Genomic DNA, 94635 nt, shown 5'->3' on the forward strand with positions numbered 1-94635 from the left:
GGTCCTCCCGGCGGACAAGAAAACTGTCACCCATCTAATCAGTCCATTCTGTTACCTATCTATCCGGTTCGGACAGCCGGGCATTTCTCCCCGTATAGTGACGGGGAGAAAGACGCCGTCATGGACGGTTCGCCAATCTCCAATGTTGCAGAATAGGCGCCAGCGATGCGGCCATCTCCCTTCTCCCTGTCACTATACGGGGAGAAGGTGCCGGCAGGCGGATGAGGGGCGGCGCCGACTTTGGCGATTGGTGGCCTTCACAAGACGGAAGCCGTCATTGGCCTGAAAGCGATTGGCCCTGCCTTGCTGATCTCCTTGCCAATTGGCAAATGCATGCTATATATCTGCCAATAGCGAGGCAACAAAATGCAGCTTCAGTCCATTGTCACGACACCGGCCACGGTTGGCAGCGTCATATCGGATGACGAGGCCGGCGCGCTGGCGCGCACCACGGTCAATCTATTCAAGGCCTGGAATCTTAGCGACGTCGAGGCCTGCATCCTGCTCGGGGGCATATCGGCGCGCACCTGGGCGCGCTGGAAAGAAGGCGGCGTCGGCAGGATCGACCGCGATCTGCGCACCCGCATGGCGCATCTGATGGGCATCCACAAGGGCCTGCGCTATCTGTTCACGGAGCCGGCGCGCGGCTATGCCTGGATACGCAAGCCCAATGCCACCTTCGGCGGCCAGTCGGCCCTCGACCTGATGCTGCGCGGCGAAATCTCCGATCTCTCGGCGATGCGCGAATGGCTCGATGCGGAGCGTGGTGCATGGTGAGTGGACTTGCGGTCAGGCGCGGCGTCCATTGGCACCAGACCTTCCGCATCATCCGCTCCATCCACCCGCCCATCGACCTCTTCGAGGACATTGCCGACCCGCGCGACTGGGAGGCGCTTGCCGCCGTCGAGGCGAAGACCAACCCGCGCATAAGGTTCGAGATTGGCGATCTCGGCAAGGTGTCGGCCGCAAGGCGGGTTTCCGGCCCCGGCGCCAGCTTCGTGATGGCGCCCTTCGTGCACTGTTCGACGCTGCGGCCGGGACGCTTCTCGGATGGCAGCTACGGCATCTACTATGCGGGCGACAGCGAGGACGTCGCGCTGGCCGAGACCATCCACCACCACCAGAAGTTCATGGGTGCCACCAACGAGGGGCCGGGCTGGACGGCGGATTTCCGCGTGCTGATCGGCAGCGTCGACCGCGACCTCGATGACGTCAACGCGGTGTCCGGCGTGCTCGACCCGGATGACTATTCCGCCTCGCAGGCGGAAGGGCGGGCGCTGCGGGCAGCAGGCAGCGACGGACTGGTGTGGAACAGCGTGCGCATGCCGGGCGGCGACTGTATCGGCATCTTCTGGCCCGATGTCATTACCATTCCAGTGCAGGGTCGCCACTACAGATACCACTGGGACGGCGCCCGCGTGGACTTCGTGCGCCAGCACGATACGGGAAAGGTGCTTGCCGTCACATGATGGCGGCGGACACGCTTTACAGATCGCTGGGAAGCCGATATCCATAAATCCAAGGATTCGGATATATGGATAAGAAAAGCACTTTGAACGCGCTGGCCGCACTTGGCCAGGAGACGCGGCTGGATGTCTTCCGGCTGCTCGTGCGTGCCGGTCCGGAAGGCATTCCGGCGGGCGAGATCGCAACGAGGCTGGACACGGTCCAGAACACCATGTCGGCGCATCTGAAGGTGCTTGCCCATGCCGGGCTGATCCGTCCCGAACGCAACGGAAGGACCGTGCGCTATGTCGCCGACATGACCGGCTTGCGCGACCTGCTGGCCTATCTGATGGAAGATTGCTGCAATGGCGCGCCGGAGCTCTGCCGTCCCGTCATCAATGCCGTGACCTGTGACTGCTGAGGGGCTTGTGACTGTCCGCCGCGCGCGTTCGAACAAGGAAAGCCATCATGACCGATCATGCTCTGAACGCAGCTGAGGCGGTGCGGCCCGGCATCGGCTTCGTCGAGAAATATCTGACGGTGTGGGTGGCATTGTGCATCGTCGCGGGCATCGCGCTTGGCCATCTGCTGCCAGGCGTGTTCGGCGCCATCGCGTCGGCCGAGATCGCCAGGGTCAACATTCCTGTCGCCGTGCTGATCTGGCTGATGATCGTGCCGATGCTCTTGCGCGTCGATTTCGCCTCGCTGGCCAGGGTCGGCACCTATTGGCGCGGCATCGGCGTGACGCTGTTCATCAATTGGGCGGTGAAGCCGTTCTCGATGGCGCTGCTGGGCTGGCTCTTTATCGGCTGGCTGTTCCGGCCGTGGCTGCCCGCCGTGCAGATCGATTCCTACATTGCCGGACTGATCATCCTTGCTGCGGCGCCCTGCACGGCGATGGTTTTCGTCTGGTCGAACCTGACGCGCGGCGAGCCGAATTTCACACTTTCGCAAGTAGCGCTCAACGACGCGATCATGATCGTCGCTTTCGCGCCCATCGTCGGCCTGCTGCTCGGCCTGTCGGCGATCACCGTCCCATGGGGCACGCTGATGCTGTCGGTCGCACTCTACATCGTCGCGCCGGTGATCGTCGCGCAGCTGGTTCGTGGCCGGCTGCTGGCAGCGAGGGGACAGGTCGGGCTCGATGCCCTGCTTGCCAGGCTGCAGCCCTTGTCGCTGATTGCCTTGCTGGCGACGCTGGTGCTGCTGTTCGGCTTCCAGGGCGAGCAGATCATTGCGCAGCCGCTGGTGATCGTGCTGCTGGCAGTGCCGATCCTGATCCAGGTCTATTTCAACTCCGGTCTTGCCTATCTGCTCAACCGCCTCAGCGGCGAGCGGCACTGCGTGGCTGGACCATCGGCGCTGATCGGCGCGTCGAACTTCTTCGAGCTGGCGGTGGCCGCCGCGATCGCGCTGTTCGGGCTGAATTCGGGCGCGGCCCTTGCCACCGTGGTCGGGGTGCTCATCGAGGTTCCGGTCATGCTGTCGGTGGTGTGGATCGTGAACCGCAGCAAGGGCTGGTACGAGAAGGGCGGCGCCGTCCGGAATACCATGTCGACCGGGAAGGCCTCGAAATGACCATCACCATCTACCACAATCCCGATTGCGGCACGTCGCGCAACACGCTGGCCATCATCCGGCAGTCGGGCGAGGAGCCGGAGGTGATCGAATATCTGAAGACGCCGCCGTCGCGACAAAGGCTGGTCGAACTGATCGCCGCGATGGGCATCACACCGCGAGACCTGCTGCGCGAGAACGGCACCCCCTATGCCGAACTCGGCCTTGCCGACCCGAAATGGTCCGGCGAGCAGATCCTCGATTTCATGCTGGCACATCCGATCCTGATCAACCGGCCGATCGTGGTCAGCCCGCTCGGCGTCGTCCTTGCACGGCCGTCGGAAAAGGTGCTGGACATCCTGCCCAACCCGGAGATCGGCGCGTTCACCAAGGAGGATGGCGAGGTGGTCACAGGCGCCTCGGGCAAACGCGCCGGCTGATGCTATTTCCATATTTTTCGAAATTAAGTTGACGGCGCGAAAAGTGCCGCGTAATTTATTTCCATGAAACTCGAAAAAGCAGCCGCCCAGCTCGAGGCGCTCGGCAATCCGACGCGGCTTCAGCTCTATCGCATCCTGGTGCGCGCCGGTGATGACGGGCTTGCCGTCGGCAGTGTCCAGGAAAAACTGGACATCCCGTCATCGACGCTGTCGCATCACCTCAAGCGCCTGGTCGACACCGGTCTGGTGACGCAGGAGCGGCAAGCGACGACGCTGATCTGCCGCGCCAACTATCCTGGCATGAATGCGCTGATCGGCTATCTCGCCGACGAGTGCTGCGCCGACGCCGCCTGCGCGCCCACCGCCGGCAAAGCGCTGGCTTGATTTTTTCACGCTTATAATTCGAACATACCGGAAGGATCGAACCTATGGACATGATGGCAAACCTTCCCGTCGCGGTGATCGGCGCTGGCCCGGTCGGGCTGGCAGCCGCGGCGCATCTGGTCGAACGCGGCATCACTCCGCTCGTCCTGGAACGCGGCGAAAGCGTGGGTGCGGCGCTGCTCGATTGGGGACATGTGCGGGTGTTTTCGCCATGGAAATATAACATCGATGCGGCGGCGCGGGCGCTGCTCGACCGCTCCGGCTGGACGGCGCCGGATAGCCAGGGCCTGCCGACCGGCGGCGAGATCGTGCGCGATTATCTGGCGCCGCTTGGCCGGCTTCCCGCGATCGCCGCCAATTTGAAGCTAGGCGCCGAGGTCACCGCGATCACCCGTCAGGGACACGACAAGGTCGCCAATGATGGCCGCAAGGACGCGCCCTTCGTCATCCGCTATCGCGATGCCGGCGGCGAACACCGCGTTCTCGCGCGCGCGGTCATCGACGCGTCCGGAACATGGTGGCGGCCAAATCCGATCGGCGTCGACGGGCTGCCGGTTGCCGGCGAAAGCGAGGCGTCGGCACGCATCGCCTATGGCATTCCCGACGTGGTCGGCAAGGCGAGAGAAGACTATGCGGGCAAGCGCATCCTGGTCATCGGTGGCGGGCACTCGGCCATCAACGTCGCTTTGGCGCTGATGGAGTTGCAGGACGCGGCACCGGGCACCGAGATCTTCTGGGCGCTGCGCCACGCCAGCGTCGACAGGCTGCTCGGCGGCGGGCTGAACGACCAGTTGCCTGAACGCGGCGCGCTTGGGCTGGCGGCCAGGCAGGCGATGACGGATGGCAGGCTGAACATGCTGACGTCTTTCGCCGTCAACGGCATCGAGACACAGGGCGAGGGACTTGTCGTCGACGCCAACCTGGGTGGCAAGCCGTTCAACCTGGCCATCGACCGCATCGTCGTCACCACCGGCTTCAGGCCAGACCTGTCGTTCCTGAGCGAAATCCGCATCGCGCTCGATCACGCCGTCGAAGCGCCGCCGGCACTGGCGCCACTGATCGATCCAAACTACCACTCATGCGGCACGGTTCCGGCGCATGGCATTGCAGAGCTCGCGCACCCCGAACCGGGCTTCACCATCGTCGGCTCGAAATCCTACGGCCGTGCCCCGACTTTCCTGATGGCGACCGGCTACGAGCAAGTCCGCTCGGTGGTGGCCGATATTGCCGGAGACCATGCCGCGGCCCGCGAAGTCCGGCTGGTGCTGCCGGAGACCGGCGTGTGCAGCGCCGTCGGTGTCGTGACGGTGTCGGCAAGCGCCGGCTGCTGTGGCGGGCCCGCGCCCGCCGCTGTCGATGCCTGCTGCGTCAGGGATGCGGACGCCAAAGCAACCGGCGCATCGGGTTGCGGCTGCGCAACCGCGCCAGCCACCGAGACGCGAGAGAATATGGCGGCCGGCGTCGATGCCTGAACGATCTGTCCTGCGCAAGGCAATCTGGGCGCTTGGGCTGACCCAGATCATCGGCTACGGCACGCTCTATTACAGCTTCTCGATCCTCGCGCCGGCAATGGCTGGGGAGTTCGGGCTCACGGAAGGCTGGGTATTCGGCGCGCTGTCGGCCTCGCTCTTTGCCGGCAGCCTGTTCGCGCCGACTGCCGGGCGGTGGGCCGACCGCTTCGGCGCCGGCCGCATCATGACCGTCGGCTCGGTGGCGGCAGCCGTGGCGCTGGCGCTGTGCGCCGTCGCGCCCGACCGCGTGAGCTTCGTTCTGGCATTGCTGGCAATGGAACTGGCCTCCAGCTTCGTCCTCTACAGCGCTGCCTTCGTCGCGATCGTGCAGATCGGGGTTCCCCGGCCGCAACGCAGCATCACCCATCTGACGCTGATCGCCGGGTTTGCCTCGACCCTGTTCTGGCCACTGACCTCGGCGCTGCATGCGCATCTGACATGGCGCGAGGTCTATTTCTTGTTCGCCGCTCTCAATCTCGGGCTCTGCCTGCCGATCCACGCCTGGCTGATGCGCCTGTCGCGCCGCCACGCAACGGCCAGAAGCCAAGAACGCGAGCCGATCCCTGAAGCGGGCGCGCCGCTCGATCCGCGGCGTGGCCGGGCCGTGTTCCTGCTCATGCTGGCGGGGTTCGCCACCGAGGGCTTCGTGCTGTCGGCGATCCTCATCCACATGGTGCCGCTGACGGCGGCGCTGGGGCTCGGAACCGCAGGCCTCTTCGTCTCGACCCTGTTCGGACCGGCGCAGGTCGCCAGCCGGCTGATCAACATGCTGTTTGGCGGCCGCCTGCAGCAGACGCACCTCGCCGTCATCGCCGCATCGCTGATCACGGCCGGGCTGTGCGCACTGCTGCTGACCACGCCATGGCTGCCCGGCGCCTTCCTGTTCGTGTTGCTGTTCGGCCTCGGTTCAGGCCTCACCAGCATCGTCGGCGGCACCTTGCCACTCGAACTCTTCGGCCGCGAAGGCTATGGCGCGCGGCTCGGATGGGCGAGCGCTGCCCGTCAGTTCACCTCGGCCTTCGCGCCGTTCGCGCTCGCCTTCATGATGGCGCGGACATCCGTCGCCAATTCCCTGTGGGTCCTGGTGGTCGTCGCCGCGAGCGGCGTCATCGCCTTCCTCGCCATCGTGTTGCTGAGGCGCCGCGGCCGGGTTGCGTTCGCCATTGGCGGCAATCCGGAAGAGGCGGCCTGACCGCGCCTCAATGCCTGAGAATCTTGCTCAGAAAAGCGCGGCTGCGGTCGGTCTTGGGGTGTGAGAAGAACTCGTCCGGCGTGCCGCTTTCGACGATGGCGCCGGCGTCCATGAACACCACGCGCTGGGCTACCTTGCGGGCAAAGCCCATCTCGTGCGTCACCACCATCATGGTCATGCCTTCCTCGGCGACCGCCACCATGACGTCGAGCACTTCGGAAATCATCTCGGGATCGAGCGCCGAGGTCGGCTCGTCGAACAGCATGATCTTGGGCCGCATGCCGAGGCAACGCGCGATCGCCACGCGCTGCTGCTGGCCGCCGGAGAGCTGTGCGGGATAGGCATTGACCTTGTCGGCGAGGCCAACCTTGGCCAGCAATTCGCGGCCTGCTTTTTCAGCCTCGGCGCGCGGGATCTTGCGGACATGGATTGGGGCGAGCGTGACGTTTTCGAGTGCCGTCTTATGCGGGTAGAGGTTGAACGACTGGAAGACGAAGCCGATCTCGGTGCGCAGCTGCGTCATGTTGGTGGCGGGGTCGCCCAGGCGTTGGCCGTCGACGACGAGGTCCCCGTCCTTGATCGCCTCCAGGCCGTTGACGCAGCGGATCAGCGTGCTCTTGCCCGAGCCGCTCGGGCCGCAGACGACGACCACTTCGCGCGGCTCGACGCTGAGCGTGATATCCTTGAGCACATTGAGCGTGCCGAACCATTTGTTGACGCCGCGAAAGTCGATCATGCCGGTTTTGGCAAGGCCCGTTTTGGTCATGTTTTCTGGACCTTTGGGGTTGGAAGTCACAACTGCACCTCGCCATGCGCCGCGCCCATGCGCTGCTCCAGCCGGCGGGCCAGCATGATCAGCGGATAGCAAACGATGAAATAGCCGACGCCGACGAGGAAGAAGACCAGCAGGCCGTTGGGCACACGCTGCACCACCAGCCAGCCAACCCGGGTGAGGTCGGTGAGCCCGATCGCTGAGACGACAGAAGAATCCTTGATCAGCAGCACATACTGCCCGACCAGCGGCGGCAGCACGATGCGCATCGCCTGTGGGAGGACCACCTGGCGCATGCGCTGCAAGCGCGACAGGCCGGACGCCAGCGCCGCCTCGACCTGACCTGTCGGCACCGAGCGGATGCCGGCGACGACGATCTCGCAGATGAAGCAGGCGGCGAGGTTGGTCAGCGCGATGATGCCGGCGGTGAAGGCATCGAGTTCGATACCGAACTCAGGCAGGATGAAGAAGATCAGGAAGATCTGCACCAGGAACGGCGTGCCGCGAATCAGGTCGACCCAGGCCCCGATCAAGCCCGAGATCAGCCGGTTGCCGCCGGTCCGCAGGATGCCGAGGCCGAAGCCGAGCAGGGTGCCGAGCACAAGGCTGATCAGTGACAGCATCACGGTCATGCCGAGGCCGCGCAGGGCCAGCGGATAGGAGCCGGCGAGGCTTTGCAGTTGTTGCCAGATCATGTCCGCGCCCCCGCCGTGCCGAGCCAGCGGCTGGAGACGCCAGCCAGTCCTTTCAGTCCGTAATACAGCAGCAAATAGAAAGCAGCGATGGTGAGGAAACCTTCGGCCGGCATGAAGCGGTCGGAGGCGAGCAATTGGCCGGCGCGCGTCAGTTCGGAAACCGAGATCAGCGACAGAAGGGCGGAATCCTTGACCAGCACGATCGCCTGGCCAAGCAGCGGCGGGATCGTCACCTTGAAGGCCTGCGGCAGGACGACCAAGCGCATGCGTTGGACATAGGTCATGCCCGAAGCGACGCTGGCTTCGACCTGGCCGCGCGGGATCGACAGGATGCCGGCCCGAATGATTTCAGCGATATAGGCGCCGCTGTTCAGCGACAGCGCGAGGATGCCGACGACGAGTTCCGGCAGCACGAAGCCGAGCCGGGGCAGGCCGAAATAGAGAAAATAGAGCTGCGCCAGCAAGGGCGTGGCACGCACCGCATCGATATAGGCCTTGGCCGGCACACGAAACAGCCAGCCGCGCTGCAGGTTCATGGCGCACAGCACGATGCCGACGATGAGCGCGCCGACAAAGGACAGCGCCGACAGCCAGACGGTCGTGATCAGGCCCTGTCCGAACAGCGGCAGGTATTCGACGATGGTGCGGAAACTGAAATTTTCGAGCATCGTTGGGTGCAATCCCCAGAGTGCAGGAAGGGCGAGTAGCGAATAGCGAATAGCGAGTAGAGAATTAGGGAGCAGCAAAGCATGGCCGGAACGGCCATTCCCTATTCGCTACTCCCTATTCGCTACTCGCTAATTCAATTCCTCAGTGATCCTTCTTCCAGGCGTCGGAATTGACCCAGTAGTCGAGGTTCTTCTGCAGGCGTCCGTCGATGGTGACCTGGTTGAGGAACAGGTTCATCCAGATCAACAGGTCCGGCTCGTCATAGCGGGTGGCGAAGGCAAGCGGCTCCTTCGACAACAGGTCCGGCATGATGGTGAAGCTGCCGGCCGGATAGGCGGTCGACTGGCCCTTGACCGCCGAGACGTCGTTGACGCCGCAATCGGCCTGGCCGTTGTTGACGGCGTCGAGCAGCAGCGGACCGCCGCCCTTGTAGCTCTTGATGTCCGCATCGGGGAAGGCGTTCTTGGCTTCCTTCTCGCCGGTGGCGCCGAGCAGCACGGCGATCTTGGTGCCCTTGGCCTTGCAGTCCTCGGTGGTCTTGAACTTGCTGTCGGCCTTGGTGAAGACAGTGCTGCCCGTATACATGTAAGGCGTGGTGAAGGCGACCTTCATGCCACGCGCCAGCGTCGGTGTCATGTCGGCGACCAGAAGGTCGGCCTTACCCGACAACAGCGCCGGAATCAGACCATCCCAGTCGAAGTCGAGGAACGTGATTTTCACACCCATTTCCTTGGCCATCAGTTCGGCCAGTTCGACCGAACTGCCGGTGCGTTCGCCGTTGGCGCCAACCAGCGAGAAGGGCGGTCCTTGAGTCTGCACGGCGACGCGCAACTCGCCGCGCTTGGTGATGTCGTCGAGCGTACCGGCACTGGCAGCGGCAGTGAGCCCGGCGAGTGCAAGCCCGGCGATGAAAAGTCTGGCAATCTTCATTTCGGTATTCCTCCTTGTTTTATTGTTCCACGTTGTTTTTCACCCTTTGGGGTGCTTTTTGAGCGGCAGCGCCGTTGCCGACGGCAGCCACCGTTCGAAAATCTTCCTGCCTCAGTCCCGTGCCACCGTCTCGGAAACTGTGATGCCACGCTTGGCCAGTTCATCGAAGAACCTGATGTCGGGCACGTCCAGCAGCGGGTTCAAAAGGCCCGGTCTGGTGATCTCACGCCGCGCGAGCATCTGCGCCACGATGCTGGCGGGATAGCCGACGCCGAGGCTCATGCCGAACAGGCCCGAAGCCAGGTCCCGCTCGATGATCAGGTCCGACGTCACCGTCTTGGCGCGGCCGTCTTCGAGGCCGGAAAAGACATTGCGCATCACGCACAGGTCCTTCTCGCCGGGACCATATTGCAGTTGCGGGCCGAGCAGACGGCCGAGGAATTCGCGCGGGCTGTTGCCGGTGCCGGGCACCTTGTCTTCGGAGAGGAAGCCAAGCTCCTTCAGCGGCGCCCAGAAGGCCGACCATCCCGGCCAGCGCAGCGTGTAGCGGCCGGAGCGGCGCAATCCCTTGGCGGCGTCCAGCATCTCGACATAATGCAGCGCATCGCCATTGGGGAAGGCTTCGAGCTTGCCCAGACCCGCAACCTCGATTTCATGGATGAACGGATTGTCGTGCTGCTGGCCGGCCGGCACCGCGACGCGTTTCCCGTCCTCGATCATCACGCTGTCGCGATTCTGGCTGACCAGGACCATGTCGAAATTCCAGCTCACCTTGTAGCACAGCGGCTTGGCCATCGCCTTCGGCTCGGGGATGCCGCCGCAATAGGAATCGATCGAGGAAATCGAGTCGAACTGCCTGGCGGCGCGCGCGTACAGCACGAGGTCGATGCCGGGGTCGAGCCCGCATTCGGTCATGATCGAGACGCCGGCCTGTTCGGCGGCTGGCGCCAGGTCGGCGATCGACTTGGCGTAATTGGTGGTGACCAGCGGCGTGCGCGTGGCGATCGCGGCCTGCACCGCCTGGCGCATCAGCGGCTGAGGCAACAGGTCGATGACGGCGTCGACATCATCAAGCACAGTGGCCAGCGCCGGGCCGATCGCGCCTTCAGGCACCACGAAGCGCACGCGGGCAAGATCGGTCAGGCCGGCAAGCCGGGCCGGGCCATCCGCTGCGGTATCGACGCAGACGATTTCCTCGACGCCGACGCTGGCGACGAGGTCGGCGATTGCCGCCCGACCTTGCAGGCCGAGGCCGCCTAGTACCGCGATCTTCATGCCGGCTCCTTGCGGTCGTCCGACCAGCAGCCTTCCGGCAGGCTGACCCATTTGTTGCAGGACGCCATGACGACGAAGGTTTCGCTGCGCACGACTTCGCCGGGCTCGCCGGCGCCGGGGATCAGTTCGCTGGTGACGCGGTAGAGATCGGCGACGTCACCGGCCACCGTCACGTCGACGATGATGTCGAAGCGCCCGGTGACCACCGAAGCCGAGTTGACGAAGGGCAGTTCGGAAATGCGCTGTGCCAGTTCGCGGGCCCGGCCGCGCCCCTGGGCATTGATGCCGACAATGGCCGAGATCAGCTCGGGGCGCTCGGTCAGGTTCAGCAGGCCGACGATCTTGAGCAGGTTGCGGTCGAGCAGGTTGCGCAGCCGCGTGCGCACCGTCGGCACCGAAATCGCCAACATCTCGGCGATGCGGTTGATGCCCGGCTGTGCATCCTGCGACAGCTGTTTGACCAGCCGCCGATCGGTCAGATCGAGATGTTCCCGCAAAGTCCCCGTCTTTCACAAAAGGAAAAAACTTCGGCTATTTTTTTGCCAATGTGTAAACAAGCTACGTCACGGATATTTGAAAAGCAAGGCAATGATTCAGCGCTGCTGGGGATAGGTGGTCGCTGTCAGGGCTCAGACCAGCGCTGCCGCCAACAGTTTTGCCTGTGGCGTCAACTCATCGAAGCGGCGGGCACAGAGGTTCAGCTGGCGCGTCGCCCAGTCGTCGGTCAGCCGCAGGCTTCGCAGCGAGCGTGCCGAGCGGCGCGCGGCACTTTCGGGCACGATGGCGATGCCGGCGCCCTGGGCGACCAGCCGGCAGACATTGTCGAGGCCGGGCACGCGGATGCGGAAGTGCAGATGGCCGCCAAGGCGGGCGGCCTGACGGGCGATGTGCTCCTGCAAGGGATGGCCGGCGCTCAGGCCGACAAAGGCTTCGCCGAGCAGGTCGCCGAGGTTGGTCGTATTGCCTTCGAGGTCGGGCCAGTCTCGCGCGGCGATCACCATGAGCCTGTCGATGAAGAACGGCTTCTGCTCCAGATGCGAAAGGCCGGCCCAGGTCGCGGCGATGCCGAGATCGGCGGCACCGCTTGCCACCGCCTCTGCGATCTCGTGGCTGGGGCGTTCGTCGAGGTCGATGTCGATGCCGGGATGCGCGACGAGGAAGGCCGGCAGCATGTCGCGCAGCAGCGCGCTGGTGGCGGCCGTGTTGGCCATCAGCCGCACGCGGGCGCGCAAGCCCGTGGCATAGGCGCCGAGGTCGCCGGCCATCGCCTCGATCTGGTTCTGCACCGCCCGCGCATGGTGCAGCAGCGCCTGCCCGGCGGCCGTCGGCACCACGCCGCGCCGCCGCCGCTCTAAAAGCGGCGCGCCGAGGCTTTCCTCCATGCCCTTGATGCGGGCGCTGGCGGAGGCGAGCGCCAGCCCCGCAAGTTCGGCACCATGGGTGATGCTGCCGCGCTCGGCGACCAGCAGGAACAGCCGGAGATCGGTAAGATCGAAGCGCATCTTTCTTCTCCTGCAGGGTTTCAGCCTTCGGCGCAGGCGAAGGCTGACGGCGTAACTTCCACATTGTGGGCGGCCGGCATGTCAGTCAAATCTTTTGCGATGGAGATGCGCGATGAGCGAAAAGGCGCCAGGCCGGCATGGACCCGGCATACTTGAAAGCGCGGCGATCGTGCTTGCGATCGCGGTGGCCTCGCTTGCCATGGCGCGAGCGGAGCCCGGCCAGTGCGGTTGCGTGGCGATGGCTGCCCCTGTCCACCAGGAAGCAACGCCTGCAAAACCCGCACCCGACGATGATGCGGCGGACATGCTGTTGCATGACTGATCGAAGCGGCACCCCGAAGGAACGACCGTGCTGAGCGTCGGCGTCATCGCCTGGATCGGCGCGGTCTTCCTTGCCGCGGGCTTCGTCAAGGGTGCCGTCGGCATGGGGCTGCCGACCGTGGCGATGGGGCTGCTGGCGGTAACGATGCCGCCGGCGCAGGCGGCTGCCCTGCTCTTGATCCCGTCGCTGGTCACCAATCTTTGGCAGTTGTTCACCGGCCCATCCTTCGGCGGGCTGTGCAATCGGTTGTGGACGATGATGGCCGGCGTCGTGCTTGGCACCGTCGCCGGGACCGGCCTGCTCACCGGCACACACTCTGGCGTTGCCTCGGCCGGGCTCGGTGCGGCGCTGGTGCTTTACGCCATTCTCGGCCTGCTCAAGCTTGGCTTCACCACGCCGGCGCACCACGAGGCGTTGGTATCACCGCTGGTCGGTGTGGCGACCGGGCTGGTCACCGGCGCCACCGGGGTCTTCGTCATCCCGGCCGTGCCCTATCTGCAATCGCTGCGGCTGGAGAAAGAAGACCTGATCCAGGCGCTCGGCCTATCATTTACCGTGTCGACGGCAGCGCTTGCCATCGGGCTGTTTAGGACCGGCGCACTGGCGTCGCCGAGCGCGCAACTGGTGGGGTCGGTCGCAGCCCTTGTGCCGGCGCTGGCCGGCATGTTCGCCGGCCAGGCGCTGCGCCGGACGATGAGCGTCGAGACCTTCCGCACCGTATTCTTCGTGGGATTGCTGGCGCTGGGTGTTTATCTTGTGGGGGAGTTGGTGCTCTAGGCAGGAGAGGGCGAGGCGCTTGAAAATGGTTAGGTATGCGCTGCCCGTTCGAGAAGGTCGGTCATAACTTCCTTCACCTCTATCGGCATGAAACGTACGTCGCTAAGAACGACCGTGACGATATGCTCGAGCAGTTTTCCATCTTGCCCTTGCTTGGCGATTGAGCGCAGGAAAGGGAACGATCTCAAAATCGTTTCCTCAAGCATATGATCGTCCGTATCTCCAAACCTCTTATCAATTTCTAAGCTCATTCCTCCAATATACCTTGATGGTATTCTCTCAATCGCGATGCCGCCGAATACTGTTTCTCCAACCCGGTCAACAACATTTTGAAACTGTTGATCGGTATAGAGCGCTAGGTCAAGGTAACCCAAATTCCCAGGAATGCCAATTTTCTCCTGTTGTCCAGAAAAACTACGGCAAATAGTAAGTGCTATGAGTAACGGATCAAGCAGAACGTTTTCAATGCCGTTGCGAATGCCGTGTCCTAGAATGGAGATACGATCGGTTGGGTCCCGTTTTCCATCCCAATCGAGTAGCCCAAAAACGGACATGTTACCGGCATTGCATAGATCCTCAACGAGCCGTTTTACGTTGTCGCAGCCGGTATTTAGATCGCCACTACCGGCCTTTCGAGTGCCGGTCGCAACGAACTCTAGCGAACGTTCGGAAGATATTTTAGGCTTAACCAGCTTGTAGAGGCCGTCGTAAATCTTAGCATCGATTGGGCTCTCGACAAAAACTTGTCGGCGGCCATCATAGGATATCGCGATTGTAGGGACGCCCACCGTCAAGATATTTAGCGCGGCAGCTTTTGAGCTCTTGTGCAATCCGGGCTGGCCCAGCTTCATCGTGTAGATGCTTTCCTCCGGTGCCAGTGCAACCGTCGATGGAGAATGTGTCGTGGCGATAACTTTGATTCCAAAATTGCCGACGAGTGTTTTGGAAATTGTATCGATCACGTTCTTCGACATAGAGGGGTGCAGGGGTGCATCAATCTCATCAAGTAATAGAACTTTCGGGCGCAATGCAATTTGTCGACTGTCGTTCGAGTAATATACACAAAACGCAAACGACATAAGTACCTTCTCTCCCGAGGATAGGGCGCTAAAGGCAATCGAAGATCCTGTAGATCTCTTGGATAGCTTCGGGGTAAAATGACTGTAGTCGTCCAAATTTGGGGAATTTATCTCAAAATCCAAACCTGCCTCTCGGACTGAAGCGTTTACGAATTCCCATGGAGGAGGTCCGTATTGCCCTGTAAAAGCTTCAGCACTAAGAAATTTTTCTGCATTTCCTTTTGAAGCTCTAAGTTCGGCAAGGTTATTTGCAAGAACCAGATCCCTATAAGCCACAAATAACTTGGAAAAATTTTGCTGAAATAAATCACCTTGCCCCCAACTTGGAATTTGTGAGGATATTACGTCTTTTTCTGAGAGAGATGAAATCTGCTTGTTCGAATATTTTGACGCCTGTTTTATTCTATACTGCGAGTCAGCATCGACTCCACTCAGCATCGCGTTGTCGAAACTGGATAGATGACCTTGAAGTTCGAGTAGAAAATTGTTAACGACTCCGCTGCCGTCTCCGATTAGAATGGCTATCTCCGCCATTGGCAAAGAGAGAATACTCCCTGGATCACTTAAATATCGATCGTCGAGGTTATATCTGCGAATAACGGATCGCGCAGGTTCGAGCCATCCTTGACTATTACGAAGGCTTGAGAACGTTGTGTAAAGGTTCTGACGCTCTTGGCGAATAGTTTCGCTTGAGAAAACATTTGTATCCTGCGGAACCATAGTTGACCAATTGAACAAACGGACTTGTGTTTGATCGCTAGGGCTTTGCTTTGGAGCTGCATCCGTCTTGATAGATCCCAAGTTTATGGCCTCTAACAGATGGCTTTTCCCGGCGCCGTTAGGGCCGGTGATCAACGTAAAGTCTGGCAACGTAATGTTCGGAAACCTACCAATGGATAGGTAAGATTGATGAAATGCCAGATCTATCATGGATTTTCTTTTTCGATTTAGAAGGCCAGAAAGGCGATTACAAGTATCTGGTTACAAGTACCTAATGAGCCCCGTTGATTGACACAAGGTCAAACCGCGTTTGGGCGACGGTTAATGTGCGGGCATTCGTTGGGGTGCCCGCGTCGGGGCTTTGTCTAGCGGGGGGAAGCGATGGCTGCGAGGCAGTGGCTCGATTGATGAAGTTTTCGCCGTGTTCGTGGTGGATCAGAAGGAACCGGAGCCGGCTGCATCACGGAGGGTCCCACGGAGCCTTTGTCGTCATAGTGCGGTGCAATCGATCGTTTGGTTGCGGCGAGGCGTCGAGACGGCTCAGAAAAGCAGCGTAGACATCCGGCTCAGTGGCAAACACAAGACGATTGAGCAACGTGTCCTCAGCGGCGCATTGCGCCGCGTCAAGTATGAAGTCAGTGCGACTTTCGCCGAGCAACTTCGCTGCCCGGTCGATCAGATTGCGAACTCCCGGCTTGGCGCGAATATTGATCGGAACGCTCTTCGACGGCGGATAATGTGACATTGGCGTGGATAGCTTTCTTCACAACGACCCAATGGCTTGGTGGGTCCGTGGCAGAACCTAGCGGACGACCAGCACCGGGATTTCCGTGTAGGACAGCACTTCCGCCGTCTGGCTGCCGAGAAGCAGCTTGCCCAGTCCGCGGCGGCCGTGCGAAGCCATGACGATCAGGTCGCAGCCCAGGGCCTGCGACAGTTCCAGGATGGCTTCGGCGGGCCGCTTGTCCTCGACATGCACGACCTCCGCGGAGACGCCGACGGCGTTCGCCGACGCCTTGCACTTGTCGAGCACTTCCTTAGCGTGTCGTCCCGCCTCTTCCTTGTAGGCAGCCAGTTCGTTGCCGGCGGCATAGCCGGCCATGGCACCGCCCAAGGCGAAGATCGGGAATGGTTCCGAGACGGTGACGAAGATGACAGCAGCGCCGAGGCCCTTGGCCAACGTCAGGCCGTGAGTAACGCCCTTGTCGGCCAGTTCCGATCCGTCCGTGGCGATGAGCAGATGTTTGTACATGACGATCTCGACTTGTTGTGCAAGGGCCCGTGCCCTTGTGGTGGCGGGAGCCTTGTGGAGGCTGGCCTTGATATAGTTGCGGCCTCGGGCCGATCACAGGGCCGGCCCGCCGCCGATCAAGGCCAGGCGACCACGCAGTTTTGTACCAAGCGGATTCCCCTTTGCCGCATCGTCGCTTAAGGTGCTGGCGACACTGAAAGGCATTCCATGAGCAACGCGTATCCCCAAATCCATCTGGTCCGGCATGGTGAGACGGCATGGAGCCTTTCGGGGCAGCATACCGGCCGCACCGACATGCCGTTGACCCCGGTTGGCGAGGCCGCCGCGCGGGGTGTCGCCGATAGGCTCAAGGGGCTGTCTTTTTCGGCCGTATGGTCGAGCCCGTCGCAGCGCGCCTACAACACCAGTGTACTGGCCGGCTTCGACGCGCGGAGCGTCAAGAAGGACGATCTGCAGGAATGGGACTACGGCGCCTATGAGGGGCTGACGACAAAACAGATCCTGGCCGAGCGCCCCGGCTGGAATGTGTTTCGCGATGGTTGTCCAAAGGGCGAGATGGCGGCCGATGTCGGCGCGCGGGCCGACAGGATTATCGCCGGGCTGCGCGAGGCCAATGCCGGCATATTGGTGTTTTCCAGCGCGCATTTCTTGCGCGTGCTGGCGGCGCGCTGGATTGGCCTGCCGCCCGAAGGCGGCGCGCTGCTTGTGCTTGAAACAGCCAGCATCAGCGTGCTCGGCTACGAGCATGATTTGAGCGAGCCGGTCATCCGGAAATGGAACCAGAAGTAGGGCGGCTTTGGCCAGCGGCGCCGCTTCCGCCCTACCTGTCGAATTTCTTGATCGCTTCGGCGGTCACCGGCGTGAAGAAATTCACCAGATTGCCATCGGGGTCGCGAAACAGCAGCGAGCGATTGCCCCAGGGCATTGTGGTTGGCTTCTGCACAGTAACATTCCTGACGAGGTCCGAGAGCCTGGCGAATTCAGCATCGACGTCGCCGACGCGGAACTCGAGGATGACGGTATGGTTGTCGGCGGGGCGGGCGATGTCGCCGCCAAACAGCATCAAGGTGCGCGTGCTGCCAATCGCCAGCGTGCAGGCCGGTGTCGCCAGTTCCGCGAAGTCTTCCGTGTAGACCGTCACGGGCATGCCCGTGATCTCGCCGTAGAAGCGCACGAGGCGCTGAACGTCCGAAGTGATGATGCGGACAGAGACGAAATTCATTGCTTTGGCTCCTGATCGTTGAAGCCGTGGCCGGCTCCCATCCGACCTATAGGCCAGGCCTCCTGACAGCTTTCCGTCAGGACGGATTGCTGTGAGCCTGCACCAGCGCACGCGCTGCTTACCCCGTCAGCAGCGCCAGTTCCTCCGGTGTCAAACGCCGTGCCGTGCCCTTGGCGAGGTCGCCGAGCGGCAGGCGGCCGATGGCGATGCGGATGAGGCGCAGGACCTCGACGCCGTGCGCGGCGAGCAGGCGACGGATGTGGCGGTTGCGGCCTTCCTCGAGCACGATCTCCAGCCAGGCGGTGCGGCCGCCGCTGCGCAAAAGTTCGATCGAATTCGTGGTCAGGATCTCGCCGTCGACGCTCACGCCCGCGCGCAACGTCTTCAACATCGCCGCGTCCGGCACCGTGCCGATCTGCACGCGGTAGGTTTTCGGCAAATGCGAAGCCGGGTCCATCAGCCGGTTGGCAAACCGGGTGTCGTTGGTCATCAGCAGCAGGCCTTCGCTGGCCTTGTCGAGGCGGCCGACCGGCGAGACGAAGGGCAGGTCGAGCCCTTCGAGGCAGGCATAGACGGTGTCGCGCTGCTGCGGGTCGTCGCGGGTGGTGACCAGCCCGCGCGGCTTGTTGAGCATGAGATAGACCTTGCGCTCGGCAACCACCGGCCTGTCGTCGACGACGATGCGGTCGCGGTCGAGGTCGACCCGCAGGGCTGCATTGCGCACGACCTTGCCGCCGACGCGCACGCGGCCCTCCGCGATCAGCACATCCGCCTGCGTGCGCGAGCACAGGCCGAGCTTCGACAGCGCCCGGTTGAGACTGACGCCGGGCGCCGCCTGCCTGCCCGCTCTGCCGTGTCTGCCGTGGTGTCATGCTGCCCGTCTGCGCTGGTGGAGCCGACAGATGCCACGGGCCACGATCGCTTCGCAAGCCGCGCTGCTGCCTTCGCATGCGCCGCACCGCCCGAACGACGATATTGTCGTCGCCGCATCCGCGATAAATTGCAGCGCATGAGTGAGTCTGCCGCACCGATCATCAAGACCGTCGTCATCGCTGCAACGCCTGCCAAGATTTGGCAGGTGCTGACGACGCCCGCGATGATCCCGCAATGGATGTCCGACGAGGCGCTGACCGTCAGCCTCGAGAGACTTGTCGGCGGCGCGATCTTGATACAGGGAGTGCTGCACGGAATGCCGTTCGAAAACCACGGAACTATCCGGGCTTTCGCGCAGGAGAGGGCGTTCGCCTACAGCTACTGGAGCACGTTGTCGGCCCCGCGTCTGGCGGACGTGCCCGAAAACCACACGGTGGTCAGCTTCGATCTGGCGCCGGCGGATGGGGCAACGCTGCTGACGCTGACGCTCAGCGACTTCGCCGAACCGGCGATCCGTCCGCATGCCGATCTCTACTGGGGTCCGACCTTGCAGATCCTGAAGGCGGTCTGCGAGCGCGTTTGAGGGCGGGCGTCATCCCCGTGGACGGGTTATCAGGCCCTTACTCTTTGGGGTGTCGGGCGAGAGTCAGCGCGCGGATGCGGTCGGCGACGGCGCTGTCGACCGGGTTGTAGACGGTCAGGCTCAAATCCGGCCGGCCGTCGACCGCGAAGCCCGAATATTCAAGCTCGATATCGCCGAGTTCCGGGTGTTTCAGGCGCTTTGTCCCGTCGCCATGGCTGAGCACGTCGTTTGCCCGCCACAGGGCGGCAAACTCGGGGCTGGCGCTGCAAAGCTCGTCGACGAGTTCGCGCACCTCGGAGACAGCGCCGGCGCGTGCCGCATCGGCACGGAACGAGCCGACCACGAAACGAGCGAGGTTTTGCCAGTCGTGCTGCCTGGCGCGGATATGGGGACTGAGGAACATGAAGCGCAGGATGTTGCGCTCGCCCTCGGGCAGGGCGCTGTAGTCGGTCAGCACGACCCGCGCGGCGCGGTTCCAGGCAACGACATCCCAGGTGGCGGTCCTGACTATGGCGGGGCTGGCATCGAGCGTGTCGATAAGGCGCTGCAGCCGCGGGCTAACACCCTCGGCACCGGTGTAGCGGACCTCGGGCGGGCGCCCCAGCCCGAGCATGAAAAGATGTTCACGCTCCGCCTCGGTCAGCAGCAGCCCCTTGGCGATGCGATTGAGGACATCGGCCGAGGGCGCACCGCCGCGGCCCTGTTCCAGCCATGTGTACCAGGTCGGGCTGATGTTGGCGCGCTGGGCGACCTCTTCGCGGCGCAGTCCCGGCGTGCGTCGGCGCCCCGAGAAGCCGAAGGACGCCGGATCGAGCCGGGTGCGCCGGTCTTTCAGGAACGCTGCCAGTGAGCCGGCGGAATTGGAGGGCATCCTGTTAGCCATTATACCATGATAAGATCACTACTTTAATAGAATAATAGACCAGCAATATTACGCAGGCAACTGTGCAGGAGATTTTGCATGCGTATCTTTCTCACCGGCGCGACCGGTTTCATCGGTTCGGCCATCGTTCCCGAACTCATCAAGGCGGGTCATCAGGTGATCGGCGTGACCCGCTCGGATGCCGGCGCCGAGGCGCTGGCCGCCGCTGGCGCCGAGGTGCATCGGGGAACGCTCGAGGATCCCGAGGGGCTGCGCGACGGCGGGGCGAAGGCGGAGGCTGTGATCCATACGGCGTTCGACCACGACTTTTCGCGGTTTGCCGAGAATTGCGAAAAGGACAAGCGCGTCATCGCCGCTCTTGGCTCGGCACTGGCCGGCTCCGACCGGCCGCTGGTGATCACCTCCGGCGTCGGCATGGGCAGCCCGGGACATCGCGAACTGGCGATCGAAGACGTCTTCAACCCTAGCCATCCCAATCCGCGCATTGCCTCCGAACTGGCCGGCAATGCCTTGCTGGACGCCGGCGTCAACGTGTCGGTGGTGCGCCTGCCGCAGGTCCACAATCCGGTCAAGCAAGGCCTCATCACGCCGCTCATCGAAATCGCACGTGAAAAAGGCGTCTCGGCCTATGTCGGCGAAGGTCGGAACCGCTTCTCCGCGGGCCACCTCCTCGACGCCGCGCGCCTTTACCGGCTCGCCGTGGAGAAGCGGCAGCCGGGCGCGCGCTATCACGCGGTCGGCGAGGAAGGCGTCGAGGTGCGCGCTATCGCCGAGGCGCTTGGCCGGGGCCTGAAATTGCCCGTCGTTTCCATCGCGCCGGAAAAGGCTGCGGAGCATTTCGGCTGGATGGCGATGTTCGCGCCGATGGATCTGCCGGCCTCCAGCGCGCTGACACAGGCACGGCTGGGCTGGCACCCGACCGGCCCGACGCTGATCGCCGATCTCGATGCCATGCGGTATTGATGCGCTGACAAAGCGGCGCCAGCCGGGCTGCATAGCGGCTAGGATTCCGGTTATGCAGGGCTGACCGCGTAGCGCAGATGGACGAGCCCATGCGCCAAGGCCTTGCAGCTTTTCAGTGACAACTGCGTCTTGCCCGCCAGGCCGCTCTCGCCGAATTCGACGAAGGCCTGGTTTGCTGCGCGTCCATCGATCGCGGGCGCGACGAGAAGGCTCAGCTCATCGACGAGTCCGCCTGCGAGGAAGGAGCCGTTGATGCCGGCGCCGCCCTCCAACAGCAACCGGCTTATGCCGAGTTCGCTGCCGAGCACCTCAAGCATCGCCGCGAGATCGATGTCCGCCGCTTCCGACACGATATAGGACACGCCGTCGGCGGCAAGCTCGGCCAAATGGCTGTCGGTAACGTCACGCCCAAGCAGCACCACGACGTGGTCGCCGCCGATGTCGGGTTTGGAAAAATGGAGCTTGCCCGAGGCATCGAGCGCCACGGCATAACTGCCCGCATCCATTTGCGCGAAATGATAGGGCCGGTCGACCTTGCCGACATTGGCTGGTGGGTGCGCGGCGGCCTTGCTCATCTCGGCCATGGTGACGCGGCCGACGATCCAGGCGTCAGCCGCGAGATCACTGTGGATATGTTCGTAGAGGCTCGACCACTCCGCCCGGGTCCCGTCCGGACTTGTCGTGTAGCGGCTTGGATGAAGGCTGCCGTCGAGTGATGCGAGCATATGGCAGATGATTTGCGGCTTCATACGGGTCACGCCGCTTCCAGCGCCATCACTTTTTCAGCGGCCTTTGCGAGAAACCCGGATCGGGTATAGCCATGAGCTTCGGCAAAGGCATCGATCCTTTGGAGAATGTCGTCGGAAAGCGTCACGTTGATACGCACTGTTTTCCTGGTCTGGGTCTGGGCCGAGACCAGGATTGCAACACCGTCGCGATTATCGGCGTCCGCCATCACAGCCTCCAAACTGGAGGGTTCAGGAACAGCCCCGCCATCCTCGACCAACCCTTCGATGTGGAGGGCGAGGGCCTCTTCAGCCATGGACCGGGCGTCATCCAGATCCTTGCCGGCGGTAATCACGCCTGGGAAATCAGGGAAAGACACACCGAAGTCGCTGTCGGCATCCTTATGGATAAGTCCGATATACTGCTTCATGGCCGTCACCTCAGTTTCAGTCCAGATTGTTTTTCGATGCTGCGCAGGGTGCCTATTGGAATAGCGCGCTTGGGATGAGGGACGGTGACCCGCCCTAGCCTGTCGCGGTGTTTGAATTGCGCATGACTGCCCCTTCGGGCAACTTCAACCCACCCATCAGCTTCCAACAGGCGGATAATGTCGGCGCTTTTCATGTGTATTTATACACATTTAATGGTGGCCTTTCAATAAGGAATATGAAGTCAGTCAACGCCAAATAGGCCGCAGGAGGCGATGCGCCGTGTCTATTGTGCTGGGAAGCATGCCCACGATCCAGAAATCCGACAATTCCGATAATTTGCCGAACAGCGCTGTTATATCGAGGTTGCACAAATGGTTGACCCTGGGTTAGCATCCCCAGGCAGGCGTCGGTGGGAGGCTCTTTTTACAGCGGCGGCCAGCTGGAGCGGCATGCGTTTTCGGGCGCAGGGAGGATGCTCCAACACTTTGAACCGATGCATGATCCTTCCTGAAACCGATCCCGGTTTTCGGGGTCGTGCGTTTTTGTGGAGGAGGATCCCATGAACAGACGTGAATTCCTGCTGTCGTCCGCGGCTTTCGGCGCCATGATGGTCGCCGCGCCCTCGGTGTTTGCGCAGGACAAGCTCACCATCCTTGGCTCGGTGCCCAGTCTCGGCTTTCCGTTCTTCGTGCACATGCTGAACGAGATCAAGGCGGAAGCCGCCACGCAAGGCGTCAATTTGACCGAAAGCGACGGCCAGAACTCGGCCACCAAGCAGACCGCCGACATCGAGGCGGCCCTGGTGCAGAAGGTCAACGCCATTGTCATCTCGCCGCTCGACGTCAACGCGCTGGCGCCGGCCATCGAGGAAGCGGTCAAGGCCGGCGTTCCGGTGGTGACGATCGACCGCCGCGTCGACGGCGTCGAGGGCATCCTGGCCCATGTCGGCGCCGACAACGTCAAGGGCGGCGAGGCGGAAGCCAACGCGGTGGTGGCGGCATTTCCCAATGGCGCCAAACTCTTCCACCTTCAGGGCCAGCCCGGCGCCGGCCCGGCGATCGACCGCAACAAGGGCGTTCACAACGTTCTCGATCCGCTGAAGGACAAGTACCAGATCGTCTTCGAGCAGACCGCCAACTTCGCCCGCGCCGAGGCGCTGTCGGTGACCGAGGCCGGCCTTGCCGCCAACGGCAAGCCGGACGCCATCGTCTGCGCCAATGACGACATGGCGCTGGGCGCCATGGAGGCTTGTGCCGCGCGCAACTTCACCGACGTCAAGATCTACGGCTTCGATGCACTGCCGGAAGCGCTGGTCGCGGTGCGTGACGGCAAGCTTGCGGGCACCGTCGAGCAGTTTCCCGGCGAGCAGTCGCGCACCGCGGTGCGCATCGCGGTGGCCTTTGCCAAGGACAAGACCGAGCCGAAGGAGAAGCTGGTGCTGCTGACGCCGATCGTCATAGGCAAGGACAATCTCGACAAGGCGGAGCGGATTGGCGAGACGAAGTAGGGGTTTGGCGGGGATCGGCCGATTGGCAAAGCCGGCGGGACAGCGCTCCCCTCTGTCCTGCCGGACAGAGGGGGGCGTTCAAGCGCTGACAGGCGACATCAACTGCATGGAAGGAGCCACCCTTGCCGCCAGCCGCTGAAGCCGCATCGTCCGAACCCATCCTGCTTGCCGTCGAAGGCATCACCAAGCATTTCTCGGGCGTCACCGCGCTCAGCGACGTCTCGCTCGATATCCGCCCCGGCGAGATCCTCGGCCTGCTCGGCGAAAACGGGGCCGGCAAGTCGACGCTCTTGAAAATCCTCTCGGGCGTCATGCCGCCGTCGGGCGGCCGCATCACTTTCGACGGTGCCGATTATCATCCATCCAGCCCGCAGGATGCCAAGCGGCTCGGCATCGTCACCATCTACCAGGAGCTCAGCCTGATCCCGACGCTGACGGTGGCGGAAAACATCTTTATCGGCCGCGCGCCGACCGGTCCGCTCGGGCTGGTCAGTTGGAGGCGGATGGAGCAGGACTCCCGCACGATCATCGCCCGCGTCGGCCTCTCCATCGATCCGATGACGCCGGTGTCGGCGCTGTCGGTGGCCGAACAGCAACTGGTCGAGATTGCCCGCGCCCTGTCGCTGAAAAGCCGGCTGATCATCATGGACGAACCGACCTCGGCGCTGACCGAGACCGAGGTGCAGCGGTTGCTGTCGATCATGGACCGGCTGCGCAAGGACAAGGTCGCCATCATGTTCGTCACCCACCGGCTGGAGGAAGCCTCCGCCATCTGCGACCGCATGACGGTGCTGCGCGACGGTAGGCTGGCCGGGCATCTCGACCGTGAGGGTGGACCGATCGCCCTGCCCAAAATCATCGAGAAGATGGTTGGCCGCGCGGCGTCCGAGCTCTACGCCCGGCCGGCGCAACGCGCGGTGGCCGGCGATGTCGTGCTGTCGGTGCGCGGCCTGCGCACCGTGCGCGATCCCGAAGCGCCGCACGCCATCGTGCTCGACGGCGTCGACATCGACCTCAAGGCCGGTGAAATCCTCGGCGTTGCCGGGCTTGTCGGCTCGGGCCGCACCGAGCTGGCGCGCGCCATCTTCGGCGCCGATCGTATCGCGGCCGGCACCATCACGCTCGATGGCAAGCCGATCGCCCCGGCATCGCCCGCAGACGCCATTGCGCTCGGCATCGGCCTGCTGCCGGAGGACCGCAAGCACCAGGCGATCTTTGCCGCGCTGGGCATCCTGCCGAATTTCTCCATCGCTTCGCTAGGCAGCTTCAGCAACGGTTTCGGCTTCATGGCCGAGCGGCGCGAGCGCGATGCGCTGTCCGGGTTTCGCAAAATGCTGTCGATCCGCATGGCTTCGGCCGAGCAGGCTATCGAAGGCCTGTCGGGCGGCAACCAGCAGAAGGTGATCCTGGCGCGCTGGCTGGCGCGCGATCCGAAAGTGCTGATCGTCGACGAGCCGACGCGCGGCGTCGATGTCGGCGCCAAGACCGAGGTGCACCAGATCCTGGTGCAGCTTGCGGCGCGCGGCATTGCGGTGATGATGATTTCGTCCGAGCTGCCCGAGGTGCTTGCGGTGTCGGACCGCATCGTGACCATGCGCCGGGGACGCATCACCGGCCAGATGCCGGGCGTCGAGGCAAACGAGGAAAGACTGATGGAACTGATGGCACTCGACCGCAAGGAGACACTATGAGCGTGGCGGGGGAACAGGATCAGCGCGGCGGCATCAACTTCGCGCGGCTTTTGATGAGCTTCGGGCCGCTGCTGTTCCTGGTGGCGCTGATCATCGTCTTCACCGTGCTGAAGCCGAGCTTCATGGACCCGATCAACCTGTTCAACATCACAAGGCAGATCTCGATCACCGGGCTGATCGCGCTCGGCATGACCTTCGTCATCCTCACCGCCGGCATCGACCTGTCGGTCGGTTCGCTGCTCGCCTTCTGCGGTATGGTCGCCGCCGTGGTCGCCAAGGGTGGCTCCGCCAACACGCTGTCGCTGTCGACGAGCGGCACGCAAGGATTCGGCTGGTTCGCAGCACTCTTGGCCGCCGTCGTTGTGGGCGCTGCTGCCGGCGGGGTGCAAGGGCTTGTCATCACCCGGCTGAAAGTGCCGCCCTTCGTCGTTACGCTGGGCGGGCTGACGGTGTTTCGCGGGCTGACGCTGACCATCTCAAACGGCGGCCCGATCTCGGGCTTCGACGCCTCGATGCGCTGGTTCGGCACCGGGCTGATCGGCCCCGTGCCGGTGCCGGCGCTGATCTTCGCCGCGGCCGCCATCCTGTGCCATATCGTGCTGCGCTACACGCGCTACGGGCGCGCTGTCTACGCCGTCGGCGGCAATGCCGAGGCGGCAAGGCTGTCGGGCCTGCGCGTCGACCGTATTCTGGTCTCGGTTTATGTCATCGTCGGCTTCTTCGCCGGCCTCGCGGCCTTCGTGCTGTCGGCGCGGCTGAATTCCTCGGAAGCGGTCGCCGGTATCGGCTACGAGCTGACGGTCATTTCGGCCGTCGTCATCGGCGGCACCTCGCTGTTCGGCGGCATCGGCTCGGTCGGCGGTACGGTGGTCGGCGCGGCGCTCATCGGCGTGCTGCAGAACGGGCTGCAGTTCAACAACGTCTCGTCCTATACGCAAAGCATCGTCATCGGGCTCATCCTGATCCTGGCGGTGGCGTTCGACCGGTGGCTGAAATCGCGGGTGAGAAGGTGAGGGGGACGGTTCTCCCTTCTCCCCCTGTGGGAGAAGGTGGCCTCGCGAAGCGAGGTCGGATGAGGGGTGTTCCAGGGAACGCCAACGCCCCATTCCGTCACGCACCCCTCATCCGTCTCGGCGCTATCGCGCCGATCCACCTTCTCCCACAAGGGGAGAAGGGGAGCCCCCTTTCTTGCAAAACAGCCGTCCTTTGCTAGAAAGGTTTTGGCGGGTGGCATCGTGAGAGAACCTCATGTTTGCCGATATCATCAGACCGATCACCCTAGGTTTTTCGCTGCTGCGGCGGTTCTGGCCGCAACTCGTGGCACTCGTGCTGGCCGGCGTGCTGGTCGGCGATCTCCTCATGCAGCTCGCGGCGAAGGTGGCGCTGGCCAATCACTTCGCCGGGCGCGGCTGACATAGGCGCGCGCCGGCTGGACCCGCCAGCGCCCGGCGTCGATGGCGGCATTGGACGGCAATTGCGGCGGGGCGTGGGCGGGCAGGGCGCCGAACGCACCCATCAGGCCGGCGACGAGCAGGGCGGCGGTGGTTCCCGCGCCGGCCGTTATCCAGGTTTGGAATTTTGGGCGGGCAGTCTTGAACATCCCAAACTATGCACGTCGACGATCAGCCACCCCTGCGCAGTCTAGAAAGAAAAAATTGCTGATGGAACCCGCAAATGGCTGGTCCAGCCTCACGCTGCTTCGCGCGCCCATAGAAGATGGCCATGGCGACGAAAATACCGTGCCACCAGCCGTTGTTGCTTGGCCCTGATCAGGTCTGGCAAGCGCCGCTCCTGGCGCCAGCGCGGTACGTTGCGCCAGCAGGCTATGAAGCGGGCGGCGTCCTCAATGGCCTCTTCCGCCGAGAGCGCCGGGCTTATCGCGGCCAGGAACAGCGCTTGCGACGGTTTCAACTCGTCGATCACCGCCTTGCGCCTGACGTGATCCTGACGGGCGTGGGCGATGCCGTTGCGGCGGATGGCTTCGAAGGCTTCAAGCAGGGCCAGGCTGTCGCCGGCGTAACCGCAGGAGCGGGCAAAATCGGCGGCAAAAGCGTCCATTATCGCTCCCGGGTCTGATGCAGTGGGCAGGTTCGTGTCCGACTCACATTTTTATATATATATGAAAGCATAACTCAAATTACACTAGAAGAAAACTTCTGCGAAAGTTTGAAAACTGCGACTCGACTCCCGGCTCAAAACGCAGGAATATGCGAACAAATCAGGAACAAAAAGGATGGGGAGGGGCGATGGCATTACCAGGCAAGGAGCCGACAATCGCGCATGTCGCCTCGATCTCGGTCGAGTGCGCCGATTGCGGCCGCAACAGGTGGTGGCGACCCGATCAGCTGAAGCGGTTCGGGGTGACGGGGAATACGCCGCTGTCCGCTCTGTCGGGCCGCATCGTCTGTTCGGCCTGCCGTGCCGACGGACTGCCGGGGGCGACGGTTACGATCCAGGCGGCGTTTGTCGACGAGCGCCAGCGCGTGCGCAGCGAAGCGCGGATGCTGAATGAGCGCGAGGTGCCGCTGGAGGGATCACGGCGGGCTTGAGTTTTGTCGAAGGAAGGGTGCCAGCGCTGGTTCTTCCTTCTCGCAGGGGGGAGAAGGAAGAACGCCCCGTCCTCAATACCCCAGCAATTCCTTCAGCGGAATCACGCGCCAGACATGTTTGATGGCGTAGCGGTTGAAGGTCAGCGTCTTCGGCGGATTGTACTGCTCGACCACCAGCTCGCCCGCCGTGCGCTTGACCAGCTTCTTGATGAAGGCCTTGCCGTTGCGCTCGTTTTCTTCGGGGAAGGTCTCGATCACCACATGGTCGCCCGGTACGGCGTCGCGGCCGCCGCAATAGATCAGGTCGCCGGGCTCATAACGCGGCACCATGGAATCCGAGAGCACGTGCAGGGCGAACACCTTCGGCAGGTTGCGCACCCCCGGCGGGCGCTGGACGTAACCCGCCGGCTCGCCGTTGAAGGTGAAATCGCCATCGTCGCCGCCGACGGCCGCGCCCAGCACCTCGATATCCATCGACCCCGCGGGTAGCGGACCGGTATCGGTGACGATCTCCGCATCGGCGACCGGTCCGGCATCGTCGAGAAACACGACCTGCCCTTGACCTAGCGCCACCGGGTCGACGCGCAGGAAGGCGGCGGTCTTCAGGAGGTTCTCGGTCTTGGGCAGATTGCGGCCGGTTTCCCAATTGCCGACGGCGGCGACATCAGTGTCGTTGTGCTCGGCGATGTGGCGCATGACCAGGCCGCGCTGCTTGCGCGCCTTGCGGATCGCCGCCCCGACCTTGATCGACAGTTCCGTTCTTGCCATGGCGACCATGTGAGTGATGAAAGTGGCTCTCGTCTATGAAAGAATGGCTTGCATAAATTTGTGAGTTATGCTTATATATGGTTATGCAAAACCTGTCCACCTTTGATGGCGCAATGGCGCCGGCCCCGTGCGCGGTGTGCCCGGCGGCTGTCGCCCCCCTTTCATCCCGGCTGTCCTCCTCCCCGGCCAGGATGAAGCCCGAGGCTCGGTGCTTGACTGCACCAGCCCCGGGTCCGGTCCGCCCGTCTCCGGCGACCGGAACGGCCGGAGACGCCGCTCCCAGCGGCTCCGGCCCCCAATCCGACCGGCATGGCGCCGGCGCTGTTTTTTCGGCTGGCCGCTCCTGCATCCGCACCGATGACGGCACCGTCATCCTGTTCGACAGGCCAACGGGCAGGGCGGTTTCCGCCCTGGATAGGAACACGGCCGAGGCGCGGCTTCTGCACCTTGCCGGCGGGAAATCTACCCAATCCGGCTGAGGCTGGTCGGCTGACAGCCGGCTTTTGAAAAACAACCTGACTGCGACCCGGCCACCGGGTCGAACCTTGACGCTGCCCGACGGCGCGCGGCCGAACTTTGGATGGAGCTGGATATGGCAAGCTATAGCGACGCGGAATTGCACGAGATCGGCCGCTGGCTGAAGGACGGGCTTTCAGCCTCCAGGATTGCAGTCGCGTTCAGCGCGTTGCGCGGCAGCCCGGTGTCGCGCGACGCCATCATCGGCATCGTGCACCGTAACGCCATGCTGGGCGCGATCGGTTTTGCCAATGGCAAGGGGCCGCCGCCGCGAGCCGGACAGGCGGTGGGCAAGCGCGCTGAAAGCAAGCGGGCGACTGGCGCCCCGGGGACTGCGACGCCTGTCGTCGGCAAGATGCATGGCGTGCTTGCCACCAAGGACGGGCGTGAAGTGGCCCGGCCCAGGCGCCATTCGTTCGTGCGCGAGGTAGGCGTGCTGATCGCCGACGGCGTAGCCTATCGCCTGGAGACGCCGGCGCCGCCGCGCGCGGCCATCGGCCGGCAGCCGCATGGCGTGGCGATGCGTTTCATCGATTGCCTGTTTTCACGCTGCCGCGCGCCGCTGGATTTGACGGTGGAGGAGGATTCTGAAAACGATGCGCCAGGCAGCCGGCCGGGCGCCGACATGCTGTGCTGCGGCATGCGCACCAGGGCGCTGAAAAGCTATTGCACCTACCACCAGGCGCGGTTTCAGCGCCGCGTATTTGTGGCGGGATGAGCCCGCTCTCCCGTTGCTGCGCCAGCCCCCTCATCCGGCCCTTCGGGCCACCTTCTCCCCGCTGGGGAGAAGAGGAGGGCACCGACGGCTGCAAGTCTCCTCTCCCCTCGGGGGTCCGAAGGACGGGCGAGACACGTGGCTCGCCCCGGAATGGTCAGCCGAGCGAAGCGGAGGCTGGGTGAAAGGGCTGCCTCGCTGCACAGAGGTGGAGGATCTGAGATGAATCAAGCCCGGAGCAAAATCGCCAAAACCTTATTTCGGCATTTGCCGGCCTTGCTTGGGCGTGCGGCTCTGCATGCTCCTTGCGTCCATCGCCATCGCCGGGTTGCCCTCGTCGACCAATATGCCGGTCACCCGGGCAAAGCCGGTAAACACCTTCATGGCGTCGGCTTCGGAAATCTGCGCGGCGATCGCCGCGCTGCAGGCGTTCAGCGCACTGCGGTAGACATGGCCGCGTCGCTCGAGCGGCCAACGCTGCAGAAAATCGGCGGCTTCGCTGACGCTGTCGATCTCTTCGATCTCATCTTCCACCCGCACTTTGAGCGGCACTCCGGTTTTCATCGTACCCACGGCGTTCACCTTCGCTTTGCGCGCGGCTCCAACTACCGCATCGATAAACGCGCCCCGCTGGCGGCCGGTTGCATCAATTTTTCGGCCGGCGCGCGATCCTCATGGGCTAGCCACCGCGTTCAGCCAGTCATGGGCGCGGCTTTTGGGCCTGGCCACCAGTATGTTCTGTTGCTTGGCCGCCCTGGTGAAGGCGTCGAACGCAATGCGCTGGCAGCAGATGCCTTCGACGGCGAGCGTAACCAGCCGCGTCGCCTCGAGATAACCAGGTGCTGTCTTGTCGGGCCATTGGTGGCGCAATGCCTCGGCTGCGCCGGCCACCGAACTGACCAGCATGGTTTTGTTATCGCAAAAGCGCACGGTAACCGGCATGAAGGCTGTCATCGGCGAACCTCCCCTTGGCATGGACGCGACATAACGTCGAAAGCTCGCGCCGGTTCCATCAGCCTGGATGCCGGGCGGCAAGGATGCTGGCGCAGCGGCGAGGAGGCGACGACCTCCGATTCAATGAAGGCCAACCGAACGGCGGCTCTCTCCGCCCTGCCGACCATGTGGGGAGATGCCCAACTGCGCGAAGGATCGCCGCGCTTTGCCGTTCTCCATCATCCCGAGCCAACCAGGAGCCTCCCATGAGCAAAAGGACCAGACCCGTCAAACCGCAGGCGCCGAAATTGCCGAAGGGCGAGGCCGAGCAGGTGCGCATACGCCGCGAGATCGGCCATGATTTCGCGCTCAGGGATGACGCCTTCGGCCGCAAGCGGCTGGCGGCGGGCACGCTGGAGGCTGCTCGTGTCTACGAGGTGTCGAATGACGGCTACGCCGCCACCGGCGGCATCGTGCGGGTGCGCGCCATCGATGCGCTTATCGGCATCACCTCGCTGTCGCGCCAGCAGCGCGAGGCAGGTCTGCGCTACCGCGAGGATTTCCGCTGCAGCCAGCAGGCTGATGTCAAGCCGATGCGCTGGACCGAGCGCGTCGACGGCGGCCGCGATGGCGGCGGCATCGCCGACAGTGTGCTCGACGCCGGCAGGGCCTATGCCGCCGCCACAAGAGCGCTAGGCCATTGGGAGGTGGCCGCCGTGGTGCGACAAGTCTGCTGCGCGGACGGTTCCCTCAAGCGCCTGTCCGAGCAGACCGGCGAAGGCCGGAACGTGGTGACGAAGCTGCTGAAGGTGGGGCTGGATTTGTTGGCAGTGCATTACGGGATGATGATGAGGCGGTGAGGGGTGAAATGGATCCGACCGGCGATGCCTGCCGGATCGGTGATCAAGCCCGTTCCACAGATTCGCAATATGTGATGAACAATGCGGACCGGGCGCAGATACCCAGGCGCCTAAAACAGCGCCCGCTCCAGCGGCCCCGCCAGCGTCTCTGCAAAGCCCGTCGCCAGATGGTGCCTGTCACGAAACGCCAGCTTGCCTGATATGACGACGTGGCAGGTGGTCGGGCCGCAGAATTGGTTGGTGAGGTCGATGTAGCGGGTGTCGGGCACGCTGGTCACCACGGCGCGCTCGGCGGCGGCGGTGCTATCGTTGGCGGCTTCGGCTCTTGGCGTGTCGCAGTGCGGCGAGGGTGCCTCGCGCCACCACAGGGTGCGCGCCACGCAGGAGCCGGCGAAGCTGGCGTTGATCGGCGTGTCGCGGATAACAGCCGTCTCGACACCGGCCCGGCTGAAGGCCTGCAAGGTCGAGCGCAGGCCGGCCTGCCAGCGCGCTACTTCAGCGGTGCGTTCGGCGGGTGGCAGGTCGCGGATCAGATTGCCGATGGAAAATTCGGAGATCACCACCAGGCGCGGCTTGTGGCGGATGATCTCTGATATGGCCTGCTCGCGCCAGGCGTCGCATTCGGTGTAGTCGCGCTTCAGCACCGTGTTGAAGGTGGAGAGCCGCGAGGCGCGGCACGATGATTTGAGATAGGTGATGATCTTTGTGTCGTTGCGTTTGGCTGCTTCGATCAGCGGCGTCGACCACTGGTCGGCGTGCGAATCGCCGAACAGCACGATGGTGCGGCTGGCATCGGCCGGGCCGAACATGCAGGGTTTCGGCGTCACCGTTTGGAAGTCGGCCAGGCAGTTCTTGTCGACGGCCCGCGCGATGGAAGGTCTTTCGACCGCCTGCTCGATGCCGCGCTGCTCGGGGCCGATATTGCGCGTGGCCAGATGCGCGTTGGCATAGGCGACCGCCACGCCGGTGCCGGTCAGCATCAGCGCGGGAACCAGCACAAGGCCGGGAAAAGCGCGAAGCGGTTTTGCGCCTGGAATGGCCTTGGGAAAGGCGCGGGCGCCCACCGCCATCCAGGCGCCGCGCCGCGCCGGGTCTTCGATCAAATGATAGGTGAGCACCGACAGGGCGAGCGCCAGCACGCCACAGCCAAGCCGCTGCGGCACGGAAAGCTCCGGCGCCAGCATCCCGGCATAGACGATGACCGGCCAATGCCAGAGATAGAGCGAATAGGAGAGCGTGCCGATCCATTGCAAGGGCGGCAGGGACAAAGCGGCGGCCGGGCCAAGGGCTTGCCAGCCGGTCCGCCTATTGGTCTGCGGCCCGCCGACCCCGCTCAGCAGCACCAGCACGGTGCCCGCCACCGGCAGCAACGCGTACCAGCCGGGGAAGGGCAGGTCCTCGCTCAACAGGAGATAGGCGGTCGCGATCAGCGCCAGGCCGAGCCAGCCAAGTGCTGCCCGCAGCCAGATGCGGTGCTGCAGCAAAGCCATGGGGACCAGCGTCGCCAGGCCGCCGGCGGCGAACTCCCAGGCGCGCAGCGGTGAAAAATAGAAGGCCCAGGCCGGCGCCGCGCTGGTCAGCCACTGGCAGGCGGCGAAGGAGGCAAGGCCGGTAACGCCGACCACGGCTGCGGCCGTTCGCCGGCCCGGCCGCAGCCAGGCGGCCAGCAGAAGCAGCGCCGGCCAGACCAGATAGAACTGCTCCTCCACCGACAACGACCAGAAGTGGATGAAGGGATTGCTGGTGGCGTCGGCGGCGAAATAGTCGAACGACCAGCGCAGCAGCCACAGATTGATGGCATAGGCGGAGGCGAACATGGCGCCGCGCGAATAGAGCGCCTGCTCCTGCGGCGCCAGGATGAAGTAGCCGGCGGCCAGCGTAACCAGGATGACTAACAAAGCTGCCGGCAGAAGCCGCCGTGCGCGCCTGGCATAGAAGCGCCAAAGGTCGAGCCGGCCGGTCTCGCCGATTTCCTGCATGAGATGGGTTGTTATCAGCCAGCCCGAGATGACGAAGAAGATGTCGACGCCGGCAAAGCCGCCGGGGAGCGCGGTGAGGCCGAAATGGTAGGCGACGACACCGCCGACGGCGAGCGCGCGCAATCCTTGTATGTCCGGCCGGAACGATGCTGCCACGACGGCTCCTTCGTGCAAGGCCCAGCCCCTGCGCAACGTCGGCCGGGCAGGCTGATATCGCAATGCAACAAATTTATCGCAGTGCAACATAGAGCAATTTTATCGCGGTGCAACATAGCAGGAAGGGAAATGGGCCGGCGCGCCGGCCGGGCTTGATCGTTGCGTGGCGGGCTTGTCCGCGCGCCCCGCGGCAGACGCAAAACAGCCCCGCGAAGGGGCTGTTTCTCATCGGGCCGCTGGATTGCTACTTGCTGCCGCCGTTCGCTTTCACGCTGCTGCAGAATTCCGGATGGCTGTTGGCCGCAGTAGCGTCCTTCGCCTCATCCTCGCAGGCCTTCATCATCGCGGTCTGGTCGTCCGGCGTAAGGGCCTTCCAGGCCTTCACGAAATCGTCGTCGCTGACCATCGTCTTCCTGCTGGAGTCGGTGTAGAAGGGCTGCATCTTGGCCGGATCGTCGAGAGCCGACGTGCCGGTGTCGCTCGCGGCAAGCGCCGTACCGGCAACCATCGAGAGCGTCATCGCGCCGAAACAGATCATCTTGATGTTCATGGCGTACTCCTCCTGTTGCTTGGGATCGTCGAAGCAACGATCAGTTGGAAAACGACAGGTTTGGGTGAAAGTTCCGGGGTTTTTTGCGCAAAAATCCCGAGACGAAGAAAAATATAGTCGAAAAACTTGAAACTTTCCCCGATTTTTCCCGTAAGAAGCTAGTTTATCGGGTCTCTCGTGCGAGACTGACCACCAGGCGATCGACGCTGGGGTCGTCGAGACTGACGATATGGGCCATCTGCAGCGCTCGCCTCATGCTGATCCTGGCGACGTCCTGCCGCATGATGACGGATACAAAGGCCGGCCCTGATCCGGTGAGGACGATCGCCCTGCCCACCAGAACCGGTTCGGAGATGGGAGCCCACTGCACGGTCATGATCGAGGGCTCGGTGGTCTGGCGGCGGTTGATGCCGGTGAAATAAATCCAGTTCAGGCGCGAGATCGCCACGCCGTAATGGTTGCCGGGTATTCTCGAGCCACCCCGGCCATCGCCCGAAGCCCAGCGCGTCACCCGCTTGAAGGTGACGAGATCGGCCTCGCGCCGCACGAAGGTGACCGAGCGCATCAAAAAGTCGGGTCGGCCGGGCATCGAAAAATAGGTAAAATATGTGCCTCCGGCGATGGCGGGCGACGGCGGCCGCACCATGTTTTCGTACAGGGCCTGGCGCAGCGTTGCGTTGCCGTCGCTCTTGGCTGCCGCGGCGGCCGGCTCGCGATACAGCTCATTCTCATCGATCTTGAAATAGTCGCAGATCAGCCTTGCGGTGGCTTTGTTGGGAACCGCCTTGCCTTGCAGATAGCGCTCGAACTGGGTGCGATTGATGCCAAGCTCACGGCACACCGCGCTGACGGAAGCGTGGCGTTGGACCAGCCGCCTGAGATTGGCGGCGAGATTCTCGCGAATTGGCACGACATCTCCCCGACAGACGTACGGACCAGTATTCAAGCGATGGCTTATATACACTTGCATGCCGTGGCGGCGGCGCGAAGATGGACCTTTGGCCAATAGGCAACGACCCGGTGGCGCGTAGACTGTACGATTCTGACAGTCCGGCTATGCAAGCCGTGTAAATGGGCGTATTTCGATGGCAAGAGCGCCTCAGATCGGCCTCTCGACATCCTGCAATGGAGGGCGGTTTGGATCATACCGGCCTGGTCGAGCTTCTGGACTATACGCAAGCCCAATTGACGAAGATCCGCCAGGCGGTCGCGGCCAGCGATCACGCCGGTGCCATGTTCACCATCGACTGCCTTGTCGGAGCGGCGGCCGAACAGACGAAGTGCAAGCTTGCAAGTCTGGAGCATGCCGGGTTGCCGATAGCCAAGGATGGACCGATCGACGGGGATGGGCCGATTGGCCGGGGCGCAATTGAAGGCGGTGCGGCACCGCCCGGCAAAGCGACGTCGGGCAAGCCGGATGCTGGCGGCAACCGCTCCTGATCAGGCCGCGCCGATCTCGCCGATCAGCCTTGCATATTCGGCCTCGGCTTCGCCGTAACTGCCATTGGCGAGTTCCAGCAGCCCGGCGCGGTCGCGAATGACGATCTCGCCCCGACGCGAGCGGATCAACGCGCGGCCTTCGAGCAGTTGGAGGGCGACGGTGACGCCTGGCCGCCTGACACCAAGCATGATGGCCAGGAATTCGTGGGTGATGGCGAGATGCTCGCCCGGCACGCGGTCGTCGCACATGAGCAGCCATCGCGCCAGCCGTTCCTCGAGCTTCAACCGCGCGTTGACGAGCGCGGTGCAGCCGGCCTGGGTCTGTAGCGCGTTGACGAAACGCAGCAGGAACATGCGCAAGGTTGCACTTGCCTCCAATGCTGCCTTGAAAGCGCCAGCTTCGATGCGGATCGCTTCGCCTTCGAGTTGGACATAACAGGCATGCGGCGCACGGTCGTCGCCCATCACCAGGGCGTATCCGGTCATGCCTTCGAAGCCGATGAAGCCCACTTCGGCCTCTTGGCCGCTTGCCGTGCTGGCGACCACCGAACCGATGCCCTGTTCGATGAAGTAGACGGCCTCGATCGGAATATTCGGGGTCACTAGCATCATGCGCAGCGGCAAGTCGCAGCGCTGCATGTCCGGCTCGAGCAACGCCAGATCATCCGCAGGCATGCGCCGCAGCAGCTGATTTCGGTATTGATGGTTTTTGACGAGATCAGACATGGCGTGGCCCAATGCAGGGCAAGAGCCATCCAATCTCCCAGCCGTCCGTGCCCGTAAAAACGTACGGACGATCGCCTATGTATAGGGGCTCTGAACGAAGAAAGATATCAATGCGATATGAAATTCGAAGCACGGCGCCCCCCAACGCCCGTTCGCATATGAAAAGATCGGCCTGAATGTTAGTGTCGGAAACGTACCAAGCGCCACTTGGTACAAAACCGACATATTTCATGAGAGCGCCGGATCACGGTGAGGGTCGATGAAATCCGCCGGCTAACGACAAGGGCGCCATGCCGCGCCGGGCCCGAGAACCGTTCGAAAAAGGGGCGGACCGGCGGGAGAATTGTACGATACTTACTGTGATGAAGGCCGATGTTGACTCTTGCTCAGCCCGATTTCATTTTTTGACCCACAGCGTCAAGGAAGTGGTCGCTGCTCCGAAAGGGGCTTCTTATGTCGAGCCTTCATAAGCGCAATCCTGGTTTCCATCCTTCCGATCTGCAACTGTGCCAGCGCGTCTTCGATCGGGTCTGCCTGGAGCGCAAACTCGATCGCATGTCGGGAGAGTCGGACGTGCAGCTTCTGGCGGCCACGGTGTTTTCGCTGTTCCAGAATGGCTGCCGCAATGAAGGCGAGTTGCTTGAGAGTTTCCGGCGGACGCGCCAATGACCAAAGCCAGGATCACGTCCGCAGCACCGGTAGCCGAAAACGAACCTTACGACGCTGCGGTCTTCGCCCGGAAATACGGCATGTCGCGGAAGGCCGCGGAGGTCGTGCTGTCCGCGAACGGACCGTCCAGAACGGCTTGTGACGCTGCCGCCCGCTCTTTTATGGAAGCGGTCGCCCGCAGGGCGAAGAGCAGCCGTGGACACTGAAGCTGCGCCTGGAGCGGCTGCCGTACCGCCCGCCCCGGGTGCGTCCGATGCTAACCTTCATTGGATGCCGCGAGGTGTCAGCCTGCCGGGCCTGTCGGGCCTATTACGCCTGAATTGGCTTGCTGCGCCGTCACGGCGGAGAGTTTCTGCCTTTTGAGCAGAATCGGCTTTTCATAGGTCTTCTTCATGTTCATGGCCTCCCTCCGCAAAGTTCGATTGCGGCAGCGTCATCGCCGGCCGCGCCCTTGTCAAGCCGACCTTGTCGACGGCCGGCCAACCGGGACGAAAACCCACGCCTCAATTCCTGTCGGCCGGCTTGGAACGCATGCGCGAAACCGTCTCGCGCTCGGCGCGCTTGGAGCGCAGCGGCGGCAGGCCGCGGTCGATCAGGTCCATGTCCTCAAGCACCATATCGCCCATGCGCTTGAAGGCGATGTCGAGCGCGCCGGCGCGGTGAGCCGAGCGCAGAAAGCCGGGCAGGGTGCGCACCGGATGGTCCCGCGCCAGCGGTTCTTCGGGGAAAACGTCGCTGGCGGCGACGATGTGGCCGCTCTTCACCGCCGCCATCAGCGCCGGGAAGTCCACCACGCCGGCGCGGCTGAGCAGGATGAAGGCGGCGCCCTTGCGCATGCCGGCAAAGGCCTCGGCACCGAGAAAACCCTGGTTCTCGCTGGTCACCGAGGCAACGACGAAGATGAAGTCGCTGGTCGACAGCACCTCGTCGAGAGAGGCCGGCTCGACGCCATTGTCGATGAGGATCGATGGCGGCAGCCAGGGATCGAAGACTTTGGTGCGGGTGCGGAAGCCCGACAGCAGCCGGTTGAGCGCCCGGCCGAGATCGCCGAAACCGATGATCCCGACATCCGCGCCGGACAGGAGCCGCGCCGTCTGGTTGCCGTCGCCGCCCCACAGTTCCTGTCCCTGGCGGAAGGCGAGGTCGGCATCGACGATGTCGCGGGCGAGGTTGAGCGCCATGGCAAGGCCAAGCTCTGCGACCGGCTCGGCGAACACCAGGCCGGTGGTGACGACATGGATACCGCGCGCGAACAAGGTCTCGTAGGGCATGTTGTTGATGAGGTTGGTCTCGACATTGAAGACGCAGCGCAGCGCCTCCATCCGGTCGAGCGTTTCGGGCGATATGGGCGGCTGGCCGATGATGTAGCGCGCCTCGGCCAGCACGTCGGCCGGCAGTTTCGCGACGCCGTCAGCGGTCGTCTCGACAACGCGATAGTGCGCCTTGAGCCGCGCCAGCTGCCGGGCTGTGAAGATCAGCTCGAGCGTGCGTGGTTCCGGCGCACTGATAACCAGCGGCAAGGCGCTGTTGGACATGGCTATTCCCTCTGTTCCCGATGGCCAAAATACCTTGGATGAAACGATTTACAACATCGCGCGGGGAGGCGAGTAGAGCGGGATTGGCGCTGGGATGAGGTGTCCTGTTGGAGCCGATATGTGCCGGCAATGCAACAGTGAAGAATCGTTTGACTACGATGGCGAGGAGACGACGTAAGAACCAGTAATGACGCAATTGACACGGGGCAGGGAATTGGTTCTGCTGGCGCCGTACCAATTTGGAGGGCACTTTACAGTGAAGAAATACGAGAAACCAACCTTGCAGAAGCGCGACAGGCTTTCGGGCGTCACGGCCCAGACTACCCCATCGGCACCTCCGTCGACGGCAACCTGAGCGGTTGGCGTCTGACGCATTCGCCTTATAAGGCAATCAATATTGGCAATCGATAGGGCGCGACTGGTCGCGCCCTATTGAATATTGGCCATGGGCGCCTGCCGTTTTCCCAGATGCCGGACCTTGCGGCCGATGATCATCAGCCGGCGCGCGGTGTTGTTGCGCAGGCGCCTTGCGCGCCATTCCAGTCCGGTGCCGGCGGTGATCGACTTGGCATAGTAGCTCACCCGCATGCCATCCTCATCGGCAGCCACCTTGACCGGGTCGTCATAGAAGGCGTTGATCTTGTCAGCCGCCATGCCTGGTGTTTCGAGCCATCGCGGAATGTGAACCGAATGGAGCTGATCGACGTCGGTCATCACCCGGCCGATGCCGACGCCCGGTGTTGGACACGTGGTACAGAAAGCATCGCCGATGAAGATGACCCCGTCGCGGCGATGGCCTTGCGTGGTGCTCAGGCTGATCTGCCTGACCTCGACAGGGCCTGCGACTTCGAAGTTGCCGCATCGCGCCGCTATTTCGGGCATCAGCTCGCAGAGCATCTTTTGCGGTTCCTGGCGAAACGCCCGCGTCCACGGCTCGGCCACTTGCCGATAGCCGAACATGTTCGCCCGCATCTTGTCGCCGAGGGGAAAGATGCTGATGTAGGCGATACGGTCGGCAGCCCGCCTGCTGTAGCAGGTGACGGCCTGATGACCGAAATCACGCGGGGAGATGGCGAGGTCGAATCCCATCGACAGTGAATGCGCCTTCGATTGCTCGATACGCTCGACGCCGACGGCGCGCCGCACCGCCTCGCCGTGGCCGGTTGCCACCACCAGCAGGCGGGCATCGATGACGGCGCCGTCGGCCAGCACAAGCCGCTGCCGGTCCGGTCCAGTCGAGACCTCGGTCACCTTGCCGACCGTCAGCGGTACTTGCGCAGGCAAGGCGTCGCGCAGGCCATTGATCAACGCGCCATAGGAGAATGTGAATTCAGCCTTCTTCTCATGCGCGAAGAACTGGCCGAGGCGGAAGATATGCGTGTCGGTCGTCGAGGTGACGAGGCTCTTGAGTGTCGCATCGAGGCCGAGCTTTTCGAACAGAAGCATCTGATCCATGCCGATCTTCTCGGCCCGGAATTCCTCGTGGTGGACGCGGTGCGGATCAATCAGCGCCACCTTGCGCCCGGCTTGTCCCAACAGCATTGCCAAGGTGGTGCCGGCCATTCCGGCGCCGACGATCGCCACATCGACTTGGGCCGGGCCAGCCTCTGAGATACTCATTTTGCTGCCTTTCTGGTGGCAACTGCACGTTTCACAATCTCCGGTAGAAAATATCTTCCGGACCTAAATCAACCGCAAGCAACCGGAGCGCGTGCCTGGTAGTAACCAATGTTTAGGTTAATCGCGGGTCCGCTGCTTCCAGCGCGGTGCGATCGCCGAGCCATCGATGAACTCAAAGCCGCCAGCCTCGTTGAGCGTGTGAAGTTTACGCCCGCTCCATAGCGCACCTGGATTTAAGATGGTTTCAACGACCTGCTCCATGCCGATCAAATCAAGGTGAGAAATGCGTGCGATGCCAAGCGCCGCGCCATAGCTCCTGCGGCAGTCCTGCACCGGGCGCAGCAGGTCGTTGCCGCGCCTGACGATGCGGCCGGCCGGCCGCGCGGAGGCGATGTCGATCAGCACGGGATTTTTGGGATGCGGCGTCCAGGGGCCGCGAAAATCCGGCGCCGACCATAGATGCAGGGCGTCGGAGAAGGCGCCGCCGCCGTCGCGGACGGTGGCGAACAGCCACCAGGCGCCGCCATGCTCGACAAGCGTGGCGTCGCTGGCCACGACACCGGACAGAAGCGTCGCTTCCTTGACCCATCCACCGGGGAAGGCGGTAGCGCGGTAGAGATCGACGGTGCCGTTGGCGCAGCTTTCCGGCACCATCCAGACCTCGCCGTCGCGCTCGAAGACAAAGGGGTAGGAGAGATGGTAGGGCAGATCCAGCACCGGTTCAGGCCGTCCGAGCGGGCCTGCCGGGCCGAAGGTCACGGCGGAGATGATGGCTTTGCCGAGCCGGTGGATATAGTCCTCGACGAACAGGGTCAGCTGGCCCTGGTAGAGGATGGGGAACGGATCGGCGTAGAAGCGGCTGCCATCGTCCGGCAGCTCTTGCCAACCCGACGCCGGATGGGCACGCAGGTCGAACAGATCGGAGCCCCCGGTTTGCCGCCAGCCGACCTTCCAATGCGGCGCGTTGTAGCAAAGGTGATAGATCTTCTGGACGATCCGCCGCGCCAGCGCCTTGCCGGCTCTGACCCCAAGCTTGCCGGCCGAGGGCATTGGCGGCGGGCTGCCTGCCTGCGCCGGCTCTGGCAGATCGGGCACCGACTTTGCCGCGCCTGACATGGCAGCGACGATCAGGCTTGCTGTGCGCGGCAGCATATCCTGGAAGGACGCCAGCGCGATGCCGCCATATTCTGTGCCCAGACGCCCGGCCGCGATCGCAACGCCGTTCTCCTCGATGCGGGCAAGTGGCGTGCGGCCGGCGAGGATCGAGGCCAGCAAGGCCGCTTCGCCGCTGGCGCCGTCATAGGTGACGTGCCAGACGCGTGTGCTTTCCAGCCTGACATCGCCGCAGAGGTCGATGACCAGGTCGGGCGAAGCGGGGGACTGCCGATAGGGCGCGAGCGCCGAAAGCGGCACACGCTTGGCCAGTCCATCATGGGCCAGTCCATCATGGGGCAGTCCGTGGATCGCCGTTTCGAGTTGAAACAGGGCTGCGGCGCTGCGCGGAATGCCGCCGCCCGCCGGCCTGACATCGACGGACAGTTCGTCGCCGAGCGCGGCAAGGCGCTCCAGCAGCGTGAGATGAAAGGCGCGGACGCAGTCTCCGTCCAGGCGTAGACTTATCTGCATGGTGGAGGCCCGAAAACGCGGTGCCCGGCCTTGCCGGCCAGGCCGGTCCGGTCAAATTGTAACCCCATCTGCATCCGTCTCCGCTCGCCGCGTAGTCAACACCCCGATATGTATATTTTTAAGCAAACCGCGTGCCAAAATTCACGTCACCTCTCAACATAATTAACAATGTTTTAACAGTTGGAGGAATAGCTAGGTTAGCGCCGCAACTGACCTTGCCGGCATATGGAGTATTGTCGGAGGCAGCCATGCAATCATCCCTGCCCATGGTTCCTCAGCAACACTCTCCGGATGCGGCACGCGCGGGATCATACGCAGCTTCGACTGTCGAACTGGGCGACCTGAAGCGCATCCTGGTGCGCCGCCGGTTCTGGATCTTCGGCACTGTCGCGCTGCTGACGCTGGTCGCCCTTCTCTACGGTCTTTTCACACCCGCGCTCTACAGCTCGGCGGCGGAAATCCTCATCGATCCGCAGGACCTGCAGGTGGTCACCAACGACGTCAATCCCAGCCGTATCTCACCCGATGGCGGCATCACGCAGGTCGAGAGCCAGGTCAGCGTGGTCCAGTCGACAGGCGTGCTGATGCGGGCGATCGCGGCGACAAACCTGACGCAGGATCCGGAATTCAACGGGCAGGGCTTGCTGTCGCGCGTGCTCGGTTCGGCATCGGCCGAAGGCGACAGGTCGGTGCAGACACTCGACGCGCTGCGCCGGCGCCTGGCGGTGAAGCGGGCCGACAAGGTCCTGGTCCTCGACGTCATCGTCACCGCCAAGAGCGCCGACAAGGCCGCCCTCCTGGCCAACGCCATCGCGCAGGCCTACCTGGTCGATCAGGCGAGCGCGCGCGCGAAAATGGCCAGGGACGCCTCCGAGTCGATCACCGCCCGGCTGGACGAGCAGCGCAAACGCGTCCAGCAGGCCGAGAATGCCGTCGAGGCCTATAAGTCCGCCAACAACATGGTGATGGCGGCAGGGAACCTGGTCAGCGACCAGGAACTGACCGAGATCAACACGCAGCTTGCGGCGGCGCAGAGCCGCACCGCGGCGCTGAAGGCGCAGGTCGACCAGATGCGCCGGCAGAGCGGCACGGCGGACGCAACCTCGGAAGCGATGCGCTCGGCGGTGATCTCGAGCCTGCGGGCACAGGAGGCGACGCTGGTCGACCAGGTCTCGCAGCTCGGCACGGAGCTGGGGCCGCGTCATCCTTCGCTGATCGCAGCCCAGCAGCAGCTGCGCGACACGCGCCAGCTGATCGCGCGCGAGCTCGGCCGCATCGCCACCGCCACCGAGACGGACTACGAGCGGGCGCTGGCCAACCAGCAGGCGCTGGAAGCCAAGGTCGCCGGCATGAAGAGCAAGTCGCTCGACACCGACCAGGCCTCGGTGCGGCTGCGCGAATTGCAGCGCGATCTCGAGGCGCTACGCTCCGTGTACTCGAACTATCTCCAGCGCGCCCAGGAGACGCGCGAGCAGATCAATGTCGACAGCACCAATGCGCGCATCATCTCCAATGCCATGCCCGCGTTGAAGAAAAGCTGGCCGCCTTTGCCGCTGCTGTTGCTGGGCGCGATATTCGGCGGCCTCGGGCTCGGCACCGGTCTGGCGCTGATCGCCGAATATTCCTCGCCGACGGTGCTTTCCAGCGCGCAGATGCAGTCGGCCATCGACGCGCCGGTGCTGGGCGTGGTGCCGGCAAATTCAGGCACTGGGTGGCGCTGGTGGCCTTTCGGCGCAAGTTCGGCCGCCGCCTCCAGCCAGAAGACCGACGCCGTTGTCGGCCTTGCGCTGAGGCGCATGTTCAGTTCGGGCCAGCGTCCGGCGGACTGGCCGCTGGTGCCTTCCATCCTGGTGACATCGTCGCCGGGCGAGGGCGCGCAGCGCAGCCGGGTGGCGCGGCTGCTGGCCAATGCCGCGGCGTCCGGGGGCAGCCGGGTGCTGTTCATCGATGCCAATGCCGGCGGCGGCGACCAAAAGGATCCGCAGCCGGGGATCCTCGATGTGCTGCGCGGCGAGTACGCCTTTGAGGCCGTCAGCCATTACGCCGCCGGCAGCAACGTTGCCGTGCTGGGCAGGGGCCGCTCAAAGGCGGTTTTCCAGGAAGCGCATGGCATCTATTTTGCGCAGCAGATGCTGGCCCGGGCCAGCCGGAGCTTCGAACTCGTCGTCATCGACGGCGGCGCGCTGGCCGACAATCTCAATGCCTCGCCGCTGGTTGCCATGGCCGACGAGATCGTACTCGTCGCCACGCTGAACGCCACCCCGATGCGCGACGTCACGACGACCGCGCAGGCGGTTTCCGTCATGGGGCGGTTGCCGACGGCGGCCTTGCTGGTCGACGAGGCCGCCTGATATGGCTGCCGGTTGGAGCGCAAGCGCTTCGAACCATGGTGCTGCCGCACCCCGCGCCGGCACGTCGCTCGATGCGCTGACGCGCTTCGGACTGATCGCGGCGGTAGCGGTGCTGTTCGGCATCTCGGGCGGCATGCTGTGGCTGGTCGGCTACAATTATGATGGCCTGTTCGGCAACCCGGCGACCAAGATCCACCCGTCCACCTATCTCATCGTCCTCTTGTTTGCCTGGCGCTCCTGTGCGTCAGGCAATCCGGTCGGCTATATCGTCCATCTCGCCGACAGGCGGCCGGCCAGCGCGCTGATGGCCGCCATATCGATCGTGCTTTTGTTCGTCGTCATCGCCAGGCAGCGGCCCGGCATGGCTGGCATGATCGATACGTTCGTGGCCGCGGCACTTCTGGTGCTGATGCTCAGCGAGGACGACGAACGGACATTCGCCGGGCTGCAGACCGTCGTTCACGTTGTCATGACGGCGAATGCGCTGCTTGCCCTTTTCGAGTTCGCCACCAAGACGCTTATCTTCCCCTATCGCCTCGACGGCGTGGCGTTTACCACCGATCTGCGCTCGAGCGCTCTGCAGGGACATCCGCTCGCCAATGCCATGGTGACGTCGATCTACGTGCTTGCGCTGCTCTCCGGTGCCAGATCCCTGTCGACGCCTGTGCGGATAGGATTGATCGGCCTGCAATGCGCGGCACTTGTCGCGTTCGGCGGCCGTTCGGCGATGGTGATGACGATTGTGCTGGGCGGTTGCTACCTGCTTTCCAAGGGCATCAGCAAATTGCGCCGGGGACGCGTCAATCTCCTGGGTGCGGCACTCGGCTTCATGCTTGCCGCGCTGCTGCCGGTCGTCATCATCGTGGCGGCATATTATGGCTTTTTCGACGCGCTGCTGGAGCGCTTCGTGTCGGACAGCGGCAGCGCCAATGCCCGCGTCGAGATGTTCGAGCTCTTCAAGCACCTGGAATTACGCGATCTGATCGTGGGGCCGGATGTCGACCTAATCGACAGCCTGCGCCGCATCAACGGTCTCGAACAGGGCATCGAGAACCCGATTATCCGCACCGTCCTCTATCAGGGCGCCTTCTTCACCCTTTTGCTGACGTTCGGCTTCGTGCTGTTCCTGTTCGAGGTGGCGCGCCGCTGCCATCCCGGCATCTGGTTGCCGATGCTGGGCTGGGTCATTCTGATCAACACCTCGGAAAGCGTCGCGTCGAAGACGACGCTGCTGACCAAGTTCGTGGTGCTGGCGCTGGTGCTTTACCGGCCGACGCGGGCAGCGTTCAGGCCCGTCAGTCCGCCGGCATGGTCAGGCCAAGCGCCGCGATGATATCGGGGTCCAGTGCCCGGGTGGTGTCGTCCATCATGCCCACCATCGAAGAGATTCCACAGTGCCCAGGCGAGGCCGAGTTCCTCGGCGCTTCGCCTGACATCGGCGATGTAGCGCGCTCGATCCGGATTGGGGGCGGCGACATAGCGGGCGTCGGTGCGCAGCGCGCCGAACTCGCCCATGATGATGCGTTCCGGCGCAAGGCCGTGGCCGTCGGCCCAGTCGCGAACCTGGCGAAGATATTTGTCGACAAACCAGCGGTCGGGCCGGGCGTCGAAATAGACTTTCAGCACACGCTCGGTCTCGGCATAGGCTGCCTGCTTGGCGTCTTCAGGGGTTTCGGTGTCCTGCGCCATGCGCGCCCTGACCGATGCCAGCGTCGGTTCCAGCGAGCCGGCGGATGCCGGCCACGGCACATTGTTGAGCGACCGGTAGACGGGCTCGCGCATCCAGGGTGCCCCCTGATGGCTGAACAGATAGGGCTCATAGAAGTGGAAGGTGAACAGGATCGGCTCGAACGGGGACAGCGGTGCCGGATCGAGCGCGGTCAGTCCGCTCACCATCGAGCCGCAGCCGCCGGTGACGATCAGCGGCAGGGTCGCGGCCGATGCTCTCGCCGCCGTCAGAAGTGAAAGCTGGATCTGCGACCAGACGTTCGACGCGCAGGCCTGCGCCGGCTCGTTGACCGGCTCGAGCGCCACCCTGCCGGGCTGGAACCGCGCCAGCCTGCCGGCAAGCTCGCCGACCAGCCCGCGGTAGAGATCGAACGCGGGTGCGGCGGTGCTGGAGACCATGCGGTCGGGGTTCCAGTAATGGGTGGCGGCATTGGCCTGGATGTTGACGATGATGCCGAGACCGGCGTGGAGGGTGGCCGTGACGGCGGCATCCAGCATGTCCAGCAACCGGCCGCGCGTGGTGGCGTCGGCGGCCAGGAAAGGGCCGGGATCAACAGGCAGACGGATGAAATCGAGCCCGGTCCTGCGCAGCCGACGCAGGTCGTCCGGGGTCGGCACCGGCCGTTGCGACTGGAAGGGCGGCCAGCCATAGTCGGTGCGCGGAGCGGGAAATTCGCGCGTCAGCGAGAACCAGGGCCAGGCGTTGACGCCACGCCGAAATCGCGGCCCGGCGGCTGCGCGAGCGATTGGTGCGACCGGGAGCGAGCCGAGCGCCGCCGCGGTGGACAGCGCCGTCCGCAGCACCCGCCGGCGCGACCAGCCTGTCATACGGTTCCTGGCGATGCGTGATCCATCGCGGTGGTCTTGGCGGCGGTCACGCCGAGCAAATGATAGGCCTCATTTTCATAGGCAAGCAGGACATCGTCCCAGCGGAAGGCTTCGCGGGCGCGCGCGCTGGCGGCAACGCCGCAGGCCTGGACCAAGGCATCATCGTCCAGCGCCTGCTGCATCCGCTTGGCGCAACTGTCCTTGTCGGTGAAGTAGATCGCCGCAGCCCCGGCGGTCCATCTGTTGTAGGGATTGTCGTGGGCGATCACCATGTTGCCGGCCGCCAGCGCCTCGACCAGCGAGGGGTTGGTGCCGCCGACCGTGTGGCCATGCAGATAGGCGCGGGCGTGGTATCTGAGCGCCTTGACCGTCGCCTGGTCGTAGATGGCGCCCGGCAGGACCACCGAGTCATTCGCCGCCTTGCGGATGGCGGCATGATAGGGGATGTCGTCGGACAGCGTTCCCAGCACCACCAGCTTCATGTCGCGCTTGGCAGAGCAAAAAGCTTCGACGATCGGCAGGATGTTGTTGTCGGGTTCGATGCGGGCGATCGAGATGAGATAGCGCCCGGGCTCGAGGCCGAGCGCCCGGACCGGCGCCTCGGGCGCCGATGTCACCGGATCGGCGCCATAGGCAATGGTGGCGATGGCGCTGCGCGGCCGGCGCGTCGCCAGGTGATCTGCGATGGCGGGATGATCGGCGACCAGCCGATGCGAGGCCCATGCGCCGATCCATTCGTTGAGCCAGAACCAGGTTCGCGCCGCCATTCCCCATTTTGGGCGGCGCCACTCGATGCCGTCCATGTTGGTGAAGATCTTGCGTCGCTTCAGCCTGAGCCAAGTCAGGAAGACCGCGCCATTGTAGCCGAGCACCAGGCAAACGCCCGGTCGCCGGGCGGCGTCGCGGGCGCATTGCCAGTCGAATTCCAGCGTCGCGCGCGGTCCCTTGGAGGCGACCTGGATGTGAATGAGCTCGATGCCGCGCCAGGTTTCGTTGCGCACCCTCTGGTCGATCCGCTCGACCTCATCCTGGCAATAGACGCCGACCTTCCAACCGCGCCCGACAAGAAATAGCGCCAGTTTTTCGGCAAAGGTTTCAAAGCCGCCATGGGCCGCGGGTATGCCGCGGGTCCCCAGGATCAGAATGGCGGGCGTTTCTGGTTTCATGGCCGGCGGCACTTTCACATGTCTCATACATTAGATATTGCTTAATTTATAATGGGCAGATGGCAACTTCCGTGCCAGCTCCCGATTTCGGTATCCTGCGAGGGATCATCGCGCGGGGTTGTAAAAAAACGGTGTTGAAGCCGATGGTTGTTTCATTCTCGGTCAACCCTTCTGTGCGTAGCTGTATCGAAACGAAGCAATGCCTGGGGCGTACGGCCGGCAGTCGGGCGTATCGAACCAGGCATGATTCTTGCGGACGGGCTTCTGCCACAATCGCCCAGCGCGATGGTTGTAGCACCCGGCGGGATATAAAGATGCGGATTGCCTGCGTTCATCAGGGTTATGAACTCTATGGTTCTGACCGCAGCTTTGCGGAGAGCGTTGCCGCGTTGCGCGCCGCGTTTCCGTCGGCCGACATCGAAGTGGTTTTGCCACGTAGCGGGCCGATCGTGCGGATTCTGGAAGCGCATGCCAGCCGGATCGTCTTCGAACCGCTGTGGGTGCTGAGGCGCCAGGCCATTGCGCGCCTTGCGACCGTCGAGATGGCGCGATTGCCGGTTGCCGTGTTCAGGGCGTGGCGGCGGCTCAAGGATTGCGACCTCGTCTATGTCAACACCTCGATCGTGGCCGACTACGCGCTGGCCGCACGCCTTCTTCCCCAAAAGGCCGTCCTGCACATCCACGAAATCCCCGAAGGCGCCATGCGCAGGATACTCGTCGGCCTGATGCGCTGGAGCCATGCCGATCTGATCTTCAATTCACACGCGACACGCGCCGCGTTTGGTGATCCCAAGGCGGCGCGTGCGTATGTCGTCTACAACGGTGTTGCCGGGCCGGCGGCGGTCGAACCGATGACGTATGATGGCAAGCGCCCATTGCGGGTGCTGCTGCTTGGCCGTATCAACCGGATCAAGGGGCAGGAGATCCTGCTGGAGGCGATCGCCTCGATGCCGGCGGAACTCCAGGCGAGGATCGAGGTGCGACTGGTCGGCGGCGCCTTCGAAAGCACTGAGCGCGAGCATGCGCTTGCCGAACTGGTCGAAACCATGGGGCTTACCGGGCGCGTCAGAGTCCTGCCTTTCATTCCCGACCCTTCGGAGCATTATCGATGGGCCGATATCGTCACCGTGCCGTCGCGGCGTCCGGAATCGCTGGGCCGCGTCGCCATTGAGGCGATGGCATACGGCCGGCCGCCGCTTGTGTCGGCGATAGGCGGGCTGGTGGAAGTGGTCAGCGACGGGGAGACCGGCTGGCATGTTCCGCCCGGCGACGCAGCAGCTCTTGGCGCGAAATTGCAGGAGATCATCCTCGCCCCTCAGGCCTGGCGCGGGTTTGTCGCTGCCGGGCGCGCGCGCTACGAGGCAATCTTCAGCGAGCCGGTCGCGGCCGCGGCGATCACCGCGATCGCCGCCGACAAGCTGAAGACGACCATCGCGCGGCCGGGCAGGGTGCCTGCTGCCCGCGAAGCGGAGACGCGGCCGTGAAGTTAGCGTTTCCGAGCCATCTGGTTCGACGCCTCGTGCTGATGATCGGCGGCGAGGCGATGCAGAGCGGCTTTCATTTTGCCCTCAACATCATGCTGTTGCACATGCTGTCGGCGCAGGGCTACGGCCTCTTCGCCATCGGCATGGTGATGGGCGGTGTCGGCCTGTCCTATATCAGGTCACTCACCGCCGTTCCCGCCAGCATCTGGATGAGCAAGAGCACCAACAGCGCCGGCGTCGATACCTATGACGTGGCGTTCGGAACGGCGGCGCTGATCGTGGCGTTGCTGATGGCCGTCGGCACGGCAGTCCTGATGCATGTCCTTGGCGATCCAAGCGGAATTGCCGCCGGCTGCTTCGTCGGTGCCTGGTCGTTGCGCAGCCATATGCGCACGGCTTTCTTCGCACGGCGCCAGCAGGTTGTCGTCTCCATCAGCGATGGCGCGTTTACAGTCGCCGGCTGTGTCCTGACCGGGCTGTCGATCTGGTTGGTCCAAGACCCGCTGCAGACCGTGTTCTATGCACTAGCCGCGGCAAATGTATTCGGCATTTTCGTCCTGGTCCGGCTGGCGCGGCGCTCGCTTCGCATCAGCTTCCGCATGCCGACGCGGCGACGCTATGTCAGACTGTGGCCCCAGCTGCGCTGGTCGGCATTCAGCGCGACCACCACCAACATCCAGGGTCAATGTCTGGCGCTGCTGGTCGCCGGCATTGCCGGTCCTGCCGCCTACGCACCGCTGGCGGCGGTTCTGGTGCTGTTTGCCCCGCTGCGCATCATCAGCCTTGCTTTCGTCAACATGACGCAGCCGGATCTCGCCAGGCTGATGCGGAACAATGAAACAGGCCGTGTCTGGACGCAGGCCAAGATCTGGGCGCTCGTCATGGGGTTTGGCGGCCTTGCATATGGATGCGCCATCATGTTCGTCCTGCCGATGATAAAATCCCAGGCTCTCCAGGACGCTTCGACCTGGTTCATCGGACTTTTCGTGATCGCGAATTTTGTCCCGATCATGCTCTATATCATGCCCCGTATCGTGCTTGAGATACTCGGCGATTTTCGGATCGTCGCGTTCACCACGACGGGCGGCGCGGTCGTCGGGCTGGCACTGATCGCGGCCCTGCTGGCAATCGCGTCTCCGCCGTGGGCGTTGTTGGGTTCCGCCGTCTCGGAGATGTTCGTGCTCGTGGCATCATGGTATTTCGCGCATCACCGCATGTGGAATATCGAGCATCCCGACGAGGCGCGCGACAGCCGGTTGGGCGCGTGGCGGCGCACGCTGTCGTTCGCCACGGCAAAGCGATAGGAAAAAATATGGCAGTCCAGGCGGTGCAAATTGCTGCGGCGACCGGCTCGCCCGATGGCCAGTCCTCCCATCCGGCCACCGTCGTCGCCAACGATGCATACACGGCGCGGCTCCACACCAGCCTGGAAGCGGTGAGGCCGCTCTGGCTGCGCCTCCAGGCGGACGGTGTGTGCACCGCCCACCAGAATTATGCCTGGGCCGAGGGGATCGCAGCGCGGCTGATGCCGGAAGGTGCCGAACTGCTCATCGTGGAGGTAAACGACGCCGTGACGGGCGTGCCGCGAATGCTGGTGCCGTTGATACGGCGACCGGCTTTCCGCCATCGGGTGATCGAGTGGCTGAGCTGTGGCGTTTGCGACTATTCGGCACCGTTGCTGGCCGATGCGAGCCCGTGGACGACGCAGTCGGCGCAGGCCGCGTGGGCCGCGGTGCGTTCCGTGCTGCCGCCGGCGGACCGTATCCAGATCAGGGGAATTCCGCAATCGATCAGCGGTGTCGCCAATCCGCTGGCCTTGTTGGCGGCCACGCGCGATTCCCTGCATACCAGCTTCGGCCTCACCATCGACGGCGATCCGGAGACCGTCCTCAAGCGACTATGCCGGCCATCCTTCGTCAAGGCTTTCAACAAGGACTGGCGTCGCCTCGAACGGCTTGGCGGCGTGGAACTGGTCGAAGCCAACACGCCGGCCCTGGTGGAGGTCATCTTCGCCGGCCTGGTCCGGATGCGGCTCAGCCGCTTTCGCGAACTGGGCCGCTTCGACCTGCTGACGCAGGCGGCGGTTGTCGATTTCTATCGAAACGCTGCTCTCGAGGGCCTGTCGGATGGGTCGGTGCGGCTCTTCGGGTTGCGTGTGGGTGAAGCTCTTATCGCGGTCCAATACCTGCTGATCCATCAAGTCACCGTTCATGCTCTGCTGATCTCAATCGATCAGGGCGCGGTGCCCAATGTCTCGCCGGGACTTCTGATCATGGGCAAGTTGATGAGCTGGGCGCGCGGGCGCGATTTCAATTATTTCGACCTGTCGGTAGGCAACCAGAGTTATAAGGAACATATGGGTGCCTTGGGTTCGGGTCTGCGCGAGCTTTGCCACGGGATTACGGTGCGAGGCAGCGCCGTGAGCGCAGCCATCGAGATCCGCAACCGGGCCGAGGTGTTCGTGCGCTCCAAACCTCGGCTGCTGAAGAGGCTCCAGGGACTGATGCGGGGTTTGCGGCGCCTGCGCGGGGGATCAGAATGACGGGAGAAGCATGTGGCAAGCTACGCGGCGGGAACGACTCCGATAAAGGATTTGCCCGGTGGGCCGGTTTCCCCTGCTGTCGCCAACGTTGATGCAACCGCGCACTTCACGGCTCGGCTGCACACCAGCTTCGACACCGTAAGGCTGCTATGGCTGCTCCTTGAAGCTCACGGCGTCTGCACTGCCCACCAGCATTATGCCTGGGTCGAAGGAATCGCCGCACGGCTGATGCCCAAAGAAGCGGATCTGGTCCTCGTCGAGGTGAGTGACGCCGTGACCGGCGCGCCGGCCATGCTGCTGCCGCTGATGCGGCGGCGGGCTCTCGGCCACCACGTGATCGAATGGCTGAGCTGTCGCGTGTGCGACTACTCAGTGCCGCTGCTGGCGGATGGGAGAGCGTGGACCAGGCAGAGTGCCGACGCCATGTGGGCGGCGGTCCGTGCCGTGCTGCCACCGGCGGATCGCATCCATATCGCGGGAATTCCGCAGCAGGTCCACGGCGTGGCCAATCCGCTGGCATTGCTTTCGGTGGCGCGGGACTCCATCCAGGTCAGCTCCGGCCTCGTCCTGCATGGTGATCCGGAGACGCTCATCAAGCGGATCTGCAAGCCGTCCTTCGCCAAGGCCTTCCGCAAGCATTGTCGCGGCTTCGAACAGCTTGGTGGCCTCGCTCTGATCGAGGCCGACACGCCTGATCTGGCCGAGGAGCTCCTGGATGCGCTGTTGGAACTGCGGCTCAAGCGTTTCCGTGAGCTCGGGCGTTTCGACCTCCTGACTGAGGCGCCGGTCGTCGATTTCTACCGCGCCGCGGCGCTGCGAGGCCTGTCCAATGGATCGGTGCGGCTCTTCGGACTACGCGTCGGTGAAGCCTGGCTCGCCTCCATCTATGTGCTGGTCAGAAAAGGCACACTTCACGCCCTCCTGCTCGGCATCGACCAGAATGCGGTCGCCAATGTCTCACCCGGCCTGACGACGATGGGCAAGCTGATGATGTGGGGATGCGAGCGGGGCTTCGACTATTTCGACCTGTCGGTCGGCGGCCAGGGCTACAAGCAACATATCGGCGCCTCGAGCTCGGTACTGGCCGAGATTTGCGAACCGGTGACGGTGCGGGGCAGGGCTGCGAACGCAGCCATTTTGCTGCGCAGCCGGGTCGAAGGCATGACGCGGTCGCGTCCCCGGCTGCTCAAGGCCGTCCAGGGCCTGACCCGCCGCTTGCGGCGATTGAAGGACTGAGGACGAACGTTTGCCGGTCCTGCGATGCAGAGCACCAAGGCCGGCAGGCAAGCTTGTTGACAGGGTCGGTTAACTCTATATCTGAAAGCGCGGCTTGACGTTCAGAAATGAGTGTCCTCGGCAGATTTTTTTAAGTTAGCGTTTTCGGCAGATCATCTCGATGAATGCAAGTTTAGGAGATGGGATTCGTTCCATCCTCATTATCCAAACGAAGTACATTGGAGATGTCGTTCTGACATCTGCTTTGGTTCGCAATCTACGTCTTTCTTATCCACAAGCATCGGTGACCATGCTTTGTGCGCCGGGTCTCAAGGAGTTCATCGTCGCGCAAGGGATCGCCGATGTTGCCGTTGGCTTTGAATCCCGTGGCAGAGGAAGGACTCTGCGCAAGCGTTTGAGCGACTATCGTGGCGTCATCTCTGATTTGCGGCGTCGAAGATTTGATCTTAGCATCGACCTTACCGATTCAAAAACCTCGCGGATCATGCATCGTTTGATCGGCGCTCCACTTCGCGTCGGCTTCGATCCTTCCGAGCATCCGATGAAGTTCTGGGAAATCCAGCTTGCAAACGTTCTCGCCGCGACCTTCGGACATGGCGGACCGCATTATCTCTACAGGAACCTGTCTCCACTCCGCGCCCTTGGGCTGGATTGTGAGGACCCAACACCTCGGCTGCAGCTGACCAGTACTGCCCAGGAAGAGTGTGCCAGGCTTCTTGCGGAAAACGCTTTGGCGAAGAAGTCTTACGTGGCCGTGCATGCCGGCGCGAGGTTCGAAGGCCGTTGTTGGCCGCCGCAACATTTTGCTGCGGTCATCGACGAAGTATACGCCAAAACCGGGCTGCGATCCCTCCTTGTTGGCGGGCCGGATGAAGGGCTTGCCGCGCAAAGGATCCTTGAAGTGGCAGCATCGCCGGTCGCAAGTGTCGTCGGAAAAGCCTCGCTTGAGGTCCTGACGGCATTGTTGGCCGAAGCGTCGATCTTTCTTGGCAATGAGAGCGGCCCGATGCACATCGCGGCCTCTGTCGGAACTCCAGCGGTGGGGCTGTACGGTCTGACGTCGCCAGAGCAATGGGGCCCGTTCGGTGTTCCCAACCGGACGCTCCAGCCGCCCATGCCTTGCCCATGCATCGCTCCAGGTGTGTGTAAAGAAAACAACGCCGGTGGGGTCTATTGCGTCCAGCGGCTCCAGGTTGCCGATGTTGCGGCGGTGACACTCGATCTCATCGGCACGGAAGTTCAAAAATCTGCTCATTCGGGCATGCCGGCCGCGTAGCAGGGCGGCAGCGACGGGCGATTGTTTGGCGGCGCGCTTCACGTCTTGATTCAGGCCGAGGCTCAAACATCTCAAAAGATTGGCAAATTTGACCGGGCCGCATCCTGCGCTGTCCGCGAAATTGACAGGACGGCGCGTCTCCGCCATCCTTGACCCCAGTCGTCAGGCTGCCGGCAGCGGCCGCGTTGTGTGTCTGGGGCGACCGAGGGCAGTGTCATGTTCAGTCCCGTCACAGGTCAGAATTCCAAGCGCGCCGCGGTGCGCAAGGCGCTCGATCGTCACAAGGTCTACATCACCGCGCAGCGTTTTTCGGCAGGCAGCTACCAGGCCCGGGTTCTGGTCGACGGCGAGGCCTATTGGGTCGACGAATTCCGGCTGAGCCAGCTGCAGCAGGGACTGTCGCCGGCGGAGCTCGAGTTGACGCCGGCTGCTGACGATTGAGCGCGACTGGCTTGTTCCTGGCCTACGTGCTTGGACCTTTGCCATGACCACCCCGCCAAAGCTCCAATCCTACCGCGCGAGGCGTGAATTTTCCAAAACGCCGGAACCGGCAGGCGGCCTCATCACGGACGAAGGCAACCGCTTCGTTGTCCACAAGCACCACGCCACCGCGGACCATTATGATCTGCGCCTACAGGTCGGCGATGTCTTGAAAAGCTGGGCGGTGCCGCGCGGCCCTTCGCTCAATCCGGCCGACAAAAGACTGGCGGTCGAGACCGAGGATCATCCGCTCGAATATATCGACTTCGAAGGTGTCATTCCCGAAGGCGAGTATGGCGGCGGGCCGATGATCGTCTGGGATACCGGCAGCTGGGCGCCGATGGACGATGTCGAAAAGAGTTTGCGCACCGGCGCCTTCAAGTTCCGGCTGGCCGGCGACAAGCTCAATGGCGGCTGGATGCTGACCCGGCTGAAGCCGAAACCCGGGGAAGACGAAAACAAGAAGAACTGGCTGCTGTTCAAGGAGCGCGACCTCGCCGCCGACACCGCGCTTGACATCCTCACGGCCCGGCCGGAAAGCGTCAAATCCGGATTGCGCATCGAGGAGCTGGCGGCGCCGGCGAAGCCAGCCGCCAAACCCGCGCCCAGACAGGGATCGCTGAAGCCCGGCACGCTGCCGGGCGCGTTCAAGGCCCCCATGCTTGCTCGTATCGAGCCGCAACTGGCGACGCATATGCCAAAACCACCGGATGGCGAGGACACAAGGGAAGTCTGGCTGCACGAAATCAAATTCGACGGCTACCGCACCATGGCGCATCTTACTGAGGGCGCGGTCAAGCTGATCACCCGTGGCGGCATCGACTGGACGAAGCGCTATGGCGACCTGCCGCATGCGTTCGCCAAACTGCCGTGCCGCGACGCCATCGTCGACGGCGAGATCGTGGTGCTCGATGCCAAGGGCATCAGCCGCTTCGCGCTGCTGCAGGATGCGCTGGCGCAGGGCGCCGGCAGCAAGCTCCATTTCTACGCCTTCGATCTTCTCCATCTCGACGGCTGGGACCTGACCAAGGCGCCGCTGGTCCGGCGCAAGGCGCTGCTGGCGCAGATGCTGTCGGGCCTCGGCGCCAATTCCGCCATCCAGTTCTCCGACCATGTCGAGGGCTCGGGGCAGGGGCTCTACGACCAGGCGGCGGAACTGGGGCTGGAGGGTGTCGTCTCCAAGCGCGCCACGGCCATCTATCAGAGCGGCCGAAGCAAAAGCTGGACCAAGACCAAGGCGCTGCTGTCGGACGACTTCGTCATCGCAGGCTTCACCATCTCCGATGCGGCCGAAGGGCTGGCGGCGCTCGGCATGGCAGAGTTTGAGGATGGTGAATTCCATTATCGCGGCAAGGTCGGCACCGGTTTCGATGCCGCCACCGCCGGTGAGTTGCTCGGCAGGCTGGAGCCGCTGCGGGAAGGCGCCACGCCGCCCGAGGGCGTCCCGCGCGAAATCATGCGCGAGATGAACTGGGTGCGGCCGCTGCTGTCGGCGCACATCCATTACGCCAACCGCACATCGGACAACGCACTGCGCCACGGCGTCTTCCGCGGTTTGAGGGATGTCGGCCTGTCGACGCCGGTCTCGTCCAAACGCAAGCGGCTGATCGCCGAGGCCGACCTTGCCACCATCTGGGTGACCAATCCGACGCGCCGGCTGTTCGGCAAGACCGGCCCGACCAAGATCGACATCGCCGTCTATTATGCGCTGGTCGGCGATTTCATGCTGCCGCACATCCTCGGTCGGCCGGTGTCGCTGGTGCGCTGCCCGACCGGCCTGCCGAAGGATTGCTTCTTCCAGCGCCACGCCTTCACCGGCATGCCGCCCTCGGTGGTGACATTCGAGGCGACAAATTCCGAGGGCGAGACCAAATCCTATCTCTCGGTCGAAGGCGCGAAAGGGTATCTGGCGCTGGCGCAGTTCGGCGTCGTCGAGTTCCATACCTGGGGCACCCACCGCACCGGCCTCGACAGACCCGACCAGATCGTCCTCGACCTCGATCCGGGCGAGGGGATTTCATGGCGCGAGGTGGTCGAGGCCGCCGTGCACATCAAGGGCGAATTGGAGCGCCTGGGGCTGGTGCCGTTCGCCAAGACCTCCGGCGGCAGCGGCATCCACATCACCGTGCCGGTGACGGGCAAGCAGAACTGGAAGAAACTGCACCAGGCGACCAGCGCCATCGCCACGCATCTGGCGACAACGGCGCCGGACACCTTCACCACCACCATGGGCAAGGACAACCGCAAGAAGCGCATCTTCATCGATTATCATCGCAATGCGCGCGGCCACACCTCCGCAGCCCCTTACTCCTTGCGCGCCCGCACCAATCTGCCGGCCTCGACGCCGGTGAGCTGGAGCGATCTGGAATCCATCGATGCGCCGCAGGATCTGAACTATTCCTCCCTGCCGGGGCTGCTGGCGACGTCGGGTGATCCGTGGGCGGAGATCAACGAGTTCGCGCGGGATTTGCCAGTGTTCGAGGGAACGAGGAAGTAGTCGCGAGATGAGGGCGCAGCCCCGCCAGCGTCTCAATTCCAAGTCCATCGACGCTTCCGACAATTTGAATTATTCTCTCCGCCACGACCTCAAAGACGTACCGGAAGATTTCGTCAGGGATTTGCCCGTATCGTGTGGGGTCGGTGTAGGATTTCCTCGGCGCCAATCGTCCTTCGGACGAAAAGCGCTGCAGCAAATGTCAGTGCATGGCCGCGTAGGAGTGTTTCATGGCGCCCAGGGCAAGTTGGAAAGGTTACCTCAAACTCAGCCTCGTGAGTTGTCCGGTGCGGTTGTATCCCGCCACCAGCGCCAGCGAGCGCATCAGCTTCAACCAGCTGCACAAGAAGACCCACAACCGCATCAACATGAAACCGGTCGACCCCGAATTGGGGCTCGTCGAGCGTGCTGATCTGGTCAAGGGCTACGAATACGAGGACAAGCAGTACATCATCATCGATGATGCCGACCTCGATGCGGTGCGCATCGAATCCAATCACACGATGAACATCGAGGCCTTCGTCGACGAGGACGAGGTCGACGTCATCTATCAGGACGCGCCCTACTACATGGCGCCCGACGGTGCGATGGCGGAAGAGACCTTTGCCGTGCTGCGCGAAGCGATGCGCAAATCCGGCAAGCTGGCGATCGCCCGCCTGGTGCTGTCCAGCCGCGAGCGCGTGGTGACGATCGGCGCGCGCGAGAACGGCATGTTCGTGTGCACCTTGAGGAACCCGAACGAAGTTCGCGGGACGGCTGAATATTTCGGCAACATCCCAGCCGGCAAGCCCGACCCCGAAATGCTGCAGCTCGCCGAAGCGCTGATCAAGCAGAAGGAAACCACCTTCGATCCGAAGAACTATGAGGACCGCTACGAGGCGGCACTCATGACGATGATCCGCGAGAAGCTGAAAGGCCACAAGCCAATCATCGCGGCGGCACCAGAGCGCGGCAATGTCATCAACCTGATGGATGCGCTGAAGGCCAGCCTGTCGCAATCGAAGCCGCCGGCCAAATCGAAGAGCAAGGCCGACGAGGTTGCCAAGCCCGCCGCGAAGAAGGCGGCAGCGGGTGGCGCTGCTGAAAATCCGTTGAAGGCCAATCTGCTGAAGGCGGTCGGCAAGAGCAAGAAATGACGGCGCCGACCGGCGCTGTTTTCGGCACGATAGGCGCGCTGGCGGCTTTTCCGCTCAGGCTGGCTGCGCGGGAAGTGGAACGCCAGCACGGCCAGCTGCGGCGCGGTATCACCAGGCGCACCACGCATGTCGTCTTCGGCCGGACACTTCTCGCCAGGGCAGGCCTCGTCAAAAACGGCGATGCCGGGATCGAGCGCAGTGTCGCCGCCGAGCGCGCGGCCGGTCGAACGCTGATCAGCGAGAACGGATTCCTGCGCCTTCTCGGACTGATGAAGACACCGGAGGCGTCTTCACTGTCGCGGCAATCGCTGATCGATCAGTCGCGGCTATCAGGCTCCGACCTCGATTTTTTGTCGCTGTTCGATGCGTTCGAGCATGACACAGAACCTTATTCGTTCCGCGACCTGATCCTGGCGCGCAAATATGCCGGGCTCATCGCCGGCGGCGCGACATGGGGGGCGATCGCGCGCTCCGTCCACCGCTCCGGCCCGGTGGCGTCGCTGACCGCCAAGTCGCTCAATGTCGGCTCGCAGCATGGGCGCGCCGACGCGATCTATCTCGAAGGCGGCCAGAGCGAACTCGATGGGCAGTTGCTGTTCGATCTCGGAACAGCCGGGGCAGAGGGTGACGACACGCTGGAGGAGCTGTTCGCCGAGGCGGAAGCGGCGGAGGAGCAGGGCGACCATGATGGGGCCGCCGCGCTCTACCAGCGTTGCCTGGCCATCGATCCGAGCGATGCGATTGCCGCCTTCAACCGCGCCAACTGCCTGCGCGCCGGCGGCCACGCGGTGGACGCCGCGCATGACTATATCAATGCGATAAAACTCGACCCAGCCTTCGTCGAGGCGTGGTTCAACCTGGCCGGACTGATGAGCGAGCAAGGTCGCGAAGCCTCGGCGCGAAGGCACCTGCAGAAGGCGATCGCGCTCGACAAGACCTATGCCGATCCGGTGTTCAACCTTGCGAGGTTGGAGTTCGACGCGGGCAATCTGCCGGAGGCGCGGCAGCTGTGGGTGCGCTATCTCGAACTCGACGCGGATTCGGAATGGGCGCGGGTTGCAGCCAAGGGAGTGCAGTTCGTGGATCTGCAGCTGGCGCGGACGGCGGGGTGAGCATGATTGGCGAAGGCCGCGATGACAGCCAATCTCCCCCCTTGCGGGGGAGATGCCCGGCAGGACAGAGGGGGGCGCTGTCCCGCCAACAGATCGGCCAATTTTGGGGCGTGTTCCCGCACGCAAGCCGGACCGAAGACTGGCATTCCTTCACGCCCCCCTCTGCCCTGCCCGGCATCTCCCCCACGAGGGGGGAGATCAGCAGCGTCGCCGTCGCGCCGGACATCACACCATGACCACCTTCCTCTTCGACGGTCCCGACACCGCTGCCATCACCATCCTGCTCGCCCATGGCGCCGGCGCGTCGATGGATTCGCCTTCAATGACCGCCACCGCCAAGGCGCTGGCCGCGGCAGGCTTACAGGTCGCACGCTTTGAATTCCACTACATGGCTGCCCGCCGCTACGGCCACCGCAAGCCACCGCCGAGGGCCGAGACGTTGAACCCGGAATATATCACGGCGATAGCCGACCTCAGGGCAAAGGGCGTGACGGGACCGCTGATCATCGGCGGCAAGTCGATGGGCGGGCGCGTCGCCTCCATGGTCGCGGACGAGATGTTTGCCAAGGGCGAGATTTCAGGGCTGGTTTGCCTCGGCTATCCCTTCCATCCGCCGGCCAAGCCCGAGCAATTGCGCACCAAACACCTTGCCGATCTGAAGACGCCGACGCTGATCTTCCAGGGTACCCGCGACGAGTTCGGCACCAGGGACGAGGTTGCGACTTATGACCTTTCCGATCGCATCGAGGTCATCTGGCTGGAGGACGGCGACCACGATCTCAAGCCTCGCAAGAGCATCTCGGGATTTTCGGCGGCCGACCATCTGAAGACGCTGGCCGAGACGGTCAAGGCGTGGTCGGGTCGGATCGCTTCCTGAAGCGATGAAGATCGCCTCCTTCAACATCAACAACATCAACAGCCGGCTTGAAAACCTGCTGGGATGGCTGGCTGTGGCAAAGCCCGATGTCGCCTGCCTGCAGGAGCTGAAGGCGCGCGACATGCAGTTTCCACGCTCGGCATTGGCGGCGGCCGGCTATGGCGCGGTGTGGAAGGGCGAGCCGACGTGGAACGGTGTTGCCATCCTGGCACGGGGCGCCGAGCCAGTGCTGACCCGCGATGCCTTGCCCGGCGATGATGCCGACAGGCAGAGCCGTTATATCGAGGCGGCGGTGAACGGCATCATCGTCGCTTGTCTCTATGCGCCGAACGGCAATCCTCAGCCCGGCCCGAAATTCGCCTACAAGCTCGCCTGGCACGCACGGCTGGAGGTGCATGCCGAACAGTTGCTCGACACCGGCCTGCCGGTGGTGCTGGCCGGCGACTACAACATCGTGCCCGAGCCGCGCGATATCTACGCCACCCGCTCCTATGACGACAACGCGCTGGTGCAGCCGGAAAGCCGGGCGTCGTTCCAGCGCCTGCTCGATCAGGGTTGGCTTGATGCCCTGCGCAAGAAGCATCCGAAGGAAACGCTTTACACATTCTGGGACTATCGCCGCAACCGCTGGCCGCGCGATGCCGGCCTCCGGCTCGATCACATTCTGCTGTCGAAGAAACTGGCACGCCGCCTGACCGCCGCCGGCATCGACCGCGACGTGCGCGGCGAGGACGGCGCCAGCGACCATGCGCCGGTGTGGGTGGAATTGAAGTAGGCGACTGCTTTCATTGCGTCGCGCTTGAACGGGTCCCTGCAACGCGCTTAAAGTCTTTTGTCTCGATGCATGTTGCTGTCCCAATCCGGGTTCGCTTTTGGCCGACATGCAATAACCTGTCGGCAAAGTACTCCAACGCAGCCGGATCGCCCGTGAACGCAACCCCCCACGAGATTTGTGAATCGAGGCTCCATGCCTGACTTGGGCGCCGTCGAGATACTGGCCGCCGCCATTGTCGTGCTTGCGGCTGCTGTCATGTCCTGGCTGCTGTGGCGGAAGCGCAGCCGCCGCAAGGGACGGCGGCAGACCAATCCGGCTGCCGACTATGCCGTCCGTACCGAATGGAACGCCGGCGGGGGTATGCTCAATTACTCATCCTTCGTCTATTTCGATGTCGATCGCGACGGCAAATACGGCGCCGGAGACCGGCCGATGGCCGGGATCATGGTGCGGCTGTATGACGAGGCGGGCAAGCTCGCCGCATCCGCGCGCACCAACAATGCCGGCTTTGCCAATTTTCCCATGTCGGTGAAAAGCAGAAAGGCCGTGATCCGCAAGCCGGGCAACTGGCGCTTTGTGGTTTCGGTACCGCCCGGCTGGCAGGCGAAAAGCGAAAATGACATTCAGTCCCGACACTTCATGCCGCTGCCGGGTTCGCCGGCCGGGATGGTATCGCAGGAGATGCTGCTGCCGGTCGGTCTGGCACCGCCGCGCCGCGTCAGCGGGCGCGTTGCCGGCGATGGACCAGCGACCCTCTCCATGTCGGGGAACGGGCACGTCCTGGAGACGCGGGCACTGGCGCCGGGTGCCGTCTTCAGCTTCGACCTGGCTGAAGAAGCCGACACGGCCAGCGTCAGCGGCGGCGGCTTGGAGCGGCGGCTGACGCTGTCGCCCTACTCGGCGGATCTCGGCCTGCTGTCGCCGCAACGCGCCGGCATCGACACTGATGCCGCCCTCGAAACGATCGATTTCGACGATGTGACGTCGCGCCCCTTCAGGAAAATTCCGGCCGGTCATGCCGGATTGACGTGGCGCAACCTGAATGCGATGGCCCGCGACTACACCAAGGACAGCCAGGGCTATGTCAATGGCAATGTCTCCGGTGACTATGTGCTCTACACCAGCAGCGGGCTGCCGGCCGAATTCAGCCGCGAACGGCCGTTCGGCTTTCACTCGGTCATGCTGAGCGCCGCCTGGCTGGCGTCGGAAGGGGAGGTGGCGCTGATCGAAAGCTGGCTTGGCGAGCAGCTGATTTCAAGCGATCAGATCACGCTGTCGGCGCTCACGCCGCTGCACTACGCCCCGATGCTCAAGGCTGTAACGCGTGTTCGCCTGTCGACGAAACACTATTGGCAAATGGTCGTGGACGATTTGGTCTTGACGCGCTGAGATTGGGCACGCCAAAGCGGAGCGAAATTTCGCCCCGCTTCAATCAGGTTACGTTTACGGTCAGGTTGGTGCGGCGCCGTTTGAAATAATAATAGAGGGGCCGTTTGACGCTGTGACCGCCGACAGACGGCCTTTTTTCAAAAACGATGGCTTCACATAAATCTTCTTCATTTTCAGACTCTCCTAAAATCCCAGCGTGATGATGCCATACTGCGGCCATCTGTCAACCATGCGAGCTGAAAGCAACAAACCTGCAATAAATCCAACAATGAGCGACAAGGGGCCAGGGCCCCTATTCTTTGTTTCGCGCTATTCCGAAAACCATTGCACCTGGAGTTTGCTTCTCCAGCAGCTAGCGCGATCCGCCAAAGATGCGTCGGATTAAAGCGTGGCGCTGGTCGGGCCGTTTGCCGTGACGGCTGAAAGCTTCCCCTTCTTGACGAAGGTCGGCTTCGCATAAGTCTTCTTCATCGTGATCTCTCCTCCCTGCGCGATGATGGCAGATACGCAAGATGTGTCAACCAAGCCGGGCGTCCACACGGGCTCTTGGCGACACGAGCTTGCGGCTGATAGTCTCGACGTCGACATGCGGCGGGCAACCGTCACATGGTGAGGGCCGCAACAACGCCCGAGGGGTTTCAATGAACAAGGGTGCCGACAGATTGCTCGCGCTTGCCCTGGTCGTTGTCGCCGTAGGCTGCCTGGCGCGGATTTATTGGCCGGCAATCGGCGAGGCTTTCCTCTGGCGCGGCTTTTCAGGCCCGCCGATGGACCCAGCCTCGTTACGGCTGGCGGGGTTCCTGGTGGCGGCGTTCGCCTGCCTGCTTGGTGCAGGGCTGTTTTGGGCCGGCCTCTTGCCGGACCGGTCGGGCCAAGCAGCGGGCGCGCCGCTGTTTGGTCGCGCGGCGGAGATGCAGGATGCTGGCAGGCCCGGCCTGCGCAGAGTCTTTCTCGTCCTGCCATTGGTCGTGGTCGCCGCACTGGCCGCCGACCGGTTCGGCCCTTGGCATGAGGGCGGCGACATAGCCAGCGAGCCCGTCGAACCGAAGGCCGACGAACCCAACCCTGGCGAGCCGAAGGCCAACGAACCCAAGGGGCATGATGTCGCCAGCGCGCCGCCGGCCTCAGAGCCGGCAGTCCCACCGCCTGCACCAGCAGAAGTTGCTTCGCCGCCGGAGGCCGCCAATCCGCCTGCGGCACCGGTCCCACTGACGCCGCCGGCGCTGGTGCAACCGACCCCGCCAACGCTAGTGCCGCCGACCGCGCCCGCGCCTCCGGCGCCGCCGGAGGTCGCGGTCATTCCGCCGCCCATCGTGGCGCCATTGCCGCCGGCTCCGCCGCCGCTACCGACGCAGCCCGAGGGCCACCGCGATTCGGTCGTCTGGCTGGCGGTGGCGCCCGACGGGCACTCGATCATGAGCGCCAGCACCGATCACACGATCAAGCTGTGGGACATCGCCGCCAAGCAGCTGATCCGCACTCTCGGCGTGCACAAGGATATGGCCCGCACGGCGCTGTTCATGCCCGACGGCGTCAGCGCGCTGACGGCCGGCGACGACGGCGAGATCGTGCAGCGCAAACTTTCCGACGGCGCGGTGCTGCATGTCTTCTCCTCGGGCGGCAATGGCGGCGTCAGAAAGCTGGCGATCAGCCCGGACGGCAAACATGCCATCAGCGGGCACGACACGGGCAATGTCATCGTCTGGGATCTCAAGAAGGGCGCTGTGCTGCACGCCATGAGCGGGAACGGCTGGTCGGTCAGCGCCGTCGCCGTCTCGCCCGATGGCAGGCAAGCCCTCAGCGGCAGCATAGACGGCACACTGAAACTTTGGGACATCGAAAGCGGCAAGCAATTACGAAGTTGGCACGGGCATGAGCGAGGCACATATGGCGCCGCGTTCACCGCCGACGGGCATCATCTGGTCACCGGCAGTGGCGATTACACGATCAAGCTCTGGGATCTAGACAGCGGCCGCGAAGCGCGCCGCTTTGAAGGCCACGAAGGCACTGTCTACGCATTGGCGCTGTCGGCCGACGGCCAGCGCCTGGTCTCCGGCTCGCTCGACGGCACGGCGCGGCTGTGGGACATGGACACCGGCAACCAAATCGCGATGTTCGATAGCCGGACCGGCCCGATCTACGCGGTGGCCTTCACCGCCGATGGCACGGTGCTGACCGGCGGCAACGACCGCGCCATCAGGGATTGGCCGGCCACCGGCGGCGAGGGCGTCGTGCTGTTTGCCGGCGCGCCGGAATGAGCGAAATCTTGATCACCTTGTCCGCCGTGCTATGTAAAACCATGTCAGAAGCCAGCCTCCCAGACAACGCGCCGCTCATTGTCATCGGTCTCCAGACCGGCATGTTCGACGGTGTGCACGAGCCGCCGATCCATGATGCGCCAGATATTGTCGAGCGCACCAAGGCGGTGATCGATTGGGCGCGGCGCGGCGGGCGCAAGGTCGCTTTTATCAGGCATGACGGACCCGATGGCGATCCGTTGGCACCGGATGAGCCGGGCTGGCCGGTTTGGCCCGCGCTCGGCCAGGCGGCGGACGAGCCGACCTTTGCCAAATCGGTGCGCGATGCATTCAGCAATCCCACCTTCGGTGACTGGGTGGCCGGGCAAGGTGCGGGTGCTGTCGTGCTCTTGGGCGCACAGACCGATTTTTGCGTGGCCGCGACGGTCAAGGGCGCGATCGCCAGAGGGCTCGGCGTGACCGTGGTGTCCGATGCGCACAGCACGCTGGACAATGCCAGCGAGAGTGCCGAACAGGTCATCACCAGGCACAATGGCGAATTCGCGGAGGCCGGTGTCAATCTGGTGACCACAAAGGCGCTTGTCGGCGGCTGAAGCCCGACCGTCGCCGCAGGCCGCATCAGGCAGGCCGGCTTGAGGAGTTCGCGAGGGAAGACAGCGCTGGGCGGCTGCCGTGGTCGACGCGGACGGGGGGGCGCATTGTTGGGATGGCTCGGGCGCCCGCGTCAACCAGGGCGGCTCGTACCGCCGCATTAGCAACATTGCACATCGCAGGTCGCTCGAAACTTCCGCGAAAGCGGAATAGGCCGGAGCAAAAGTGCGGATTCGGCTGAGACTTTCGGCGCGCTTTCCCGGGACGGGGAATCAAAAAGTCTGCTGGTTGTCGGCATGCCCCTCAAGGCGTCCGTCGCTCCTGCACCGGATCGGCGAGGAACGACGCCGCAATCAGGTCGTCGGCATCGATCCGGCCATGACGATCTTCCATGATGGCCGCGACCTTTTGAAAGGTTTTCATTTCGGCATCCGTTACCCGCGCATCGCGCATTCTGGCTTGGAGATCGGCCAGGCGAACGCCCAAAGCAGGGGATCTCACAGCTTTGCTTGTCATCTTCACTCGTCCTGATTGGAACCTGACATGTGCGACCCGCCGCCGTGGCTGGCGGCGGGTTTGGGACCGTTCGAAATTCAGTCGTAGACCTTGATGATCTTGCGGGTGCCCGGATCCACCAGGACGGTGCGGTTGTCGACGACCACGTAGCGGTATTGGACATCGGGGATCTCATGAAGCTCGACCGTTTCCGGCAACGCGCTACCAATATTCAGTTCCACACCGGGAACCTTGACCGAAGCGAGGGGCTGCTTCTTCACATACTCGCGGATGACCGTGTCCTGTTCAGGCTGAATGACAACGTCCTGAGCGGCAACGGCGCCGACTCCGGCCAACAGCAATAGCGCCGCAGCGGTGCCCGTTAGGTGCATTTTCATACTGTTTCTCCTTGCGAGTCAGCATGACAAGATCGTCCAACGCTGACGAGCAACTGAACTTGAGCCAAATGAAAATGTTCCTCCGCTGGGGCTTCGGTCGGATGAGAAGTGCGACTTAAGTCCGGTCCGCGAGCGCATTAGTCTTACCGACGGGAACGGCTCTCTGTTCACGACTGTTTGTCTCCCGGATTCGGAGAAACAGATGGACAAAAGTGTTGGCCAAGCGCGCTGGTTGCTCGCACCGATTTTCGCGACGGCCGTCACCTTTCTGGGGATGTGAATAGTCCTTGGCTGACATGTCGTCGATCGGCGCAGCAACGTCCCTTCCTGCGCTGATAGGATTCGCAAGCCGCTTCGGCGGCTGGCGAATCCTCTATCTTCACCGAGCGCGGGCCTGCTCATTCGGCAAGCGAGCGCTTCGTTCAGCTTATGCAACGTTGGGAGGTTTACTATGGATCGGCGATCCTTCTTGACAGCAATGTTTGGCATTGCCGGGGCAGCAGCCCTTGCAGGGGCAATTCGCCCGACCGAAGCAGTGGCCGGTGTTCCAGGCGCCGGAAACGGCATTCTCGATGAAATAGAGGCGTCACAAACAGAGGCCTTCGACGACGGTACACATGCGGAGGTGCAGCCGGTCGACCATCGACGCTGGGATCGGGACTGGGATCGGGATCGGGACTGGGATCGGGGCTGGCGCCGGCGCCGGCACGGGCGGCGATGGAGACGGGTCTGCCGTAGTTATTGGCGGCATGGTCGCCGTCGCGTCCGGTGCTATCGCAGACGCGGGCCCTCGGTCATCCTTCGGTTTTAGCAGCTAGCCAGCACGTCTTAGCGGCTTGACCAGCGCGATCGGCTCGGCGTCCGCATTTTTCCGGCGGTTGCCGAGCAGAATGCCGTTTGCCGAGGCTGGAGCTCCACATGGCGAGGCGGCGCGAAGGTGAATCCGCGCCAGACAGAAGCGAAGACGTCAAGATGACGGTGCACCGACGCATGCGATCCGTTGGCGAGAAATGGCCCGGCAGCCAGGTGCAAAGGGAGGCACGCCGGGCCAGCCGACTTCTGGCGGTCGCCGGCCATCCTTATATTCTATAAGTCTAATATTAATGCAAGCGGCGCCAAAAGCCTCCGGTGGACAATACATCACCCGAAGCCGTCCGCTCCACTGGACGAAGCCTGGAGGACCCGCGCGGCCGCAATCTCGCCATCGCTCGGCAATTGGTTCGGGCTCGTTCAGTTTGCCGCTTTGCTATCGTGTGTCGATCGAGCGGGCGGCGAAGGCAGGGCACGTTGATCCGCAGGCTGCTCGCTGAAGTAGAGCGAACTGCCGAGAACAACGAAGACGATGCCCACCGCCATCAATCCAACCATGAGCACGGCGATCGCCGTGCCTGGACCATGGCCTGTCTTGACGATGGTGGATCGGTGGGGCATCGCGCCGTTCTCCAGATATGGCACACCAGGGGTGCCGAACCTTCGCGACAAACGACAAGCGCGGCCCGATGTTCCCTTGGCGGAGCTTCAATCGGTCAGGTCGGGCTTTTGCTATTTCCTGTAGGACCAAGGTCTTATCCGTTGTGCGCAAAAGTCCAAGGGGCCTTGTTCAGTTCCGATAATGTCCCTTGGATGTTCCGCTATTTTAGGTAAATCTCATATAAAGCTTAGGGGGAAAACTTAGCCAGCCAAGCACATTTTCCCGCGAAACGGGCATGGAAAATGTGGCTTTGGTAAGTTCAACAACAGGTAGTCATGTCTCGGGCGACGAATGGCTCACGTCTCGTCGAATGGGCCCTCGCGGTTCTGATCGCGCGTGATCGCGGCTTCTTCCTCATCATCGGGAAGGGCGTCGTCGCTGTCCTGGTACGCGTTATCGTCGTCCTCGTCGGGCAGATCGCCGTCTTTTTCGATGCCGTAACGCATGTCGCCGTTTTCCGGCACGGACTCTGGCAGGATCTCGCCGCCCTTGATTGCATCCCAATCCTGCTGCTCGATGGTCGGCCCGTCCGCCTGCGGCGCGTCATCTTCGATATCGGCGTCTGGTTTGTTGCGCGGTGCCATGTTGGGCTCCTTTCCTTGAAAACTGCAGGCGAAACTCGGGGTGCCGGCGTTTGTTCCCGTGCTTGAACTGCAGGCGTGCTTCTGGATTGCCGACAACTGGCAGCCCCCGCCAGCACCCGCCGCCGTCCCCGGATCGCCACGCTTGCCAAGTCGCCGCGCAATGGAGAGCGCAGTGGAGATGGGCCGCTTACTTGCGAAGTTGCTAAAATAATGAAATGTTGTCTGCGGGAAATGGGAATGAGGCAGGGACTGATCGGAACCGCCGCGGTTTCGACGGTTTTGGGAAACCATGTATTTTGGACAGTTTCTCGTAGGAATGTCAGCCACGGCCATCATCGTCGCGGTCTGGACCTATATGGTTACCGGCTCTTTCTGGGAGGCATTTGCCTGGACGATAGCGACGCTGCTTGTCCTGCAGGTCGGCTACTTCGTGCTCATCGTGAGGCTGATCTTCAGGGGCTCGCATGATATCGCGCCGAGCCAGGATCCGGTAGACGCCTTCCCGCCATTGCGTCGCGACGGTGTCCGGCTTTAAGACCGGGTAGCCAGGATCACTCGCGCGTGTGCGCCCGGGCAATTCGGGGAACCTCGCCACCAGCGCGACCACGGTGTTTGGTCACTGAGACAGCGTCCGAGCATATCCCTGCCGGAGATTTCGGCGCAGCGTTATCGTGGGAACATGACGCATGCGCGACCTCCTTCGCATGGAGCTCAGGCCGTCAGGTGGAACAAGTGATGATGCTTCGCGTTCTCTAGCGGTACCGGTGAGGTTGCCACCTCCATCGGAACTGCCATGGCTCGCTCTGCTCCCGGCGGGGCGAGCCTTTTTCGTGCTCCCATTGTCCAGACGCGAGGCTGATTTGACGCGGCGACGACAGGTGCTTCGCCAATCCGGCTACAGCAGGAATTTTTCGTCTTCTAATGTCCGTACACATTTGTGCAAGTTTTCAAGCATTTCCGCGCTGTCTGCCGCATGTCTGATCAGCAACAAATTAATATCCGAGCCGAAAACGTAACATCTTCAATTCTGAAGTTTGATGGAACCGCATGGCAGCGGTGGAGTTTTTATGGAGGGCGGAATTCAATTGTCACTAGGAGACGGTCATGAAACTTTATCTTACAAGCGCGGCGGCCGCAGTCGTCCTGATGGGCGGCATTGGTGCGGCGCTGGCGGAGAGCGTCGTCGTCGTCCAGCCGGAGCAGGAGACGGTCGTTCGCGAATACATCAAGAGGGAACCGCTTGCCTCGGTGAACCTTCTGGGGGTCGAACTCAAGCTCGGCTCCTCGGTGCCGGACACTGTCGAATTGCGTGAGGTGCCCGACGTCAAATATCGCGTCGCCGTGATCAATGACCAGACGGTCCTCGTCGATCCGGAGACCCGCCAGATCGTTGAAGTGCTGCACTAAGGGAGTTCCCGCAGCACTGGACCTTGGCGAAAACCCGCCCCGACGTCGCGTCGGTGGCGGGTTTCCTTTGCCGCGACCCGCTATGGCCTATTCGGCGGCCAGTCTATCCTGTGTCTTGGTCTCGAAATCGCTGGCGTCGTGGCGCTCATGCAATTGCATGGCAGGCTCGCCGAAAGCGCGGTTGACCATGCGGCCGCGCTTGACCGCCGGTCGTGCGTCGATCGCCTTGGCCCAGCGTTGCACATGTGTGTATTCCTGCACGGACAGGAACTCGGCGGAATCATTGTACATGCGGCCGAGCGCCAGCCCGCCATACCAGGGCCACACCGCCATATCGGCGATGGAATAGTCCTTGCCGCCGAGATATTCGGTCTCGGCCAGCCGGCGGTCGAGCACATCCATCTGGCGTTTCACCTCCATCGAGAAGCGGTCGATGGCATATTCGAACTTTTCCGGCGCATACGCATAAAAGTGACCGAAGCCGCCGCCCAGATACGGCGCCGAGCCCATCTGCCAGAACAGCCAGGACAGCACCTCGGCGCGGGCCGGCTGTTCGGTCGGCAGGAATTCGCCGAACTTTTCGGCGAGATAGACTAGGATCGAACCGGATTCGAAGATGCGCACCGGTGTGGTGCCACCGCGGTCCATCAGGGCCGGAATCTTGGAGTTGGGATTGACCTCGACGAAGCCGCTGCCGAACTGGTCGCCATCGTTGATCCGGATCAGCCAGGCATCGTATTCGGCGCCCTTGTGGCCGCGCGCCAGAAGCTCTTCCAGCATGACGGTGACCTTGACGCCGTTCGGCGTCGCCAGCGAATAGAGCTGCAACGGATGCTTGCCGACGGGCAGTTCCTTGTCATGCGTCGGTCCGGCGATCGGCCGGTTGATGCTGGCAAAGGCTCCGCCGCTCGGCTTGTTCCAGGTCCATACTTTCGGCGGGGTGTATTCGGTCATCTCGGGGGCCTCGTGTCGTGGGGAAGGATGGCAGGTCGCCATAAACTAGGGCTGCGGATGTGTAAGTTCAACTTGCGTTGAACTATTATCGATGCCCGCAGGGCCAACATCGGCAATTGGGCTCTTCCTTGCCCTTGCGCCTTCTCCGGCGTGGCATACCTATAGAAGATGTCGCCAAAGCCCATCCAGGACAAAAGCATGACCATCAATCCCAATCCGCGCTCGGTCGTTGCCGTGCGGGCTACTGTTCCCGAAGATGCCTTTACAGCCGGGGCGCTCGGCACGCTCAGGGAAGGCAGCGGCGTCGTCATTCGCAATGACGGGCTGGTGTTGACCATCGGCTATCTCATCACCGAAGCGGAAGAGGTCTGGCTGACCAGCCATGACGGCCGCGTCATCCCCGCGCACGCGCTCGCCTATGACCAGGAATCGGGCTTTGGCCTGGTGCAGGCGCTGGCGCCGCTCGGCCTGCCGGCCGTGGCGCTGGGCGATGCCGGCAAGGCCAGGATCGGCGACGCCGTCGTGCTGGCCGACGGCATCGGCCAGTCGGTGCAGGCCAAGATCGTCACCAAGCAGGAATTCGCCGGCTATTGGGAATATCTGCTCGACGAGGCGATCTTCATTGCGCCGGCGCATCCGTCCTGGGGCGGTGCCGGGCTGTTCGGCGCCGACGGCTCGCTGCTCGGCATCGGCTCGCTGCGCCTACAGATGAGCCGCAACGGCGAGGTGGCCGACATCAACATGGTGGTGCCGATCGATCTGTTGCCGCCCATTCTCGACGACCTCCTGACGCGCGGCCAGGTGGCCAAGCCGCCGCGCCCGTGGCTCGGCGCCCTGTCGGCCGAAAGCGACGGCAGGGTGGTGGTGATGAGCGTGACCGAGGGCGGCCCGGCGGCCAAGGCCGGCCTGCGTCAGGGCGACATCATCTCCGACATCCGCGACGGCGCGGTCGACGGGCTGGCCGATTTCTATCGCAAGCTGTGGGAAAGCGGCTCGGCGGGGGCCGAGATTCCGATGCGGGTGCTGCGCGACGGCCGCGAAACCTGGCTGCGCGTCAAATCGGCCGACCGCGGCAGCTTTCTGAAAAAGCCGCAACTGCAGTAGGCGCGTCGATGGCGTCGGCGACGGGCAGCCGCTCGGCCATCGCGGCCAGGGCCTCGTCGGGATTGCCAAGCGCCTCACGCGCCGCAGCCGGTTCTCGCCGCGCCCGGCTATGATCACCCTGGCCCCGGCTTCACTGCAGCGTCGGGCCAGCGCCAGACCCATGCCGGAGCCGCCGCCGACGATCAGGATTTTCTGATTTGAAATGCTCATTCGCTCTGCCTTTGCTTGGATGGAGAAGGGCAGGGAATTGGCAGTTCGGTACGGCAAGTGAAAACGGAAGAAACCGATAGCGCTATCGGAAGCGCCGATGATGCAAAGCGATCAGTTGCCGCAAGCGGTGAAGGCAGCGCCCGGGTTCCAGTCCTTGAAAGCGATGGCCTGGCCTTCGACGGAGACGGTCTTGTGCTTGGTGCTGCCGTCCGGCTGCTTTTCGCTGCTGGTGCCTTTGCCGGTCAGCACATTGTACTCGCAGGCGCTTTCGGCATTCTCCTTCAAATAGTCATCATGGTTATAGGCGAAGCCGGCGACGATGAAGGCACCGTTGCGCCAGGCGATGGTCAGCGTCATGTCGGTCCGTTCGCTGCCGACCGGCATCGCTGGCAGGTAGAATTTGATCGAGCCGTTGGGCAGCATCGTCAGTTCCGGCTCGGTGTCGGAGTTCTCGTAGCCCGGCCGGTCGTAGCCGTTCCATTCCCCGTGGACCTGCTCGTGCACGATCTCGACAGGCTTGAGGTAATTGTGCTCCTTGTCCCTGAGGAAGAAGTGGACGTCCATCGGCTGGCCGGGCTCGGTCTCCACCACCATGGCAAGATCGACGGCGCCATCGCCGTTGAAGTCGCCAGTCACAGCCGTGACGATTTTCCGGGTTTCGATCGGCTCCGCAAGGGCGAGGCTCGGCAACAGCAAAGATAGAAAAGCGAGCAGCAGAGATTTCATGGTGGCATATTCCCCCAGACTGACACCTTGCGGTCCTATAGCATGGCGGTGGAATATCGCGCGCCCTCTCTTCTCCCCGACGAAGTCGCGCGGCGATGCTTTCTTCGCTTTGTGGTACGCAACTGACGAAAACTGACAGCGATCTGTGCCACATGCCGGGCGATGACGATGGGCGCAATGCGGGCAATACGACAGTGGGAGCAGGAACTATGGTGGCGCGAGCGGCACTGAACAAACAGGCCGGCTAATGGCGCCGGTCAAGGTCGATCCCGACAAGGTGCACGAGTTTCCGGATGCGGGCAGCTTCTACGCGTGGCTCGGCAAGCACCACGCCACGGAAACCGAAGTGTGGATCAAGGTTCACAAGGTGGGGTCGGGACTGAAGTCGATCACGCCGAAGGAAGCCATCGACGTGGTGCTGTGCTTCGGCTGGATCGACGCGGTGCGCAAGGGGCTGGACGACAAGAGTTTCCTGCAGCGCTACACGCCGCGCAGCCGGAAGAGCATCTGGAGCCTGATCAACATCGACAATGTCGCGCGGCTGGTCGAGGAGGGCCGCATGACCGAGCATGGGCTCAAACAGGTCGAGGCGGCCAAGGCGGACGGGCGCTGGGCGCGCGCCTATGGCAGCGGCAAGCAGATGAAAATCCCCGACGACCTGCAAGCAGCCATAGACGCCGAACCCGCCGCGAAGGCGATGCTTGAAAAACTCAGTGCGCAGAACCGTTTCGCGCTCGCCTTCCGCACCCACAACATGAAGACCGAGGCCGGGCGCAAGAAGAAGATCGAGACGTTCGTAGCAATGCTGAAGCGCGGCGAGGCGATCCATCCGCAAGGCAGGAAGTAAGCCGCTCAGGCTCTTTCTGCGGCGAGGGGTATGCGTTGCGCATGCGGCCCGCCACCCGATCCCTGGGCAGATTGCGATCGGCACTCAGCGTCGCATGAAGTGCTTCAGTATCTGAATTGTTATAAGCATCTGTTTTTGTGCGGATTTGACAGGTGTCTGTCGCGCATTTCCTCCGGCATTGCGTAGTTAAGAAAAAAGCCGCCCTCGCTTTGCGAGTGGCGGCCTTTTCCCGGGAGGAAGTCAGGAAGGAGGGCAATCAAGCAGCCTTGGCGTGCTTGATGGTTCAAAGGCAGATACTATTGGTTCAAGTCGACCGGCGTCACGCCAAGGAGTTTCAGGGCGTTGGCGTAGGTCCTGATGCCTTGGGCCTGCTTGCGCTCGGCACAAAACCGGTTCGCCTTGTCCTGGAGCGCGGTTGCCTCGGCGATCTGGCTCGCACTGGCACCGGGTTTGGCTTTGGTCTGGATGGCTCCGTCGAGTTGAAGACCGAGCTGGCTGCAGTATTCGCTCCGGGTGACCGCTGCTTCCGCCCCCGACTGTGCGACCGCCAGCATGGCGAGCGAAATGCCTGTCAGGGCACCGGTCCATCCGGTCGAACGTCGTTGCATGTTTTGGACCATTTCTTCGCGTTGTGCAGCAGCCCGCTTGACCGCCGCGAGGGTGGTTATGACAGGCGATGTTTTCGCGAGTTTTTCCCGGATGTTGTTTCTTGTTTCTGGAGTGTGTCTGGGTGGGGTTGTCCCTTCTCCCCCTGGGGGAGAAGGTGGCCTCGCGAAGCGAGGTCGGATGAGGGGTGTTCCAGGGAACACCAACGTCTCATTCCGCTGGAACACCCCTCATCCGTCTCGGCGCTGACGCGCCGATCCACCTTCCCCCACAAGGGGGGAAGGCAAGGGCGTTCCGCTGTCTGCGGCGCTTGCGCCTCTTTCTTTGCGGCCATCCTTCGCGTAAGGCGCCGGGCAAATCCTTTCACGCAAGCATATAGCCCGGACACCGCATGATCAGACTTGAAAGCATCAGCAAGCAGAACGGCCGTCAGCTTGTCTTCATCGAAGCGTCGGCCTCCCTGCAGAAGGGCGAGAAGGTCGGCCTCGTCGGGCCGAACGGCGCCGGCAAGACGACGCTGTTTCGCATGATCACCGGGCAGGAGCAGCCCGACGAAGGCCAGGTGCAGGTCGATCGCGGCGTCACCATCGGCTATTTCAGCCAGGATGTCGGCGACATGGAAGGCCACAGCGCTGTCGCCGAGGTGATGAACGGCGCTGGGCCGGTCAGCGAAGTCGCGGCCGAAATGGCAGCCCTCGAGGCGGCCATGGCCGATCCCGACCAGGCCGACCAGATGGACGAAATCATCGAAAAATATGGCGAGGCGCAGCACCACTTCGAGGAACTCGACGGTTATGCGCTGGACGGCCGCGCCCGCGAAGTGCTCGACGGTCTCGGCTTTTCGCAGGAGATGATGGACGGCGATGTCGGAAAGCTCTCCGGCGGCTGGAAGATGCGCGTGGCGCTGGCCCGCATCCTGCTGATGCGGCCCGACGCCATGCTGCTCGATGAGCCAAGCAACCATCTCGACCTGGAGAGCCTGATCTGGCTGGAATCCTTCCTGAAAAACTATGACGGCGCGCTGCTGATGACCTCGCACGATCGCGAGTTCATGAACCGCATCGTCAACAAGGTGGTCGAGATCGACGCCGGTTCGCTGACCGCCTATTCCGGAAACTACGAATTCTACCAGCAGCAGCGGGCGATCGCCGACAAGCAGCAGCAGGCGCAGTTCGAGCGCCAGCAGGCGATGCTGGCCAAGGAGATCGCCTTCATCGAGCGCTTCAAGGCGCGCGCCTCGCATGCCGCACAGGTGCAGAGCCGGGTGAAGAAGCTGGACAAGATCGACCGCGTCGAGCCGCCGAAGCGCCGCCAGACCGTGTCCTTCGATTTCCTGCCGGCGCCGCGCTGCGGCGAGGATGTCGTGACGCTGAAGAACGTCCACAAGGGCTATGGCAGCCGCTCCATCTATGAGGGGCTCGACTTCCAGGTCCGCCGCCGCGAGCGCTGGTGCATCATGGGCGTCAATGGCGCCGGCAAATCGACGCTTCTGAAGCTGGTCGCCGGCGCTTCCGAGCCGGACACCGGCACGGTCGCGCGCGGGCCAAGCGTCAAAATGGGTTATTTCGCCCAGCACGCGATGGAGGTGCTGGAAGGCGAGCGCACTGTGTTCCAGACGCTGGAGGACGCGTTTCCGCAGGCCGGCCAGGCGCCGCTGCGGGCCCTTGCCGGCTGCTTCGGTTTTTCCGGCGACGAGATCGAGAAGAAATGCCGCGTGCTGTCAGGCGGTGAGAAGGCGCGGCTGGTGATGGCGCTGATGCTGTTCGACCCGCCCAACCTTCTGGTGCTGGACGAGCCGACCAACCACCTCGACATCGCCACCAAGGAGATGCTGATCACGGCGCTTTCGCAATACGAGGGCACCATGCTGTTCGTCTCGCACGACCGGCATTTCCTCGCAGCGCTTTCCAACCGCGTGCTGGAACTGACGCCCGAGGGTATCCACACCTATGGCGGCGGCTATACGGAATATGTCGAGCGCACCGGCCAGGAGGCGCCGGGGCTCAGGAGCTAGGTAAATGATAAGGGCGGCGTCGGCTCGAAGCCGGCACCGCCCTTTGAATATGGTCCGGCTGGAATGACGGCCTTACTCGAACGAGATGGCCATGCCGCTGAGGTCGGCGTTGACCTGCAGGCCGACTTGCTTGCCCGTGAGTTCGAGTTGGGCGCCCTTGTCATTGGTCATGATGATCACCTGGGCTCCCTTGCCGATCGTGCCGCCGCCGCCGGCTGCTCCGTAGACCCCGGTCACGTCGCGGGCGCGGCGGATATGGCGAACCGTGCCGCGGAAATATGTCTTGGACACGCCGAAAGCCAGGCCTCCGGACACGGCGCCGATCGAGATCGGGTAGCTCTTGCCATGGAAGGTGAAGGTGCCCTTGCCGCCGGAGCCGCCGACGAAAAACGCCGCCTTGTAGACGGCGAAGCGGATCGTGCCGCTATCGGCATGCGCGGCGCTGGCAAAGCCGATGCTCGCGGTGGCGATGGCGGCAACCGCGATGGAACGAAATCCGGATGAAATCTTCATGGTGAGAACTCCTCAATGTGCCGCTTTGCCGGCCGGGATGTCAGCGTGGGATCAAAGTTACAACTGAACAGTCTCGCCCGTGATTTGGTTCCAGGCCCCGTGATTTGGTTCCAGGCCCCGTAATTTGGTTCCAGCCATGGGTTCGAATCCGGCTGCGGGAAGGCCGGGGAGAGGGCGAGGGGTTGCGGAGGGTGGGGAGGCGCCTGGCCGCAGCTATCGCCTTGTGGGATGAAGAGGTCTATGCAGGCCCTGCACAAGGATTAGGAGAGGCTTCGGATGAGAATCGCAATCTGCCTCGCATTGACCGCGGCAGTGGCTGGATGCGCGACATCCCCGGTCGACTATCAGGCGTCGCTTTCGCAGCAGGACCAGAAATGGGCTTCGCCGGCATGCCAGCAGGCCCGCCGGGCGGCTTCGGATTACCAGGCCCGCGAGAAGGAGCATCCGGGGTGGGGTTTCGGCGTCCTGCTTGGTCCATACTCGATGGGGCTCGTCGCAGCCATCAAGGAGCATGAGCAGAAGCAACGAAAGCTGTTCGCCCGCGAGGTGCACCTGCAATGCTCAAGCCTGCCGCTGCCGAAGGAACTGCAGGGCGATTTGAACCCTGCCGTACCGCCGACGAAGTATCCATAGCCTTGGCGGCGCCTTCCGGGCAAAAGGCGCCGGGGCTGCGGCGCGAGTGATGGAAGCCGCCGTTGGCGCGCACCAGCCCCGAGGCCGTTGAAGCGCGGCTGCAAAGCATCGGCGACGACCGAAGCTCCAACGTCTCGCGCAGCAACTGGCCAAGAACGATAGTCTCTCCGTCAAGAGCAACCTGCGCTACGTCGACAGGATCGTCAAAGGCATCGAGAGTGACTTCACCAAGGTTGATGGAGACATCCTGGTCAAGAATGACCAAGGCCGGCACCGGCTTGGCGATTTCTCGATCTCGTTCAAGGGCCAGGCAATGCTGACCTCTAAGGATACATTCGAAGCATTCGCGGGCTGAGTCCCCTCGCGGCGCCCGTCACCTCGGCAGGGAATCTCCCGGTGCTGAGGCCCTTGCAAGTGCCCGAGGGGGGCAAGGCGGATCTTGTTCGGGCGGATCGTGCTGTTCGTGACGGCGGCGTATTTGCGGATTGTGGAGGAGAGGTAGGGGGGATTTGGTGTATGGCTGCTTTGGGGCCGTGAGCCGACTGTCCGCTATTTGCATCGCCTCCCGACAAGCTGCCGTTCTCTGCAGCTTGACCGGCAGTATAAAAACGTGCGTTTCAGGTCGACACTGCTACGGGCAGACAAGAGCTGCCCAACACCACCGCAGGCTCGCGCTTCTTAATTGCTATCGCGACAAGCTAATTTAGATATATAAGATATATCTTCCATCTTCTCCCTCACATAGTTGCAGTTGCACAACATTCTTAGCGTTTTGGTAGCTCCCTGCACTATAGATGGATTGCCGCGCGACAGTAATCATGCTGCGTTCGGACATCCGGAATCGGGGGCTAAGGCATGGCGGGACGAATTCGCGCGGGCGGCGGGCTTTTGGCCGTGGCGCGCGGGCGGTTTTGGGCGGGAGCTTCCCTGGCAGCTTTGATCGTTGCCGGTGCGACCTCGCGCCAGGCGATGGCGGGCAACTACGTCGCCAACAGCGATAGCTCGCTTCGCACTGCGATCAGCGCCGCGAATGGGGACCCTGATTCCAACGCGACGATTACGCTGACCGCCAGCTTCACGGTAACATCCATTCCTCTGCCGGTGCCCACCAAGCCGCAGACGATCGACACCCAAGGGTTTACGCTGTTTGGCGCACCGGGCAGCGGCGTCGCAATCTCTGGCGCAGGCGCCGTGCGGACGCTGATGGGCACGTTCATGGGCTCGGACGGTGGCAGTTCATCAGCGGGGCTGCAGATGCGGAGTGGCGCCGCGGTGATCAATATGGGCTTGGTCCAGGGCGGAACTGGAGCTTCAGGATCTGGCGGCGCAGGCGTCGATTTTGGCGGCCCGGGCGCTGCCACGACGTTGACCAATCATGGAACCATCCGCGGCGGGCCCGCTGCGAGCGGCAGCGGCGGTATTGGCGTCTATGTTCGAAATGGCGCCGGCCAGATCATCAATACTGGCACCATCGAAGGGGGTGGCCCGGGTGGGGGCGCTATCGCGGCCAACGGCGCTGCCGTCTCGATAGATATTGTTAACAGCGGCACCATCCGGGCCGGTGCCGGTGCCGACGCGATCGGCTGGTTGCCGAGCGTCATGCCGACGACCGGCGTAATCCGTCTTGAGCTGCAGGACGGCTCGCAAATCTTCGGCAATGTGGTGGCGAACGCCACGGCGACCACCGACCGCCTTCGGCTCAGCGGAACTGGCTTCTCGATCCTGGATGGTTCGATCGGCAGCGCCGGGCAGTATCGCAACTTCGACATTTTCGAGAAGACCGGCAGTGGCACCTGGGCGCTGACGGCCGACAACACAGCCACTACCAATTGGGATATCCAGCAGGGCACGCTGCAGCTGGGCAATGGTGGCACCAGCGGCTCAATCATCGGCGACGTCGTCAACGCCGGCACGCTCGCCTTCAACCGCAGCGACGTGCTGACTTATGGCGGTGTTATCAGCGGCACGGGCACGGTCAGCCAGATCGGCAGCGGAACGACGATCCTCACCGGCGCCAACAACTATAGCGGCGGCACCACGGTCAATGCCGGCACGCTTCAAGTGGCCGCCGACGGCAATCTCGGCGCAGCCTCCGGCAATCTCAGCTTCGGCGGCGGCACGTTGCACACGACCGCCAGCTTTTCCACTGCCCGTGCTGTCCAGCTCAATGGCAATGGCGGGTTCGACACCGCCGCAGGCACGCAGCTCGACGTGACTGGCAAAGTGACCGGTGCCGGCACGTTGATCAAGAATGGTACCGGCACGCTCAACGTCACCAGCTTTTCCAACAATTACACAGGCGGCAACATCGTCAATGCGGGCACGCTCGCCGGGAACACCGTGGCCATCCGTGGCGACATCCTGAACAACGGCGCCGTCTCGTTTCTCGACCTTGGGCCCAACACCTTCGGCGGAAACATCTCCGGCTCGGGCAGCCTCGACGTCGAAGGCGTGGGCACGCTGACGCTGACCGGCACCAACACCCACGGCGGCGGCACCAAGGTCGGGGTCGGCAAAAGCGTCTCTGTCGCTTCAGACCAGAATTTGGGCACGGCGACGGGCCTGTTGGCACTCGACGGCGGCGAACTCGTCACGACGGCAAGCTTCGCCATGAGCCGCGATATCAACCTCACGTCCGGCTATGGCTTCTTCCGCACGGCGACGGGCACGACACTGACCGCCAATGGCGAGCTGAGCGGCGTGGGCGGCGTCTACAAGGAGGGCGCCGGCACCCTGGTGCTCAACGGCGACAGCACCTATTCCGGCCGCACCACCGTGGACGGCGGCAAGCTCGTGGTCGAGGGCTCGCTCGGCAACACCGAAACGACGGTCAACAGCGGCGGCACGCTGGGCGGATCCGGTTCGATCGGCGGCGCGGTGATCGTCGCCGATGGCGGCGTGCTGGCGCCGGGATCCAGCCCTGGCACGCTTACGGTCGGCTCGCTCAGCCTGAGCTCCGGTTCTGTCCTCGACTACGAGCTTGGCCAGGCCGGCATTGTCGGTGGCGGTGTCAACGACCTGATCGAGGTGACCGGCGCGCTGACGCTGGACGGCAGCCTCAACATCACCGATGTCGGCGGCTTCGGGCCCGGCGTCTACCGGCTGATCAATTATGGCGGCGCGCTCACCGACCACGGTCTCGAACTCGACAATTTGCCGGCCGGCGTCACGGCCGCCGACCTGACGGTGCAGACCTCGGTCGCCAAGCAGGTCAATCTGATCAGCAGCGTCGGCACCGATTTGTGGTTTTGGGACGGCGACGCAGCCGGCAATGCCAACAACGATCTGGTCGATGGCGGCAACGGCACCTGGACGGCGACGAGCCCAAATTGGACGACCAGCACCGGTCTGGTCAACGGAGCCATGAAACCGCAACCCGGCTTTGCCGTCTTCCAGACCCTCGGCGGCACCGTTGTCGCCGACGACAGTGCCGGTGCGCTGGAGGTCACCGGAATGCAGTTCGCCGCCGATGGCTACCGCATCGAAGGCGACCCCGTCACACTGGCCGGCGCCGGCGGCGAGAGCATCATCCGGGTCGGCGACGGGACGGTGGCTGGCGCGGGCTATACCGCGACCATCGCCTCGGTGCTGACCGGGGCGAGCGGCCTGACCAAGACCGATGCAGGCACGCTGGTGTTGTCGGGCGCCAACACCTACACGGGCGGGACCACGGTTTCGGGCGGTGTGCTTTCGGTTTCGGCCGACAACAATCTTGGCGACGCCGCCGGCGTCCTGACGCTTTCCGGCGGCACGTTGCGCAACACGGCGGTCTTCGGCTCGGCGCGCGACGTTACGCTTGCGGCCACCGGTGGCACCTTCGACACTGTGACCGACCTCACCTTGTCCGGCGCGATCTCGGGCGCCGGCAGCCTTGCCAAGACCGGCAGCGGAGCGCTGACGCTCACCGGAACGAACAGCTATGGCGGCAATACGCTGGTGAGTGCCGGCACCCTGATCGGCAATGCGGCTTCGATCCATGGCGACATCGGCAACTCCGGCACCGTCGTCTTCGACCAGACGGCCGACGCCAGCTTTGCCGGCGATATCTCCGGCACCGGCACGATGGTGAAGGACGGCGCCGGCTCGCTAACGCTTTCGGGCACCTCGCTGCTCGAGTGGACGATCGACCACGGCGGCCTCGTCTCGGCGGCCGAGCGCTTCGGCGGCGATGTCTCGGTTGGCGCGGGCGGCTCCTTCACCTTCGACCAGTCTGCCAACGCCAGCTATGCCGGCGTGCTCTCCGGCGCCGGCACTTTTGTAAAGGATGGTCCAGGCACGGCGCTACTCACCTCGAACAACTCGGCCTTCGCCGGCGCCACCTCAGTCATCGGCGGCACGCTCGCCGCGGGCGCGGCCAACGCGTTCAGCTCTTCGTCGCAGTTCTCGGTCGCGGCGGGTGCGACGCTCGATCTCGCCGGCACTTCGCAGACCATAGCCGAGCTGACCAATGCCGGGACTGTGGGTATCGCCGGCAGTCTTGGAAGCAAGCTGACCGTCAGTGGCGACTATGTCGGCAATGGCGGCAATGTTCTCATCGGCGCCGCCCTGGGTGCAGACAACTCACAGACCAACATGCTGGTTATCGCCGGGGGCACGTCAGGCACGGGTACGCTCCAAATTGTCAATCTCGGTGGCGGCGGGGCGCAGACTGTCGAAGGCATCAAGGTCGTCGATGTCGGCGGCATCTCGAATGGCAGCTTCTCGCTCAAGGGCAACTACTCCTTCGAAGGCGATCAGGCGGTGGTCGGCGGCGCCTATGCCTACCGGCTCTACCAGGGCGGAACCAGCACGCCCGGCGACGGCGACTGGTATCTGCGTTCCGCCCTGATCGATGGTGGACCCGGAACTCCGCTCTATCAGGCCGGCGCACCGCTGTACGAGGCTTATGCGGGTGCGTTGCAGACCTTCAACCAGTTGGGCACTCTGCAGCAGCGGCTCGGCAACCGGTCGTGGACCGTCGAAGCGCAAGGCGCCGACGGTGTTTCCGACGATGTGAGGGCCGAAGCCGGCATCGGCCTGTGGGGCAGGATCGAGGGCACCAGCGGCTCCTATGATCCCCAGAATTCGACGACCGCGACGAGTTACGACACTTCGACCTGGAGGCTGCAGACCGGCGCCGACATGCTGCTTTCCGACAGCGCCGCCGGTCAGCTCATCGGCGGTGTCGCTTTCCAGTACGGCACCCTGTCAGCCGACGTCTCGTCGCTATTCGGCAGCGGGTCGATCGACACCACCGGCACCGGCGTTTCAGGCTCGCTGACCTGGTATGGCGCGGAAGGGTTCTACCTCGACAGCCAGGCGCAGGTGATCTGGTATAACAGCGATCTCGACTCGGCGACCGCCGGACAGCGGCTCGTCGACGGCAACAACGGCGTCGGCTACGCGCTCGGCGTCGAAGCGGGCAAGCGTATCATGCTCGACCCGAGCTGGTCGCTGACGCCGCAAGCGCAGCTTGCCTGGTCGTCCGTCGACCTCAACGCGTTCACCGACGCCTTTGGCGCAAGGGTTACTCCCGGCAGCAACAACAGCCTGCTTGGCCGTCTCGGCCTGTCGCTCGACCACCAGTCGCAGTGGCAGGACCGGGCGGGCCGCGCCGGGCACATGAATGTCTACACCGTCGCCAACCTTTATTACGATTTCGAGGACGGCTCGTCAGTGGACCTGGCAGGAAGCAGCCTGTCAAGCAGGAATGAGCAGCTCTGGGGCGGCATCGGCATCGGTGGCACAGTCAACTGGGCCGACGACAAGTTCTCCGTCTTTGGCGAAGCTGTCGCTCGTACGGGCCTGGAAAATTCCGGCGACAGTCACGCACTGACCGGTTCGCTCGGTTTCCGGGTCAAGTGGTAGATCGGCTGCGGCCGTTAGGTCCAATGCGGGAACCTGATGCCCACATTGCATTGATGGCCAATCATCACGCAAACGCAAACGCTGGACGGTCCAGCGGCCACAGCGATCATGCTGACCAGCGCGGTGCTACAAATGCCGATCAACTTTCTGACACTCGGCTGTCATGTCAAATGTCCGCATTTGGAGGTTGGCTAGCTCAGCGTAAACGACCGGGATTGGGCGCAAAGCAGACCACCTCCCTGTCGGAACCAACAGCGCTTTCATAGAATTTACGGTGACAGTGCACTTTTTACCCTGTCAGTTGCCCGCCTACCCCCCCGCCAGTCGCGGCAGCAGAAAAATCTCCGCCCCCTCCGGCAGCTTCTTCGACCACGTATCGCGATAGATCGTCCCGTCGATGGCGACGGCGATGCCTTTGTCGATCCAGGGCTCGAGGCCGGGATACTGTTCAGCCAGCTTCCTGAACAGCTCCCTTATGTCCTTGGCCTCGATCTCGACCTTGCTGTTGCCTCCGGCGGTCGCGGCGAGCGAGCCCCAGAGCGTTACTTCGACCATTCCCGTTCCGCCTCGATCGCCGCCAGGATGCGCGGCGGCGACATCGGGATGTGCGTCATGCGCACGCCCGCTGCGTTCGACACCGCATTGGCGATCGCCGCCAGCGGCGGCACGATCGACGTCTCGCCGACACCGCGCACCCCGTAGGGATGATTGGGGTTGGGAATCTCCAGGATCTGCGTGTCGATCATCGGCAGGTCCGAGCAGACCGGGATGCGGTAGTCGAGGAAGCCGGCGTTCTGCAGCCGGCCGTCCTTGCCGTAGATATACTCCTCGTTGAGCGCCCAGCCGATGCCTTGCGCGGCACCACCCTGGTACTGTCCCTCGACATAGGTCGGGTGCACCGCCTTGCCGGCGTCCTGCACGACCGTGTAGCGGATGACCCTGGTGGCGCCGGTCTCGGGATCGACCTCGATATCGCAGATATGGGTGGCGAAGGAGACGCCGGCGCCATCGGCGACGAGCTCGCTGTGGCCGGCGATCGGTCCGCCGGTCTTGCCCGACTCGACCGCGATCTCCTTCAGCGACAGCTTGCCGAGATTGCCATGCTTCTCGCCCTTGGCGATCGCGTGGCCCTTTTCCCAGACCACGTCGTCGACGGCGATGTCCCACATCTGCGCGGCGCGCTCGCGCAGGATCTTGATCGCGTTGCGGGCGGCCGAGATCGTGGCCATGGACGAGGAGAAGGTGCCGCGGCTGCCGTCCGTCATGTCGTTGTAGCCGAGGCTGGACGTGTCGGCGACGATCGCCTTGACCTGGGCATAGTCGATGCCGAGTTCCTCCGCCGCCACCAGCGACAGCGAGGCGCGCGAGCCACCGACATCGACCGTGCCGACGGCCAGCGAGACCGAGCCGTCCATGCCGATGTTGAGGTCGGTGCAGGTCTGGCCGCCGAAATTGAACCAGAAACCGCAAGCCATGCCACGCCCCTGGTTCTTGCCCAGCGGCGCCTTCATGTGCGGATGGCTCTTCACGGCCTCCAGCGTCGGGCCGATGCCGATCGGTCCGTAGACCGGGCCGTAGGAGGACCGTGTGCCTTCCTGCGCGGCGTTCCTGATGCGGAAGTCGACCGGATCCATGCCGATCTTCTTGGCCAGCTCGTCGACAGCACTTTCCACCGCAAACGCCGCCATCGGCGCCGAGGGCGCGCGATAGGCCGCGGTCTTCGGCCGGTTGACCAGCACTTCGTAGCCGACCGTCTTGACGTTATCGAGCTTGTAGCAGGCAAACGCCGTCATCGCACCGATCTCGGCCCAGGAGCCGGCATACGGGCCGCAGCTGTAGCGCAGCGTCGCTTCGGCGGCGGTGATCGTGCCGTCCTTGCGGGCGCCGATCTTGACGTCGATCGAGGTGGCGCTGGTCGGGCCCGAGGCGCGGAACACCTCGTCGCGGGTCATCACCAGCTTCACCGGCCGTCCGGCCTTGCGCGACAGCGCCAGCGCCACCGGCTCGGCCCAGACATGGGTCTTGCCGCCGAAACCGCCGCCGATCTCCGAGGAGGTGACGCGCAGTTTCGAGGCTTCCATGCCAAGCAGCTGGGCGCAGTGCTGGCGGTAGACGAAATGGCCTTGCGTGCACACCCAGAGGTCGGCGGTGCCGTCGGAGCTGAAATTCGCCACGCAGGCATGCGGCTCGATATAGCCCTGGTGCGTCTGCTCGGTCTTGAAGGAACGCTCGACGATAAAGTCGGCCTGCCCGAAACCCTGATGGACATCGCCATGGCCAAACTGGCTGCGCTTGGTGACGTTGGAGGGTTTTACCGGCTTTTCCTCGAGGCCCTCGGTGAAGATGGCATCGTTGATCAAGGGCGCCGTGTGCTTCGCCGCCTCGTCGACATCGGTGACATGCGGCAAAAGCTCGTATTCAATCTCGATGAGCTTCAGCGCCTGCCTGGCGGTGCGGGCGTCGATCGCGGCGACCGCGGCCACCGCGTGGCCGTCATAGAGCGCTTTCGTGCGCGCCATGCAATTGTCGAGGACGTCGTACATGGCGGCATCGCCATCGGTGAGATCGGGCAGGTCGGCCGCGGTGATCACCGCCTTGACGCCGGCGAGCTTTTCCGCCTTGGACGTGTCGATCTTGACGATCCTGGCGTGGGCGTGCGGGCTTCTCAGAACACGCCCGACCAGCTGGCCGGCCATGTTGAAGTCGGCGCCGTAGCGCGCGCGGCCCGTCACCTTGTCGATGCCGTCGGGACGGATCGGACGCGTGCCGACGGAGGCGAATTTACGTCCGGAAAAACGTGGATCGAAATTCATCTCAGGCTCCCTTCATCACGATGGCCGCGTCCTGGACGGCGCGCACGATCTTGTCGTAGCCGGTGCAGCGGCAGAGGTTCCCGGCGAGGCCGAAGCGGATTTCCTCCTCGGTCGGGTCGGGGTTCTTGGCCAGGAGGTCCTTGGCCGCGATCAGGAAGCCCGGCGTGCAGATGCCGCATTGCAGCGCCGCGTGCTCGAGGAACTTCTGCTGCAGCGGATGCAGCGTATCGCCATGGGCCATGCCCTCGATAGTCTCGACGCGGCGGCCTTCAGCCTCGGCGCCGAGCACCAGGCATGAGCACACCAGCCGATCGTCGAGGATGATGCTGCAGGCGCCGCAGTCGCCGGTGCCGCAGCCTTCCTTGGCGCCCGTCAGCCCCAGCCGGTCGCGCAGGACGTCGAGCAGCGTCTCGTCCGGCTGGCAAAGATACTCGACAGCGTCGCCGTTGATTGTCGTTGAAACTGCTATACCAGCCATCATTTGCCTCCTGCACGTGCATAGGCTGATGTGGCGGCCCGCTGGGCCAGCACACCCGCAACTTTTCGTCTGAATTCGATGGTGCCGCGCTTGTCGTCGATGGGACGGCAAGCCCCCGCGCAGACCTTGGCGAGCCGCTCCAGCGTCGCCTCGTCCAGCCTGGAGCCGACGAGCACCTCCGCCGCCTCTTCGACCAGAAGCACCGTCGCCGCCACGGCGCCCAGCGCCACGCGGGCCGATTTGACGACACCGTGCTCGTCGAGCGTCAGGTTCACGCCGGCACTGACCACCGCGATGTCCATCTCGGTGCGTGGAATGAAACGCAGATAGGCATCGCCAGAGCGCGGCTCGCGCTTGTCGAGCAGGATCGCCTCGATGATCTCGCCTTTGGCCAGCGACGTCTTGCCCGGCGCGGTCGGCACGCTCTGCACGGGAATCGTGCGCCGGCCCGCCGGCCCGACGACCACTGCCCTGGCGCCGGCGGCAACCAGCGCCGGCACGCTATCGGCGGCCGGCGAGGCGTTGCAGAGATTGCCCACGATGGTGCAGCGTCCCTGCACCTGCTTCGAGCCGATCAGCTTGGCCGCCTCGACGACACCAGGCCATGCCTTCTTGAGGGCGGTGTTCTCTCCCAGGACGGCGCAGGGAACCGCGGCGCCGATGCTGAAGCCTTCAGCCGTTTCCCGGATCTCGCTCAAGCCATCGATCGCCTTGATGTCGACGATCAGCTCTGGTTCGGCAAAGCCGCCCTTCATCCTGACCAGGAGGTCGCTGCCTCCCGCGAGGATGGCGGCCGTACCAGCCGACCCGGCCAAGTGGCCAACGGCATCTTCTATTGAAAGCGGACGTATGTAGCGCATCGTCTCCCCTTGGTCATCGCGATTTCAGCGACCGTTATAAACAGTCTCCTCATAATGGCTATCCGGTTCCTCAACTGCGGCGATTAGGCCAGGCGCCGCAATATCCAGTCCAACAGACGGAAAGTGGCGCGCTGAATGGCAGCAACCGACTTTGGGATGATTTTCGTGAAACTTCGGCTATGGATCAAGTGCGCTCATTCGCCCTTGTCCGCCTTTGGACCGGAACGGCCTCAGCCCGTGAGGCGCTTTCCCGGGAAACTGTTCACATTTTTCATGGAATTGCCCTAGAGATCGGCCTCGGCGAAGATGCGCGAGGCCCAGTCGAGGAAGACGCGCAGGCGTGGCGAGAGCTGACGGTTCTGCGGGTAGAGCGCCGACAGCGGCGTCGGCGATGGCGGATAGTCGGCCAGCACCTCGACGAGCGTCCTATCCGCCAGATCCTTTTCGAAGCGATAGCGCGGCGCCTGGATGAGGCCGAGGCCAAGCCGCGCCAGATCGGCGGCGGTGTCGGAATTGTTGGCGGCGACGCGGCCTGGCAGCCGCACCTCACGGATACTGCCGGCGACGGTGAATTCGAACGGAAGGGTCTCGCCGGTGCGCGACGAGACGAAGCCCACCGCCTGGTGACCGTCGAGCGCATCGGGGGAGACGGGCGTGCCGTGGCGTTCGAGATAGGCAGGGCTGGCGCAAGTGATCTCGCGGATGACAGCCAGCCGCCGCATGATCATGCCGCTGTCGGGTAGCTCGCCGACGCGGATCACACAGTCGACGCCTTCACGCACGAGATCGACCAGCCGGTCGCTTTGGCCGATCTGCAGGTCGATCCTGGCATAGCGGGCGAGGAATTCCGGCAGGCGCGGCAACAGGAATGTGCGGGTGAGCAGCGTGCTGGCGTCGATGCGCAGCAGGCCGAAAGGCTCGGCATTGCGAAAGGCGGCTTCGGCATCCTCGATTTCGGCCAGGATCGACAGGCAGCGCCGATAGTAGGCTTCGCCGTCCTGGGTGGCGTTCACCTGCCGTGTCGTTCGTTCCAGAAGCCGCGCGCCGAGATGCTCTTCCAGCCGCCGGATCGATTCCGTCGCGGTTGAGCGCGGCAGGCCGAGATCGGCCGCGGCAGCGGTGAAGCTGCGCCGCTCCAGAACGCGAACGAAGAGCCGCATCGTGTCCAGTCGATCCATGGCTTTTGTTCGCAATTTCCGAATAGTGATGTCAATAGGCAGCCGATTATCCGGGAAGTGGCCCGGCCTATATCCGTGTCACCAACACACGGAGAGACTTCCATGACATCCAATCAAACTAGTACGGGTGGCCAAACCAGAACCGCGATCGTGACCGGCGCCTCCAAAGGCATCGGCGCCGCCATCGCACGACGGCTCGCCCGCGACGGCGTTGCTGTCGTCATCAATTATGCACGGGGCCGCGCCGAGGCCGAAGAACTGGTCCGCAGCATCGAAGCCGGCGTCGGCAAGGCGATCGCCGTTCAGGCCGATATCGCCGATCCGAACGGTATCGCTGCACTGTTCGACGCCGGCGAGAAGGCGTTCGGCGGCATCGACATCCTCGTCAACAATGCCGGCGTCATGAAGACGTCGCCGATGGCGCAGACCGACGATGCTTCGTTCGACACGCAGATCGCGATCAATCTCGGCGGGGTGTTCCGCGGCATGCGGGAAGGTGCGCGCCGGCTTCGCGACGGCGGCCGCATCGTCAATTTTTCCAGCAGCGTCGTCGGCCTCTACCAGCCAGGCTACGGCGTCTACGCCGCCACCAAGGCGGGTGTCGAGGCGATGACCCACATCCTGGCCAAGGAGCTTGGCGCGCGCCGTGTCACCGTCAACGCGGTGGCGCCCGGACCGATCGAGACCGCGCTGTTCACGGACGGCAAGAGCGAGGCGCAGATCGAGGCCATCGGCAAGATGATCCCGCTCGGCCGGCTTGGCCAGCCCGACGACATTGCCCGGCTGGTCTCGTTCCTGGCCGGACCGGACAGCTTCTGGGTCAACGGACAAATCATCCGCGCCAATGGTGGCGTCGTCTGAGCCGTCGCCGACCGCTCAACCCCGAACCTGAAATTCCACAGAAAGGAAAAGATCATGCCATTCGCCAACATCAAGTTACCGCAAGCGGCGCTCTCCAGGGCGCAGAAGGAAGACCTCATCCATCGAACGACAGCCATGTTCGTCGACTTTTTCGGCGAGGGTGTGCGCCCCTTCACGATGGTGCTGGTCGAGGAGGTCGCCGACGGCGGCTATGGCCGGGCCGACGAAGTGTTCGTCGTGCCGGAAGTTTTTCGCGCAAAGGAGTAGTGCCGGGCCGTTCCCGGGGGAGCCACGGGTCTCGCCCGTCCTTCGGGACCTCCCAAGTGGGGAGATCGGCAGCGTCACCCCTTCCGCTTCTCCACCTCGGCCTTCCTCAGCAGGAACCGCTGAATTTTGCCGCTGGGTGTCTTCGGCAACTCGCTGACGAACTCGACCTCGCGCGGATAGGCGTGAGCCGAGAGGCGCTTGCGGACATGCTGCGCCAGTTCCTCGGCCAGCGCCTCGCTGCCTTGAAAGGCGGGCGCCAGAACGACGAAGGCCTTGACGATTTCGGTGCGCTGCGGGTCGGGCACCCCGACGACGGCTGCCTCGTTGACCGCCGAATGTTCGATCAGCGCGCTTTCGACGTCGATGCGGTAGCCCGGCAGAGGCGATGACGTCGTCGGCGCGGCCGATCAGGAGATCGACCGTCCGGTTGCGCGAATGGCCCGAGAAGGGCTGGCCTCACCCGTGCGGGCCTGTATCATGGCCTTGTGAATGCTTGGGAGGAGGCTTGTGCATGCGGCTGAATCGGAATCTCTGTCAGTGGAGGGTTTGGGTCTTCATCGCCGCAATGGCGCTTTGGCCGCGCACGGCGCCGGCCGATACCCTCACGCCGGAGCGCATCACTGCTGCCCTGTCGAAGCTCGAAGCGCTTGCCGAAGCCGCCGTAGCGGACGGTGCTGTACCCGGTCTCGCCATCGGCGTCGTGCGCGATGACGAGGTGATCTTCCTCAAGGGTTTTGGGCATCGCGAGGCCGGCAAGCCAGAGACCGTCGACGCCGACACGGTGTTCCAGATCGCCTCCCTTTCCAAACCGGTTTCCGCCACCGTCGTGGCGGCGTTGGTTAGCGACAGGATCGTGTCCTGGGATTCGAAGATCGCCGATCTCGATCCGGCCTTCCGGTTGGCTGATCCTTATCCGGCAAGCCAACTCACCGTCCGCGACCTGTTTTCGCATCGCAGCGGGCTTCCGGGCACCGCCGGAGACGACCTCGAGGACATTGGCTACGACCGCGTCGCGATACTGCATCGCCTGCGGTTCGTGCCACCATCGTCGAGCTTTCGCGCCGGGTATGCCTACAGCAATTTCGGATTGACAGAGGGTGCCGTGGCAGCCGCGACACCGACAGGAAAGCCCTGGGAGGAGGTCGCCGAGGAGAAGCTCTACCGTCCGCTTGGCATGGCCTCGACCAGTTCCCGTCATTCGGACTTCGTCAAGCAAACCAACCGCGCCGCGCTTCACGTCAAGGTTGATGGCGCCTGGGCCGCGAGGATAGAGCGCAATCCGGATGCGCAGGCGCCCGCCGGCGGCGTCAGCTCTACGGCACGTGACCTCTCGCAATGGGTGCGCCTCATCCTCGGCAACGGCGTTTATGCAGGCAAGACACTGATTGCCGCCGATGCGCTAAGCCAGACGCATGTTCCGCTGATAGCGCGCGGCAACAACCCCGTCTCCGGCGGCGCATCGTTCTACGGCCTCGGCTGGAATGTCGAATTCGGCCGACACGGCCTGAGCTGGGGCCACGCCGGCGCCTTCAGCGTCGGCGCACGTACCCTGGTGACAGTCTTCCCAAAGGAGAAGCTGGGCATCGTCATCGTCGCCAACGCCTTTCCGACTGGCCTGCCGGAGGGATTGTCCGACAGCTTCGCCGATCTCGTCTTCGACGGTAACGTCGAGAAGGACTGGGTCAAGGCGTGGAATGATATCTATGCGGGCCTGTTCGGTCCGGCGGTCGCGGCGGCCAAGGCCGCCTATGCCGCGCCGCCGTCTCCGCCACGGCCAGCCGCGCCGGGCAGTGTCTATGCCGGCCGGTACGCCAACGACTTCATCGGCGACGCGATTGTGTCGGAAGCGGGAGACCACCTTGTGCTCAGGGTAGGCCCGGCCGCCGGCCGGTCCTACTCATTGAGGCATTTCGACGGTGACCTTTTCCTGACCTTCCCCGACGCGGAGACGCCGGATAGCCCCTCGGGTGTAAGTTTTGTGGTCGGCGCTGACGACAAGGCGTCGGCCATGACCGTAGGTTTTCTCGACGACAATCATCTCGGCACGCTGCAACGTGTGGGGGACTGACTTCCAAATCGAAGGGTGCCGCCGGGAGTCAGGATGCGGGGCCGTATCGGAGCAGTTTGAAGCAATCGCCGTTGCCCGATTTCGTCTGCGCCAGCAAGGGCTTCGACCTGTCTATCCATTCCTGATGTGACCTCGCATCGGCTTCGATCGCGTCGACCGGTGCAAGACTGACAAAGCTGCGTCCGTGGCTGAGAAGCCAGCACGCGCGGCCAAGAAATCGCCTGCTGCGCTGGCGCAAGAGGTCAGCATCGTAGAAGATGTCGAGCACCTCGTGCTTGATCTTGCGCTCCGTTTCAGGATTGGCGATCGCAACCTCGATCGGCTCGCCGCCGATCGCATCCTGCAGGTCCTTGTAGTCGAGGGTGAGTTGGGTGATGGCATATTTGATCTCGCTCTCGTCGCGCACGATGTCGAACCATAGCGTCGGATCGAGCTCGTTGACGACGAACGACGACTCGAAATCGCGCGACAGGTTGAGGATGTCGAAGTCCCGGATGTCGACGTCGCGCTCAACCAGCAGGATTTCGCGGATCTGCTTGCCAAGCTCCGCTCCCTGCGCGCCGATGGCGGCGTTGGTTCCACCAAGTTCGGGACTAATATAGGCCCCGCCGTCATCCAGCAGCGCGTCGAATTCGCCAAGTGACTCGACGAGGGGAGCGCCGCGAGCGATGCGCGCCGCCAGCTTGGCTAGAACCTGCTGAAGATCCGCTTCGCGTCTGCGCTGGTCTTGGTAATTCTGCTGGAAAAAGAAGATGAACAGCGACACGCCGATGCCGATCAGGATCACGCCCAACTGCGAGAAGATGTTGCGGTGGTATTCCAGCAGCTTTTCGCGATGGCGCACGTCGTCGCGCACACTGTGGGCGACGCGCAGATTGACGATCAGCGACAGGATGAGCAGCCCAGTACCGACGAGGATGAGGCCGCCGATGAGCAGGTAACCATGGCCTGTGCTGAAGTCCATTCGTTTTCCCTGAAGCCCAGACTGCGCAGAATAGTGCCATTTTGGCTAAATACCTACGGATTTGCAGGCGGTTGATTTGATGGCGGCGACCACCCCAGAAGGTTGACCCGCATGGCCATCCGGCCGATAGCTCCGCCAGAAACTGCCCCCCCCCCGAGAACCCTGATGACTTCAGATACCAACCTCCACAATGCACGCGCCGCCGATCCCGACACCGCCTGGCAGGCGGACGTCCGCGCCGGCGTGCGCCACGTGCGCGACCTGGCGTCCCTCCCGTTGTCCCCAGCCGAGCGCGCAGCCGCCCAGGCCGCGGCGGTGAACCACAAGGTGCGCGCGCCCAAAGCCTATCTCGACCTGATCGACTGGAACGACCCGGCCGATCCGATCCGGGCGCAGGTCATCCCCTCTCCGCAAGAACTGGAGGAGGTGGAAGGCGAGCTCGACGATCCGATCGCCGACCATGACTTCAGCCCGGTGCCGCGATTGACGCACCGCCATGCCGACCGGGTGCTGCTGTTCCCGACCTATCAATGCGCGGTCTATTGCCGGTTCTGCTTCCGCAAGGAATCGCTGACCTCGATCGGTCGTGGCTATACGCATGAGGCGCTGGAGCCGGCGCTGGCCTATATCGCGGACCACCCCGAAATCCGCGAGGTGATCCTGACCGGCGGCGATCCGCTGTCGCTGCCCGACAAGGCGCTGGCCGAAATCTTCGCGCGCATAGAAGCGATCCCCCATGTACGGCTGCTGCGCATCCATACGCGCGTGCCGGTGGTGCTGCCGTCGCGCATTACATCAGGGCTCGTCGCGGCGCTGCAGGGCCGGCTGATGGTCACTGTCGTCACCCATTTCAATCACGCGCGTGAAATCACCGGCGCCACCGAGGTGGCCTGCCGCACGCTTCGGCAAGCCGGGTTCGTGCTGCTCAACCAGAGCGTTTTGCTCAAGGGTGTCAACGACAGCATCGAGGCGCTGGAGGAGCTCTGCCGCGAGCTGATGTACCGCCTCGGCGTCAAACCCTACTACCTGCACCATGGCGACCTCGCGCGCGGCATGGCGCACCGGCGCACGACGATCGCGCAGGGACAGGCGCTGACTGAAGCGCTGCGGGCGCGGCTGTCGGGCATCTGCAACCCCGTCTATGTGCTCGACCTGCCGGAAGGCGGCGGCAAGGTGCCGATCGGGCCCTGTCATGTCGAGGGCAGGCAGGGGGAGAGCTGGCGGCTGCGCGGGCTCGATGGCGAAGTGCGGGAATATAGGGAGATCGTTGGCGTGCAAGAGGAACAGTCTTCGAAGATTCCAGGCTCGTGACGCCAGGATCCACCCGGATAATCCTACAGCGTCACAGCGACCGTTCATAATGGCCAGCGTCTGCGCCGCCCCTCACCTGCCTGCCGGCATCCTCTCCCCGTATAGTGACGGGGAGAGGGGTGCTGTCATCGGCGATTTCGCCAATCTCCAGCGTTGCGGGAAGAATGCCGGCGTCGCGGCCAGTGTCCAGCCGATAGATGGGTAACAGTTTGAACCGGATACATAGGTAACAGTTTTCCCCCTTATGATGGGTTCGCGG

At 63.5% G+C, this 94635-nt stretch carries 96 protein-coding genes and 4 pseudogenes; 51 read left to right on the plus strand and 49 right to left on the minus strand.

The window, feature by feature from the left end; translation table 11 throughout:
• Nucleotides 1–366 precede the first annotated feature (366 nt).
• The 8 genes from AC0L24_RS29605 to arsK all read left to right on the plus strand — a co-directional run bounded on the left by AC0L24_RS29605 (nt 367) and on the right by arsK (nt 6530).
• Entirely contained in the window at nt 367–777 is a 411-nt protein-coding gene (locus AC0L24_RS29605) for an MbcA/ParS/Xre antitoxin family protein (protein WP_127326539.1), read from the plus strand.
• Nucleotides 771–1469, plus strand: coding sequence for an RES family NAD+ phosphorylase (locus tag AC0L24_RS29610; protein WP_473564657.1), 699 nt, complete (start codon nt 771–773; stop codon nt 1467–1469). Before AC0L24_RS29605 ends, AC0L24_RS29610 begins: the two co-directional genes overlap by 7 nt.
• 65 nt (nt 1470–1534) lie before the next feature.
• Nucleotides 1535–1867, plus strand: coding sequence for an ArsR/SmtB family transcription factor (locus AC0L24_RS29615; RefSeq protein ID WP_128362943.1), 333 nt, complete (start codon nt 1535–1537; stop codon nt 1865–1867).
• Nucleotides 1868–1914: 47 nt separating this feature from the next.
• Entirely contained in the window at nt 1915–3024 is a 1110-nt protein-coding gene (gene arsB / locus AC0L24_RS29620; protein WP_473564658.1) for an ACR3 family arsenite efflux transporter, read from the plus strand.
• Entirely contained in the window at nt 3021–3443 is a 423-nt protein-coding gene (gene arsC / locus AC0L24_RS29625) for an arsenate reductase (glutaredoxin) (protein WP_127326543.1), read from the plus strand. The genes arsB and arsC overlap by 4 nt, the downstream gene beginning before the upstream one ends.
• 63 nt (nt 3444–3506) lie before the next feature.
• Entirely contained in the window at nt 3507–3827 is a 321-nt protein-coding gene (locus AC0L24_RS29630) for an ArsR/SmtB family transcription factor (RefSeq protein WP_473564659.1), read from the plus strand.
• Between the two features lie 44 nt (nt 3828–3871).
• Entirely contained in the window at nt 3872–5299 is a 1428-nt protein-coding gene (locus AC0L24_RS29635; RefSeq protein ID WP_473564660.1) for an NAD(P)-binding domain-containing protein, read from the plus strand.
• Nucleotides 5292–6530 (plus strand): arsenite efflux MFS transporter ArsK, encoded by a 1239-nt coding sequence (gene arsK, locus AC0L24_RS29640; protein WP_128289567.1) that lies wholly within the window; start codon nt 5292–5294, stop codon nt 6528–6530. Before AC0L24_RS29635 ends, arsK begins: the two co-directional genes overlap by 8 nt.
• 7 nt (nt 6531–6537) lie before the next feature.
• Here arsK and AC0L24_RS29645 read toward each other — a convergent pair whose 3' ends face one another.
• The 7 genes from AC0L24_RS29645 to AC0L24_RS29675 form a co-directional block, all read right to left on the minus strand.
• Nucleotides 6538–7296: an amino acid ABC transporter ATP-binding protein gene (locus AC0L24_RS29645; RefSeq protein ID WP_084652555.1), complete on the minus strand. Its 759-nt coding sequence runs from the start codon at nt 7294–7296 to the stop codon at nt 6538–6540.
• Nucleotides 7297–7322: 26 nt separating this feature from the next.
• Nucleotides 7323–7997, minus strand: coding sequence for an amino acid ABC transporter permease (locus AC0L24_RS29650; protein WP_127272108.1), 675 nt, complete (start codon nt 7995–7997; stop codon nt 7323–7325).
• Nucleotides 7994–8665: an amino acid ABC transporter permease gene (locus AC0L24_RS29655; protein WP_127271796.1), complete on the minus strand. Its 672-nt coding sequence runs from the start codon at nt 8663–8665 to the stop codon at nt 7994–7996. Before AC0L24_RS29655 ends, AC0L24_RS29650 begins: the two co-directional genes overlap by 4 nt.
• 142 nt (nt 8666–8807) lie before the next feature.
• A complete protein-coding gene (locus tag AC0L24_RS29660; protein WP_127255904.1) occupies nt 8808–9596 on the minus strand; it encodes an ABC transporter substrate-binding protein in 789 nt (262 codons plus the stop codon).
• Between the two features lie 111 nt (nt 9597–9707).
• The gene (locus tag AC0L24_RS29665) at nt 9708–10871 is read right to left on the minus strand and encodes a saccharopine dehydrogenase family protein (RefSeq protein ID WP_127271167.1); all 1164 of its coding nucleotides are present in this window, start codon (nt 10869–10871) and stop codon (nt 9708–9710) included.
• Entirely contained in the window at nt 10868–11368 is a 501-nt protein-coding gene (locus AC0L24_RS29670) for an Lrp/AsnC family transcriptional regulator (RefSeq protein WP_127271168.1), read from the minus strand. Before AC0L24_RS29670 ends, AC0L24_RS29665 begins: the two co-directional genes overlap by 4 nt.
• Nucleotides 11369–11500: 132 nt before the next feature.
• Nucleotides 11501–12373 (minus strand): LysR substrate-binding domain-containing protein, encoded by an 873-nt coding sequence (locus AC0L24_RS29675; RefSeq protein WP_473564661.1) that lies wholly within the window; start codon nt 12371–12373, stop codon nt 11501–11503.
• A 112-nt stretch (nt 12374–12485) separates the two neighbouring features.
• Between AC0L24_RS29675 and AC0L24_RS29680 the strand changes: the two genes are divergently transcribed.
• Together AC0L24_RS29680 and AC0L24_RS29685 are read left to right on the plus strand one after the other, a co-directional pair.
• Entirely contained in the window at nt 12486–12695 is a 210-nt protein-coding gene (locus tag AC0L24_RS29680; RefSeq protein WP_473564663.1) for a hypothetical protein, read from the plus strand.
• Between the two features lie 27 nt (nt 12696–12722).
• Nucleotides 12723–13472 carry a sulfite exporter TauE/SafE family protein gene (locus tag AC0L24_RS29685; RefSeq protein ID WP_473564664.1) on the plus strand — a complete coding sequence of 250 codons (750 nt, stop codon included), beginning with the start codon at nt 12723–12725 and terminating at the stop codon, nt 13470–13472.
• Nucleotides 13473–13501: 29 nt separating this feature from the next.
• Here AC0L24_RS29685 and AC0L24_RS29690 read toward each other — a convergent pair whose 3' ends face one another.
• The 3 genes from AC0L24_RS29690 to AC0L24_RS29700 all read right to left on the minus strand — a co-directional run bounded on the left by AC0L24_RS29690 (nt 13502) and on the right by AC0L24_RS29700 (nt 16523).
• Nucleotides 13502–15481 (minus strand): AAA family ATPase, encoded by a 1980-nt coding sequence (locus AC0L24_RS29690; RefSeq protein WP_473564665.1) that lies wholly within the window; start codon nt 15479–15481, stop codon nt 13502–13504.
• Between the two features lie 250 nt (nt 15482–15731).
• Nucleotides 15732–16016 (minus strand): type II toxin-antitoxin system TacA family antitoxin, encoded by a 285-nt coding sequence (locus tag AC0L24_RS29695; RefSeq protein WP_473564667.1) that lies wholly within the window; start codon nt 16014–16016, stop codon nt 15732–15734.
• A 57-nt stretch (nt 16017–16073) separates the two neighbouring features.
• Nucleotides 16074–16523, minus strand: a complete 450-nt coding sequence (locus AC0L24_RS29700; RefSeq protein WP_473564668.1) for a universal stress protein — start codon at nt 16521–16523, stop codon at nt 16074–16076.
• Between the two features lie 207 nt (nt 16524–16730).
• On the opposite strand from AC0L24_RS29700, the gene AC0L24_RS29705 reads away from it, so the two are divergent.
• Nucleotides 16731–17312: a histidine phosphatase family protein gene (locus tag AC0L24_RS29705; RefSeq protein ID WP_473564669.1), complete on the plus strand. Its 582-nt coding sequence runs from the start codon at nt 16731–16733 to the stop codon at nt 17310–17312.
• A 31-nt stretch (nt 17313–17343) separates the two neighbouring features.
• On the opposite strand, the gene AC0L24_RS29710 is transcribed toward AC0L24_RS29705, so the two are convergent.
• The gene (locus AC0L24_RS29710; RefSeq protein ID WP_127267214.1) at nt 17344–17745 is read right to left on the minus strand and encodes a VOC family protein; all 402 of its coding nucleotides are present in this window, start codon (nt 17743–17745) and stop codon (nt 17344–17346) included.
• Nucleotides 17746–17863: 118 nt separating this feature from the next.
• Nucleotides 17864–18550 carry a pseudouridine synthase gene (locus AC0L24_RS29715; RefSeq protein ID WP_473564685.1) on the minus strand — a complete coding sequence of 229 codons (687 nt, stop codon included), beginning with the start codon at nt 18548–18550 and terminating at the stop codon, nt 17864–17866.
• Nucleotides 18551–18754: 204 nt separating this feature from the next.
• On the opposite strand from AC0L24_RS29715, the gene AC0L24_RS29720 reads away from it, so the two are divergent.
• Nucleotides 18755–19201, plus strand: coding sequence for an SRPBCC family protein (locus AC0L24_RS29720; protein WP_127809748.1), 447 nt, complete (start codon nt 18755–18757; stop codon nt 19199–19201).
• A 37-nt stretch (nt 19202–19238) separates the two neighbouring features.
• Here the strand turns inward: AC0L24_RS29720 and AC0L24_RS29725 are convergent, their stop codons facing one another.
• A complete protein-coding gene (locus AC0L24_RS29725) occupies nt 19239–20072 on the minus strand; it encodes a helix-turn-helix transcriptional regulator (RefSeq protein WP_164873815.1) in 834 nt (277 codons plus the stop codon).
• Nucleotides 20073–20162: 90 nt separating this feature from the next.
• Between AC0L24_RS29725 and AC0L24_RS29730 the strand changes: the two genes are divergently transcribed.
• A complete protein-coding gene (locus AC0L24_RS29730; protein WP_473564670.1) occupies nt 20163–21047 on the plus strand; it encodes an SDR family oxidoreductase in 885 nt (294 codons plus the stop codon).
• Between the two features lie 50 nt (nt 21048–21097).
• On the opposite strand, the gene AC0L24_RS29735 is transcribed toward AC0L24_RS29730, so the two are convergent.
• The 3 genes from AC0L24_RS29735 to AC0L24_RS29745 are packed head-to-tail and all read right to left on the minus strand — an operon-like array spanning nt 21098 to nt 22397.
• A complete protein-coding gene (locus AC0L24_RS29735; protein WP_127811363.1) occupies nt 21098–21796 on the minus strand; it encodes a RibD family protein in 699 nt (232 codons plus the stop codon).
• Nucleotides 21797–21801: 5 nt separating this feature from the next.
• Nucleotides 21802–22203: a type II toxin-antitoxin system HicB family antitoxin gene (locus tag AC0L24_RS29740; RefSeq protein WP_127322197.1), complete on the minus strand. Its 402-nt coding sequence runs from the start codon at nt 22201–22203 to the stop codon at nt 21802–21804.
• Nucleotides 22204–22208: 5 nt separating this feature from the next.
• Nucleotides 22209–22397, minus strand: coding sequence for a type II toxin-antitoxin system HicA family toxin (locus AC0L24_RS29745; RefSeq protein WP_127322198.1), 189 nt, complete (start codon nt 22395–22397; stop codon nt 22209–22211).
• A gap of 366 nt (nt 22398–22763) precedes the next feature.
• Here AC0L24_RS29745 and AC0L24_RS29750 point away from each other — a divergent pair, with 366 nt between their 5' ends.
• From AC0L24_RS29750 to AC0L24_RS29770, 5 genes and pseudogenes are all read left to right on the plus strand, one after another.
• Complete coding sequence (locus AC0L24_RS29750; protein ID WP_013530574.1) at nt 22764–23711, plus strand: substrate-binding domain-containing protein; 948 nt, start codon at nt 22764–22766, stop codon at nt 23709–23711.
• 221 nt (nt 23712–23932) lie between these two features.
• Nucleotides 23933–24361, plus strand: a pseudogene (locus tag AC0L24_RS29755) (ATP-binding cassette domain-containing protein); the annotation flags it as partial.
• Complete coding sequence (locus AC0L24_RS29760) at nt 24335–25402, plus strand: sugar ABC transporter ATP-binding protein (protein WP_473564686.1); 1068 nt, start codon at nt 24335–24337, stop codon at nt 25400–25402. The pseudogene AC0L24_RS29755 and the gene AC0L24_RS29760, both read left to right, overlap by 27 nt.
• Nucleotides 25399–26415: an ABC transporter permease gene (locus AC0L24_RS29765; RefSeq protein WP_027035281.1), complete on the plus strand. Its 1017-nt coding sequence runs from the start codon at nt 25399–25401 to the stop codon at nt 26413–26415. The genes AC0L24_RS29760 and AC0L24_RS29765 overlap by 4 nt, the downstream gene beginning before the upstream one ends.
• A 235-nt stretch (nt 26416–26650) precedes the next feature.
• Nucleotides 26651–26815, plus strand: a complete 165-nt coding sequence (locus AC0L24_RS29770; protein WP_164873689.1) for a hypothetical protein — start codon at nt 26651–26653, stop codon at nt 26813–26815.
• 276 nt (nt 26816–27091) lie between these two features.
• Here AC0L24_RS29770 and AC0L24_RS29775 read toward each other — a convergent pair whose 3' ends face one another.
• Nucleotides 27092–27460 (minus strand): hypothetical protein, encoded by a 369-nt coding sequence (locus AC0L24_RS29775; protein WP_127809752.1) that lies wholly within the window; start codon nt 27458–27460, stop codon nt 27092–27094.
• Nucleotides 27461–27648: 188 nt separating this feature from the next.
• Here AC0L24_RS29775 and AC0L24_RS29780 point away from each other — a divergent pair, with 188 nt between their 5' ends.
• Entirely contained in the window at nt 27649–27951 is a 303-nt protein-coding gene (locus tag AC0L24_RS29780) for a hypothetical protein (RefSeq protein WP_127383501.1), read from the plus strand.
• A 72-nt stretch (nt 27952–28023) separates the two neighbouring features.
• Here the strand turns inward: AC0L24_RS29780 and AC0L24_RS29785 are convergent, their stop codons facing one another.
• A complete protein-coding gene (locus tag AC0L24_RS29785; protein ID WP_127268739.1) occupies nt 28024–28728 on the minus strand; it encodes an XRE family transcriptional regulator in 705 nt (234 codons plus the stop codon).
• A gap of 203 nt (nt 28729–28931) precedes the next feature.
• Here AC0L24_RS29785 and AC0L24_RS29790 point away from each other — a divergent pair, with 203 nt between their 5' ends.
• Both AC0L24_RS29790 and AC0L24_RS29795 read left to right on the plus strand, forming a co-directional pair.
• Nucleotides 28932–29198 carry a hypothetical protein gene (locus AC0L24_RS29790; protein ID WP_245481697.1) on the plus strand — a complete coding sequence of 89 codons (267 nt, stop codon included), beginning with the start codon at nt 28932–28934 and terminating at the stop codon, nt 29196–29198.
• Nucleotides 29199–29311: 113 nt separating this feature from the next.
• Nucleotides 29312–29953 (plus strand): GcrA cell cycle regulator, encoded by a 642-nt coding sequence (locus AC0L24_RS29795; protein WP_127321052.1) that lies wholly within the window; start codon nt 29312–29314, stop codon nt 29951–29953.
• A gap of 252 nt (nt 29954–30205) precedes the next feature.
• Here the strand turns inward: AC0L24_RS29795 and AC0L24_RS29800 are convergent, their stop codons facing one another.
• Together AC0L24_RS29800 and AC0L24_RS29805 are read right to left on the minus strand one after the other, a co-directional pair.
• The gene (locus AC0L24_RS29800; RefSeq protein WP_164749149.1) at nt 30206–30514 is read right to left on the minus strand and encodes a DUF982 domain-containing protein; all 309 of its coding nucleotides are present in this window, start codon (nt 30512–30514) and stop codon (nt 30206–30208) included.
• A 108-nt stretch (nt 30515–30622) separates the two neighbouring features.
• On the minus strand, nt 30623–30904 hold the full coding sequence (locus AC0L24_RS29805) for a DUF982 domain-containing protein (protein WP_127268742.1): 282 nt from the start codon (nt 30902–30904) through the stop codon (nt 30623–30625).
• A 245-nt stretch (nt 30905–31149) separates the two neighbouring features.
• Between AC0L24_RS29805 and AC0L24_RS29810 the strand changes: the two genes are divergently transcribed.
• Nucleotides 31150–31743 (plus strand): DUF6456 domain-containing protein, encoded by a 594-nt coding sequence (locus AC0L24_RS29810; RefSeq protein WP_127268743.1) that lies wholly within the window; start codon nt 31150–31152, stop codon nt 31741–31743.
• 110 nt (nt 31744–31853) lie between these two features.
• On the opposite strand, the gene AC0L24_RS29815 is transcribed toward AC0L24_RS29810, so the two are convergent.
• The 3 genes from AC0L24_RS29815 to AC0L24_RS29825 form a co-directional block, all read right to left on the minus strand.
• Entirely contained in the window at nt 31854–33878 is a 2025-nt protein-coding gene (locus AC0L24_RS29815) for an acyltransferase family protein (protein ID WP_127809753.1), read from the minus strand.
• 244 nt (nt 33879–34122) lie between these two features.
• On the minus strand, nt 34123–34428 hold the full coding sequence (locus AC0L24_RS29820) for a hypothetical protein (RefSeq protein ID WP_127270646.1): 306 nt from the start codon (nt 34426–34428) through the stop codon (nt 34123–34125).
• Nucleotides 34429–34591: 163 nt separating this feature from the next.
• Nucleotides 34592–35338 carry a helix-turn-helix domain-containing protein gene (locus tag AC0L24_RS29825; RefSeq protein WP_127809754.1) on the minus strand — a complete coding sequence of 249 codons (747 nt, stop codon included), beginning with the start codon at nt 35336–35338 and terminating at the stop codon, nt 34592–34594.
• 227 nt (nt 35339–35565) lie between these two features.
• On the opposite strand from AC0L24_RS29825, the gene AC0L24_RS29830 reads away from it, so the two are divergent.
• Nucleotides 35566–35868: a hypothetical protein gene (locus AC0L24_RS29830; RefSeq protein WP_127809755.1), complete on the plus strand. Its 303-nt coding sequence runs from the start codon at nt 35566–35568 to the stop codon at nt 35866–35868.
• Here AC0L24_RS29830 and AC0L24_RS29835 read toward each other — a convergent pair whose 3' ends face one another.
• The gene (locus AC0L24_RS29835) at nt 35869–36594 is read right to left on the minus strand and encodes a Crp/Fnr family transcriptional regulator (RefSeq protein WP_127809756.1); all 726 of its coding nucleotides are present in this window, start codon (nt 36592–36594) and stop codon (nt 35869–35871) included.
• A 453-nt stretch (nt 36595–37047) separates the two neighbouring features.
• Here AC0L24_RS29835 and AC0L24_RS29840 point away from each other — a divergent pair, with 453 nt between their 5' ends.
• The gene (locus AC0L24_RS29840; protein ID WP_127321045.1) at nt 37048–37263 is read left to right on the plus strand and encodes a hypothetical protein; all 216 of its coding nucleotides are present in this window, start codon (nt 37048–37050) and stop codon (nt 37261–37263) included.
• A gap of 283 nt (nt 37264–37546) precedes the next feature.
• Here the strand turns inward: AC0L24_RS29840 and AC0L24_RS29845 are convergent, their stop codons facing one another.
• The 4 genes from AC0L24_RS29845 to AC0L24_RS29860 form a co-directional block, all read right to left on the minus strand.
• Entirely contained in the window at nt 37547–37663 is a 117-nt protein-coding gene (locus AC0L24_RS29845) for a putative RiPP precursor (protein ID WP_348629717.1), read from the minus strand.
• A 103-nt stretch (nt 37664–37766) separates the two neighbouring features.
• Nucleotides 37767–38798 (minus strand): hydroxyacid dehydrogenase, encoded by a 1032-nt coding sequence (locus AC0L24_RS29850; RefSeq protein ID WP_473564671.1) that lies wholly within the window; start codon nt 38796–38798, stop codon nt 37767–37769.
• 429 nt (nt 38799–39227) lie between these two features.
• Nucleotides 39228–40418, minus strand: coding sequence for an FAD-dependent oxidoreductase (locus tag AC0L24_RS29855; RefSeq protein WP_127396508.1), 1191 nt, complete (start codon nt 40416–40418; stop codon nt 39228–39230).
• Nucleotides 40419–40535: 117 nt separating this feature from the next.
• Nucleotides 40536–42044: a glucosamine inositolphosphorylceramide transferase family protein gene (locus AC0L24_RS29860; protein WP_127809758.1), complete on the minus strand. Its 1509-nt coding sequence runs from the start codon at nt 42042–42044 to the stop codon at nt 40536–40538.
• Nucleotides 42045–42292: 248 nt separating this feature from the next.
• On the opposite strand from AC0L24_RS29860, the gene AC0L24_RS29865 reads away from it, so the two are divergent.
• Nucleotides 42293–44395, plus strand: coding sequence for a GumC family protein (locus AC0L24_RS29865; RefSeq protein WP_127809759.1), 2103 nt, complete (start codon nt 42293–42295; stop codon nt 44393–44395).
• A gap of 1 nt (nt 44396) precedes the next feature.
• A complete protein-coding gene (locus tag AC0L24_RS29870; RefSeq protein ID WP_127809760.1) occupies nt 44397–45728 on the plus strand; it encodes a VpsF family polysaccharide biosynthesis protein in 1332 nt (443 codons plus the stop codon).
• Here the strand turns inward: AC0L24_RS29870 and AC0L24_RS29875 are convergent.
• Together AC0L24_RS29875 and AC0L24_RS29880 are read right to left on the minus strand one after the other, a co-directional pair.
• A pseudogene (locus AC0L24_RS29875) lies at nt 45691–46951 on the minus strand (glycoside hydrolase family 5 protein). The gene AC0L24_RS29870 and the pseudogene AC0L24_RS29875 sit on opposite strands and share 38 nt — an antisense overlap.
• On the minus strand, nt 46948–48117 hold the full coding sequence (locus AC0L24_RS29880; protein WP_164873816.1) for a DUF1972 domain-containing protein: 1170 nt from the start codon (nt 48115–48117) through the stop codon (nt 46948–46950). The pseudogene AC0L24_RS29875 and the gene AC0L24_RS29880 overlap by 4 nt, the downstream one beginning before the upstream one ends.
• 314 nt (nt 48118–48431) lie before the next feature.
• On the opposite strand from AC0L24_RS29880, the gene AC0L24_RS29885 reads away from it, so the two are divergent.
• The 12 genes from AC0L24_RS29885 (at nt 48432) to AC0L24_RS29940 (ending at nt 62918) form a co-directional block, all read left to right on the plus strand.
• Complete coding sequence (locus AC0L24_RS29885; protein ID WP_128289403.1) at nt 48432–49601, plus strand: glycosyltransferase; 1170 nt, start codon at nt 48432–48434, stop codon at nt 49599–49601.
• Nucleotides 49598–50905: an MATE family efflux transporter gene (locus AC0L24_RS29890; protein WP_127397079.1), complete on the plus strand. Its 1308-nt coding sequence runs from the start codon at nt 49598–49600 to the stop codon at nt 50903–50905. The genes AC0L24_RS29885 and AC0L24_RS29890 overlap by 4 nt, the downstream gene beginning before the upstream one ends.
• An 8-nt stretch (nt 50906–50913) precedes the next feature.
• On the plus strand, nt 50914–52143 hold the full coding sequence (locus tag AC0L24_RS29895) for a GNAT family N-acetyltransferase (protein WP_473564672.1): 1230 nt from the start codon (nt 50914–50916) through the stop codon (nt 52141–52143).
• A gap of 12 nt (nt 52144–52155) precedes the next feature.
• The gene (locus AC0L24_RS29900) at nt 52156–53379 is read left to right on the plus strand and encodes a GNAT family N-acetyltransferase (protein WP_127809765.1); all 1224 of its coding nucleotides are present in this window, start codon (nt 52156–52158) and stop codon (nt 53377–53379) included.
• Between the two features lie 160 nt (nt 53380–53539).
• Nucleotides 53540–54655 (plus strand): glycosyltransferase family 9 protein, encoded by a 1116-nt coding sequence (locus tag AC0L24_RS29905; protein WP_127809766.1) that lies wholly within the window; start codon nt 53540–53542, stop codon nt 54653–54655.
• A 216-nt stretch (nt 54656–54871) separates the two neighbouring features.
• The gene (locus AC0L24_RS29910) at nt 54872–55096 is read left to right on the plus strand and encodes a hypothetical protein (RefSeq protein WP_127317999.1); all 225 of its coding nucleotides are present in this window, start codon (nt 54872–54874) and stop codon (nt 55094–55096) included.
• A 43-nt stretch (nt 55097–55139) separates the two neighbouring features.
• Nucleotides 55140–57632: a DNA ligase D gene (ligD, locus tag AC0L24_RS29915; RefSeq protein ID WP_473564674.1), complete on the plus strand. Its 2493-nt coding sequence runs from the start codon at nt 55140–55142 to the stop codon at nt 57630–57632.
• Between the two features lie 227 nt (nt 57633–57859).
• Nucleotides 57860–58765, plus strand: a complete 906-nt coding sequence (gene ku / locus AC0L24_RS29920; RefSeq protein ID WP_024501732.1) for a non-homologous end joining protein Ku — start codon at nt 57860–57862, stop codon at nt 58763–58765.
• Entirely contained in the window at nt 58762–59877 is a 1116-nt protein-coding gene (locus AC0L24_RS29925) for a tetratricopeptide repeat protein (protein ID WP_127809768.1), read from the plus strand. The genes ku and AC0L24_RS29925 overlap by 4 nt, the downstream gene beginning before the upstream one ends.
• Nucleotides 59878–60109: 232 nt before the next feature.
• Nucleotides 60110–60754 carry an alpha/beta hydrolase family protein gene (locus AC0L24_RS29930; RefSeq protein WP_292661061.1) on the plus strand — a complete coding sequence of 215 codons (645 nt, stop codon included), beginning with the start codon at nt 60110–60112 and terminating at the stop codon, nt 60752–60754.
• A gap of 4 nt (nt 60755–60758) precedes the next feature.
• On the plus strand, nt 60759–61529 hold the full coding sequence (locus AC0L24_RS29935; RefSeq protein ID WP_127269168.1) for an exodeoxyribonuclease III: 771 nt from the start codon (nt 60759–60761) through the stop codon (nt 61527–61529).
• Nucleotides 61530–61721: 192 nt separating this feature from the next.
• A complete protein-coding gene (locus tag AC0L24_RS29940) occupies nt 61722–62918 on the plus strand; it encodes a hypothetical protein (RefSeq protein WP_127809770.1) in 1197 nt (398 codons plus the stop codon).
• Nucleotides 62919–62978: 60 nt separating this feature from the next.
• Here the strand turns inward: AC0L24_RS29940 and AC0L24_RS29945 are convergent, their stop codons facing one another.
• On the minus strand, nt 62979–63089 hold the full coding sequence (locus AC0L24_RS29945) for a putative RiPP precursor (RefSeq protein ID WP_127396512.1): 111 nt from the start codon (nt 63087–63089) through the stop codon (nt 62979–62981).
• A gap of 210 nt (nt 63090–63299) precedes the next feature.
• Entirely contained in the window at nt 63300–63389 is a 90-nt protein-coding gene (locus AC0L24_RS29950; protein ID WP_127396513.1) for a putative RiPP precursor, read from the minus strand.
• Between the two features lie 170 nt (nt 63390–63559).
• Between AC0L24_RS29950 and AC0L24_RS29955 the strand changes: the two genes are divergently transcribed.
• On the plus strand, nt 63560–65176 hold the full coding sequence (locus tag AC0L24_RS29955) for a WD40 repeat domain-containing protein (RefSeq protein ID WP_473564676.1): 1617 nt from the start codon (nt 63560–63562) through the stop codon (nt 65174–65176).
• Between the two features lie 41 nt (nt 65177–65217).
• Nucleotides 65218–65769 carry an isochorismatase family protein gene (locus AC0L24_RS29960; protein ID WP_292661058.1) on the plus strand — a complete coding sequence of 184 codons (552 nt, stop codon included), beginning with the start codon at nt 65218–65220 and terminating at the stop codon, nt 65767–65769.
• A gap of 301 nt (nt 65770–66070) precedes the next feature.
• Here AC0L24_RS29960 and AC0L24_RS29965 read toward each other — a convergent pair whose 3' ends face one another.
• From AC0L24_RS29965 to AC0L24_RS29980, 4 genes are all read right to left on the minus strand, one after another.
• Nucleotides 66071–66283, minus strand: coding sequence for a hypothetical protein (locus AC0L24_RS29965; RefSeq protein ID WP_127811366.1), 213 nt, complete (start codon nt 66281–66283; stop codon nt 66071–66073).
• A 77-nt stretch (nt 66284–66360) separates the two neighbouring features.
• Nucleotides 66361–66660 carry a DUF1236 domain-containing protein gene (locus AC0L24_RS29970; protein WP_127396222.1) on the minus strand — a complete coding sequence of 100 codons (300 nt, stop codon included), beginning with the start codon at nt 66658–66660 and terminating at the stop codon, nt 66361–66363.
• A 1230-nt stretch (nt 66661–67890) separates the two neighbouring features.
• Nucleotides 67891–68091 (minus strand): hypothetical protein, encoded by a 201-nt coding sequence (locus AC0L24_RS29975; RefSeq protein WP_127396224.1) that lies wholly within the window; start codon nt 68089–68091, stop codon nt 67891–67893.
• A gap of 336 nt (nt 68092–68427) precedes the next feature.
• On the minus strand, nt 68428–68715 hold the full coding sequence (locus AC0L24_RS29980; protein ID WP_127268526.1) for a hypothetical protein: 288 nt from the start codon (nt 68713–68715) through the stop codon (nt 68428–68430).
• A 316-nt stretch (nt 68716–69031) separates the two neighbouring features.
• Here AC0L24_RS29980 and AC0L24_RS29985 point away from each other — a divergent pair, with 316 nt between their 5' ends.
• Complete coding sequence (locus tag AC0L24_RS29985; RefSeq protein ID WP_306462370.1) at nt 69032–69250, plus strand: exopolysaccharide production repressor protein; 219 nt, start codon at nt 69032–69034, stop codon at nt 69248–69250.
• 569 nt (nt 69251–69819) lie between these two features.
• Complete coding sequence (locus AC0L24_RS29990; protein ID WP_027035237.1) at nt 69820–70122, plus strand: DUF1236 domain-containing protein; 303 nt, start codon at nt 69820–69822, stop codon at nt 70120–70122.
• Between the two features lie 87 nt (nt 70123–70209).
• Here the strand turns inward: AC0L24_RS29990 and yghU are convergent, their stop codons facing one another.
• Nucleotides 70210–71076: a glutathione-dependent disulfide-bond oxidoreductase gene (yghU, locus tag AC0L24_RS29995; RefSeq protein WP_127809774.1), complete on the minus strand. Its 867-nt coding sequence runs from the start codon at nt 71074–71076 to the stop codon at nt 70210–70212.
• A 198-nt stretch (nt 71077–71274) separates the two neighbouring features.
• Here yghU and AC0L24_RS30000 point away from each other — a divergent pair, with 198 nt between their 5' ends.
• Nucleotides 71275–72180: a S1C family serine protease gene (locus tag AC0L24_RS30000; RefSeq protein WP_127809775.1), complete on the plus strand. Its 906-nt coding sequence runs from the start codon at nt 71275–71277 to the stop codon at nt 72178–72180.
• Nucleotides 72181–72252: 72 nt separating this feature from the next.
• On the opposite strand, the pseudogene AC0L24_RS30005 reads toward AC0L24_RS30000, so the two are convergent.
• Nucleotides 72253–72390 (minus strand): annotated as a pseudogene (locus tag AC0L24_RS30005) (SDR family NAD(P)-dependent oxidoreductase); the annotation flags it as partial.
• Between the two features lie 111 nt (nt 72391–72501).
• The gene (locus tag AC0L24_RS30010) at nt 72502–73116 is read right to left on the minus strand and encodes a hypothetical protein (protein ID WP_127809776.1); all 615 of its coding nucleotides are present in this window, start codon (nt 73114–73116) and stop codon (nt 72502–72504) included.
• A gap of 247 nt (nt 73117–73363) precedes the next feature.
• Between AC0L24_RS30010 and AC0L24_RS30015 the strand changes: the two genes are divergently transcribed.
• Nucleotides 73364–73963 carry a YdeI/OmpD-associated family protein gene (locus tag AC0L24_RS30015; RefSeq protein WP_127809777.1) on the plus strand — a complete coding sequence of 200 codons (600 nt, stop codon included), beginning with the start codon at nt 73364–73366 and terminating at the stop codon, nt 73961–73963.
• Between the two features lie 296 nt (nt 73964–74259).
• Here AC0L24_RS30015 and AC0L24_RS30020 read toward each other — a convergent pair whose 3' ends face one another.
• Entirely contained in the window at nt 74260–74571 is a 312-nt protein-coding gene (locus AC0L24_RS30020; protein ID WP_127809778.1) for a hypothetical protein, read from the minus strand.
• Nucleotides 74572–74960: 389 nt separating this feature from the next.
• Between AC0L24_RS30020 and AC0L24_RS30025 the strand changes: the two genes are divergently transcribed.
• Nucleotides 74961–76583 carry an ABC-F family ATP-binding cassette domain-containing protein gene (locus AC0L24_RS30025; RefSeq protein ID WP_127809779.1) on the plus strand — a complete coding sequence of 541 codons (1623 nt, stop codon included), beginning with the start codon at nt 74961–74963 and terminating at the stop codon, nt 76581–76583.
• 72 nt (nt 76584–76655) lie between these two features.
• Here AC0L24_RS30025 and AC0L24_RS30030 read toward each other — a convergent pair whose 3' ends face one another.
• Nucleotides 76656–77096: a hypothetical protein gene (locus AC0L24_RS30030; RefSeq protein WP_127267000.1), complete on the minus strand. Its 441-nt coding sequence runs from the start codon at nt 77094–77096 to the stop codon at nt 76656–76658.
• 276 nt (nt 77097–77372) lie between these two features.
• Between AC0L24_RS30030 and AC0L24_RS30035 the strand changes: the two genes are divergently transcribed.
• Together AC0L24_RS30035 and AC0L24_RS30040 are read left to right on the plus strand one after the other, a co-directional pair.
• Complete coding sequence (locus tag AC0L24_RS30035; RefSeq protein WP_127809780.1) at nt 77373–77729, plus strand: hypothetical protein; 357 nt, start codon at nt 77373–77375, stop codon at nt 77727–77729.
• An 855-nt stretch (nt 77730–78584) separates the two neighbouring features.
• Nucleotides 78585–83576 carry an autotransporter outer membrane beta-barrel domain-containing protein gene (locus AC0L24_RS30040; RefSeq protein ID WP_473564678.1) on the plus strand — a complete coding sequence of 1664 codons (4992 nt, stop codon included), beginning with the start codon at nt 78585–78587 and terminating at the stop codon, nt 83574–83576.
• 309 nt (nt 83577–83885) lie between these two features.
• Here the strand turns inward: AC0L24_RS30040 and AC0L24_RS30045 are convergent, their stop codons facing one another.
• From AC0L24_RS30045 to AC0L24_RS30065, 5 genes are all read right to left on the minus strand, one after another.
• Nucleotides 83886–84131, minus strand: coding sequence for a MoaD/ThiS family protein (locus AC0L24_RS30045; RefSeq protein WP_027035223.1), 246 nt, complete (start codon nt 84129–84131; stop codon nt 83886–83888).
• The gene (locus AC0L24_RS30050) at nt 84119–86389 is read right to left on the minus strand and encodes a xanthine dehydrogenase family protein molybdopterin-binding subunit (RefSeq protein WP_473564680.1); all 2271 of its coding nucleotides are present in this window, start codon (nt 86387–86389) and stop codon (nt 84119–84121) included. The genes AC0L24_RS30045 and AC0L24_RS30050 overlap by 13 nt, the downstream gene beginning before the upstream one ends.
• Nucleotide 86390: 1 nt before the next feature.
• A complete protein-coding gene (locus tag AC0L24_RS30055; RefSeq protein WP_013530647.1) occupies nt 86391–86867 on the minus strand; it encodes a (2Fe-2S)-binding protein in 477 nt (158 codons plus the stop codon).
• Nucleotides 86867–87727 (minus strand): FAD binding domain-containing protein, encoded by an 861-nt coding sequence (locus AC0L24_RS30060; RefSeq protein ID WP_473564681.1) that lies wholly within the window; start codon nt 87725–87727, stop codon nt 86867–86869. Before AC0L24_RS30060 ends, AC0L24_RS30055 begins: the two co-directional genes overlap by 1 nt.
• A 284-nt stretch (nt 87728–88011) precedes the next feature.
• Nucleotides 88012–88905: a LysR family transcriptional regulator gene (locus AC0L24_RS30065; RefSeq protein ID WP_473564682.1), complete on the minus strand. Its 894-nt coding sequence runs from the start codon at nt 88903–88905 to the stop codon at nt 88012–88014.
• Nucleotides 88906–89007: 102 nt separating this feature from the next.
• Here AC0L24_RS30065 and AC0L24_RS30070 point away from each other — a divergent pair, with 102 nt between their 5' ends.
• Nucleotides 89008–89766, plus strand: coding sequence for an SDR family oxidoreductase (locus AC0L24_RS30070; protein ID WP_473564683.1), 759 nt, complete (start codon nt 89008–89010; stop codon nt 89764–89766).
• Between the two features lie 54 nt (nt 89767–89820).
• On the plus strand, nt 89821–90033 hold the full coding sequence (locus AC0L24_RS30075; protein WP_127269408.1) for a tautomerase family protein: 213 nt from the start codon (nt 89821–89823) through the stop codon (nt 90031–90033).
• Between the two features lie 74 nt (nt 90034–90107).
• Here AC0L24_RS30075 and AC0L24_RS30080 read toward each other — a convergent pair.
• Nucleotides 90108–90441: pseudogene (locus AC0L24_RS30080) on the minus strand (AMP-binding enzyme); the annotation flags it as partial.
• Between the two features lie 103 nt (nt 90442–90544).
• Here AC0L24_RS30080 and AC0L24_RS30085 point away from each other — a divergent pair.
• The gene (locus AC0L24_RS30085) at nt 90545–92101 is read left to right on the plus strand and encodes a serine hydrolase (RefSeq protein ID WP_128364594.1); all 1557 of its coding nucleotides are present in this window, start codon (nt 90545–90547) and stop codon (nt 92099–92101) included.
• Nucleotides 92102–92129: 28 nt separating this feature from the next.
• Here AC0L24_RS30085 and AC0L24_RS30090 read toward each other — a convergent pair whose 3' ends face one another.
• Complete coding sequence (locus tag AC0L24_RS30090) at nt 92130–93065, minus strand: hypothetical protein (protein WP_127397102.1); 936 nt, start codon at nt 93063–93065, stop codon at nt 92130–92132.
• Nucleotides 93066–93230: 165 nt separating this feature from the next.
• Between AC0L24_RS30090 and AC0L24_RS30095 the strand changes: the two genes are divergently transcribed.
• A complete protein-coding gene (locus tag AC0L24_RS30095) occupies nt 93231–94376 on the plus strand; it encodes a KamA family radical SAM protein (protein WP_127397103.1) in 1146 nt (381 codons plus the stop codon).
• Nucleotides 94377–94407: 31 nt separating this feature from the next.
• Here the strand turns inward: AC0L24_RS30095 and AC0L24_RS30100 are convergent.
• Nucleotides 94408–94635: hypothetical protein (locus tag AC0L24_RS30100; RefSeq protein ID WP_473564684.1), on the minus strand; the 228-nt coding region annotated here is incomplete at its 5' end.

Source organism: Mesorhizobium sp. WSM4809 (assembly GCF_055811655.1).

What these genes read in the sequence shown, in the direction of transcription:
- AC0L24_RS29605 (WP_127326539.1), top strand. Translation starts at nt 367, where the DNA reads ATGCAGCTTCAGTCCATTGTCACGACACCGGCCACGGTTGGCAGCGTC.
- AC0L24_RS29610 (WP_473564657.1), top strand. Translation starts at nt 771, where the DNA reads ATGGTGAGTGGACTTGCGGTCAGGCGCGGCGTCCATTGGCACCAGACC.
- AC0L24_RS29615 (WP_128362943.1), top strand. Translation starts at nt 1,535, where the DNA reads ATGGATAAGAAAAGCACTTTGAACGCGCTGGCCGCACTTGGCCAGGAG.
- arsB (WP_473564658.1), top strand. Translation starts at nt 1,915, where the DNA reads ATGACCGATCATGCTCTGAACGCAGCTGAGGCGGTGCGGCCCGGCATC.
- arsC (WP_127326543.1), top strand. Translation starts at nt 3,021, where the DNA reads ATGACCATCACCATCTACCACAATCCCGATTGCGGCACGTCGCGCAAC.
- AC0L24_RS29630 (WP_473564659.1), top strand. Translation starts at nt 3,507, where the DNA reads ATGAAACTCGAAAAAGCAGCCGCCCAGCTCGAGGCGCTCGGCAATCCG.
- AC0L24_RS29635 (WP_473564660.1), top strand. Translation starts at nt 3,872, where the DNA reads ATGGACATGATGGCAAACCTTCCCGTCGCGGTGATCGGCGCTGGCCCG.
- arsK (WP_128289567.1), top strand. Translation starts at nt 5,292, where the DNA reads ATGCCTGAACGATCTGTCCTGCGCAAGGCAATCTGGGCGCTTGGGCTG.
- AC0L24_RS29645 (WP_084652555.1), bottom strand. Translation starts at nt 7,296, where the DNA reads ATGACCAAAACGGGCCTTGCCAAAACCGGCATGATCGACTTTCGCGGC.
- AC0L24_RS29650 (WP_127272108.1), bottom strand. Translation starts at nt 7,997, where the DNA reads ATGATCTGGCAACAACTGCAAAGCCTCGCCGGCTCCTATCCGCTGGCC.
- AC0L24_RS29655 (WP_127271796.1), bottom strand. Translation starts at nt 8,665, where the DNA reads ATGCTCGAAAATTTCAGTTTCCGCACCATCGTCGAATACCTGCCGCTG.
- AC0L24_RS29660 (WP_127255904.1), bottom strand. Translation starts at nt 9,596, where the DNA reads ATGAAGATTGCCAGACTTTTCATCGCCGGGCTTGCACTCGCCGGGCTC.
- AC0L24_RS29665 (WP_127271167.1), bottom strand. Translation starts at nt 10,871, where the DNA reads ATGAAGATCGCGGTACTAGGCGGCCTCGGCCTGCAAGGTCGGGCGGCA.
- AC0L24_RS29675 (WP_473564661.1), bottom strand. Translation starts at nt 12,373, where the DNA reads ATGCGCTTCGATCTTACCGATCTCCGGCTGTTCCTGCTGGTCGCCGAG.
- AC0L24_RS29680 (WP_473564663.1), top strand. Translation starts at nt 12,486, where the DNA reads ATGAGCGAAAAGGCGCCAGGCCGGCATGGACCCGGCATACTTGAAAGC.
- AC0L24_RS29690 (WP_473564665.1), bottom strand. Translation starts at nt 15,481, where the DNA reads ATGATAGATCTGGCATTTCATCAATCTTACCTATCCATTGGTAGGTTT.
- AC0L24_RS29695 (WP_473564667.1), bottom strand. Translation starts at nt 16,016, where the DNA reads ATGTCACATTATCCGCCGTCGAAGAGCGTTCCGATCAATATTCGCGCC.
- AC0L24_RS29700 (WP_473564668.1), bottom strand. Translation starts at nt 16,523, where the DNA reads ATGTACAAACATCTGCTCATCGCCACGGACGGATCGGAACTGGCCGAC.
- AC0L24_RS29705 (WP_473564669.1), top strand. Translation starts at nt 16,731, where the DNA reads ATGAGCAACGCGTATCCCCAAATCCATCTGGTCCGGCATGGTGAGACG.
- AC0L24_RS29710 (WP_127267214.1), bottom strand. Translation starts at nt 17,745, where the DNA reads ATGAATTTCGTCTCTGTCCGCATCATCACTTCGGACGTTCAGCGCCTC.
- AC0L24_RS29720 (WP_127809748.1), top strand. Translation starts at nt 18,755, where the DNA reads ATGAGTGAGTCTGCCGCACCGATCATCAAGACCGTCGTCATCGCTGCA.
- AC0L24_RS29725 (WP_164873815.1), bottom strand. Translation starts at nt 20,072, where the DNA reads ATGCCCTCCAATTCCGCCGGCTCACTGGCAGCGTTCCTGAAAGACCGG.
- AC0L24_RS29730 (WP_473564670.1), top strand. Translation starts at nt 20,163, where the DNA reads ATGCGTATCTTTCTCACCGGCGCGACCGGTTTCATCGGTTCGGCCATC.
- AC0L24_RS29735 (WP_127811363.1), bottom strand. Translation starts at nt 21,796, where the DNA reads ATGAAGCCGCAAATCATCTGCCATATGCTCGCATCACTCGACGGCAGC.
- AC0L24_RS29740 (WP_127322197.1), bottom strand. Translation starts at nt 22,203, where the DNA reads ATGAAGCAGTATATCGGACTTATCCATAAGGATGCCGACAGCGACTTC.
- AC0L24_RS29745 (WP_127322198.1), bottom strand. Translation starts at nt 22,397, where the DNA reads ATGAAAAGCGCCGACATTATCCGCCTGTTGGAAGCTGATGGGTGGGTT.
- AC0L24_RS29750 (WP_013530574.1), top strand. Translation starts at nt 22,764, where the DNA reads ATGAACAGACGTGAATTCCTGCTGTCGTCCGCGGCTTTCGGCGCCATG.
- AC0L24_RS29765 (WP_027035281.1), top strand. Translation starts at nt 25,399, where the DNA reads ATGAGCGTGGCGGGGGAACAGGATCAGCGCGGCGGCATCAACTTCGCG.
- AC0L24_RS29770 (WP_164873689.1), top strand. Translation starts at nt 26,651, where the DNA reads ATGTTTGCCGATATCATCAGACCGATCACCCTAGGTTTTTCGCTGCTG.
- AC0L24_RS29775 (WP_127809752.1), bottom strand. Translation starts at nt 27,460, where the DNA reads ATGGACGCTTTTGCCGCCGATTTTGCCCGCTCCTGCGGTTACGCCGGC.
- AC0L24_RS29780 (WP_127383501.1), top strand. Translation starts at nt 27,649, where the DNA reads ATGGCATTACCAGGCAAGGAGCCGACAATCGCGCATGTCGCCTCGATC.
- AC0L24_RS29785 (WP_127268739.1), bottom strand. Translation starts at nt 28,728, where the DNA reads ATGGTCGCCATGGCAAGAACGGAACTGTCGATCAAGGTCGGGGCGGCG.
- AC0L24_RS29795 (WP_127321052.1), top strand. Translation starts at nt 29,312, where the DNA reads ATGGCAAGCTATAGCGACGCGGAATTGCACGAGATCGGCCGCTGGCTG.
- AC0L24_RS29800 (WP_164749149.1), bottom strand. Translation starts at nt 30,514, where the DNA reads ATGAAAACCGGAGTGCCGCTCAAAGTGCGGGTGGAAGATGAGATCGAA.
- AC0L24_RS29805 (WP_127268742.1), bottom strand. Translation starts at nt 30,904, where the DNA reads ATGACAGCCTTCATGCCGGTTACCGTGCGCTTTTGCGATAACAAAACC.
- AC0L24_RS29810 (WP_127268743.1), top strand. Translation starts at nt 31,150, where the DNA reads ATGAGCAAAAGGACCAGACCCGTCAAACCGCAGGCGCCGAAATTGCCG.
- AC0L24_RS29820 (WP_127270646.1), bottom strand. Translation starts at nt 34,428, where the DNA reads ATGAACATCAAGATGATCTGTTTCGGCGCGATGACGCTCTCGATGGTT.
- AC0L24_RS29835 (WP_127809756.1), bottom strand. Translation starts at nt 36,594, where the DNA reads ATGTCTGATCTCGTCAAAAACCATCAATACCGAAATCAGCTGCTGCGG.
- AC0L24_RS29840 (WP_127321045.1), top strand. Translation starts at nt 37,048, where the DNA reads ATGTCGAGCCTTCATAAGCGCAATCCTGGTTTCCATCCTTCCGATCTG.
- AC0L24_RS29845 (WP_348629717.1), bottom strand. Translation starts at nt 37,663, where the DNA reads ATGAACATGAAGAAGACCTATGAAAAGCCGATTCTGCTCAAAAGGCAG.
- AC0L24_RS29850 (WP_473564671.1), bottom strand. Translation starts at nt 38,798, where the DNA reads ATGTCCAACAGCGCCTTGCCGCTGGTTATCAGTGCGCCGGAACCACGC.
- AC0L24_RS29855 (WP_127396508.1), bottom strand. Translation starts at nt 40,418, where the DNA reads ATGAGTATCTCAGAGGCTGGCCCGGCCCAAGTCGATGTGGCGATCGTC.
- AC0L24_RS29860 (WP_127809758.1), bottom strand. Translation starts at nt 42,044, where the DNA reads ATGCAGATAAGTCTACGCCTGGACGGAGACTGCGTCCGCGCCTTTCAT.
- AC0L24_RS29865 (WP_127809759.1), top strand. Translation starts at nt 42,293, where the DNA reads ATGCAATCATCCCTGCCCATGGTTCCTCAGCAACACTCTCCGGATGCG.
- AC0L24_RS29870 (WP_127809760.1), top strand. Translation starts at nt 44,397, where the DNA reads ATGGCTGCCGGTTGGAGCGCAAGCGCTTCGAACCATGGTGCTGCCGCA.
- AC0L24_RS29880 (WP_164873816.1), bottom strand. Translation starts at nt 48,117, where the DNA reads ATGAAACCAGAAACGCCCGCCATTCTGATCCTGGGGACCCGCGGCATA.
- AC0L24_RS29885 (WP_128289403.1), top strand. Translation starts at nt 48,432, where the DNA reads ATGCGGATTGCCTGCGTTCATCAGGGTTATGAACTCTATGGTTCTGAC.
- AC0L24_RS29895 (WP_473564672.1), top strand. Translation starts at nt 50,914, where the DNA reads ATGGCAGTCCAGGCGGTGCAAATTGCTGCGGCGACCGGCTCGCCCGAT.
- AC0L24_RS29905 (WP_127809766.1), top strand. Translation starts at nt 53,540, where the DNA reads ATGAATGCAAGTTTAGGAGATGGGATTCGTTCCATCCTCATTATCCAA.
- AC0L24_RS29910 (WP_127317999.1), top strand. Translation starts at nt 54,872, where the DNA reads ATGTTCAGTCCCGTCACAGGTCAGAATTCCAAGCGCGCCGCGGTGCGC.
- ligD (WP_473564674.1), top strand. Translation starts at nt 55,140, where the DNA reads ATGACCACCCCGCCAAAGCTCCAATCCTACCGCGCGAGGCGTGAATTT.
- ku (WP_024501732.1), top strand. Translation starts at nt 57,860, where the DNA reads ATGGCGCCCAGGGCAAGTTGGAAAGGTTACCTCAAACTCAGCCTCGTG.
- AC0L24_RS29925 (WP_127809768.1), top strand. Translation starts at nt 58,762, where the DNA reads ATGACGGCGCCGACCGGCGCTGTTTTCGGCACGATAGGCGCGCTGGCG.
- AC0L24_RS29930 (WP_292661061.1), top strand. Translation starts at nt 60,110, where the DNA reads ATGACCACCTTCCTCTTCGACGGTCCCGACACCGCTGCCATCACCATC.
- AC0L24_RS29935 (WP_127269168.1), top strand. Translation starts at nt 60,759, where the DNA reads ATGAAGATCGCCTCCTTCAACATCAACAACATCAACAGCCGGCTTGAA.
- AC0L24_RS29940 (WP_127809770.1), top strand. Translation starts at nt 61,722, where the DNA reads ATGCCTGACTTGGGCGCCGTCGAGATACTGGCCGCCGCCATTGTCGTG.
- AC0L24_RS29945 (WP_127396512.1), bottom strand. Translation starts at nt 63,089, where the DNA reads ATGAAGAAGATTTATGTGAAGCCATCGTTTTTGAAAAAAGGCCGTCTG.
- AC0L24_RS29950 (WP_127396513.1), bottom strand. Translation starts at nt 63,389, where the DNA reads ATGAAGAAGACTTATGCGAAGCCGACCTTCGTCAAGAAGGGGAAGCTT.
- AC0L24_RS29955 (WP_473564676.1), top strand. Translation starts at nt 63,560, where the DNA reads ATGAACAAGGGTGCCGACAGATTGCTCGCGCTTGCCCTGGTCGTTGTC.
- AC0L24_RS29960 (WP_292661058.1), top strand. Translation starts at nt 65,218, where the DNA reads ATGTCAGAAGCCAGCCTCCCAGACAACGCGCCGCTCATTGTCATCGGT.
- AC0L24_RS29965 (WP_127811366.1), bottom strand. Translation starts at nt 66,283, where the DNA reads ATGACAAGCAAAGCTGTGAGATCCCCTGCTTTGGGCGTTCGCCTGGCC.
- AC0L24_RS29970 (WP_127396222.1), bottom strand. Translation starts at nt 66,660, where the DNA reads ATGAAAATGCACCTAACGGGCACCGCTGCGGCGCTATTGCTGTTGGCC.
- AC0L24_RS29975 (WP_127396224.1), bottom strand. Translation starts at nt 68,091, where the DNA reads ATGCCCCACCGATCCACCATCGTCAAGACAGGCCATGGTCCAGGCACG.
- AC0L24_RS29980 (WP_127268526.1), bottom strand. Translation starts at nt 68,715, where the DNA reads ATGGCACCGCGCAACAAACCAGACGCCGATATCGAAGATGACGCGCCG.
- AC0L24_RS29985 (WP_306462370.1), top strand. Translation starts at nt 69,032, where the DNA reads ATGTCAGCCACGGCCATCATCGTCGCGGTCTGGACCTATATGGTTACC.
- AC0L24_RS29990 (WP_027035237.1), top strand. Translation starts at nt 69,820, where the DNA reads ATGAAACTTTATCTTACAAGCGCGGCGGCCGCAGTCGTCCTGATGGGC.
- yghU (WP_127809774.1), bottom strand. Translation starts at nt 71,076, where the DNA reads ATGACCGAATACACCCCGCCGAAAGTATGGACCTGGAACAAGCCGAGC.
- AC0L24_RS30000 (WP_127809775.1), top strand. Translation starts at nt 71,275, where the DNA reads ATGACCATCAATCCCAATCCGCGCTCGGTCGTTGCCGTGCGGGCTACT.
- AC0L24_RS30010 (WP_127809776.1), bottom strand. Translation starts at nt 73,116, where the DNA reads ATGAAATCTCTGCTGCTCGCTTTTCTATCTTTGCTGTTGCCGAGCCTC.
- AC0L24_RS30015 (WP_127809777.1), top strand. Translation starts at nt 73,364, where the DNA reads ATGGCGCCGGTCAAGGTCGATCCCGACAAGGTGCACGAGTTTCCGGAT.
- AC0L24_RS30020 (WP_127809778.1), bottom strand. Translation starts at nt 74,571, where the DNA reads ATGCAACGACGTTCGACCGGATGGACCGGTGCCCTGACAGGCATTTCG.
- AC0L24_RS30025 (WP_127809779.1), top strand. Translation starts at nt 74,961, where the DNA reads ATGATCAGACTTGAAAGCATCAGCAAGCAGAACGGCCGTCAGCTTGTC.
- AC0L24_RS30030 (WP_127267000.1), bottom strand. Translation starts at nt 77,096, where the DNA reads ATGAAGATTTCATCCGGATTTCGTTCCATCGCGGTTGCCGCCATCGCC.
- AC0L24_RS30035 (WP_127809780.1), top strand. Translation starts at nt 77,373, where the DNA reads ATGAGAATCGCAATCTGCCTCGCATTGACCGCGGCAGTGGCTGGATGC.
- AC0L24_RS30040 (WP_473564678.1), top strand. Translation starts at nt 78,585, where the DNA reads ATGGCGGGACGAATTCGCGCGGGCGGCGGGCTTTTGGCCGTGGCGCGC.
- AC0L24_RS30045 (WP_027035223.1), bottom strand. Translation starts at nt 84,131, where the DNA reads ATGGTCGAAGTAACGCTCTGGGGCTCGCTCGCCGCGACCGCCGGAGGC.
- AC0L24_RS30050 (WP_473564680.1), bottom strand. Translation starts at nt 86,389, where the DNA reads ATGAATTTCGATCCACGTTTTTCCGGACGTAAATTCGCCTCCGTCGGC.
- AC0L24_RS30055 (WP_013530647.1), bottom strand. Translation starts at nt 86,867, where the DNA reads ATGGCTGGTATAGCAGTTTCAACGACAATCAACGGCGACGCTGTCGAG.
- AC0L24_RS30060 (WP_473564681.1), bottom strand. Translation starts at nt 87,727, where the DNA reads ATGCGCTACATACGTCCGCTTTCAATAGAAGATGCCGTTGGCCACTTG.
- AC0L24_RS30065 (WP_473564682.1), bottom strand. Translation starts at nt 88,905, where the DNA reads ATGGATCGACTGGACACGATGCGGCTCTTCGTTCGCGTTCTGGAGCGG.
- AC0L24_RS30070 (WP_473564683.1), top strand. Translation starts at nt 89,008, where the DNA reads ATGACATCCAATCAAACTAGTACGGGTGGCCAAACCAGAACCGCGATC.
- AC0L24_RS30075 (WP_127269408.1), top strand. Translation starts at nt 89,821, where the DNA reads ATGCCATTCGCCAACATCAAGTTACCGCAAGCGGCGCTCTCCAGGGCG.
- AC0L24_RS30085 (WP_128364594.1), top strand. Translation starts at nt 90,545, where the DNA reads ATGCGGCTGAATCGGAATCTCTGTCAGTGGAGGGTTTGGGTCTTCATC.
- AC0L24_RS30090 (WP_127397102.1), bottom strand. Translation starts at nt 93,065, where the DNA reads ATGGACTTCAGCACAGGCCATGGTTACCTGCTCATCGGCGGCCTCATC.
- AC0L24_RS30095 (WP_127397103.1), top strand. Translation starts at nt 93,231, where the DNA reads ATGACTTCAGATACCAACCTCCACAATGCACGCGCCGCCGATCCCGAC.